Origin of the sequence: Pseudomonas sp. LAMO17WK12:I10 (assembly GCF_900215185.1) — a bacterium.
Taxonomy (GTDB): domain Bacteria; phylum Pseudomonadota; class Gammaproteobacteria; order Pseudomonadales; family Pseudomonadaceae; genus Aquipseudomonas; species Aquipseudomonas chlororaphis.
The window spans coordinates 112182-223937 of sequence record NZ_OBDX01000006.1 but is presented as its reverse complement, the minus strand read 5'-3'; the positions used below and the strand labels follow the sequence as shown (position 1 = coordinate 223937).

General features: G+C 63.7%; 102 protein-coding genes and 1 pseudogene (2 of these 103 running past the window's edge). 55 read left to right on the top strand and 48 right to left on the bottom strand.

Going from position 1 to position 111756, the window contains the following annotated elements; all coding sequences use genetic code 11:
- Both CRO75_RS09920 and CRO75_RS09915 read right to left on the bottom strand, forming a co-directional pair.
- On the bottom strand, positions 1–1257 hold the 5' portion of the coding sequence (locus CRO75_RS09920; protein WP_097135113.1) for a bifunctional DedA family/phosphatase PAP2 family protein. 60 nt of this gene lie to the left of the window's left edge; only the first 1257 of its 1317 coding nucleotides appear in the window; it begins with the start codon at positions 1255–1257; its stop codon lies beyond the left edge, outside the window.
- 95 nt (positions 1258–1352) lie between these two features.
- A complete protein-coding gene (locus tag CRO75_RS09915) occupies positions 1353–2039 on the bottom strand; it encodes a DNA-3-methyladenine glycosylase (protein WP_007927114.1) in 687 nt (228 codons plus the stop codon).
- Between the two features lie 176 nt (positions 2040–2215).
- On the opposite strand from CRO75_RS09915, the gene CRO75_RS09910 reads away from it, so the two are divergent.
- From CRO75_RS09910 to CRO75_RS09850, 13 genes and pseudogenes are all read left to right on the top strand, one after another.
- On the top strand, positions 2216–3481 hold the full coding sequence (locus CRO75_RS09910) for a glutamate-5-semialdehyde dehydrogenase (RefSeq protein WP_009045791.1): 1266 nt from the start codon (positions 2216–2218) through the stop codon (positions 3479–3481).
- Entirely contained in the window at positions 3481–4125 is a 645-nt protein-coding gene (gene nadD / locus CRO75_RS09905; RefSeq protein ID WP_007927112.1) for a nicotinate-nucleotide adenylyltransferase, read from the top strand. The genes CRO75_RS09910 and nadD overlap by 1 nt, the downstream gene beginning before the upstream one ends.
- Positions 4126–4200: 75 nt before the next feature.
- A pseudogene (gene rsfS / locus CRO75_RS09900) lies at positions 4201–4608 on the top strand (ribosome silencing factor); the annotation flags it as partial.
- Between the two features lie 9 nt (positions 4609–4617).
- Positions 4618–5085 (top strand): 23S rRNA (pseudouridine(1915)-N(3))-methyltransferase RlmH, encoded by a 468-nt coding sequence (gene rlmH, locus CRO75_RS09895; RefSeq protein WP_003185785.1) that lies wholly within the window; start codon positions 4618–4620, stop codon positions 5083–5085.
- Positions 5086–5097: 12 nt separating this feature from the next.
- Complete coding sequence (gene mrdA, locus CRO75_RS09890; RefSeq protein WP_007927109.1) at positions 5098–6993, top strand: penicillin-binding protein 2; 1896 nt, start codon at positions 5098–5100, stop codon at positions 6991–6993.
- A 31-nt stretch (positions 6994–7024) separates the two neighbouring features.
- Positions 7025–8128, top strand: a complete 1104-nt coding sequence (gene rodA, locus CRO75_RS09885; RefSeq protein WP_051003959.1) for a rod shape-determining protein RodA — start codon at positions 7025–7027, stop codon at positions 8126–8128.
- 17 nt (positions 8129–8145) lie between these two features.
- Positions 8146–9159: a lytic murein transglycosylase B gene (gene mltB, locus CRO75_RS09880; RefSeq protein WP_009045789.1), complete on the top strand. Its 1014-nt coding sequence runs from the start codon at positions 8146–8148 to the stop codon at positions 9157–9159.
- Positions 9159–10160 (top strand): septal ring lytic transglycosylase RlpA family protein, encoded by a 1002-nt coding sequence (locus CRO75_RS09875; protein WP_007927105.1) that lies wholly within the window; start codon positions 9159–9161, stop codon positions 10158–10160. The genes mltB and CRO75_RS09875 overlap by 1 nt, the downstream gene beginning before the upstream one ends.
- Positions 10161–10345: 185 nt before the next feature.
- Positions 10346–11503 (top strand): D-alanyl-D-alanine carboxypeptidase family protein, encoded by a 1158-nt coding sequence (locus tag CRO75_RS09870; protein WP_007927104.1) that lies wholly within the window; start codon positions 10346–10348, stop codon positions 11501–11503.
- A gap of 80 nt (positions 11504–11583) precedes the next feature.
- On the top strand, positions 11584–11859 hold the full coding sequence (locus tag CRO75_RS09865; protein WP_007927103.1) for a DUF493 domain-containing protein: 276 nt from the start codon (positions 11584–11586) through the stop codon (positions 11857–11859).
- Entirely contained in the window at positions 11859–12506 is a 648-nt protein-coding gene (gene lipB / locus CRO75_RS09860; RefSeq protein WP_097135112.1) for a lipoyl(octanoyl) transferase LipB, read from the top strand. The genes CRO75_RS09865 and lipB overlap by 1 nt, the downstream gene beginning before the upstream one ends.
- 1 nt (position 12507) lies before the next feature.
- A complete protein-coding gene (gene lipA, locus CRO75_RS09855) occupies positions 12508–13530 on the top strand; it encodes a lipoyl synthase (protein ID WP_007927101.1) in 1023 nt (340 codons plus the stop codon).
- A gap of 168 nt (positions 13531–13698) precedes the next feature.
- Complete coding sequence (locus CRO75_RS09850) at positions 13699–14646, top strand: LD-carboxypeptidase (RefSeq protein WP_097135111.1); 948 nt, start codon at positions 13699–13701, stop codon at positions 14644–14646.
- Positions 14647–14724: 78 nt separating this feature from the next.
- Here the strand turns inward: CRO75_RS09850 and CRO75_RS09845 are convergent, their stop codons facing one another.
- The 5 genes from CRO75_RS09845 to leuS form a co-directional block, all read right to left on the bottom strand.
- Entirely contained in the window at positions 14725–16047 is a 1323-nt protein-coding gene (locus CRO75_RS09845) for a lytic murein transglycosylase (RefSeq protein WP_097135110.1), read from the bottom strand.
- A gap of 61 nt (positions 16048–16108) precedes the next feature.
- A complete protein-coding gene (gene arfA, locus CRO75_RS09840; RefSeq protein ID WP_097135109.1) occupies positions 16109–16270 on the bottom strand; it encodes an alternative ribosome rescue factor ArfA in 162 nt (53 codons plus the stop codon).
- Positions 16271–16424: 154 nt separating this feature from the next.
- Positions 16425–17462, bottom strand: coding sequence for a DNA polymerase III subunit delta (gene holA / locus CRO75_RS09835; RefSeq protein WP_028683493.1), 1038 nt, complete (start codon positions 17460–17462; stop codon positions 16425–16427).
- A gap of 39 nt (positions 17463–17501) precedes the next feature.
- The gene (gene lptE, locus CRO75_RS09830; RefSeq protein WP_097135108.1) at positions 17502–18107 is read right to left on the bottom strand and encodes an LPS assembly lipoprotein LptE; all 606 of its coding nucleotides are present in this window, start codon (positions 18105–18107) and stop codon (positions 17502–17504) included.
- Positions 18108–18195: 88 nt separating this feature from the next.
- Positions 18196–20802 carry a leucine--tRNA ligase gene (leuS, locus tag CRO75_RS09825; protein WP_097135107.1) on the bottom strand — a complete coding sequence of 869 codons (2607 nt, stop codon included), beginning with the start codon at positions 20800–20802 and terminating at the stop codon, positions 18196–18198.
- A 260-nt stretch (positions 20803–21062) separates the two neighbouring features.
- Here leuS and CRO75_RS09820 point away from each other — a divergent pair, with 260 nt between their 5' ends.
- Entirely contained in the window at positions 21063–21383 is a 321-nt protein-coding gene (locus tag CRO75_RS09820) for a hypothetical protein (protein WP_097135106.1), read from the top strand.
- A 127-nt stretch (positions 21384–21510) separates the two neighbouring features.
- Positions 21511–22281 (top strand): YdcF family protein, encoded by a 771-nt coding sequence (locus CRO75_RS09815; protein ID WP_097135105.1) that lies wholly within the window; start codon positions 21511–21513, stop codon positions 22279–22281.
- A gap of 72 nt (positions 22282–22353) precedes the next feature.
- Here the strand turns inward: CRO75_RS09815 and lnt are convergent, their stop codons facing one another.
- The 5 genes from lnt to miaB form a co-directional block, all read right to left on the bottom strand.
- On the bottom strand, positions 22354–23877 hold the full coding sequence (gene lnt / locus CRO75_RS09810; protein ID WP_097135104.1) for an apolipoprotein N-acyltransferase: 1524 nt from the start codon (positions 23875–23877) through the stop codon (positions 22354–22356).
- An 8-nt stretch (positions 23878–23885) separates the two neighbouring features.
- A complete protein-coding gene (locus CRO75_RS09805; RefSeq protein ID WP_007927086.1) occupies positions 23886–24725 on the bottom strand; it encodes an HlyC/CorC family transporter in 840 nt (279 codons plus the stop codon).
- 5 nt (positions 24726–24730) lie between these two features.
- On the bottom strand, positions 24731–25225 hold the full coding sequence (gene ybeY, locus CRO75_RS09800; RefSeq protein WP_097135103.1) for an rRNA maturation RNase YbeY: 495 nt from the start codon (positions 25223–25225) through the stop codon (positions 24731–24733).
- Positions 25218–26237, bottom strand: a complete 1020-nt coding sequence (locus CRO75_RS09795; protein WP_007927082.1) for a PhoH family protein — start codon at positions 26235–26237, stop codon at positions 25218–25220. Before CRO75_RS09795 ends, ybeY begins: the two co-directional genes overlap by 8 nt.
- A gap of 178 nt (positions 26238–26415) precedes the next feature.
- Positions 26416–27744, bottom strand: coding sequence for a tRNA (N6-isopentenyl adenosine(37)-C2)-methylthiotransferase MiaB (miaB, locus tag CRO75_RS09790; protein WP_162235145.1), 1329 nt, complete (start codon positions 27742–27744; stop codon positions 26416–26418).
- Positions 27745–27879: 135 nt separating this feature from the next.
- Between miaB and CRO75_RS09785 the strand changes: the two genes are divergently transcribed.
- Positions 27880–28206 (top strand): DUF1820 family protein, encoded by a 327-nt coding sequence (locus CRO75_RS09785; RefSeq protein ID WP_007927079.1) that lies wholly within the window; start codon positions 27880–27882, stop codon positions 28204–28206.
- Between the two features lie 47 nt (positions 28207–28253).
- On the opposite strand, the gene CRO75_RS09780 is transcribed toward CRO75_RS09785, so the two are convergent.
- The 4 genes from CRO75_RS09780 to CRO75_RS09765 all read right to left on the bottom strand — a co-directional run bounded on the left by CRO75_RS09780 (position 28254) and on the right by CRO75_RS09765 (position 31764).
- Positions 28254–28808 (bottom strand): tetratricopeptide repeat protein, encoded by a 555-nt coding sequence (locus CRO75_RS09780; RefSeq protein WP_007927077.1) that lies wholly within the window; start codon positions 28806–28808, stop codon positions 28254–28256.
- A 215-nt stretch (positions 28809–29023) separates the two neighbouring features.
- Positions 29024–30307: a glutamate-1-semialdehyde 2,1-aminomutase gene (gene hemL / locus CRO75_RS09775; RefSeq protein ID WP_009045779.1), complete on the bottom strand. Its 1284-nt coding sequence runs from the start codon at positions 30305–30307 to the stop codon at positions 29024–29026.
- Between the two features lie 24 nt (positions 30308–30331).
- A complete protein-coding gene (gene thiE / locus CRO75_RS09770) occupies positions 30332–30949 on the bottom strand; it encodes a thiamine phosphate synthase (protein WP_097135102.1) in 618 nt (205 codons plus the stop codon).
- A 17-nt stretch (positions 30950–30966) separates the two neighbouring features.
- On the bottom strand, positions 30967–31764 hold the full coding sequence (locus CRO75_RS09765; protein ID WP_097135101.1) for a hydroxymethylpyrimidine/phosphomethylpyrimidine kinase: 798 nt from the start codon (positions 31762–31764) through the stop codon (positions 30967–30969).
- Between the two features lie 292 nt (positions 31765–32056).
- Between CRO75_RS09765 and CRO75_RS09760 the strand changes: the two genes are divergently transcribed.
- The 4 genes from CRO75_RS09760 (at position 32057) to CRO75_RS09745 (ending at position 38489) form a co-directional block, all read left to right on the top strand.
- Positions 32057–34438 (top strand): hybrid sensor histidine kinase/response regulator, encoded by a 2382-nt coding sequence (locus CRO75_RS09760; protein ID WP_097135100.1) that lies wholly within the window; start codon positions 32057–32059, stop codon positions 34436–34438.
- A 75-nt stretch (positions 34439–34513) separates the two neighbouring features.
- Entirely contained in the window at positions 34514–36163 is a 1650-nt protein-coding gene (locus tag CRO75_RS09755; protein WP_097135099.1) for an acyl-CoA dehydrogenase family protein, read from the top strand.
- 141 nt (positions 36164–36304) lie between these two features.
- Positions 36305–37777, top strand: a complete 1473-nt coding sequence (gene amn, locus CRO75_RS09750; RefSeq protein ID WP_162235144.1) for an AMP nucleosidase — start codon at positions 36305–36307, stop codon at positions 37775–37777.
- Positions 37778–37847: 70 nt separating this feature from the next.
- Entirely contained in the window at positions 37848–38489 is a 642-nt protein-coding gene (locus tag CRO75_RS09745) for a pseudouridine synthase (RefSeq protein ID WP_097135098.1), read from the top strand.
- Here CRO75_RS09745 and CRO75_RS09740 read toward each other — a convergent pair.
- Together CRO75_RS09740 and CRO75_RS09735 are read right to left on the bottom strand one after the other, a co-directional pair.
- Positions 38484–38693 (bottom strand): DUF2788 domain-containing protein, encoded by a 210-nt coding sequence (locus CRO75_RS09740; protein WP_007927060.1) that lies wholly within the window; start codon positions 38691–38693, stop codon positions 38484–38486. The two genes, CRO75_RS09745 and CRO75_RS09740, sit on opposite strands and share 6 nt — an antisense overlap.
- A gap of 213 nt (positions 38694–38906) precedes the next feature.
- The gene (locus CRO75_RS09735; protein ID WP_009045772.1) at positions 38907–39386 is read right to left on the bottom strand and encodes an Lrp/AsnC family transcriptional regulator; all 480 of its coding nucleotides are present in this window, start codon (positions 39384–39386) and stop codon (positions 38907–38909) included.
- Positions 39387–39830: 444 nt separating this feature from the next.
- Here CRO75_RS09735 and CRO75_RS09730 point away from each other — a divergent pair, with 444 nt between their 5' ends.
- Entirely contained in the window at positions 39831–40829 is a 999-nt protein-coding gene (locus tag CRO75_RS09730; protein WP_097135097.1) for a DUF6515 family protein, read from the top strand.
- Here the strand turns inward: CRO75_RS09730 and CRO75_RS09725 are convergent.
- Positions 40823–41719, bottom strand: a complete 897-nt coding sequence (locus CRO75_RS09725) for a cation diffusion facilitator family transporter (protein WP_007927055.1) — start codon at positions 41717–41719, stop codon at positions 40823–40825. The two genes, CRO75_RS09730 and CRO75_RS09725, sit on opposite strands and share 7 nt — an antisense overlap.
- A 31-nt stretch (positions 41720–41750) precedes the next feature.
- Positions 41751–42170: a polyribonucleotide nucleotidyltransferase gene (locus tag CRO75_RS09720; RefSeq protein WP_097135096.1), complete on the bottom strand. Its 420-nt coding sequence runs from the start codon at positions 42168–42170 to the stop codon at positions 41751–41753.
- Between the two features lie 117 nt (positions 42171–42287).
- On the opposite strand from CRO75_RS09720, the gene hrpB reads away from it, so the two are divergent.
- A complete protein-coding gene (gene hrpB / locus CRO75_RS09715; RefSeq protein WP_097135095.1) occupies positions 42288–44819 on the top strand; it encodes an ATP-dependent helicase HrpB in 2532 nt (843 codons plus the stop codon).
- Positions 44820–44955: 136 nt separating this feature from the next.
- Here hrpB and CRO75_RS09710 read toward each other — a convergent pair whose 3' ends face one another.
- A complete protein-coding gene (locus CRO75_RS09710; protein WP_097135094.1) occupies positions 44956–46035 on the bottom strand; it encodes an endonuclease/exonuclease/phosphatase family protein in 1080 nt (359 codons plus the stop codon).
- 90 nt (positions 46036–46125) lie between these two features.
- Positions 46126–46785: a membrane protein gene (locus CRO75_RS09705; protein WP_007929142.1), complete on the bottom strand. Its 660-nt coding sequence runs from the start codon at positions 46783–46785 to the stop codon at positions 46126–46128.
- Between the two features lie 180 nt (positions 46786–46965).
- On the opposite strand from CRO75_RS09705, the gene CRO75_RS09700 reads away from it, so the two are divergent.
- From CRO75_RS09700 to CRO75_RS09690, 3 genes are all read left to right on the top strand, one after another.
- Positions 46966–47748 (top strand): DUF2076 domain-containing protein, encoded by a 783-nt coding sequence (locus CRO75_RS09700; RefSeq protein ID WP_007929140.1) that lies wholly within the window; start codon positions 46966–46968, stop codon positions 47746–47748.
- 136 nt (positions 47749–47884) lie between these two features.
- A complete protein-coding gene (locus tag CRO75_RS09695) occupies positions 47885–48364 on the top strand; it encodes an NYN domain-containing protein (RefSeq protein WP_062824504.1) in 480 nt (159 codons plus the stop codon).
- Positions 48365–48396: 32 nt separating this feature from the next.
- On the top strand, positions 48397–49008 hold the full coding sequence (locus tag CRO75_RS09690) for a 3'-5' exonuclease (RefSeq protein ID WP_053281051.1): 612 nt from the start codon (positions 48397–48399) through the stop codon (positions 49006–49008).
- A gap of 124 nt (positions 49009–49132) precedes the next feature.
- Here the strand turns inward: CRO75_RS09690 and CRO75_RS09685 are convergent, their stop codons facing one another.
- Positions 49133–49585 carry an Lrp/AsnC family transcriptional regulator gene (locus CRO75_RS09685; protein WP_007930752.1) on the bottom strand — a complete coding sequence of 151 codons (453 nt, stop codon included), beginning with the start codon at positions 49583–49585 and terminating at the stop codon, positions 49133–49135.
- Positions 49586–49746: 161 nt separating this feature from the next.
- Between CRO75_RS09685 and yedA the strand changes: the two genes are divergently transcribed.
- Positions 49747–50661 (top strand): drug/metabolite exporter YedA, encoded by a 915-nt coding sequence (yedA, locus tag CRO75_RS09680; protein WP_087091905.1) that lies wholly within the window; start codon positions 49747–49749, stop codon positions 50659–50661.
- 69 nt (positions 50662–50730) lie between these two features.
- Here yedA and CRO75_RS09675 read toward each other — a convergent pair whose 3' ends face one another.
- On the bottom strand, positions 50731–51186 hold the full coding sequence (locus tag CRO75_RS09675; protein ID WP_092420661.1) for a hypothetical protein: 456 nt from the start codon (positions 51184–51186) through the stop codon (positions 50731–50733).
- Positions 51187–51400: 214 nt separating this feature from the next.
- Here CRO75_RS09675 and CRO75_RS09670 point away from each other — a divergent pair, with 214 nt between their 5' ends.
- Positions 51401–52735 (top strand): DEAD/DEAH box helicase, encoded by a 1335-nt coding sequence (locus CRO75_RS09670; protein WP_097135093.1) that lies wholly within the window; start codon positions 51401–51403, stop codon positions 52733–52735.
- Between the two features lie 178 nt (positions 52736–52913).
- Here CRO75_RS09670 and CRO75_RS09665 read toward each other — a convergent pair whose 3' ends face one another.
- Both CRO75_RS09665 and CRO75_RS09660 read right to left on the bottom strand, forming a co-directional pair.
- Positions 52914–54155, bottom strand: coding sequence for a TIGR03862 family flavoprotein (locus tag CRO75_RS09665; protein ID WP_097135092.1), 1242 nt, complete (start codon positions 54153–54155; stop codon positions 52914–52916).
- A 1015-nt stretch (positions 54156–55170) separates the two neighbouring features.
- A complete protein-coding gene (locus tag CRO75_RS09660; protein WP_053262777.1) occupies positions 55171–56091 on the bottom strand; it encodes a histone deacetylase in 921 nt (306 codons plus the stop codon).
- 74 nt (positions 56092–56165) lie between these two features.
- On the opposite strand from CRO75_RS09660, the gene CRO75_RS09655 reads away from it, so the two are divergent.
- From CRO75_RS09655 to CRO75_RS09645, 3 genes are all read left to right on the top strand, one after another.
- Positions 56166–56735, top strand: a complete 570-nt coding sequence (locus CRO75_RS09655; protein ID WP_009045759.1) for a GNAT family N-acetyltransferase — start codon at positions 56166–56168, stop codon at positions 56733–56735.
- A gap of 101 nt (positions 56736–56836) precedes the next feature.
- The gene (tesB, locus tag CRO75_RS09650; RefSeq protein ID WP_007928905.1) at positions 56837–57706 is read left to right on the top strand and encodes an acyl-CoA thioesterase II; all 870 of its coding nucleotides are present in this window, start codon (positions 56837–56839) and stop codon (positions 57704–57706) included.
- Positions 57703–58296: an HAD family hydrolase gene (locus CRO75_RS09645; RefSeq protein WP_097135091.1), complete on the top strand. Its 594-nt coding sequence runs from the start codon at positions 57703–57705 to the stop codon at positions 58294–58296. The genes tesB and CRO75_RS09645 overlap by 4 nt, the downstream gene beginning before the upstream one ends.
- 45 nt (positions 58297–58341) lie before the next feature.
- Here the strand turns inward: CRO75_RS09645 and CRO75_RS09640 are convergent, their stop codons facing one another.
- Both CRO75_RS09640 and CRO75_RS09635 read right to left on the bottom strand, forming a co-directional pair.
- The gene (locus CRO75_RS09640; protein WP_097135090.1) at positions 58342–59319 is read right to left on the bottom strand and encodes a hypothetical protein; all 978 of its coding nucleotides are present in this window, start codon (positions 59317–59319) and stop codon (positions 58342–58344) included.
- Entirely contained in the window at positions 59319–60215 is an 897-nt protein-coding gene (locus tag CRO75_RS09635) for a neutral zinc metallopeptidase (RefSeq protein WP_007928902.1), read from the bottom strand. Before CRO75_RS09635 ends, CRO75_RS09640 begins: the two co-directional genes overlap by 1 nt.
- A 139-nt stretch (positions 60216–60354) precedes the next feature.
- On the opposite strand from CRO75_RS09635, the gene pcaQ reads away from it, so the two are divergent.
- The 3 genes from pcaQ to pcaG all read left to right on the top strand — a co-directional run bounded on the left by pcaQ (position 60355) and on the right by pcaG (position 62723).
- Positions 60355–61284 carry a pca operon transcription factor PcaQ gene (gene pcaQ / locus CRO75_RS09630; protein ID WP_097135089.1) on the top strand — a complete coding sequence of 310 codons (930 nt, stop codon included), beginning with the start codon at positions 60355–60357 and terminating at the stop codon, positions 61282–61284.
- 103 nt (positions 61285–61387) lie between these two features.
- Positions 61388–62107 carry a protocatechuate 3,4-dioxygenase subunit beta gene (pcaH, locus tag CRO75_RS09625; RefSeq protein ID WP_009050995.1) on the top strand — a complete coding sequence of 240 codons (720 nt, stop codon included), beginning with the start codon at positions 61388–61390 and terminating at the stop codon, positions 62105–62107.
- A 10-nt stretch (positions 62108–62117) separates the two neighbouring features.
- Positions 62118–62723, top strand: a complete 606-nt coding sequence (gene pcaG, locus CRO75_RS09620; RefSeq protein ID WP_009045754.1) for a protocatechuate 3,4-dioxygenase subunit alpha — start codon at positions 62118–62120, stop codon at positions 62721–62723.
- Between the two features lie 330 nt (positions 62724–63053).
- Here pcaG and CRO75_RS09615 read toward each other — a convergent pair whose 3' ends face one another.
- The gene (locus CRO75_RS09615) at positions 63054–64781 is read right to left on the bottom strand and encodes an FAD-dependent oxidoreductase (protein ID WP_097135088.1); all 1728 of its coding nucleotides are present in this window, start codon (positions 64779–64781) and stop codon (positions 63054–63056) included.
- 207 nt (positions 64782–64988) lie between these two features.
- Between CRO75_RS09615 and CRO75_RS09610 the strand changes: the two genes are divergently transcribed.
- The 4 genes from CRO75_RS09610 (at position 64989) to CRO75_RS09595 (ending at position 69426) form a co-directional block, all read left to right on the top strand.
- Positions 64989–65765 carry an IclR family transcriptional regulator gene (locus tag CRO75_RS09610; protein ID WP_097135087.1) on the top strand — a complete coding sequence of 259 codons (777 nt, stop codon included), beginning with the start codon at positions 64989–64991 and terminating at the stop codon, positions 65763–65765.
- Between the two features lie 805 nt (positions 65766–66570).
- Positions 66571–67626 carry a Gfo/Idh/MocA family oxidoreductase gene (locus tag CRO75_RS09605; protein WP_097135086.1) on the top strand — a complete coding sequence of 352 codons (1056 nt, stop codon included), beginning with the start codon at positions 66571–66573 and terminating at the stop codon, positions 67624–67626.
- A gap of 2 nt (positions 67627–67628) precedes the next feature.
- Complete coding sequence (locus tag CRO75_RS09600; protein ID WP_097135085.1) at positions 67629–68444, top strand: sugar phosphate isomerase/epimerase; 816 nt, start codon at positions 67629–67631, stop codon at positions 68442–68444.
- A gap of 103 nt (positions 68445–68547) precedes the next feature.
- A complete protein-coding gene (locus tag CRO75_RS09595) occupies positions 68548–69426 on the top strand; it encodes a DMT family transporter (RefSeq protein WP_097135084.1) in 879 nt (292 codons plus the stop codon).
- Between the two features lie 91 nt (positions 69427–69517).
- On the opposite strand, the gene CRO75_RS09590 is transcribed toward CRO75_RS09595, so the two are convergent.
- The gene (locus CRO75_RS09590; protein WP_239990567.1) at positions 69518–70831 is read right to left on the bottom strand and encodes an MFS transporter; all 1314 of its coding nucleotides are present in this window, start codon (positions 70829–70831) and stop codon (positions 69518–69520) included.
- 669 nt (positions 70832–71500) lie between these two features.
- Between CRO75_RS09590 and quiC the strand changes: the two genes are divergently transcribed.
- Positions 71501–73411 carry a 3-dehydroshikimate dehydratase QuiC gene (quiC, locus tag CRO75_RS09585; RefSeq protein WP_097135082.1) on the top strand — a complete coding sequence of 637 codons (1911 nt, stop codon included), beginning with the start codon at positions 71501–71503 and terminating at the stop codon, positions 73409–73411.
- 104 nt (positions 73412–73515) lie between these two features.
- Positions 73516–74193, top strand: coding sequence for a TetR/AcrR family transcriptional regulator (locus CRO75_RS09580; protein ID WP_007928882.1), 678 nt, complete (start codon positions 73516–73518; stop codon positions 74191–74193).
- Positions 74194–74197: 4 nt separating this feature from the next.
- Here the strand turns inward: CRO75_RS09580 and CRO75_RS09575 are convergent, their stop codons facing one another.
- Positions 74198–75685 (bottom strand): PLP-dependent aminotransferase family protein, encoded by a 1488-nt coding sequence (locus CRO75_RS09575; protein WP_097135081.1) that lies wholly within the window; start codon positions 75683–75685, stop codon positions 74198–74200.
- 134 nt (positions 75686–75819) lie between these two features.
- Here CRO75_RS09575 and CRO75_RS09570 point away from each other — a divergent pair, with 134 nt between their 5' ends.
- Positions 75820–77019: a benzoate/H(+) symporter BenE family transporter gene (locus CRO75_RS09570; RefSeq protein ID WP_097135080.1), complete on the top strand. Its 1200-nt coding sequence runs from the start codon at positions 75820–75822 to the stop codon at positions 77017–77019.
- An 86-nt stretch (positions 77020–77105) separates the two neighbouring features.
- Here CRO75_RS09570 and CRO75_RS09565 read toward each other — a convergent pair whose 3' ends face one another.
- From CRO75_RS09565 to CRO75_RS09550, 4 genes are all read right to left on the bottom strand, one after another.
- Positions 77106–77960, bottom strand: coding sequence for a shikimate dehydrogenase (locus CRO75_RS09565; RefSeq protein WP_097135079.1), 855 nt, complete (start codon positions 77958–77960; stop codon positions 77106–77108).
- Entirely contained in the window at positions 77957–78406 is a 450-nt protein-coding gene (gene aroQ, locus CRO75_RS09560; RefSeq protein WP_097135078.1) for a type II 3-dehydroquinate dehydratase, read from the bottom strand. Before aroQ ends, CRO75_RS09565 begins: the two co-directional genes overlap by 4 nt.
- A 334-nt stretch (positions 78407–78740) precedes the next feature.
- Positions 78741–79820, bottom strand: a complete 1080-nt coding sequence (trmA, locus tag CRO75_RS09555; RefSeq protein ID WP_097135077.1) for a tRNA (uridine(54)-C5)-methyltransferase TrmA — start codon at positions 79818–79820, stop codon at positions 78741–78743.
- Positions 79817–81112, bottom strand: a complete 1296-nt coding sequence (locus tag CRO75_RS09550) for an NCS2 family permease (RefSeq protein WP_009045742.1) — start codon at positions 81110–81112, stop codon at positions 79817–79819. The genes trmA and CRO75_RS09550 overlap by 4 nt, the downstream gene beginning before the upstream one ends.
- A gap of 205 nt (positions 81113–81317) precedes the next feature.
- Between CRO75_RS09550 and CRO75_RS09545 the strand changes: the two genes are divergently transcribed.
- Together CRO75_RS09545 and CRO75_RS09540 are read left to right on the top strand one after the other, a co-directional pair.
- Entirely contained in the window at positions 81318–81767 is a 450-nt protein-coding gene (locus tag CRO75_RS09545; protein ID WP_062824522.1) for a DUF4879 domain-containing protein, read from the top strand.
- A 69-nt stretch (positions 81768–81836) separates the two neighbouring features.
- Positions 81837–82388 carry a DJ-1 family glyoxalase III gene (locus tag CRO75_RS09540; RefSeq protein ID WP_009045740.1) on the top strand — a complete coding sequence of 184 codons (552 nt, stop codon included), beginning with the start codon at positions 81837–81839 and terminating at the stop codon, positions 82386–82388.
- 3 nt (positions 82389–82391) lie between these two features.
- Here CRO75_RS09540 and CRO75_RS09535 read toward each other — a convergent pair whose 3' ends face one another.
- The 3 genes from CRO75_RS09535 to CRO75_RS09525 form a co-directional block, all read right to left on the bottom strand.
- Entirely contained in the window at positions 82392–82682 is a 291-nt protein-coding gene (locus CRO75_RS09535; protein WP_009050977.1) for a HigA family addiction module antitoxin, read from the bottom strand.
- A gap of 15 nt (positions 82683–82697) precedes the next feature.
- Positions 82698–82976, bottom strand: coding sequence for a type II toxin-antitoxin system RelE/ParE family toxin (locus tag CRO75_RS09530; protein ID WP_009050976.1), 279 nt, complete (start codon positions 82974–82976; stop codon positions 82698–82700).
- A 107-nt stretch (positions 82977–83083) separates the two neighbouring features.
- Positions 83084–84325, bottom strand: a complete 1242-nt coding sequence (locus CRO75_RS09525; protein WP_062824523.1) for an MFS transporter — start codon at positions 84323–84325, stop codon at positions 83084–83086.
- Positions 84326–84826: 501 nt separating this feature from the next.
- Here CRO75_RS09525 and CRO75_RS09520 point away from each other — a divergent pair.
- The 3 genes from CRO75_RS09520 to CRO75_RS09510 all read left to right on the top strand — a co-directional run bounded on the left by CRO75_RS09520 (position 84827) and on the right by CRO75_RS09510 (position 87533).
- Complete coding sequence (locus CRO75_RS09520) at positions 84827–86263, top strand: cytochrome ubiquinol oxidase subunit I (protein WP_097135076.1); 1437 nt, start codon at positions 84827–84829, stop codon at positions 86261–86263.
- 3 nt (positions 86264–86266) lie between these two features.
- Positions 86267–87274, top strand: a complete 1008-nt coding sequence (gene cydB, locus CRO75_RS09515; protein ID WP_009045736.1) for a cytochrome d ubiquinol oxidase subunit II — start codon at positions 86267–86269, stop codon at positions 87272–87274.
- A gap of 91 nt (positions 87275–87365) precedes the next feature.
- Positions 87366–87533, top strand: coding sequence for a DUF2474 domain-containing protein (locus CRO75_RS09510; protein WP_023969448.1), 168 nt, complete (start codon positions 87366–87368; stop codon positions 87531–87533).
- 150 nt (positions 87534–87683) lie between these two features.
- Here the strand turns inward: CRO75_RS09510 and CRO75_RS09505 are convergent, their stop codons facing one another.
- On the bottom strand, positions 87684–88808 hold the full coding sequence (locus CRO75_RS09505; protein WP_097135075.1) for a methyltransferase: 1125 nt from the start codon (positions 88806–88808) through the stop codon (positions 87684–87686).
- A gap of 227 nt (positions 88809–89035) precedes the next feature.
- On the opposite strand from CRO75_RS09505, the gene CRO75_RS09500 reads away from it, so the two are divergent.
- Positions 89036–89812 carry a ferredoxin--NADP reductase gene (locus CRO75_RS09500; protein ID WP_062824526.1) on the top strand — a complete coding sequence of 259 codons (777 nt, stop codon included), beginning with the start codon at positions 89036–89038 and terminating at the stop codon, positions 89810–89812.
- A gap of 57 nt (positions 89813–89869) precedes the next feature.
- Here CRO75_RS09500 and mscL read toward each other — a convergent pair whose 3' ends face one another.
- Positions 89870–90283 (bottom strand): large-conductance mechanosensitive channel protein MscL, encoded by a 414-nt coding sequence (mscL, locus tag CRO75_RS09495; protein WP_007930031.1) that lies wholly within the window; start codon positions 90281–90283, stop codon positions 89870–89872.
- Between the two features lie 286 nt (positions 90284–90569).
- On the opposite strand from mscL, the gene katB reads away from it, so the two are divergent.
- The 4 genes from katB to CRO75_RS09475 all read left to right on the top strand — a co-directional run bounded on the left by katB (position 90570) and on the right by CRO75_RS09475 (position 95013).
- The gene (gene katB / locus CRO75_RS09490; protein ID WP_009045732.1) at positions 90570–92111 is read left to right on the top strand and encodes a catalase KatB; all 1542 of its coding nucleotides are present in this window, start codon (positions 90570–90572) and stop codon (positions 92109–92111) included.
- A 187-nt stretch (positions 92112–92298) separates the two neighbouring features.
- On the top strand, positions 92299–92847 hold the full coding sequence (locus tag CRO75_RS09485; RefSeq protein WP_053262752.1) for an ankyrin repeat domain-containing protein: 549 nt from the start codon (positions 92299–92301) through the stop codon (positions 92845–92847).
- Between the two features lie 45 nt (positions 92848–92892).
- On the top strand, positions 92893–94260 hold the full coding sequence (radA, locus tag CRO75_RS09480) for a DNA repair protein RadA (RefSeq protein WP_007930034.1): 1368 nt from the start codon (positions 92893–92895) through the stop codon (positions 94258–94260).
- A 24-nt stretch (positions 94261–94284) separates the two neighbouring features.
- Positions 94285–95013 (top strand): hypothetical protein, encoded by a 729-nt coding sequence (locus tag CRO75_RS09475; protein ID WP_097135074.1) that lies wholly within the window; start codon positions 94285–94287, stop codon positions 95011–95013.
- A 24-nt stretch (positions 95014–95037) separates the two neighbouring features.
- On the opposite strand, the gene CRO75_RS09470 is transcribed toward CRO75_RS09475, so the two are convergent.
- On the bottom strand, positions 95038–95406 hold the full coding sequence (locus CRO75_RS09470; RefSeq protein WP_007930036.1) for a PilZ domain-containing protein: 369 nt from the start codon (positions 95404–95406) through the stop codon (positions 95038–95040).
- Positions 95407–95459: 53 nt separating this feature from the next.
- A complete protein-coding gene (locus tag CRO75_RS09465) occupies positions 95460–95933 on the bottom strand; it encodes an isoprenylcysteine carboxylmethyltransferase family protein (RefSeq protein ID WP_097135073.1) in 474 nt (157 codons plus the stop codon).
- A 210-nt stretch (positions 95934–96143) separates the two neighbouring features.
- On the opposite strand from CRO75_RS09465, the gene CRO75_RS09460 reads away from it, so the two are divergent.
- From CRO75_RS09460 to yjiA, 3 genes are all read left to right on the top strand, one after another.
- Positions 96144–98210, top strand: coding sequence for a carbon starvation CstA family protein (locus CRO75_RS09460; RefSeq protein ID WP_097135072.1), 2067 nt, complete (start codon positions 96144–96146; stop codon positions 98208–98210).
- Between the two features lie 15 nt (positions 98211–98225).
- Positions 98226–98423: a YbdD/YjiX family protein gene (locus CRO75_RS09455; RefSeq protein WP_007930039.1), complete on the top strand. Its 198-nt coding sequence runs from the start codon at positions 98226–98228 to the stop codon at positions 98421–98423.
- A 107-nt stretch (positions 98424–98530) separates the two neighbouring features.
- Complete coding sequence (gene yjiA / locus CRO75_RS09450; RefSeq protein ID WP_177409738.1) at positions 98531–99517, top strand: GTPase; 987 nt, start codon at positions 98531–98533, stop codon at positions 99515–99517.
- Between the two features lie 81 nt (positions 99518–99598).
- Here yjiA and CRO75_RS09445 read toward each other — a convergent pair whose 3' ends face one another.
- The 5 genes from CRO75_RS09445 to CRO75_RS09420 all read right to left on the bottom strand — a co-directional run bounded on the left by CRO75_RS09445 (position 99599) and on the right by CRO75_RS09420 (position 108121).
- Positions 99599–100309, bottom strand: coding sequence for a GntR family transcriptional regulator (locus tag CRO75_RS09445; protein WP_097135070.1), 711 nt, complete (start codon positions 100307–100309; stop codon positions 99599–99601).
- Between the two features lie 44 nt (positions 100310–100353).
- The gene (locus CRO75_RS09440; protein WP_097135069.1) at positions 100354–101058 is read right to left on the bottom strand and encodes a FadR/GntR family transcriptional regulator; all 705 of its coding nucleotides are present in this window, start codon (positions 101056–101058) and stop codon (positions 100354–100356) included.
- Positions 101059–101141: 83 nt separating this feature from the next.
- Positions 101142–102455, bottom strand: coding sequence for a C4-dicarboxylate transporter DctA (locus CRO75_RS09435; protein ID WP_009045724.1), 1314 nt, complete (start codon positions 102453–102455; stop codon positions 101142–101144).
- Between the two features lie 352 nt (positions 102456–102807).
- A complete protein-coding gene (gene glyA, locus CRO75_RS09425) occupies positions 102808–104061 on the bottom strand; it encodes a serine hydroxymethyltransferase (protein ID WP_009045723.1) in 1254 nt (417 codons plus the stop codon).
- A gap of 220 nt (positions 104062–104281) precedes the next feature.
- A complete protein-coding gene (locus tag CRO75_RS09420; protein ID WP_097135067.1) occupies positions 104282–108121 on the bottom strand; it encodes a bifunctional diguanylate cyclase/phosphodiesterase in 3840 nt (1279 codons plus the stop codon).
- Positions 108122–108406: 285 nt separating this feature from the next.
- On the opposite strand from CRO75_RS09420, the gene ettA reads away from it, so the two are divergent.
- Positions 108407–110071, top strand: a complete 1665-nt coding sequence (gene ettA, locus CRO75_RS09415; protein WP_023969433.1) for an energy-dependent translational throttle protein EttA — start codon at positions 108407–108409, stop codon at positions 110069–110071.
- Between the two features lie 262 nt (positions 110072–110333).
- Entirely contained in the window at positions 110334–111671 is a 1338-nt protein-coding gene (gene gdhA / locus CRO75_RS09410; protein ID WP_062824535.1) for an NADP-specific glutamate dehydrogenase, read from the top strand.
- Here the strand turns inward: gdhA and CRO75_RS09405 are convergent.
- Positions 111668–111756, bottom strand: the 3' portion of a protein-coding gene (locus tag CRO75_RS09405; RefSeq protein ID WP_097135066.1) for a GreA/GreB family elongation factor. Its footprint extends 406 nt past the window's final position; 89 of the gene's 495 nt are visible here — the last part of the coding sequence; its start codon lies beyond the right edge, outside the window — the gene reads right to left on this strand; its stop codon occupies positions 111668–111670. The genes gdhA and CRO75_RS09405 overlap by 4 nt on opposite strands.

Genomic DNA, 111756 nt, shown 5'->3' with positions numbered 1-111756 from the left:
CGCCATCAGCGCCGGCAATACCAGCCACCAGATCTTGGCCGGCATGGGCTCCAGTGGTGTCTGGCGCTGGGCGAACCACAGGCTGGCGGCGCACCCGCAGGCGGCAAGCATGGCGCCGGCAAGGATGTCTGAGGGCCAATGCGCGCCCAGGTAAATCCGTGACAAGGCAATCGCCGCCGCCGGCAGGCAGCCCAGCAGCAGCCAGGTCAGGCGCATGCGCGGCGGCTGGCCGCGACCGGCGAGTATCGCCAGGGTCAGGAACAGGGCGAACGAACCGGAGCTGTGGCCGCTGGGCATGCTGTAGCTGGTCAGTGGGTCGGTCAGGAGTTCCGGGCGTACCCGGGCGAAGAACAGCTTGGTGCCGGTGTTGGCCAATGCGGTGCCCAGCAGCGTGGTGCCCGCGAAAATCGCCTGCCGCCATTGCCGGGCAATCAGCAACAGCAGGGTGACCAGGGCGCTGGCGAACAGCATGGTGCGGAATTCGCCGAACTGGGTGAGCACCACCATCACCTCGTCCATTGCCGGGCTGCGGTGCTCCTGGACCAGCGCCATCAGGCCCTGGTCGAAATGGTTCAAGTAGGGGTAGCCGATGAACAGCCCCGCCAGGATCGCCAGGCTGAGGCCGGCCACCAGCGGGCTGGCCTTGCGATGGCGGCGCACGGTGCTGTTGATGCTCAGGCCCAGCAGCACGGCGATGCTGGCGGCGACTATTCCCGCCTGCGGCCAGAAACCTTCAGGCAAGGGCAGGCGGATCGCCGCGCCCGTGGCCCAGCCCGGCAGCAGGTAGGCCACGGTCCAGCCGGCCGCGGCCAGCAGGCTGACGGCGAAAAAGCGCGGGAACGACATGTCGAACATCCCGGCGACCATCGGCAGCATGGGCCGCAAGGGGCCGATAAAGCGCCCAACCAACAGGCTGGCGATGCCATACCGCTGGAAATAGGCTTCGGCGCCGTTGATCCATTCCGGGTGATGGCGCAGGCCCGGCAGGCGGCGGATATTCTGGTGAAAACGCCGGCCCAGCAGATAAGACACCATGTCCCCGAGCAAGCCGCCAAAGAACCCCAGCGCCAGGGTTTCACCCAGGGACAGTGCGCCGCTGCCGGCCATCACGGCAATGGCGAACAGCAGCACGGTGCCGGGTACGATCAGGCCGGCAATCGCCAGGCATTCGACGCAAGCGACGATGAACACGGCTGCCGCCAGCCATTGGGGGTTCATCGTCAGCCAGCCGGTTATTCCATCGAGCCATTGGCCCATAGGTTTTCAACTCCGGTTATTCGGTGGTTCAACTGTAGAAACGGGTTTGCTCGCGATTAGGCCATCCGCGGGCACGCCGGCTCCTGCGAAAGGGATCAATCGAGCAACAGATAGTCGCGACCTTCGACCTGCCCGCGACGTAGCGGGTTCCGGGTGCAGTAGGGGGCGTAGGCGGCATCGACAAAGCGGTACATCAAGTGTTCGTCGCGGCCGTGGGGAATGCCCAGGCGAGTGGTCTGGATGATGCTGGCGACGGGCGTGCCGACATCCTCGACGAACAGCACTTCATGGTCGAAGCGCTTGGCATCCCATACCGGGACTTTCAGGCCGAGGGCCTTGCACAGCAGGGTCTGGCCGGCGCAGAGCTTTTGCGAGGGGCGCGGCCGGCCACTGGCATCGGGATTGTTCAGCAGCATCTGCGCCAGGCTGGCGGGGCCGGAGACTTCGTCGACCCAGGGGTAGGCCGACTTGATCAGCACCGCGTTGCCCGGCCCCTGGGCGCTGAAGTTCAGCGAATCGCCGCCACGGGCGTAATACATATAGATGTGGCCGCCGTCCAGAAACAAAGCCTTACGCTTTTCTGTGTAGCCGAGGGAGGCATGGCTGCCTTTTTCCTCGCAGTAATAGGCTTCTGTTTCGATAATGCGCGCCGACAACCACAGATCGCCGACCCGATGGCGGATGATTTTGCCGAGCAGTTCACGGGCCAGGACCTGGGCATCACGATCGAAAAAGCGGTCGGGCAGGGCCTTGGGCAGCGTCGGGGTGGACAGAATGGACATGGTAGCCAGGAGCGATGACGGGAGTTGGGTCGGAATGATATCAATTCCAGGCTTAATTCAGGCTGAACGAGAGGTATTTGCCGTCCATTTCGACCATCCGCCCGTGACCGCTGTCCGTGGACCGGCGCGACAGCTATAATCAGCCGCTTTCCTCTTTGCCAAGACCACAGCAGACCATGACTGAGTCCGTTCTTGACTACATGACCCGTTTGGGTCGCGCTGCCCGCGAAGCTTCGCGGGTAATCGCCCGTGCCACCACTGCGCAGAAAAACCGCGCATTGCTGGCGGCTGCCGATGCATTGGACGCTGCTCGCCCCGAGCTGAGCGCCGCCAATGAGCAGGACCTGGCCAACGGCCGGGCCAATGGTCTGGAACCGGCATTGCTCGATCGTCTGGCGCTGACTCCGGTGCGTATCGACGAAATGATCGAAGGCCTGCGTCAGGTGGCCAAGCTGCCTGACCCCATCGGTGAAATCCGCGATATGCGCTACCTGCCTTCGGGCATCCAGGTCGGCAAGATGCGCGTGCCCCTGGGCGTGATCGGCATTATCTACGAGTCGCGTCCCAACGTGACCATCGACGCCGCCAGCCTGTGCCTGAAGTCCGGTAACGCGACCATCTTGCGGGGCGGCTCCGAGGCGATCAATTCCAACCGCGCCATTGCCACCTGCATCCAGCAAGGGCTGGCGGTGGCCGGCCTGCCGGCGCAAGTGGTGCAGGTGGTGGAAACCACCGACCGCGCGGCCGTTGGCGCGCTGATCACCATGCCCGAGTTCGTCGACGTGATCGTGCCGCGTGGCGGCAAGAGCCTGATCGAGCGGGTCAGCCGCGACGCCAAGGTGCCGGTGATCAAGCACCTGGACGGCGTCTGCCATGTGTTCATCGACGTGGCGGCCGACCTGGACAAGGCGATTCGCATCGCCGACAACGCCAAGACCCAGCGCTACGCACCCTGCAATACCATGGAGACCCTACTGGTCCACGCCGGTATTGCCGAGCGCGTACTGCCGCCGCTGGCGGCGATCTATCGCGACAAGCAGGTCGAACTGCGCGGTTGCCCGCGTACCCGGGCCTTGCTGGGCGACGATGTGATCGAGGCCACCGAAGAAGACTGGAGCACCGAATACACCGCGCCGATCCTGTCGATCCTGGTGGTCGACAGCCTGGACGCGGCCATCGAGCACATCAACACCTACGGTTCGCACCACACCGACGCCATCGTCACCGAGAACTTCACCGACGCCCGGCGTTTCCTCAATGAGGTGGATTCCAGCTCGGTGATGGTCAATGCCTCGACCCGGTTTGCCGACGGTTTCGAATATGGCCTGGGCGCGGAGATCGGTATTTCCACCGACAAGCTGCACGCCCGTGGTCCGGTCGGCCTGGAAGGGCTGACCAGCGAGAAATATGTCGTCTTCGGCGACGGCCATGTGCGCACTTGATGAGCAAACGTATCGGTCTGCTGGGCGGTACCTTCGACCCCGTGCACATCGGTCACCTGCGCAGTGCGCTGGAGGTGGCCGATTCGCTGGGGCTCGATGAGCTGCGCCTGACCCCCAGCGCGCGGCCGCCGCATCGCGATGCACCGCAGGTGTCGGCGCTGGACCGTCTGGCGATGGTCGAGTGTGCGGTGGCGGGCGTTTCACCCCTGGTGGTGGACGACCGTGAGCTGAAACGGGACAAGCCGTCCTACACCCTAGACACCCTGGAACAGATGCGGGCCGAGATGGCCGCGGATGACCAGTTGTTCCTGTTGCTGGGCTGGGACGCTTTTTGCGGCCTGCCTACCTGGCATCGCTGGGAAGAGTTGCTCCAGCATTGCCACATCCTGGTGCTGCAACGCCCGGATGCCGATAGCGAGCCGCCGGATGCGTTGCGCAACCTGCTGGCGGCGCGCTCGGTGAGCGATCCCCTGGCCCTGCAAGGGCCCGGAGGACACATTGCATTCGTCTGGCAGACACCGCTCGCGGTGTCCGCCACCCAGATCCGTCAACTGCTGGCCAGCGGTAAGTCGGTACGTTTCCTGGTGCCTGATGCGGTCCTGGCCTATATCGATGCACACGGTCTTTACCGTGGGCCGAACTGAAGGCGCGCTGCCGGCTGATGCCGTGCAACGCGCCACACATACGAGCTGAACGAGTTTTATATGACTAACCAAGTAATGAAAGGCGAAGATCTGGTCAAGGTGGCAGTCGCCGCGCTGGAAGACGTCAAGGCCCAGGACGTCCTGGTGATCGATGTTCGCGAAAAGCAGAGCATCACCGACTACATGATCATCGCCACCGGTACTTCCAACCGCCAGATCGGCGCGATGCTGGAAAAGGTCCGCGAGATGGTCAAGGCCCAGGGCGTCAAGCCGCTGGGTGAAGAAGGCAAGGGCGACAGCGATTGGGTGCTGCTGGACCTGGACGACGTGATCGTGCACATGATGACCGCCTCCGCGCGCCAGTTCTACGACCTGGAACGTCTGTGGCAGGGTGCCGAGCAGAGCCGTGCGGCCGATGGCAAGCACCACAGCCCGGAGCATACCCATGAGCACTTCACTAAGCTCAACAAAGACCAGCAATAAGGGACGGCTGTGCGCCTGCGTCTGATCGCTGTCGGTTCACGCATGCCCAAGTGGGTGGAAGAGGGTTGGCACGAGTATGCCAAGCGTCTGCCATCCGAACTGGCGCTGGAACTGGTGGAAATACCGCTCAATACCCGTGGCAAGAACGCCGATGTGGCTCGTTTCATCCGTCAGGAGGGCGAAGCCATGCTGGCCAAGGTCGGCCCGAACGAGCGGATCGTCACTCTCGAGGTCCACGGCAAGCCCTGGAGCACCGAGCAACTGGCGGTGGAACTGGATCGCTGGCGCCTCGACTCGCGCACCGTGAACTTCATGGTTGGCGGCCCCGAGGGGCTGGCGCCGGAAGTCTGCGCGCGGGCGGATCAGCGCTGGTCGCTGTCGCCGCTGACCTTGCCGCACCCGCTGGTACGGATCCTGATCGGTGAACAGTTGTATCGCGCCTGGACAGTCCTGTCCGGGCACCCTTATCACAAATAGTCCGCGCCCCTAATGTCCCAGCCGATCCGTATCAAGGACCACGAAAAAGACGCCCGTCTGGTGCGTGGCCGGGTCGTGTTCGGGGCTATTGCCGTGGTCTGCCTGATCGGGGTGCTGATCGCGCGGCTGTATTACCTGCAGGTGATCCAGTACGACTATCACTCGACCCTGTCGGAAAACAACCGGGTTCATGTCCAGCCGATTCCGCCGACCCGCGGCCTGATCTTCGACCGTAATGGCGTGGTGGTGGCCGACAACCGGCCGAGCTTCAGCCTGAGCATGACCCGCGAGCGTTCCGGCGACTGGCGCCAGGTGCTCGATGTCATTGTCGAGGTGCTGGAGCTGACGCCGGAAGACCGGGTGCTGTTCGAGAAGCGCATGAAACAGGGGCGTCGGCCGTTCGAGCCGGTGCCGATCCTGTTCGAGCTCAACGAAGAGCAGATCGCCCGGATCGCGGTCAACCAGTTCCGCCTGCCTGGGGTGGAAGTGGTGGCGCAGTTGGTTCGTCATTATCCCCAGGGTGCGCACTTCGCGCACTCGGTGGGTTACATGGGGCGGATCAACGAGAAAGAGCTGAAGACCCTGGACCCGGTGAACTACAGCGGCACCCACCATATCGGCAAGACCGGTATCGAGCGCTTCTACGAGCCCGAGCTGCACGGCCAGGTGGGTTACGAAGAGGTCGAGACCAACGCTCGCGGCCGCGTGTTGCGAGTGCTTAAGCGTACCGACCCCATTCCCGGCAAGGATATTGTCCTGAGCCTGGACATCAAGCTGCAGGAAGCCGCGGAGGCGGCATTGGGTGGCCGGCGCGGCGCGGTGGTCGCGCTGGACCCTCGCACCGGGGAAGTGCTGGCCATGGTCAGCCAGCCGAGCTTCGACCCGAACCTGTTCGTCACCGGCATCAGTTTCAAGGCTTATGCCGAGCTGCGCGACTCCATCGACCGTCCACTGTTCAACCGGGTACTGCGCGGCCTGTATCCACCGGGCTCGACCATCAAGCCGGCGGTGGCGATCGCCGGTCTCGATTCCGGGGTGGTGACGGCCTCCACGCGGGTCTATGACCCGGGCTACTACCAACTGCCCAACTACGATCACAAGTACCGTAACTGGAACCGCAGCGGTGACGGTTACGTCGACCTCGACACCGCGATCATGCGGTCCAACGACACCTACTTCTATGACCTGGCCCACAAGCTGGGGATCGATCGGTTGTCGGCCTACATGAACAAGTTCGGGATCGGCCAGAAGGTCTCGCTGGACATGTTCGAGGAGTCGCCGGGCCTGATGCCGTCGCGGGAATGGAAGCGTGCCACCCGTCGCCAGGCTTGGTTCCCGGGCGAGACGCTGATTCTCGGGATCGGCCAGGGTTACATGCAGTCCACCCCGTTGCAGCTGGCCCAGGCCACGGCGCTGGTGGCGAACAAGGGTAAATGGAACCGTCCGCACCTGGCCAAGACCATCGAGGGCGAAAAGCCGGTGGACGAAAACCCGATGCCGGACATCATCCTGCGCGATCCGTCGGACTGGACAAAGGTCAATCACGGCATGCAGCAGGTGATGCACGGCGCCCGCGGTACGGCGCGCAAGGCGGCCATCGGCTCGCAATACCGGATCGCCGGCAAGAGTGGTACGGCCCAGGTGGTCGCGATCAAGCAGGGCGAGAAGTACGACCGCTCCAAGGTCCAGGAGCGCCATCGCGACCACGCCTTGTTCGTCGGCTTCGCGCCGGCGGAAAACCCGAAAATCGTGGTCTCGGTCATGGTCGAGAACGGCGAGTCCGGTTCCGGCGTGGCGGCCCCGGTGGTGCGCCAGGTGATGGACGCCTGGCTCCTCGGTCCGGATGGCCTGCTCAAGCCTGAGTTTGCCGGCCCTATCAGTGCGGAGGCTACGGCCCGTGAAGAGTAATTTCGATCGCATCCTGTCCAGCGAGGATGTGATGCGTCGCCGTGCGACGTTGCTGCAGCGCATGCACATCGACGGCCCATTGCTGATCCTGCTGCTGACCCTGGCGGCCGGCAGCCTGTTCGTCCTGTATTCGGCCAGCGGCAAGAGCTGGGACCTGCTGGGCAAGCAGGCGACGTCGTTCGGCATCGGCCTGGTGTCGATGATCGTCATTGCCCAGCTCGAGCCCCGATTCATGGCGCGCTGGGTGCCGCTGGCCTATGTGTTCGGCGTGATACTGCTGGTGGTGGTGGATGTCATGGGCCACAACGCCATGGGCGCCACCCGCTGGATCAACATCCCCGGGGTGATTCGCTTCCAGCCCTCGGAATTCATGAAGATCATCATGCCGGCGACCATCGCCTGGTACCTGGCCAAGCGCACCTTGCCGCCGCAGCTCAAGCATGTGGGCATCAGCCTGGTCCTGATCGGTATTCCGTTCATTCTGATCGTGCGCCAGCCGGACCTCGGGACCTCGCTGCTGATTCTCGCCGGTGGCGCCTTCGTGCTGTTCATGGGCGGGCTGCGCTGGCGCTGGATCCTCAGCGTGCTGGCCGCCGCGGTACCGGTGGCGATCGCCATGTGGTTCTTCATCATGCACGACTACCAGAAGCAACGGATCCTGACCTTCCTCGACCCGGAAAGCGATCCATTAGGCACTGGCTGGAACATCATTCAGTCCAAGGCGGCCATCGGCTCCGGCGGCGTCTTCGGCAAGGGCTGGCTGCTCGGCACTCAGTCCCACCTGGACTTTTTGCCCGAGAGCCACACCGACTTTATTATCGCGGTCATGGGCGAAGAGTTCGGCCTGGTGGGCATTTGCGCCCTGCTGCTGATCTATCTGCTGCTGATCGGTCGGGGGCTGGTGATCACCGCCCAGGCGCAGACGCTGTTCGGCAAATTGCTCGCCGGCGCCCTGACCATGACGTTTTTTGTTTACGTTTTCGTCAACATCGGTATGGTCAGTGGCCTGTTGCCGGTCGTGGGGGTGCCGTTGCCGTTCATTAGCTACGGAGGAACTTCGCTGGTGACGCTGCTGTCAGCGTTTGGGGTTTTGATGTCGATCCATACCCATCGTAAGTGGATCGCGCAGGTTTGAATAAGGTGAAGAATTCAATGCAAGTAATGCGTGGCTGGACTGCTCGGTATGCACCGTGGGTCGGTCTGGTAGGCATCCTTGGTGCGGCGCAGGAAGCGCTGGCCGGCGGCGAATATGAAGGTTCCCCTCAAGTAGCCGAATTCGTGGGCGAAATGACTCGCGACTATGGTTTCGCGGGCGAACAGTTGATGGGCGTGTTTCGCGAGGCCGAGCGCAAGCAGTCGATCCTCGACGCCATTTCCCGGCCCGCCGAGCGGGTCAAGCAGTGGAAAGAATACCGGCCGATGTTCATCACCGACGCGCGCATCGCCCGCGGTGTGGACTTCTGGCGCCAGCACGAAGCGGTACTGGCCCGTGCCGAGCAGGAATACGGCGTGCCGGCCCAGGTGATCGTGTCGATCATCGGCGTCGAAACCTTCTTTGGGCGCAACACCGGTAATTACCGGGTGATCGATGCACTGTCGACCCTGGGCTTCGATTACCCGCCACGTGCCGAGTTCTTCCGCAAGGAATTGCGCGAATTCCTGCTGCTGGCCCGTGAAGAACAGGTCGATCCGCTGACCCTGAAAGGCTCCTACGCGGGTGCCATGGGCTTGCCGCAGTTCATGCCGAGCAGTTTTCGCGCCTATGCTGTGGACTTCGACGGTGATGGCCACATCAATATCTGGACCAATCCGGACGATGCCATCGGCAGCGTCGCCAGTTATTTCAAGCGTCACGGCTGGGAAGCCGGGCAGCCGGTGGTCAGTCGGGCCGAAGTGCGTGGCGATCAGGTCGACGAAGGCCTGACCACCGGTATCGAGCCGACGAAAACCGTCGGGGAGTTGCGGGCGCTGGGCTGGTCGAGTCATGATGCGCTGCGCGATGATATGCCGGTCACGGCTTTCCGCCTGGAAGGTGACAATGGCCCCGAATACTGGATGGGCCTGAAGAATTTCTACGCGATCACGCGTTATAACCGCAGCGTGATGTACGCCATGGCCGTACATCAGCTTTCTGAACAGCTGGTCCAAGCACGGGGCGTCAAGTAATGCTGGCATCGCCAAACCGCAAACCCCTGAAGCTGGTGGCTCTTGCCGCGTTGTCCTTGCTGGTGGTCAGTTGTTCGTCAACCCAGGCGCCGAAACAGAAAGGCCCGACGACAGCCGTACGTTCGACGCCGGGCCTGGACATCAACCGTGCCCACAAAGACGGCGCGCCCTGGTGGGACGTCGATGTATCGCGCATCCCCGACGCCACGCCGACCCTGCACACCGGCCCGTACAAGGCCAACCCTTATACGGTGCTGGGCAAGACCTATTTCCCGATGGCCGAATCCAAGCGTTATGTCGCTTCGGGCACGGCTTCCTGGTACGGCACCAAGTTCCACGGGCAGAACACCGCCAATGGCGAGGTGTATGACCTGTATGGCATGAGTGCCGCGCACAAGACCCTGCCCTTGCCGAGTTATGTCCGGGTGACCAACCTGGATAACCACAAAAGCGTGATCCTGCGGGTCAATGACCGTGGGCCGTTCTATTCGGACCGGATCATCGATTTGTCCTACGCCGCGGCCAAGAAGCTCGGTTATGCCGAGATCGGCACCGCCCGGGTCAAGGTCGAGGGTATCGACCCGCAGGAATGGTGGGCCCAGCGCGGTCGGCCGGCACCCTTGATGCTCAATGAGCCGAAAGCCGCGCCAGTGATGACGGCGTCCACGGGGACCGTCGAGCAATGGACGCCACCTGCACAGCAGCACGCCGCGGCCGTTGTGCCGGTGCAACTGGATGCAAAAAAAAACGCTTCTGCGCAAGCCTCTGGCCAGTATCTGCAGGTGGGCGCCTTCGCCAACCCGGACGCTGCCGAGCTCCTGCGCTCGAAGCTGAGCGGGATGGTGAGCGCTCCGGTGTTCATCAGCTCGATCGTGCGCAATCAACAGACCCTGCACCGGGTGCGCCTGGGGCCGATCGGCTCGCCGGGTGAGATCCAGCAAGTGCAGAACAGTGTCCGGCTGGCCAATCTGGGGCAGCCGAGCCTGGTAACCGCCGAGTAATAGGATTCTGATTCATGGTTCACCTGCGGTATTTGGGGGGTGAACCCAGGTTGTTGGCTCGTCGTACAACAAAAGCCCGGCAAGGGTCAGTGAGTGAACAACTGAACACGCGACAGCCCTTTAGAAGGCTGTCTGAATAGTTTTGTCCGCGAGGACAAGTTTCCATTAGCAATTTCGAGAGACGGATGAACATCACCACCTTTGCCAAACGCCTGTGTCTGCTTGTCCCGCTGATCATCACGCCTGCCGCCTGGGCGGTAGAAGTGATGCCGTCGCCACCGCAGCTGGCCGCCAAGTCCTATGTGCTCATGGATGCCAGCAGCGGTAACGTGCTGGTGGAGAACAACGGTGACCAGCGCCTGCCGCCAGCCAGCCTGACAAAGCTGATGACGGCCTACATCGCGACCCTGGAAATCCGTCGCGGCCAGATCGGCGAGAACGACCCGGTGACCGTCAGCGAGAACGCCTGGCGTACCGGCGGTTCGCGGATGTTCATCAAGGTCGGCTCGCAGGTCACTGTCAGCGACCTGTTGCACGGCATCATCATTCAGTCGGGTAACGACGCCAGCGTCGCGGTTGCCGAGCACATCGCCGGCAGCGAAGACGCCTTTGCCGACATGATGAACAAGACCGCCGGCGACCTGGGCATGAGCAACAGCCACTTCATGAACCCGACCGGCCTGCCGAACCCCGAGCACTACTCGTCGGCGCACGACATGGCGGTACTGGCTCGCGCCATCATTCACGAAGACCCGGCTCACTACGCGATCTACTCGCAGAAAGAGTTCTTCTGGAACGGCATCAAGCAACCTAACCGCAACCTGTTGCTGTGGCGCGACAAGACCGTCGACGGCCTGAAAACCGGCCACACCGACGAAGCCGGCTACTGCATGGTGTCCTCGGCCGTGCGTGACGGCATGCGCCTGATCGCCGTGGTGTTCGGTACCAACAGCGAGCAGGCTCGCGCGGCCGAAACCCAGAAGCTGCTGACCTACGGTTTCCGCTTCTTCGAAACCCAGACCTTCTACCAGAAGGGCACCGAGCTGGCTCAGGCCCCTGTCTGGAAAGGCACCACCTCCCAGATCAAGGCCGGCCTGGCCCAGGACCTGACCATGACCATGCCCAAAGGCCAGCTGAAGAAGCTCGCTGCCAGCATGACCATGAATCCACAATTGATCGCGCCTATCGCCAAGGGCGACGTGATCGGTAAAGTCGAAGTGAAACTGGACGACAAGGTGGTGCACAGCGCCGATCTGATCGCTCTGGACGCGGTCGACGAAGGTGGTATCTTCCGCCGCATGTGGGATAGCATCCGTCTATTCTTCTACGGCTTGTTCAACTGATATTGTCGACCCGCGCGGCCCTCGCTCTGAAATAGAGCGGGGGCCGCGTCCGTCGCCACGGCTTACGAGGCCGTTACGCCATGACAGACACCGAAGTAAAGGCGCCAAAGATCGAATTCCCCTGCGCGGATTACCCGATTAAGGTGATCGGCGACACCGGCGTGGGTTTCAAGGACAAGATCATCGCGATCCTTGAAAAACACGCGACCGTTGACCACAAGACCCTGGCCGAGCGCCAGAGCACCAACGGCAAGTACACGACCATCCAGCTGCACATCGTCGCCACCGGTCAAGAACAGCTGTATGACATCAACAGCGAGCTGCGGGCCACCGGTTTCGTGCACATGGTGCTGTGATGCCTCAAACGCTGGGCTTTCGCGAGCTCGGCCAGATGGCCTACGAGCCGGTCTGGCAGGCCATGCAACGCTTTACCAACGAACGCGGCAGCGACGCTCCCGATGAAGTCTGGCTGGTGCAGCATCCGCCGGTCTTTACCCAGGGCCAGGCGGGCAAGGCCGAACACCTGTTGCTTCCCGGGGATATCCCGGTGGTGCAGGTCGACCGGGGTGGCCAGGTGACCTACCACGGTCCTGGCCAACTGGTGGCTTATCTGCTGCTGGACGTGCGCCGCCTGGGTTTTGGCGTGCGCGACCTGGTCAGCCGGATGGAGCAGTGCCTGGTCGAGCTGCTGGCCAGCTACGGCGTGGCCGCGGCGGTCAAGCCGGATGCCCCCGGCGTTTACGTCGATGGCGCGAAAATCGCCTCCCTGGGCCTGCGGATCCGCCATGGTTGTTCCTTTCATGGCCTGGCCTTGAACGTGGACATGGATCTGCAGCCGTTTCGACGGATTAACCCCTGTGGCTATGCCGGGCTGGCAATGACCCAGCTGAGCGACCACACAGGACCGATTGAATTTGCCGAGGTAAGTGCCCGGCTGCGTGCGCAGCTCGTCAAACACCTCGACTATGCTGAGCAGACGACCCTAACGGGCGGAATCGACTGATATGACTACTGCGCAAGACGCTGTGCAAACCCTGATCCCGACGCTGGATGTTTCCGAGCGCCCGGCCCGTGCGAAAGTTGAAACCGGCGTTAAATTGCGCGGTGCCGAGAAAGTCGCGCGTATCCCGGTGAAGATCATCCCGACCACCGAACTGCCGAAGAAACCGGACTGGATTCGCGTGCGTATTCCGGTTTCCCCGGAAGTCGACCGGATCAAGCAATTGCTGCGCAAGCACAAATTGCACAGCGTCTGCGAAGAAGCGTCCTGCCCGAACCTGGGCGAGTGCTTCTCCGGCGGTACCGCGACCTTCATGATCATGGGCGACATCTGCACCCGCCGCTGCCCGTTCTGCGACGTCGGTCACGGCCGTCCGAAGCCTCTGGACGTCGATGAGCCGATGAACCTGGCGGTGGCCATCGCCGACCTGCGCCTGAAGTACGTGGTGATCACCTCGGTCGACCGCGATGACCTGCGCGACGGCGGTGCCCAGCACTTTGCCGACTGCATCCGCGAAATCCGCAAGCTGTCGCCGAACGTGCAACTGGAAACCCTGGTCCCGGACTACCGTGGCCGCATGGACGTGGCGCTGGAAATCACCGCGGCCGAGCCGCCGGATGTGTTCAACCACAACCTGGAAACCGTGCCGCGCCTGTACAAGGCCGCGCGCCCGGGTTCGGACTACCAGTGGTCGCTGACCCTGCTGCAGAAGTTTAAGCAGTTGGTACCGCATGTGCCGACCAAGTCCGGTCTGATGCTGGGCCTGGGCGAGACCGACGACGAAGTCATCGAGGTCATGAAGCGCATGCGCGAGCACGACATCGACATGCTGACCCTCGGCCAGTACCTGCAACCGTCCCGCAGCCACTTGCCGGTGCAGCGTTTCGTGCACCCGGACACCTTCGCCTGGTTCGCCGAGGAAGGTTACAAGATGGGCTTCAAGAACGTCGCCTCGGGCCCGCTGGTACGTTCCTCGTACCACGCCGACGAGCAGGCGAAGCTGGCCAAAGAAGGCCTGGTCTCCTGATGTAATACGCCCGCAAGGTCTTTTCCTTGCGGGCGTCATCTTCCGTTACGCCTGCGTCTCCCTCCCTTCATAGACTTTTCCTGCAAGCGCCGTGGCGTTTCGGCACTTCTGTTTGCCCGCTTTCATGTCTACTGTGCACTAGAGAATCCACACAGGGAGAACCACTGGATGACCCTCCAACCGACTGATGTCCTTTGTGCGCAACGGCCAGTGCCGGCGCTGCCTTCGCAAGGGCTGATCGGCTTGATTGCGCCCGCCGGGCCCGCAGCCCTGGATACCGAGCAAGCCGCCCGCTGGATGCGCGCTCGAGGTTATTCACTGCGGATTTATCCTGGGGTCCAGCAGAAGGACGGCTATCTGGCCGGTAGCGACGAGGTCCGCCTGAACGACCTGCACGCTGCTTTTGCCGATGACGATGTCGATACCATCCTGTGCCTGCGGGGTGGCTATGGCAGCCCACGCTTGCTCGACCGGATCGATTACGACCTGCTACGCCGCCATGCCAAGCCGTTTGTCGGCTACAGCGACATCACCGCGTTGCATCTGGCCATCAATCGTCATGCGGGGTTCGTGACCTTTCACGGGCCGATGCTCAATGCCGACTTGTTGGGTGACAAACAGCCACCTACCGAGTCCTCGCTGTTCAGCCTGCTCCGGGGGCAGTTGAAGGCTGGCAGCCTGCTGCGGCATCCGGCGGCTTATCCCTTGACCACCATCGAACCCGGCATCGCCTGCGGCCAGTTGCTGGGGGGCAACCTGTCGTTGATCGCCGCGACCATGGGCACGCCATACGAGATCAATGGCGACGGCATCATTCTGTTTATCGAAGACATCAACGAGCCGCTGTACCGTATCGACCGTCTGCTGACGCATCTGCGTCTGGCTGGCAAGCTCGACAGGCTTCGCGGGGTGCTGGTGGGGGATGTGGCGGGAGTAGAGCCCCAGGCGCTTGCCGGACTGCTCAAGCAGACCTTCGAACCCTTGCGCATTCCTGTTCTGGCTGGATGGCGCAGTGGCCACTGCGATCCGAACCTGACTCTGCCGATGGGGGCGATGGTCAGGCTGGATGCGGGGGAGAAGCAGTTGATCCTGGAACAGGACGTGGTATTCGGCTGATCAGCCCGTGCTCGCTGCCTTTGTGGGAGCGAGCTTGCTCAACTATGGCGCCCCTATGATTCGGCACACAGGCCTGGCTCAACGCGAGCGCAGGCTCTCCAGCAGCTTGTGGGTCGGATAGCCATCGGCGGGCCAGCCCAGCGATTGTTGGGCGCTGCGAATCGCCTTGCGGGTATTGGCACCGATAATGCCGTCCGGGTTGCCGGCATCGTAATTGTTGGCACTGAGCAGGTTCTGCAGCTCGATGCGCTCGGAGCGGCTGAGGGGCATGTCGTCCTTCGGCCAGACGCCGTTGATCAGGCCTGAACCGTTGAAGCGTTGTGACAGCAGGTTCACCGCCAGGGCATAGGACGAGGAGTTGTTGTACTTCAGAACGGCGCGGAAGTTGTCGAGGATCAGGAATGCCGGCCCGCGATAACCCGCCGGCAACAGCAAGGCCGCGGAAAGCTGTTCGGAGCCGGCCGGAACGCTGGCGCCGTTGGGCAGCTGCATGCCCAGGCGCAACCATTCGGCTACCGGTTTGCGGATCGCGCCATCCGCCAGCGCATAGTCGAAGCCGTTCGCCAACTGCACTTCGAAACCCCATGGCTGCCCCTTCTGCCAGCCGGAGCTTTGCAGATAGTGCGCGGTCGAGGCCAGGGCGTCGGCCGGGCTGTTCCAGATGTCGCGGCGGCCATCGCCGTCGAAGTCCACGGCGTGGGTGTTGTAGGTGGTCGGGATGAACTGGGTCTGTCCCATCGCGCCGGCCCAGGAGCCGAGCATCTTCTCGGGCTGGATGTCGCCGTGCTGGAGAATCTGCAGGGCGGCCAGCAGCTGGCTGTTGGCAAAGGCCGGACGGCGACCTTCGTAGGCCAGGGTCGCGAGGGAGCGGATGACCGATTTGTTGCCCTGGAACTCACCGAAGTTGCTTTCCATACCCCAGACCGCCACCAGGGCCTGGCGATCGACGCCATAACGCTGTTCGATCTGCTGCAGGATGTCGGCGTACTGATTGAGCAGTGCCTGGCCCTTGCGCACGCGCAGCGGCGACAGGGCACCGTCCAGGTATTCCCACACCGGCCGGGTGAATTCCGGCTGGCTGCGGTCGGCCTTGATCACGCCCATGTCCGGGGTGATACCGGCGAATGCACGGTCGAAAAGATCGGCACGGATTCCGGCGTTCAGGGCTTCGACACGAAAGCCTGCCTGCCATTGGGCAAAGGTCTGGGTTGGCTGGATGTCCAGGTTGTCGACGGCCAGCGGAGCGACGGTTGCAGGAGCGGCGAGAGGGGCGGCTTGAATGCTTTGGAGTGGCTGGGCATCGGCGGCGGTGGGTTTTTCCGCGCAGGCGACGAGCAGGGCAAGGCTGGAGGCAGCGATCAGTTGGCGCAGGTGCCAACGACGGGAAAGACAAAAGGGCATGCACAGGTCCAGAGAATACGAATCAGATACAGACCTTATCACGCCGGCGGGGTTCTCCGCTTTATGCAGTCAGAAAGTAAGAAGCCTCCCAGCTTTTAGACTGGAAGGCTTCGCGGCGGTAGCTGCCTTTGCCCTTGGCGGGTCGTTCCTGACGGCTGCGGAACAGTGGCTGGGCGATGATGGATTTGGCCTTGTTGGGGCCATGCTTGGATGGTTTGCTCATTTTCGGTTCTCGCTTGAGGTGGGGGTGCGCGGCAGATGATCGGCCAGCTTGAGCCCGCTGTCCAGCCCTTCGATGTGTAGGGTTTTTCAGCAAACATCACGGATTCCCCCATTCCCTGTAGGAACGGGCTTGCTCGCTCGGCGGGGCGTTGGGTTTATTCGGCGGGGAGAGGCAAGCGTTGTCCGGCCATCAGCAGCGACAGGCGGCTCAGGCTGCTCCAGGGCGAGCCGGCGGCCTGTCCCTTGATCTGCGCATCGATACGCTGGGCATCGAGCAGCAATTGCGCCCAGCGCGGCGCGGAATAGCGCTGCAGGGCCTTGCTCATCAGCGGCTTGCGTTTGTCCCAGACGGGCGGGCGGGCCTGGCTGAACACTTTATCCAGCGGAGTGCCCTGGCTGTACTGCAGCGACATATTGGCCAGCGATCGCAGTTCCCGGGACAGTGCCCAGAGAATCACCGGAGGTTCGACACCTTCGCCGCGCAGGCCTTCGAGCATACGCAGGGCATGCGCGGCCTCGCCATTGAGGATGGCGTCCACCAGTCCGAAAACGTCGAAGCGCGCACTGTCGGCGACCGCCGCTTGTACGGTTTCCACCGTGATCTGGCCACCCTCGGCCATCAGCTTGAGCTTTTCGATTTCCTGGGCCGCGGCCAGCAGGTTGCCTTCTACCCTGGCCGCGATGAGCTCCACGGCATCCTGACTGGCGGAAAGCCCGGCCTGGGACAGGCGTTGGCGAATCCACTGCGGCAACTGGCTGGCATCCACCGGCCAGATCTGGATGAACTGGGTCTGCTCGCCATCGATCAGGGCCTTGCCCCACTTGGTCTTTTGCGCGCTGCCATCGAGCTTGGGCAGGCTGATCAGCAGCAGGGTGTCTTCGGCCGGCCGTGAGCAGTATTCGATGAAGGCCGCGGCGCCTTTGTCGCCGGGCTTACCCGAAGGCAGGCGCAGTTCCAGCAGGCGTTTCTCGGCGAACAGCGACATGCTCGCGCCGGCTTGCAGCAGCGTTCCCCAATCGAAATTGGCGTCGGCGCTGAATACCTGGCGTTCATCGAAGCCCTGCTGGCGGGCGGCGCTGCGAATGGCGTCGGCGGCTTCCTGGCACAGCAACGGGTCGTCGCCACTGATGACATAGACCGGTGCGAGCGTGCCTTGTAGGTGTTTGCCGAGCTGAGCGGGGGCGAGTTTCATAAGGAGGGGCAAGCGGGGCGCCTGGGCGCCCCACAAGGCTTACTGGTTCGGCAGCTGCATGGGCGACTGTTGCGGGGTTTCCGCCTCAGCCTTCTGCGCGGCTTCCAACGCCTCGGCCTCGGCCTTGGCGCGGGCATCCGCGGTCTGCTGCAGTTGATCCAGTTGGGTCGGGGTCAGCAGTTGCAGGCGCAGCATCATGTTCTGCACCAGGTCGCGACGCATTTCCTTGCGCACTTCCAGCGATTCCTGGTCGGAACCCACCAGGTTGTTGCCGTCGTGGATGTAGACCTTCTGCACTTGCAGCTTGTCGCTGAGCAGGGTCAGGTTGTTCTGGCCCTGGATTTCGTAGTTCAGCACGGTGGTCAGTTCATACTCGGCCGAACGACCGGCGCCGGCGTAGCTGAGACTGCGCTGGGATTCCTGCTCGCGGGTCAGCACCAGCTTGTAGGGCGCACCGGCGTAGACCTTGACGCCACTGCTCTGCAGAACCTGGCGCAGCTGGGTCACGGTTTCGCCGTAAGCGTTACGGGCGCTCAGGTCGAGCTCCTTGATCGCCAGTTCGGTGGTGCCGGTACCGCGCAGCTGAAAGCCGCAGGCGCTCAGCAGTACAGCCAGGCCCATCACCAGGAGGTTGCGTTTGATCATCTTGTTGCTCCCCTTGAAACCATGTGGGCCGATAGGGCGGCCCTGGAGGTTTTATTCGGCGTCAGCCTTGGGCTGACGCCTGATCCAATTAGCTAGCGACGATATTGACCAGCTTGCCAGGCACGACGATCACTTTACGAATCGTCAGGCCTTCGGTGAAGCGCAGCACGTTCTCGTTGCTCCGGGCGGCGGCTTCGATCTCTTCACGGCTGGCGCTGGCCGGCATTTCGATCTGGCCACGCAGTTTGCCATTCACTTGAATGACCAGCTGCAGGCTGTCCTGAACCAGGGCGTTCTCATCCAGCACCGGCCAGCCGGCGTCGATGATGGCGCCGCTGCGACCCAGCTGGCTCCACAGTTCGTGGCTGATGTGCGGGGTGATCGGCGCCAGCAGCAGGGCCACGGTTTCCAGGCCTTCCTGCGACAGGGCGCGGTCCTGCGGGGTGGCTTGCGGTGCTTTTTCCAGCACGTTCATCAGCGTCATGACCTGAGCGATGGCGGTGTTGAATTTGTGGTTCTGGCCAACGTCCTGGCTGGCTTGCTTGATCGCCAGGTGGATGGCGCGACGAATGACTTTCTGTTCGTCGTTCAGCGAACCCAGCTCCAGTGTTCCCGGCAGGCCCTGGGCTACGTGAGCCTGAGCCAGGCGCCAGACGCGCTTGAGGAAGCGGTGGGCACCCTCGACGCCGGAGTCGGACCATTCCAGGCTCATGTCGGGCGGCGAAGCGAACATCATGAACAGGCGGCAGGTGTCCGCGCCGTACTGTTCGATCATCGACTGAGGGTCGACGCCGTTGTTCTTCGACTTGGCCATTTTTTCGGTGCCGCCGATTTCCACTGGCAGGCCGTCGCTGATCAGCTTGGCGCCCACGATCTTGGCCTTGCTGTCACGCTCCAGCTCGACATCGGCCGGGTTGTACCAGGTGTAGGCACCGTTGGCTTCGCGGCGGTAGTAGGTCTCGGCGACCACCATGCCTTGCGTCAGCAGGTTCTTGAACGGCTCGTTGGAACTGACCAGGCCCTCGTCGCGCATCAGCTTGTGGAAGAAGCGGGCATAGAGCAGGTGCAGGATCGCGTGTTCGATACCGCCGATGTACTGGTCCACCGGCAGCCAGTGGTTGGCCGCGGCCGGGTCGACCAGGCCACCCTCGTATTTTGGCGAGGCATAGCGGGCGTAGTACCAGGAGGACTCGACGAAGGTGTCCATGGTGTCGGTTTCACGCTTGGCAGGCTTACCGCATTTCGGGCAGCTGCATTCGTAGAACTCGGGCATGCGCGCCAGTGGCGAACCGGCGCCGTCCGGCACCACGTCTTCCGGCAGCACTACCGGCAGTTGCTCTTCCGGTACCGGTACATCGCCACAGCTGTCGCAGTGGATGATCGGGATCGGGCAGCCCCAGTAGCGCTGGCGGCTGATGCCCCAGTCGCGCAGGCGGAACTGGGTACGGGATTGGCCGAGGTTTTTCTTCAGCAGGGCGACTTCGATGGCATCGAAGGCGCCGGCAAAATCCAGGCCGTTGAACTCGCCGGAGTTGATCAGTTCGCCGTGCTCGCCGTAAGCGTCCTGCCAAGGCGCAGGCGTTTCGTCGCCAGCGCTGGTGCGCACCACGTTCTTGATCGGCAGGTTGTACTTGGTGGCGAATTCGTAGTCGCGCTCGTCGTGGGCCGGAACGGCCATTACCGCGCCATCGCCGTAGTGCATCAGCACATAGTTGGCGACCCATACCGGGAGTTTTTCACCGGTCAGCGGGTGTTCGACGAACAGCGAAGTCGGCAGGCCTTTCTTCTCTTGAGTGGCGATGTCGGCTTCGGCGACGCTGCCGCCCTTGCACTCGGCGATAAAGGCTTGCAGCGCCGGGTCGTTCTGCGCCGCCAGGGTGGCCAGCGGGTGCTCGGCGGCTACCGCGACGTAGGTCGCGCCCATCAGGGTGTCAGGGCGGGTGGTGAAGACTTTCAGTGCGCCCGCTTCGCCGATAGAGGCCTGGTCGTAGGGGAATTGCACTTCCATGCCACGGGATTTGCCGATCCAGTTGCGTTGCATGGTCTTGACCTGCTCGGGCCAGCCCGGCAGTTCGTCGAGACTCTCCAGCAGCTCATCCGCGTAGGCGGTGATCTTGAAGTAGTACATCGGGATTTCGCGTTTTTCGATCAGCGCGCCGGAACGCCAGCCGCGACCGTCGATCACCTGTTCGTTGGCCAGGACGGTCTGGTCGACCGGGTCCCAGTTCACGGTGCCGTTCTTGCGGTAGATCACGCCTTTTTCGAACAGGCGAGTGAACAGCCACTGTTCCCAGCGATAGTAGTCCGGCTTGCAGGTAGTGACCTCGCGGGACCAGTCCACCGCCAGGCCCAGGCTGCGCAGCTGGGACTTCATGTAGGCGATGTTTTCGTAGGTCCACTTGGCCGGTGCGACGTTGTTCTTCATCGCGGCGTTTTCCGCCGGCATGCCGAAGGCGTCCCAACCCATGGGTTGCAGTACGTTCTTGCCTTGCATGCGCTGGTAGCGGGAGATCACGTCGCCGATGGTGTAGTTACGCACGTGCCCCATGTGTAGCTTGCCGCTGGGGTAAGGGAACATCGACAGGCAGTAGTAAGTTTCCTTGCCTGGCTGTTCACTGACTTCAAAGGACTTTTGCTCATCCCAGAACGACTGGGCGGCGGCTTCGATTTCACGGGGCTGATAGTGTTCGTGCATGGCTACTTTTGAACTGAATAGGGGTGGCCTAATCCTCTTCAATGCAACGTTGGGCGGTGATGACGCCAGATATGGCGTTTTCGCTACCCAGTCGAGCTGGAAGTGGAGTTACAGGAAGCGCCGTAGCATACATGACCGCGCTCTACCGAGGGAAACCCTGATTACGCGCCGTGGGCCGTTGGTCGCGGCACCCTGCCGGTTTCGGCAGCGCGGCTAAGCTCAAAAAGGGGGAGTGATTCTTACTTTCATGAGGTGAGTGGATGGTTGAGTCGCAGCGAAAAGTTACAAAACCCGAGCTGTACGAACGATTGATAGATCGTCTGGCTTTGGCCTTGGATACAGCGAAAACAGCAGGGAGCTTGCGTAATGAGCGTCCTGCGGAGTTGGAGTTGCGGGGCCTGAGTCACGCCGAGCTCGAGGTGATCAAAGCCTATCTGGATCGTAGCGAGCGTGAGACGCAATTGAGCGTGCTCGAATGCCTGAGGCACGAAGTGACTCCACATTCGGCCAAGGTCATCTGGTTGAAAGACAAGGGGCCCGCCCGGGATGCGGTAAAGGTCCGATCCCTGCAGTTCAAGTGAGTCTGCGCAGCCCATGCGGGTATCTGCGCAGCGTCAACGCCGCGTACCTTGTGCGTGAAATCTGTTTCATATCTGTTGTTGCTTTGCTTTTACCCACTTAGGCTTCGAGCATCTTTGGAGATGCTCGATGCCTTTTCGTTATTTCGTCAAACAACTACTCCTGCCGCCAGGCCTTCTGTTGCTGCTGCTTCTGCTCGCCTGGTGGTTTCGCCGCTCGAGGCCGCGATTGGCCGGTGTGTGTTTTGCCCTCGGCCTGGGCGGGTTCTGGTTGATGAGCCTGCCTGTGATGGTGGAGTGGGGCGCGAGTGCCTTGGAAAGTGAGCCGGCGCTGACGCAAAGCCAGTGGTCGACCCTGGCCGGACAGGCCGATGCGATTGTGGTGCTGGGTTCGGGGCGCGAACGTGGCGATCCGGCCTGGGGTTCCGACCAGCCGACCGGTGTTGGTCTGGAGCGCCAGCGCTATGCGGCGCGCCTGGCCAAGGCTTCCGGGCTGCCGATCCTGACCAGCGGTGGCCTGCACTACGGCACGCCGCCAACGGAAGCGGCGCTGATGGCCGAGTCGTTGCTGAACGATTTCGACGTGACGGTGCGCTGGCAGGAAGGGCGTAGCCGCACGACCTGGGAAAACGCCCAATTCAGCGCGCAAGTGCTGGGGCCGCAGGGCGTCAAGCGTGTGGTGCTGGTCACCCAGGCCTGGCATATGCAGCGGGCTGTCTGGAGTTTCGAGCGGGCAGGATTCACCGTGGTGCCGGCACCCGTGGGGTTCCTCGGGGTGGATAACGCCAGGCCGCTGGGCGGCTGGATGCCGGAGTTCAAATCGATCTGGCAGAGCGGCCAGTTGTTGAACGAGGCGGTGGGGCTGGTGGGTTACAAGCTGTTTTATCGTGGAGAGGACTAGGTTCATCTCGAGCCAGTCCGCTCCCACAGGAATCGCAAATCCCCGGCAGGAGCGAGCAGGCTCGCGATAAGGTCAGACGGTCTTGGCGATCCGGCTGGCCAGCAGGGCCCAGCCGAACAGCAGGAGGCTCACAATGATCAGTGGCCACGAGCGCCACTGCAGGTAAGGCGTCAGGTTGTGCATCGGCACCACTTCGCCGTACAGGATTCCGCGTTCGAACTGCGGAATCTGCACAGTGATCTTGCCGAACGGATCGATCAGGCCGGTCACCCCGTTGTTGGTGGCGCGGATCATCCAGCGGCCGGCTTCCAGGGCACGCATCTGGGCCATCTGCAAGTGCTGCAGCGGGCCGATCGAGGTGCCGAACCAGGTGTCGTTGCTGATGGTCAGCAGCAGGTCGCTGCGGGCTGACAGGCTGGCGGCGAATTCCGGGTAAACCACCTCGTAGCAGATGAACGGCGCGATCTGGTAACCCTTGGCTTGCAGCAAAGGCTGGTCGGCGGGGCCGCGGGCGAAGTCCGACATGGGCAGGTCGAAGAGCGCGATCAGGCCGCGCAGCAAGTCCTGCAGGGGCACGTACTCACCGAAGGGCACGAGCTTCTGCTTGAGGTATTCGCCATCGCCTTCGCCGACCACGGTAATGCCGTTGAAGTAGCGTTTCTGGTGGTGCACTTCCTGGCGGATCGGTACACCGGTGATCAACGCCGAATGCCGGTCGGCGGCGAAGTTGCCCATCATGTTCAGATAACCTTCGGCCGACTCCTTGAGCACGGGCACCGCGGTTTCCGGCCACACCAGCAGATCCACGCGCTTGGAACTGAAGCTCATGTCGCGGTACAGCGCCAGTTGGGAGTTGAGTTGCGCAGGGTCCCATTTCAGGCTCTGTTCGATATTGCCCTGGATCGCCGCCACGGTCAGCGGCTCGCCCGACGGGCTGGTCCAGGCATGTCCCTTGAGCGCGATGCCGATCACCCAGGGGGCGACCAGCAGCGCCAGGCCGGCGGCGATGAACCCCTTGCGTCCGGCGCGGATCAAGCCGGGCAGGTTGTAGAGCAGGGCTGCGGTCAGCGCCAGGGTAAAGGAGATCAGCCACATGCCGCCCAGAGGGGCCAAGCCGGCCAGCGGGCCGTCGAGTTGGCTGTAGCCGGAATAGAGCCAGGGGAAACCCGTCAGGAACCAGCCGCGGAAGGCTTCCTGGCCCACCCAAAGGGCGGCGAAGGCCAGGGCATCGGCGAGAGGGGCTTCATTGCGCCGCAGCCAACGCGCCCAGAGCCAGGCCGGCAGGGCGAAAAAGAAGGCGATGGCGGCAATGAAGGCCAGCATCAGTAAACCGGCCAGCAGCACCGAGGCGCCGCCGTAGGTATGGATGCTGACGTAGATCCAGCTGGTGCCGGCGGCAAACAGGCCGAAGCCGAAACACCAGCCGCGCCACAGCGCCTGACGCGGGCTCAGCTCGCGCAGGCCGGCATAAAAGAAGCCGACCGCCAGCAGTGCCAGCGGCCAGATGTCGTACGGCGCCAGGGCCAGGGTGGTGATTGCGCCAGCCGCCATGGCCAGCAGGTTACCGGGCCAGCCGGGGCGGGTTAAGCGCAGCATGTCGATCCTTAGCGGGGGATAGGCGTTAGTCGCAGCAGATGAATCCGACGGCTGTCGGCATTCAGGATACGGAAGCGATAGGCACCGATTTCGGTGATTTCGTTACGTTTAGGCAGGTGCCCGAACGCGCTCATCACCAGGCCGCCGACGGTGTCGAACTCGTCGTCGGAGAACTCGCTGTCGAAGAACTCGTTGAAGTTCTCGATCGGCGTCAACGCCTTGATCAGGAAATCACCGCTCGGCAGGGGCTTGATGTAGCTGTCTTCCTCGACATCGTGCTCGTCTTCGATGTCGCCGACGATCTGCTCCAGCACGTCCTCGATGGTCACCAGGCCTGCCACGCCGCCGTATTCGTCGATGACGATGGCCATGTGATTGTGGTTGGCGCGGAATTCGCGCAGCAGCACGTTCAGGCGCTTGGATTCGGGAACGAAGGTCGCCGGACGCAGCAGGTCCTTGATGTTGAAGCTGTCGCCGTTCTCCTTGAGGATCAGCGGCAGCAGGTCCTTGGCCAGCAGGACGCCCATGACGTCGTCATGGCTTTCGCCGATCACCGGATAACGCGAGTGCGCGGAATCGAGAACGGACGGCAGGAATTCGCGGGGAGTCTGGGTCGCCTTGATGCTGATCATCTGCGAGCGCGGAACCATGATGTCCCGTACCTGCAGGTCAGCGACCTGGATGGCGCCTTCGACGATGGCCAGCGCTTCGCTGTCCAGCAACTTGTTCTGATGGGCTTCGCGCAGCAGCTCCAGCAGCTCCTGGCGGTTTTTCGGCTCATGGGCAAAAGCCTGGGTCAGTTTACCCAGCCACGACTTTTGCCCGCTGCTCGATCGGTCTTCGCTCATAGCGATTACTCTAAATCCTTGGTTGTTACAGATGGATGTTCTTCGGTTTCGTCGTCCGCATAAGGGTCGGGATGACCCAGTTCTGCAAGCAACGTTCGTTCCAGTGCTTCCATTTCCTCGGCTTCGTCGTCATCTATATGGTCGTAACCCAAGAGATGCAAGCAGCCGTGAATCACCAGATGGGCCCAGTGGGCCTGGAGGTCCTTGCCTTGTTCGGCGGCTTCGCGCTCGACCACTTCGACGCAGATCACCAGGTCGCCGAGCAATGGAATGTCCAGCAGCTCGTCCGGCACGTCGGCGGGGAACGACAGGACGTTGGTGGCGTAGTCCTTCTGCCGCCAGGTGCGGTTCAGTTCGCGGCCTTCGGGTTCGTCCACCAGGCGGATGGTCAGTTCCGAGTCGGCCGTGCGCTGGCGCAGGGCCAGCTCACACCATTGGCGGAACAGGGTCTCACTGGGAGCAGGCTTGTCGCTTGCCAGTTGCAGATCAAGCTCAAGCATCGTGGCGATTGCCTTTTTCCGCGGCGGACTGGGCGGACTCGTCGGCCACGCGCTGCTCGAAGCGCTCGTAGGCTTCGACGATGCGTTGCACCAGCGGATGGCGCACCACGTCCTTGGGCATGAAGTGAGTGAAGCTGATGCCCGGCACATCCTTGAGGACGTTGATCACATGAGCCAGGCCGGACTTGGTGCCCTTGGGCAGGTCGACCTGGGTGATGTCGCCCGTGATCACAGCGGTGGAGCCGAAGCCGATCCGGGTCAGGAACATCTTCATCTGCTCGACGGTGGTGTTCTGGCTTTCGTCGAGGATGATGAAACTGTTGTTCAGCGTACGACCGCGCATGTAGGCCAGCGGCGCAATCTCGATGACCTGGCGCTCGATCAGCTTGGCCACGTGTTCGAAGCCGAGCATTTCATACAACGCGTCATACAACGGGCGCAGGTACGGGTCGATCTTCTGGGCCAGGTCACCCGGCAGGAAACCGAGTTTCTCCCCGGCTTCGACCGCCGGACGCACCAGCAGGATGCGCCGTACCTGCTCACGCTCCAGTGCGTCTACCGCACAGGCCACGGCCAGGTAGGTCTTGCCGGTACCGGCCGGGCCGATGCCGAAGTTGATGTCGTTGCCGAGGATTTCCTTGACGTAGCGCTGCTGATTCAAGCCGCGGGGGCGAATCATGCCTTTTTTGGTGCGCAGGGCGACGGCCGCTTCGGCGACAGGGTGATTGTCCAGTTCTTCGACGGCGGATTCCTGGAGGAACAGGTGCACCATGTCCGGCGACAGCTCGGTACCCTTGGTTTCCCGGTACAGGCGGCGCAGGAGGTTTTCCGCGGAGGTGGTGTGCTTGGGTTCGCCGATCAGCTCGAACTGATTGCCGCGGTTGCGGATCTCGATGGTCAGGCGCTGCTCGATCAAGCGCAAATGCTCGTCGAATTGCCCGCACAGATTGGCGAAGCGGCGAGCCTCAAAGGGCTCGAGGATGAAACGATGTGGTTCTATGGGTGCGTTCAAGGTCGTTTTTTAGCCGCCCAACGGCAATAAAGGATGAAATCAAGGATAACGCCAGAGGCCTGGGTGCGAAAGCTCTTATACAAAGCAATGTCTTTCGCCACATTTTCCTTGGAGGCCGGCTTCCCGGCGATGGCGTGCCCGAGGCCGCTACCGCTGGTCAGCCAGCATCGGCAGGAGGTTATTGCAGCAGCGATCCGCGCAGCGAGTGAGGCTGGGCCGAGTCGATATGCACATCGGCAAACTGGCCGATCAGCGTCGGGTTGTCGCAGCGGAAATTGACGATGCGGTTGTTCTCGGTTCGCCCCTGCAGTTCGCCCGGGTCTTTCTTCGAATAGTCGGTAACCAGGATGCGCTGGATCGAACCGACCATTTGTCGGCTGATTTCAAATCCTTGCTGATTCAGCCGATGTTGCAGCGCGTTCAGGCGTTCCTTTTTCAACTCTTCCGGGGTGTCGTCCGCCAGGTCGGCCGCGGGGGTGCCCGGGCGCTGGCTGTAGACGAACGAGTAGGAGAAGTCGAAGCCGACGTCTTCGATCAGCTTCATGGTCTGTTCGAAGTCTTTTTCGGTCTCGCCGGGGAAGCCGACGATGAAGTCCGAGCTGATGCAGATGCCTGGCACGGCGGCGCGCAGTTTGCGCAGCTTGGATTTGTATTCCAGCGCCGTATGGTTGCGCTTCATGGCTGCGAGAATCCGGTCGGAACCCGATTGCACCGGCAAGTGCAGGTGTTTCACCAGTTCCGGCACTTCGGCGTGGGCCTGGATCAGGCTGTCGGAGAACTCCAGCGGATGGGAGGTGGTATAGCGGATGCGCTCGATACCATCGACCGCCGCGACCACGCGGATCAGTTCGGCGAGGTCGGCCAGGCGGCCGTCGTGGGTCTGGCCACGGTAGCCGTTGACGTTCTGCCCCAGCAGGGTGACTTCGCGCACGCCGTTTTCCGCCAGGTGGATGATCTCGCAGATCACGTCGTCGAATGGCCGGCTGACTTCCTCGCCACGGGTGTAGGGCACCACGCAGAAGGTGCAGTACTTGCTGCAGCCTTCCATCACCGAGACATAGGCACTTGGGCCATCGATGCGCGGCTCTGGCAGGTGGTCGAATTTCTCGATTTCCGGGAACGAGACGTCGACCTGCGGCAGCTTGCTGCTGCGGGCGGCATCGATCATTTCCGGCAGGCGGTGCAGGGTCTGCGGGCCGAAGACCACGTCGACATAGGGCGCGCGATCACGGATGGCCGCGCCTTCCTGGCTGGCCACGCAACCGCCGACGGCGATGACCATGTCCGGGTTGGCCAGCTTCAGCTCGCGCCAGCGACCCAGTTGGGAATACACCCGGTCCTGGGCTCGTTCGCGGATCGAGCAGGTGTTGAGCAGGATGACGTCCGCGTCTTCGGCGCGGGCGGTGACTTCCAGGGCCTGGTGTTCACCCAGCAGATCGACCATGCGCGAGCTGTCGTACTCGTTCATCTGGCAACCGTGGGTTTCTATGTAGAGCTTCTTGGCCATGGACGGAGTCATCACGTGATTCAAAGAACCGCGCATTATAGGGAACATGGCCTGAGGTTCCTACCGCTGCGCGTCCGGTGGCTATGCTATAGTTCGCGCCCTCTTTTATATCCCCCGATGTGTTACCCGCCCACCATGACCAAACGTGAAGCTCCAATCTACAAGGTGATTTTCCTCAACCAGGGACAGGTGTTCGAAATGTACGCCAAGCAGATCTATCAAAGTGATCTGTGGGGTTTCCTGGAGGTGGAAGAGTTCGTCTTTGGCGAGCGCACGCAAGTGGTCGTCGATCCGAGCGAAGAGAAGCTCAAGGCCCAATTCGAAGGCGTGGTGCGCAGCTTTGTGCCGATGCATTCGATCGTGCGCATCGACGAGGTCGAGCGCCTGGGTACGCCGAAGATCAGCGAGGCGCGTGGCGTGAGTAACGTCATGCCGTTTCCGATGCCGATGCCTGAGAAATAAGGGCTGTATCGAGTGTGCTATCGCGAGCAAGCTTGCTCGCGATGTCATCAAGGCAGGGGTGAGAAGGGCGAACGCCCGTCGGCGCTCTGCAATTCCATCAGGTATTTGCGGAAAATCTGCCCCAGCACCTGGGTGGCGACTTCCAGCTCATCACGCTGCATGTGCTCGGCCACTTCGTCGGCCGTGTCCAGTGCCTCTTCGGCGCCGTTGACCGCGGCCATCTTCAGCACGATATAGGCCTGAACGTTGTTGGCCGGTACGCCTTCGCCGCGAAAGAACATGGTGCCGAGCTTGAATTGCGCTTGGGCGTGGCCTTGTAGCGAGGCCTTTTCGAAGTAGCTTAGGGCCTGATTGAGATCGCGCGGGGTATTTTTACCTTCGTAGTAGAACTCGCCCAACTCGTATTGCGCTTGCGCATCCCCTTCGTCAGCCGCCTTCTGGCAGACCGCCAGGGCCTCGGACAGATCCTGTGACTGAGTATTGAGGGTGCAGCGACCCATCGCTGGGATCAACAACGAGTTGCCGCCTGCTTGTGCGTGCGCGAGCAGGGGCTGAAGGAGCAACAGGCAGCCCAGTGCAAGGGCGCGGCCGGTGCGGTTCATGGGAATCGACTTACCTCTGAAGGGCGCGCGGACCCATCGAGGGATCCAATAAGCGCGCATTATGAAATAAGCAGGGCCAACCTTACAAAGTCTTTACTCGTTTTTCTGCTGCGCGGGCGCGATATCCGCCGCTTTCGGAGCTGTTTCGGGAGTTGGGGCGCGAATGCAGCGTAAAACCGGCGCCAGCAAGTGTGGCGCCGGTTTGGCGGGGAAGGTTACTTCAGGGCAGCGAAAGCGCGTTCGGCCGCGTCCAGGGTCAGTTTCAGCTCGGCGTCGCCGTGGGCGATCGAGGTGAAGCCGGCTTCGAAGGCACTCGGGGCCAGGTAGACACCGCCTTCGAGCATCAGGTGGAAGAAGCGTTTGAACAGGTTGGCATCGCTGGCCATCACATCGTCGAACGTGACGATATCGTCGGCGCCGCTGAAATACAGGCCGAACATGCCGCCCGCCTGGGTGGTCACGAACGGGATGCCGGCGGCGTCAGCACGTTGCTGCAGGCCGTCGAGCAGGCGGCTGGTGTAGTCGCTCAGCTCGGCGTGGAAGCCCGGGCGGCTGATCAGGCGCAGGGTGGTCAGGCCGGCGGCCATGGCCAGCGGGTTGCCCGACAAGGTGCCAGCCTGGTAGACCGGGCCCAGCGGCGCGATGTGTTCCATGATTTTGCGTTTGCCGCCGAAGCAGCCCACCGGCATGCCGCCGCCGATGATCTTGCCGAAGGTGGACAGGTCCGGGGTCACCCCGTAGTGCGCCTGGGCACCGCCCAGGGCGACGCGGAAACCGGTCATCACTTCGTCGAAGATCAGCACCACGCCGTGTTTGTCGCACAGGCTGCGCAGGCCTTCGAGGAAGCCCGGCGCCGGTGGCACGCAGTTCATATTGCCGGCCACTGGCTCGACGATGATGCAGGCCACTTCCTGGCCGACTTCGGCGAGCATCTTCTCGACCGCGTCGATGTCGTTGAACGGCAGGGTCAGGGTGTGTTTGGCGAAGGCCGCCGGTACGCCGGCCGAGCTGGGCACGCCCTGGGTCAGCGCGCCGGAGCCAGCCTTGACCAGCAGGCTGTCGGAGTGGCCGTGGTAGCAGCCTTCGAACTTGATGATGCTGTCGCGGCCGGTGAAACCACGGGCCAGGCGGATCGCGCTCATGGTCGCTTCGGTGCCGGAGCTGACCATGCGCACCATTTCCATGGACGGCACGATGGAGCAGACCAGGTCGGCCATTTCGGTTTCCATGGCGGTCGGGGCGCCGTAGGACAGACCGTGTTCCAGCTGCTTGCGCACCGCGTCCAGCACATCCGGATGGCTGTGGCCAAGGATCATCGGCCCCCAGGAACCGACGTAGTCCACATAACGCTTGTCGTCTTCGTCGGTGACGTAGGCGCCTTCGGCGTGTTTGAAGAACAGCGGCGTGCCGCCCACGCTCTTGAACGCACGCACGGGCGAGTTCACGCCACCGGGGATGTGTTTCTGGGCATTGGCAAACAGGGTTTCGGAACGAGACATGATCGGACTCTCGGAAATCAGCGGTTAGAAGAGGGCGTTGAAGGCGCGGGCACGGCGGGTCACTTCCTGGGCGCTGTCGGCGCCGAACAGGCCATGGACCACGGCCAGCAGGTCGACGCCATGGGCGACCAGCGGCGCGGCGTTCTCCAGGGTGATGCCGCCGATCGCGCAGATCGGCAGGTGCAGCCGGGCGCGGGCCTGGTCCAGCAACTCCAGGTTGGCCGTCGGCGCGCCGGGCTTGGTGTTGGAATTGAAGAAGCGCCCGAAGGCGACATAGCTGGCGCCTTCCTTGGCGGCTTGCTCGGCCAGCTCCAGCTGCGCGTGGCAGGTCGAGCCGATGATCGCCTGGCGGCCGAGCAGGGCACGGGCCGGAGTCAGCGGGCCGTCGGTCTGGCCCAGGTGTACGCCGACGCCAATGCGCGCGGCCAACTCGGCGTCGTCGTTGATGATCAGTTGTGTCTTATAGCGCTCGCACAAGCTGTGCAGGGCTTCGGCTTCGCGCAGACGGCGGGCCTCGTCGCTGCTCTTGTCGCGGTATTGCAGGAGGGTCACGCCACCGTCGAGCGCCGCCTCCACGTACTGCAGGAATTTGCCGGTCAACAGTTGGCTGTCGGTAATGGCATACAGACCACGTAGTTTCATCGAGCGAGCCTCATGGCTTACGAGCAGAAGTCCAGCGGCAGGCGGCGCGGTACGAACTGGCCTTGGCCCAGTTGCTCGGCGTCGCGCAGGGTGCGCCAGGTGTAATCGAGGGCCGACTTCACGGCGCTGGCCAGGTTTTCGCCCTGGGCCAGGCGTCCGGCGAGGGCGCTGGCCAGGGTGCAACCGGAACCGTGATAACTGCCCGGCAGCCGCTGGCAGGTGTAGGTGTGACGGCTGCCGTCGCGGCTGTACAGGCGATTATGCACTTCATGCTCGTCGCCATGGCCGCCGGTGATCAGCAGGTGTTTGACGAACGGCAGGAGCCTTTCCGCGCACTGGTCCGCAGTGCCTTCGGGCAACTCGGCGAGGATTCGTGCTTCCGGAAGGTTCGGGGTGGCGATGGTCGCCAGTGGTAGCAGGCGTTCACGCATGGCGTAACCGACCTCGTCCTTGCCCAGGCGCCCGCCGCCGCCGGCGCGCAATACCGGGTCGCAGACCATCGGCAGGTGCGGATGCGCCTGCAACAGCTCGACCACGGTGTCGACCATTTCCAGCGAGCCGAGCATGCCCAGCTTGACCGCGGCGACCGTGGAGTCGTTGAGTACGGCGTTGGCCTGGGCCAGCACCCACTCGCGATCCAGCACACGGAAGTCGCTGACGTTGACCGTATCCTGCACGGTCAGCGCAGTCACAGCAGGAGCTGCATGACAACCCTGGGCGAGCAGGGCTTCGATATCTGCCTGCAGGCCGGCGCCGCCACTGGGGTCGTGGCCGGAGAGACAGAGGACAACGGGGCGAGAGCTGTAGATATTCATGGTGCGCGAGCTTACCACCAAACGTCTTTTTTGCACGGCCCCTCGCGTGTTGGCCGGAGCTGGTTTTTCCGCCTTCCCGGCAAGTTGACCGAGGCAACAGCTCTAGATCAATGGATAGCGCTGAAACGCCCGTTCTAGAGCCTTTAAACTAAAGTTTTTGGTGGTGTTCATTGGCCATCAACGGCTATGCTAGAGTGGATCCAAACCAATAACAGGTAATGCCGGTTTTACGTCTACTCAAAGGGAAATGGGGGGCTTCCTGACATAACCGGACAAGCCACGCTGGGGCTTTATGCGCTATTTGCTGATGTTGCTGTTGAGCTTGCCGATGCTGGCTGGCGCGGTCGAGTTCGACGAGTTCACCCAAAGCCTGCCCTTGGGTCGGGTGATGCAGGTGTTTGAAGACGCAAGTGGTCAGGCAACGATCGCGGATGTCAGCGCAGCGGTGATGGCCGGCAGTTTCAAGACCCATGACAAGGCCACCCTCAACGCCGGTTACTCCCGCTCGGCATTCTGGCTGAAAATCCACCTCAGCTACCGTCCCGCCAACCCTTCCATACGACACACCTGGCTGCTGGAGCTGGCCTATCCGCCGCTCGATCATCTGGAGCTGTATGTGCCCGATGAAACCGGTGGCTACCGTCTGGCCCAGCGCACCGGCGATGCCTTGCCGTTCGACAGCCGGCAGATCCGCCAGAACAATTACCTGTTCGACCTGAGTTTTGCGCCCTACGAGCAAAAGACCCTGTTCCTGCGCCTGCAGAGCCAGGGCTCGGTCCAGGCGCCGGTGACGCTCTGGTCCAGCACGGCGTACCTGGAGGCGCAGCCGGTGCGCCTGTATGTACTCGGCCTGATCTACGGCGTGCTGCTGGGGATGCTGGTCTACAACCTGTTCATTTACCTGAGCGTGCGCGACACCAGTTACCTCTATTACATCCTCTACATCGCCTCGTTCGGGCTGTACCAACTGTCGGTGAACGGCGCCGCGGTGGAGTACTTCTGGCCGGACAACCCGTGGTGGGCCAACGCGGCGACGCCGTTTTTCATTGGCGCGGCGGCCCTGTTCGGCAGTCAGTTCGCCCGCAGTTTCCTGCAGACCGCCAGCCACAGCCGCTGGGTCGATCGTCTGCTGCTGGTGCTGATCCTGTGCAGCACCGTGGTGGTGGCCCTGTCGCTGATGACCAGCTACGCCCTGGCGTTGCGTCTGGCCACGGCCCTGGCGCTGATCTTTACCGTGGTGATCTTCGTCTCCGGCATCGTCGCCTGGTGCCGCGGCATGCGCGTGGCGCGTTACTTCATCATCGCCTGGTCGGCGTTCCTGGTGGGCGGGATCATCAATACCCTGATGGTGCTGGGTTATCTGCCGAACATGTTCCTGACCATGTATTCCAGCCAGATCGGTTCGGCCATCGAGGTGGCGCTGTTGTCGCTGGCCCTGGCCGACCGCATCAACTCGATGCGCGAACAGCAGGCGCAGACCCTGTTCGATGCCGGGCAGAAGCTCGAAGTGCTCAACCAGCAGCTGGCCCACAGCAACCGGCTCAAGGATGAGTTTCTCGCCACCCTGACCCACGAACTGCGCACGCCGATGAATGGGGTGATCGGTTCCCTGGAGCTGATGCAGACCGTCGATCTCGATCCGGAGCTGGAGCAATACCAGCAGACTGCCGCCGGTTCGGCCCGGGACATGATGCGTATGGTCAATGGCATCCTGACCCTGACCGAACTGCAGGCCGGCAAGCTCAGCGCCCAGCATGAGAGTTTCAGCCTGCGTTCGCTGCTCGATGTCTTGCTGGGCCAGTTTTGCGCCAACGCCTCGGCCAAGGGGCTGGGCTTCGATGTCGACCTGGCCGCCGGGCTGCCCGATCGACTGCTGGGCGATCGCGGCAAGTTGAGCCAGTGCCTGGAGTGCCTGCTGGACAATGCCATCAAGTTCACCCGGGTGGGTGGCCTGGTCCTGCGAGTGACTGGCAAGCCGGTGGCAACCGGGCGGGTGGCGCTGACCTTCGCGGTGATCGACACCGGCATCGGTTTCGTCAATCTCGATGAGGCCTCGCTGTACCAGCGCTTCTTCCAGCTCGATGGTTCGATGACCCGTGAATATGGCGGGCTGGGCGTGGGGCTGGCGATCTGTCGGCAACTGGTGGATCTGCTGGGTGGCCATCTGACCCATGAATCGGAGCCGGGGCGTGGCAGCTGTTTCCGCCTGGAGGTGACCTTCGATGTGGACGGCGAGCAGCCGATGGCTTCCCTGCCGGCGCTGCGGGTCCGCGCCGTCCGGCGCATGCCGCAGGATTGCAGCGTGCTGCTGGTGGATGACAACAGCATCAATCAACTGGTGATCCGCGGCATGTTGCTCAAGCTGGGTTATCAGGTACGCACGGCCGAGAACGCTCGCGGGGCGCTGGCGTTGTTGCGCCGGGAGTCGGTGGATGCGGTGCTGCTCGATTGCCAGATCGAGCAGGCCGAGGCGCTCAAGCTGTGCGATCAGGTGCGCGGCATGCCGGGTTGCGCCGGCTTGCCGGTGCTGCTGGTGTCGGCCTCGGCGCGCGCTGTGGAGGCTGAGCGCCGCCTGCTCGATTACCTCTCTTGGCCGGTGAAATTCGAGGAGCTGCAAGCTGTTCTGGCGCGTCGGGTGCTGGTCTCGGAACAGGGCGAAAGCGCCGGCATTTAGGCGGGTATGCCACTTTGTTCGGTCGGGAGGGGGTGCTTAACTGAGGTTCTGGCACACCCCTCAAGGAGCCCCGACATGAACCTGCACCAGTTCGCCGAGACCCACGAAGTCACCAACCAGCCACCTTCCCTGGACGGTACCAACCTCTATCGAATCGATCTGCCGTTGCAGGAGTGGGCACGGCGTTTCGGCGCTGGTTGGGCCGAAGCGCGGATCGACGCCTACGGTGCTCTGGCCGGTGGGCCGCTGATGGAGGCGGGGTTCCTGGCCAACCAGAACAAACCGGTGTTCACCAGCCATGACCGTTACGGGCATCGCCTCGACCTGGTGGAGTTTCATCCGGCGTATCACGAGCTGATGCGCACCGCCATCGAGCACGGCCTGACGTCCTTGCCCTGGGCTCATCCGCAATCCGGGGCGCATGTCGCGCGCGCCGCCATGACCTATCTGCACAGCCAGGCCGAGGCCGGCAGCGGTTGCCCGCTGACCATGACCTTCGCCTGTGTGCCGGCGTTGAAGCTGCAGCCGGATCTCGCCGAACAATGGCTGCCGAAAGTCCTCGCCACCGAATATGACCCGCGCAATGTCGGCATGGCCCACAAGGCCGGCGTCACCATCGGCATGGCGATGACCGAGAAGCAAGGCGGTACCGATGTGCGCGCCAACACCACCAAGGCGTATCCGGTGGGCGCTACGGGGCCGGGGCAGGCTTATGAGCTGGTGGGCCACAAATGGTTCTGTTCGGCGCCGATGTGCGACGCCTTCCTGACCCTGGCCCAGACCGAAAAAGGCCTGACCTGCTTCCTGTTGCCTCGCCATCGTCCGGACGACAGCCGCAACCAGTTCTATATCCAGCGCCTGAAAAACAAGCTCGGCAACTGCTCCAATGCCTCCAGCGAAGTGGAGTTCCGTGGGGCCCTGGCGTGGATGATCGGTGAAGAAGGACGTGGCGTGCCGACCATCATCGAAATGGTCGCCATGACCCGCTTCGATTGCATGGTCGGTTCCAGCTCGCTGATGCGCCAGGCGCTGACCCAGGCCGCCCATCATTGTGCCCATCGGCTGGTGGGCGGGCGTGTGCTCAGCGAGCAACCCTTGATGCAGAACGTACTGGCCGACCTGGCGCTGGAAAGCGAGGCGGTGCTGGCCTTGAGCCTGCGCATGGGCCGCGCGCTGGATAACCTGGATGACCCGCAAGAAGCCATGTTCTCGCGACTGGTGACGGCGGTGGGCAAATACTGGATCTGCAAGCGGGCCCCGGCAATGATCAACGAGGCCGCCGAGTGCATGGGCGGCGCCGGTTATGTCGAGGAGAGCATTCTGCCGCGGCTGTACCGCGAAGCGCCGGTCAACTCGACCTGGGAAGGTTCCGGCAACGTGCAGTGCCTGGATGTGCTGCGCGCCTTGTCCAAGGAGCCGGGCGTGCTCGATGTGCTGTTCGCCGAGCTGGGCGATGGCCATGGCGACAGGCGCCTGGCCGCGCATATCGCCAACCTGAAAGGCGCCTTCCAGGACACCGACGACATTCAGTACCGCGCCCGCCAGTTGACCGAGGACATCGCCCTGGGCCTGCAGGCCAAGCTGTTGCTGGAAGCCGGCAATGCGGTGGTCAGCGATGCCTTTATCGCCAGTCGCCTGGGTTCGGCAGGAAGGGTCTACGGCACCTTGCCGCGAGGGCTGGATGTGGAGGCGATAGTCGCGCGCTCCACCCCGACAGGCTTCTGATCAATCCATAGGCGAGAGGGCGCGCCCGGTTCTTGTTCGCGCTGGGGATCGCGAGCAAGAACCTGACGGTCCGGGCGATTCCGCTGTTCCCGTGAGACGGCGTTGCAGGCAAGATGAAGGCCTGCAAGATCAGAACACAGGATGCTTACCGTGACCGAAGCTTTTATTGTCGTTCAAACCGCCGAGCAAGCCGTGGACCGGCTTGCCGCTTTGCATGAGCGGGCCACCACGTCGCTGAGCCAGGCGCTCAAGCGTTACCTCAAGGATCGTGTCGAACCGGACGCCGAACAGCGCGCCCTGTTTCGTTACCCGGAATTGCGCCTGACCTATCTCTGCCAGGGCGAAGTCCCACAGACCACTCGGGCCTACGCCAAGGTCCAGTTGCCGGGCACCTACAGCGTCACGGTCACCCATCCCGCCGCCTTCCGTAAGTACCTGCTGGAACAGCTGGTGCCTCTGATGCACGACTTCACCGTGACCGTGGAAGTGGGCGTCAGCGAGCAGAACATCCCGTATCCGTACGTGGTCGAGCAGGGCGATGAACTGGCCGGTTCCGGCGTCACCGCCGCGGTGCTGGCGCGGGTGTTCCCCAGCACCGACCTGTCCGCCGCCACCGATGGCATCGCCGACGGGCTGTACGATTGGGAAAACACCCATCCGCTGCCCCTGGCGCTGTTCGATGCCGCGCGGGTGGATTTCTCCCTGCGCCGCCTGGTGCACTACACCGGCAGCGACTGGCGTCATGTGCAGCCTTGGATCCTGCTGACCAACTACCACCGCTATGTCGACCAGTTCATCACCCACGGCCTGGAGCAACTGCGCAGCGATCCGCGGTTCGTGCGCATGGTCCTGCCGGGCAATGTGATCATCGAGAAGGGTATGGATCACGGCGAAGCCTCGTCGATCGCCGCCGGGGTGGTCTGGCACCGCTACCAGATGCCGGCTTATCACCTGCTGGCCAGCGACGGCCACGGCGTGACCCTGGTGAACATCGGCGTCGGTCCGTCCAACGCCAAGAACATCACTGACCATTTGGCGGTATTGCGTCCGCACTGCTGGCTGATGATCGGCCACTGCGGCGGCCTGCGGCAGTCGCAGACCATCGGTGACTATGTGCTGGCTCACGCCTACATGCGTCGCGACGGCATTCTCGATCGCGTGGTGCCGCCGAACATTCCGATTCCGGCCCTGGCCGAAGTGCAGCTGGCGTTGCAGCAGGCAGCCGCCAACGTCACCGGCGAGAAGGGCGACGACCTGAAAAAACGCCTGCGCACCGGCACCGTGCTGACCTACGACGACCGTAACTGGGAATTGCGTTGGGCCCAGGAGCGTCCGCTGATCAACCTGTCCCGCGCCGTGGCGGTGGACATGGAAAGTGGCACCATCGCCGCCCAGGGGTATCGCCTGCGGGTGCCGTACGGCACCTTACTGTGTGTCTCGGACAAGCCGCTGCACAGTGAAATCAAGCTGCCGGGTTCGGCCAACGCTTTTTATGAGCGCGCGGTCAGCCAGCACCTGAAGATCGGTATCGCCGCGGTGGATCTGCTGCGCACCGAGCTCAACTCGCTGCACTCGCGCAAGCTGCGCAGCTTCGACGAGCCGCCGTTCCGCTGATCGCGGGATGGTCATTTAACGGTCGGGCCACTAGCATGGTCGGCCCTGACCGTTAGATGTTCTGTCCGCCATGTCTCGTCCTCCGCGTCCCGCTTCCCGCCGCCCTGGCGTGAAGAGTCCTTCGTCTTCCTCTGCGCCGCGCCGAGTTGCCAAAGCGCCACCGGCCGAGCCGAAGCTGATCCTGTTCAATAAACCCTTCGATGTGCTGACCCAGTTCAGCGATGGCGAAGGGCGGGCGACCCTCAAGGACTTCATCGCGATACCCGGCATCTACCCGGCCGGTCGCCTGGACCGCGACAGCGAAGGCTTGCTGCTGCTGACCAACGACGGCCAACTACAGGCGCGCATCGCCGACCCCAGGCACAAGCTGGCCAAGACCTATTGGGTACAGGTGGAAGGCGAGCCCACGGCTGAGCAATTGCAGCGTCTGCGCGATGGCGTGGAATTGAATGACGGCATGACCCTGCCGGCCGAAGCCCGGCAGCTGGAGGAGCCACGGCTGTGGCCGCGCAACCCGCCGGTGCGCTTTCGCAAGAGCGTGCCCACCAGCTGGCTGGAGTTGATCATTCGTGAAGGGCGCAATCGCCAGGTGCGGCGCATGACCGCTGCCGTGGGGTTGCCGACATTGCGCCTGGTGCGGGTCAGGATCGGCGACTGGACAATCGAAGGGCTCGACCAGGGCCAGTGGAAGGAGGTTCCGGCGCGCTTATAAGGCGCCGGATTCGATCAGTCCGATCACCACGCTCTTGATAATGAACGCGGCCACGCCCAGGCCCAGGACGAAGAACAGGATGAACGAGCCGAAGCGTCCGGCCTTGGACTTCTTCGCCAGATCCCAGACGATGAAGGCCATGAAAATGATCAGGATGGTCACCAGGCCGGTCATCATCCACTCTTCGAATACTGCAGGATCCATCGAACATCTCCAGCGCGGGCAAGGCTAAAAGGCGGGGGCGAGTATACGCCAAGGGGCCGCGGCCGGGCATTGATCCAGGTGCGCTTCGTCGTCACAGGCTCTGCATGTCCTTGTAGGAGCGAGCTTGCTCGCGATAAATATTCCAGGCCATACATCGGTTGCGGCCGGACATTTCTATCGCGAGCAAGCTCGCTCCTACAGAAGAGATAGCGCTCAGTTGCGCAGGTGAGTCAGCGGCAGTTCGGTGCTGTTGAGCACCTGGTTGAGCACGAAGCTGGAGCGTACGCTGGTCACGCCTTCGATGCGGGTCAGATGGCCGAGCAGCAGTTTCTGGTAGTGATCCATGTCCGGCACCACCACCTTGAGCTGGTAGTCGGCGTCCATCCCGGTCACCAGGCTGCATTCGAGGACCTGCGGCAGGCTGCGGATCGCCGCCTCGAAGTTCTCGAAACGCTCGGGGGTGTGGCGGTCCATGCCGATCAGCACGTAGGCGGTCAGGCTCAGGCCGAGCATCTTGCGGTCCAGCAGGGCGACCTGGCGGGAAATGTAGCCGTCGTCTTCCAGTTGCTTGACCCGACGCGAACACGGCGAAGGCGACAGGCCGATACGTTCGGCCAGTTCCTGATTGGAGATGCGGGCGTCGCGCTGCAATTCCGCCAAAATGCTGAGGTCGTATCGGTCGAGTTTGCTCATGGGACAGGCCTTTTTAATAACTATTGCGCGATATTATCTATCCTGGGTTAAAAATTGCGCAAGTCATGTTTATTAGAGCAATCTTCGCAATCCTCTGTCGGCGCGCCAGGCCTATTCTTATCACCAGAATCACTGCCCGGACATAGAGTCCACTGCGGCCCGCCGAATCAGGCCTGCCGCGGCCGCCAATCCCACAGGGTTGAGCCGGCCCCCGGGCTACACACTGTCCAGAAGACGGCGTGAGGTGAGCCGGCGCCATAAGCGTCGAGCACGGACGAAATTCTCAAAGGGGGACCGACGGGTCCCCCTTTTTTATTGCCTGCATGCCAGGAAATATCCCGTGGCGCCTCAATAAATAAGTGTTGCGACTGATAACCTGTGGCAGAACCGGCCTGGGCTTTTCCAGTCTTATCTACAGGCCCCCCATCCGTAGTGAGGAATAGCATGAAATCGCGCATCTGGCGTTTGGCAGGTGTTGGTTTGCTCTGTGTGAGCGTCAGTGCGCAGGGGCTTGCCGATGACCGCAATGACGGCCGTGGTTGGTCCAATGGCGGCCAGCGCAGTGACGACGGGTATCCGGGAAACGGCCAGGGGCGAGGCGAAAGCCATCAGTCGCGCCCGCAGACTGAAATCATTCGCGGCGACAACAGCCAGCAGTTCGAGCGCAACGTCGAGAACGGGCGTTGGCAGAACCACGGGCCGAATGATCAAGGGCGGGAACGACAGGCTCAGCCGTCCGCCAACCTGCCGATCCAGGGCCGCCCCGATACCGTCCGCCAGACCCAGGAACCGCGCCAGGGTTATTACCAGGACATCCCGCGCCGCAACGACTACAACCCGCATTGGCAGGCCGGTGGGCCGGGCTCGCGTCCCTACGACTATCGCTGGCCGGGCCGTCCGGAGGGTCGGGGCAATGGCTGGGGGCCGGGCCCGCAATATCGGCCGGGTTACGTGATCGATCGTTTTCCGGACCGGCATGACCGTGTGCCTTATCGCGGCCGGGACTATTACTTCTCCGGCGGCTATTGGTACCGCCCAGAGGGGCCGCGTTACGTTGTGGTGCGCCCACCCTACGGGATTCGCGTGGCCTACCTGCCGGACTACGCGCGCGAGGTATGGATCGGCAGCGCGCTGTTCTTCCTGGCCGCGGGCGCCTACTACAGCTACGAGGCCAGTACCCAGCAGTACGTAGTGGTCGAGCCGCCGGTGGCCAGCCCGCCGCCGCAGACCGGCAATGATTACAACGTGCTGGCCTACCCGGTCAGCGGGCAGAGCCCGCAGCAGATCAATCAGGACCGCTACGACTGTTATCGCTGGGCGGTGCAGCAGAGCGGCTTCGACCCGGCGGCGATGACCTATCCCCCGGCGCCGCAGGTGGTCCAGACCTACCGCCAGGCCCAGGGCGGTTGCCTGAGCTCGCGCGGCTATCAGGTGACTTACTGAGCCCGGGCGGCGAGCACCGCTTCCTGCGGGTCGGCGTGCACCAGCACCTCGGCCCGCGGATAGGCCGCATGGATCGCCTCGGCGGCTTGATCGCTGATGCCGTGGGCCACCGAGAGGGTCAGTTCCCCCGGTAATTCCAGATGCAGTTGCACGAACCAGTGGTTGCCGGAAATCCGCGTGCGCAGGTCATGGGCGCCGAGTACCCCGGGCACGGCGCATACCAGTTCCAGCATGTGCTGGCTGACCTCGGGCGGCAGTTCCTCATCCATCAGCACCGCCACGCTTTCCCGAGCGATCTGGATCGCGCTCCACAGGATGTAGACGGCAATCGCCAGGCCGAACCAGGCGTCCAGTTGTTGCCAGCCGAAACTGGCCAGCACCAGCGCCAGCAGGATGCTGCCATTGAGCAGCAGGTCGGAGCGATAGTGCAGCGAATCGGCGCGTACCGCGGTGGAGCCGGTTTCGCGGATCACCCGGTATTGCACCATCAGCAGCGCCACGGTCAGCGCCAGCGACAACAGCATCACGCCGATACCGATCCAGGGCGCGCCCAACGGTTCGGGGTTCTGCAGGCGTTCGACGGCCTGTACCCCGATCAGCACCGCGCTCACCGCGATGAACAGCGCCTGGGCCATGCCCGACAGCGATTCGGCCTTGCCGTGGCCGTAGCGGTGGTCTTCGTCGGCCGGGCGCAGGGCGTAATGCACGGCCAGCAGGTTGAGGAACGACGCGGCGCCATCGAGCAGCGAGTCGGTGAGGCCGGCCAGCAGGCTGACCGAGCCGCTCAGCCACCAGGCGATGGCCTTGGCCACGATCAGGATACTGGCCACCGCCAGCGAGGCGCGGGTGGCCAGGCGCAACAGGCGTGCGTGTTCCGGGCTACTGCTCATACAAGGCTTGTTCCTTCAAGAAACGCGAGGGTCAGGCTGCCGGTTGCAGACCGTACAGGGCCAGCTGCTGCGTGCTGCCCTTGTGCTGGATCAGGCGTGGATCGTCCAGAGGGAAGCTGCGGCCCAGCTCGCTTTCGAGGATAGCCTGCAACTTGTGGTTATCGACCTGGCCGTCGGCGCCTATGGCTTGCTGCAGCTTGTGCGGGTCGACCTGCGCGGTCTTGCCCGGTTCCAGGTAGATGGCGCCGGTGGCGAAGTCGACGCCAAAGGCGATCAGCCCCGGGATCACATAAAACAGCAGGCCCACGGCGTCGAGCACGGCTACCAGCGGGTCGATCTTGCCGTCGATCTGGCCGCGCCGGTCGGGGAAGAAGATCGAGCCGCAGGCGGTGAGCTGAGTCAGCAGGGTGGCAACCAGGACGCCACCGATGATGCGGAAAGGAATACGCATGTAAATCTCCTGAACAGACACGAAAGAGCAAGGCTGAAGCGTTGCCGGTATGAATTCAGACCGTGATTAACGCCAGGCAGTTCGCCGTTATACTCGCGCCTCTGTTTGGGAGCCAGTATGAATTCTTTGCCAATTGATGAAGTTTTACCCGCCCTGCGTGAAGCCCTGGCGACACGCCACGAGGCCGTGCTCGAAGCACCGCCCGGCGCCGGTAAGACCACACGCGTGCCTTTGGCCCTGTTGAACGAACCCTGGCTGGCCGGACAACGCATTCTCATGCTCGAACCGCGGCGCCTGGCGGCGCGGGCGGCGGCCGAGCGGCTGGCCAGCGAGCTGGGGGAAAAGGTCGGCGAAACCGTGGGCTACCGCATCCGTCTGGATAGCAAGGTCGGCCCGAATACCCGCATTGAGGTGGTTACCGAGGGGATCCTGACCCGCCGCCTGCAAGACGATCCGGCGCTGGAAGGCGTTGGCCTGCTGATCTTCGACGAATTCCACGAGCGCAGCCTCGACGCCGACCTGGCCCTGGCCTTGAGCCTCAATGGCCGCGATCTGTTCCGCGACGAGCAGCCGCTGAAAATCCTCCTGATGTCGGCGACCCTGGAAGGCGAGCGCCTGGCCGGGCTGCTGGACGACGCACCGATCCTGCGCAGCGAAGGCCGTATGTTCCCGGTCGATGTGCGCTGGGGGCGGCCCTTCCAGCCGGGCGAGTTCATCGAGCCCCGGCTGGTGCAGACCCTTCTTGAAGCGCTGAACGATGAAAGCGGCAGCGTCCTGGTGTTCCTGCCGGGGCAGGCCGAGATCCGCCGGGTGCATCAGCAGTTGGCCGACGCCCTGGGCGAGCGCCCGGAGATTCTGCTTTGTCCGCTGCACGGTGAACTGGACCTGGCCGCGCAGCGCGCGGCCATCGAGCCGGCCCCGCCGGGCAAGCGCAAAGTGGTGCTGGCGACCAATATCGCCGAGACCAGCCTGACCATCGACGGCGTGCGCGTGGTGGTCGATGCCGGGCTGGCGCGGGTGCCGCGTTTCGACCCGGGCAGTGGCATGACCCGTCTCGACACCCAGCGTATTTCCCGGGCCAGCGCCACCCAGCGTGCCGGTCGGGCCGGGCGCCTGGAGCCGGGCGTGTGCTATCGCCTGTGGTCCCAGGACCAGCACGAACAACTGGCGGCCTATGGCAGCGCGGAGATTCTCCAGGCGGACCTGGCGGGCCTGGCCCTGCAGCTGGCCCGCTGGGGTGTGACACCGGCGCAACTGGTGTGGCTGGATGTGCCGCCCGGCACGGCCTATGCCCAGGCCCAGGATCTGCTCGAACGCCTCGGAGCGCTGACGGCCAAGGCTGGCGAGGACTACAAGCTGACACCTCATGGCCAGGCAATGGCCGAGTTGCCGGCCCATCCGCGCATTGCCCATCTGCTGTTGCGGGGCCAGGCCCTGGGGCTGGCGAACATGGCCTGCGACGTCGCCGCCTTGCTCGGCGAGCGCGACATCCTGCGTGGCGGCGGTGCCGACCTGCATAGCCGCCTGGTGCTGCTGTCCGGCGAAGAGCGCGTGGCCCGTGGCGCCCAGGGCGGGGTCCAGCGGGCTCGGCAACTGGCCCGACAGTACCGTGGTTATCTGCGCGGCCAGCCAAGCCAGGCGGTGGCGGACCCGGACCACCCGCGCTGGCTGGGCGCCTTGCTGGCGCTGGCCTATCCGGATCGGGTCGCCCAGCAGCGTCGTCCCGGCGGCGCCGAATACCGGCTGGCCAACGGCCGCGCGGCGCTGTTCAGCGAGACCGACAGCCTGATGAAGCAACCCTGGCTGGTGATCGCCGACCTGGGCAGTCGCCAGGGGCAGCGGGAAGAGCGTATCTACCTGGCGGCGGATTTCGACCCAGCGTTGTTTGACTCGGTCCTGGCCGAGCAGGTGCGCTGCGTCGATCAGCTTGACTGGGACGAGCGCGAAGGGGTGTTGCGCGCCGAGCGCCAGCGCAAGGTCGGCGAACTGGTGCTCAGCCGCGAGCCGCTGACCGGCCTGGACGAGGCGGCGCGCTGCCAGGCGCTGGTCAATCTGGTGCGGCGCAAGGGCCTGGAACTGTTGCCCTGGACCCCGGAGCTGCGTCAGTGGCAGGCCCGGGTGGCCTTGTTGCGCCAGCTCGATCTAGAGGCCAAGGGCGAAAGCCAGTGGCCGGACGTCAGTGACGCGGCGCTGCTCAAGAGCCTGGAAAGCTGGCTGCTGCCGTACCTGGGCAAGGTTTCGCGCCTCAGCCACTTCGCCAACCTGGAACTGGCCAGCATTGTCCACAGCCTGCTGCCCTGGCCGTTGCCGCAGCGCCTGGACGAGCTGGCGCCGCATCACCTGACGGTGCCGTCCGGCTCGTCGATCCGCCTCGACTACAGCGAGCAGCCACCGATTCTCGCGGTGCGCCTGCAGGAGCTATTCGGCCTGGCGGAAACACCACGGATCGCCGGTGGCCGGCAGGTGGTCAAGCTGCACCTGCTGTCCCCGGCGCGGCGGCCGGTGCAGGTCACCCAGGACCTGGCGAACTTCTGGCGCAGCACCTACGCCGAGGTGAAGAAGGACCTCAAGGGCCGTTACCCGAAACACTACTGGCCGGACGACCCGCTGGTGGCCGAAGCCACGGCCCGCGCCAAGCCGCGCAAGTAACCAGTGTGTAGCCGCTGCCGAAGGCTGCGATCGAGCGCGTAGCGCTCGCCATCCGGTTCATGTCAGGACGCGGACTCCGGTTTTGCGTCCGCTGCGTCGGAATGCCGCCCAAGCCGATCGCAGCCTGCGGCAGCGGCTACAACGCGGCGGGCAGCAGGAAGCGGGCGATCAGTGGCAGGTGGTCGGAGATGCGCAGGGTGTCGTCCTGCCGTACCTGGGCCTCGACCCGCTTGAGCCGGGGGCTGTGGAACAGGTAGTCGACGGTGCGATCCGGGCCGCTCAGGGCCGGGTCGTTGGGGTAGTGGGTCAGCCACAGGGCGCGGTCGATGCCGCTGGCCTCGTTGTTGGTGGGAATCATCGGGTACTTGTCCCAGAGCGTGTGCAACGCGCTGTCGGCGGAGTAGGGCGTGCGTTGCTCGGGGGCGAGCCGCTGGTACTGGCCCAGGGGCAGCAGGTTGAAGTCGCCGCCGATCAGCCAGGGCGTGCCACGGGCTTCGAAGCGGTCGAGGATCCTGGTGACCGCGTTTACCTGGGCTTGCAGGGTGTCGTCGGGTTTCCTCGCGCGCTCCAGATGGGTGTTGAGCACTGCCATCTGCCCGCCGTCGCTTAACGGCAGGTAACTCACCAGCACGGCGTTTTTCGGCTGGAACTGGCGGCTGAGGAGATTGGCCTCGGGCACCGGCAATTGCAGGCGTTCGGCGTGTTCGATGCGGTAGCGGCTCAAGGTCGCCAGTTGCCGGCCGACGCTGCCGAAGATGTGCGGGGAGGGTACGAAGTCGGCCTTCCAGTCGAAGGCCTGTGTGCTGCACGGATACAGGTCGGTCAGGCGTTCCTGCAGCAACTTGAGCTGGTCCTGGTAGTCGCTGGCCTTGGCGCCGTCGTCCAGCTCCTGCAGTAGCACGATGTCCGGCTGTTCATCGCGAATCACCCGGGCCACTTCGTCCAGGCTGAAGGCCATGTCTTCCGGGGTCGGGCGCTCGTCCGGCCCCCGGGCCTGGTCGTTCCAGAACACGTAGCGCTTGCCTGCCAGGTACTGCACGTTCCAGGTCATCACCTTCAGCGCCTGGCCCGCCACCAGGCTGGGCACCTTGCCCGTGCAGGCGACCGGCAGCGGCTCCTTGGCGTCGGGGCGCCAGGTCAGGCTGTAGACCAGGGCTGACAACAGGCCTGCGCTGATCAGCAGGCCCAGGAGAATGAAGCGAAATAGACGGGGCATCGGCTCGGCTTATGGCGTTGCTGGATTGAGCCCGAGCATAACCGAGAGCGGGGCTGCGGCCCAAGGGGTAGAGCGGTCGGCCCCCGGTGGTCATTGCTGGTCAGGCGAGTCGCCGATCAGCATGAACAGGCGGAATACCACCACGCTGGTGAACAATTGCAGGAAGCTGTGGGCGCTTTCGATCAGCAGCGACAGCATCGGACCCGGCTCGGGGTACGCTGCCAGGCTGGCGCCCTTGAGCACCCACAGCGGGGCCATCACGGCCAGGATGCAGACCAGGATCCGCAGGAAGTGCCCGCGGGTCAGGCGGAAGCTTTCCTTGATCGCGGCCAGCGGTTGCAGGCCCTTGAGCACCAGCAGGTATTCGGCGAAGGCCAGGGTCACCATCAGCCACAGCCCGGGCAGGAAATACAGCGACAGGCCCAGCAGGATCAGCAGGGTGTTGATGGCGGTCAGCAGGGCAAAGCGCGGCCACAGGCTGACGGTCGCGGCGAGCAGGTCGCGGGCCAATGGCGATTCGCCACGGCTGCGGGCATCGAGAAACAGGATCAGTACCCCGGTGTAGAGCGGGTAGATCAACAGGCCGACGATCACGCTGTAGCCGGGAAAGGCCTCGGGGCCCAGCGAGCTGTCGACCGCCTGCTGCAGCAGCGCTTCGAGGACCACCAGCGGCAGGCACAGTTGGACGATACGGCCCAGGTTGCGCTGGCAGAAGTACAGGGAGTCGCGCAGAACGGTTAACGGATTCATCAGTGGTTATCGCAGATCACAAAAAGCGGTTGGACACTTTAACCGATGCAGCCCCGGGGCGAGCAAACGTAAACGTTAGGTAAAGGCCATTGAAAGCTCGCTGGGCAGCCCCATTACTGGTTGCACCTTGTGCATGACGGACAAGGCCCCGTTTTTTACCGGCAATCTAAAGAGGTCGCCATGAACAGCGAAGAGCAAACCCTGATCGATGGACTGTTTTCACGGTTGCAGCAAGCCGAGAAGGATTCAGCCCCGCGCGACGCCCAGGCCGAGGCGCGGATCAAGGAGCATCTGACCCGGCAGCCTGCCGCCGGGTATTTCATGACCCAGGCGATTCTGGTGCAAGAGGCGGCAATCAAGAGCCTCGACGAGCAGAACAAGCAACTCACCCAGCAAGTCCAGCAACTGCAGGCCGAGCTGCAGCAGGCCAGATCCCAGGCCGCGGCGCCGGCGCCCAGCAGCGGTGGTGGCTTCCTTTCGAGCATCTTCGGCAGCGGTTCCCGCGATCCGCAGCCGGCGCCGACGCAAAGCGCTCCGGCTTCGTCCGGCGGTGGCTGGCGCGAACCGGCGCGGCCGGCGTTCAACCCGCAGCCGCAGCAGAACTACCCTCAACAGAGCTATCCCCAGCAGAACTACGCCGCGCCACCCCAGCAGGCTCCGGCCGCGGCTGGCAGCAGCTTCCTCGGCGGCGCGCTGAAAACCGCCGCCGGCGTGGCAGGTGGCGTGATGCTGGCGCAAGGCCTCAGCAGCCTGTTCCACGGCAACCAGCAGCCGCAGGAAATCGTCGAAGTGATCAAGGAAGAACCGGCGCCCGCCAGCGACAACGCGGGTGGCTGGGGCAATGACGAGCAGCGTATGGCCAATAACGACTCCTGGGGCAACAACGACCAGGGTGGTTTCAGCGATGCCGACTACGGCAACGACGACAGCTCGTTCTTTTCCGACGACGATTCCTTCGTCTGATCCGCCATCGGTCCGGAACGCAACAGCGTCCCGGACCGATTATTCGCGGAACCTTCCTTCTGGCTGGCATACTGGGCGACTTTTCAGGGTTGAGTCCCGGCCCAGTTCGCGCGCGTGAGCGCCATGAGGATAAGCGGTGAAAAAAATCGCTGTGTTCGCCGATGTCCAGAATCTCTATTACACCGTGCGCCAGGCCTATGGCTGCCATTTCAACTATGCCGCCCTGTGGGCCGATATCAGCCAGCAGGGACAGATAGTCGAGGCCTACGCTTATGCGATCGACCGGGGCGACAGCAAGCAGCAGCAGTTCCAGCAGATCCTGCGCAACCTGGGCTTCACGGTAAAACTCAAACCCTATATCCAGCGCAGCGACGGCTCGGCCAAGGGCGACTGGGACGTGGGTATCACCATCGACATCATGGACGCCGCGGCCCATGTCGACGAAGTGGTGCTGGCCTCCGGCGACGGCGATTTCGACCTGTTGCTCGAGCGCATCATCAGCAAGCATGGCGTCGAAGCGGTGGCCTATGGCGTGCCGGGGCTGACCGCCAATTCGCTGATTCGCGCGGCCACGCGCTACGTCCCGATCGAAGGCGCGCTACTGCTCAAAAACTGAGCTGACTATTTTTTGTACGGAGCTGGACAGGTTTGGAACGCATCGCAGTCATCGACTTTGAAACCACCGGGATCTCCCCGAGCAGCAGTTGCCGGGCCACGGAAATCGCCGTGGTGATCCTTGAGCAGGGGCGCATCGTCGAGCGTTACCAGAGCCTCATGAACGCCGGCGTGCGGGTGCCGGCCTTCATCGAACAACTGACCGGCATCAGCAACGCCATGCTGCGCGGCGCGCCGCCGGCCGAGCAGGTGATGAACGAGGTCAACGAGTTCGTCGGCACCACGCCGCTGCTGGCGCACAACGCTGCGTTCGACCAGAAGTTCTGGGACTACGAACTCGGCCGGATCAAGCGCACCCGCTTGCAGAACTTCGCCTGTTCCCTGTTGCTGGCCCGACGGCTGATGCCGGCGGCGCCCAACCACAAGCTCGGCACCCTCACCACGTTCGCCAGCCTGCCCCATACCGGCCAGGCTCACCGGGCCATGGCCGATGCGGAAATGGCCGCCAACCTCACCGCCCACCTGGCGCTGGAGCTGCGACAGAAACACGGGCTGCGCGAGCTGTCCCACGATTTCCTGTGCAAATTGCAGAAAGTGCCGGCCGCCAAGATCGGTGAACACCTCAAGCGCCATCGCGGCGCCTGACTCCTGTAGCCGCTGCCGCAGGCTGCGATAAGGCTCGAAGAGCCTTCCGAGGCCCTCAAGAGCGCGTCTCCTTAGGAGCCGATCGCAGCCTGCGGCAGCGGCTACAGATCGGTGCTGGGCGGGTTCACTTGCCGTTGCTCTCCAGATGCCCCAGCGGCACGCGCTGTTCGATGGCGCTGGAGAGCACGATCGAGGTCTTGCTGAACCCGTACTTCGCCACCCGGTTGATCAGCTCTTCCAGCTCCGGCATCGAGCCGACGGCGGCGCGCATGATCACGCACGGATCGCCGGTGACCCGCTGGCATTCGGTGAGTTGCGGGATCCGGCTCAGTTCGTCGTAGGCCTTCTGATTGCCGTGCTGGGCCATGCGCAGTTCGATCACACACTGGATCGGCAGCCCGAGCTTGGCCAGGTCGACCTTGGCCTGGTAACCGGTGATCACTCCGCTGGCTTCGAGTTTGGCCACCCGTTCGGCCACGGCCGGGGCGGAGAGGTTCACCTTGCGCGCCAGCTCGGCGTAGCTCGCCCGGCCATTTTCCAGCAGGGCGGCGAGGAGCATGCGGTCATATTTATCCATGATAAGGCTCCCAAACTCAGCGACTTTCGAAAGCATGGTTTATAGCCAGAATCTCCATGTTTTGAAAAGTGTACCGCTGCTTTAAACAGGTTTTGTAACTTAAGTTCCGCCGGCCGGCTTTCTAGAATAACCCTCTCCCTCGTCCTGTCTTCGAGCTCCCCATGCCTGGCCTACGCCGTTTTCCCTTGCCCCTGATTGCCGCCTTTTTTGCGTTGTACGTGATCTGGGGGTCGACCTACCTGGTGATCCGTATCGGTGTCGAATACTGGCCGCCGCTGATGCTCGCCGGCATCCGTTTCGTTATCGCCGGCAGCCTGATGTACGGCTTCCTGCGTTGGCGCGGGGCGCCGGCGCCGACCTGGGCGCAATGGCGGGCGGCGGGGGTGATCGGCATCCTGCTGCTGAGCTGCGGTAATGGCGCGGTCACTGTCGCCGAACACATGGGCGTGGCGTCCGGAGTGGCGGCCCTGGCGGTGGCCACGGTGCCGCTGTTCACCCTGTTGTGCGGTTACTTCTGGGGCGCGCGCAACACTCGCCTGGAATGGGCCGGGATCGTCCTCGGGCTGATCGGCATCGCCATGCTCAACCTCGGCTCCAACCTGCAGTCGAGCCCGACCGGCGCGGCCTTGCTGGTGTTCGCGGCGGCGGCCTGGGCCTTCGGTTCGGTGTGGAGCAAGCACCTGCCGTTGCCGCAAGGGGCGATGGCCAGCGCCGTCGAGATGCTGGTGGGCGGCGTGGTGCTGCTGATCGGTAGCTGGTTGAGCGGCGAGCAACTGGCCGCCGTTCCGCCGATCGAAGGCTGGGCAGCCCTGGCGTACCTGATAGGTTTCGGCTCGATCATCGCCTTCAACGCCTACATGTACTTGCTCAAGCATGTGCGTCCGGCGGCGGCCACCAGCTATGCCTACGTCAACCCGGCGGTAGCGGTGCTGCTGGGGATCGTGTTTGTCGGCGAGACCATCGGCCTGGAGGAGGCGCTGGCGATGGTGGTGATCATCAGTGCCGTGGTGTTGATTGGCCTGCCGCAGTGGCGCAAGCCAAAAGCCGCCGCGATACAGGAAGAAGCCACCGCTTGAAGTGACCGGTTGGCGCACGATCAAAAACGCCGGGCATTGCCCGGCGTTTTTTGTTCCAGCCAGCCGTAATCAGGCCGGGTTGAACAGCATCACCAGCGGTATCAGCGCCACGACGAAGGCCAGCATGAACAGCAGGCTGATCCCGGCGACGCGCCACAACGAGAAGAAAGGCCCCTTGCTGAGTTTGTGTTCGATAACGACTGGACCGAAGAGCTGGCGTGCGTAGGTGTTCATTGCAAAAATCGGTGGCAGTACGAAGACCACGGCTGGAACGCTTTCCGGTAGCACCGCGCCCAGCACCATCATCAGGATGAGCAGGCCGATACCGATGTACCAGGCCTTCTTCACTTCGCTTTCACGGCCGAGCGCCTTGAGGTTGGCGGCGATCATGTAGGACCCCGCCACGGAAGTGCCGAGGAAGGTGGCAAGGCCGACAGCGTTGATGCTGTACAGGCGCAATGGCGCAGTCGCCGCCGGGGTCTGCAATTCGGCGGTCGGTGTCTGGAAGGGGTTGGGCGTATCCATACAGGTCAGGCTCCTGGATCTTCAAAGGTGCAATAGGGAAAAAAGGGACTGAATTCTCCTCCCGTACCTCAAGGCGCGTCCACCCGCATTCTTCATGCCCGCCAGTTGGCGACCTGTTGCGGGGCAACTCGTCAGCCCGAAAGAAACCCGCCTGAATTAGGGTAAACTGCCGCCCATTGCACACCTGCGCTGACAATTTCCCTACGGTATCCCCATGACATTCGCCACTCTTGGCCTGATCGAACCCTTGCTGCGCGCCCTCGAAACGCTTGGCTACCAGACCCCGACACCGGTGCAGGCGCAAGCCATTCCGGCGGTGCTGGGCGGTCGCGACCTGATGGCCGCGGCCCAGACTGGCACTGGCAAGACCGCCGGCTTCGCCTTGCCGCTGTTGCAGTTGCTGGCCATGGAAGGGCCGAAAGTCACCGCCAACTCAGTGCGCGCCCTGATTCTGGTGCCGACCCGCGAGCTGGCCGAACAGGTGCACGAAGCGGTGCGCCAGTACGCCGAGAACCTGCCGCTGCGCACTTACGCGGTGTACGGCGGCGTCAGCATCAATCCGCAAATGATGAAGCTGCGCGGCGGCGTTGACCTGCTGGTGGCCACGCCGGGCCGCCTGCTCGATCTGTTCCGCCAGAACGCGTTGAAGTTCAACCAGTTGCAGACCCTGGTGCTGGACGAAGCCGACCGCATGCTCGACCTGGGCTTTTCCGAAGAGCTGGCGAACATTTATCGCGCCCTGCCGAAAAAGCGTCAGACCCTGCTGTTCTCCGCGACCTTCTCCGATGACATCCGCCTGCTGGCCGGGCAGATGCTCAACGACCCGCTGAGCATCGAAGTCAGCCCGCGCAACGTTGCCGCCAACACCGTCAAGCAATGGGTGGTGACGGTGGACAAGAAGCGCAAGCCGGAGCTGTTCAGCCACCTGCTGCGCAAGAACCGCTGGAAGCAGGTGCTGGTATTCGCCAAGACCCGCAACGGTGTGGACGCGCTGGTGGAAAGGCTGCAGGGCCAGGGCGTGAACGCCGACGGCATCCATGGCGACAAGCCCCAGGCTACCCGCCAGCGGGCGCTGGACCGCTTCAAGGCCAGCGAGATCCAGATCCTGGTGGCCACCGATGTCGCGGCCCGTGGCCTGGACATCGAGGACTTGCCGCTGGTGGTCAACTTCGACCTGCCGATCGTCGCCGAGGATTACATCCACCGCATCGGCCGCACCGGCCGCGCCGGCTCCACCGGTGAGGCGATCTCGCTGGTGTGCGCCGATGAAGTGAACCTGCTGTCGGCCATCGAGATGTTGACCCGCCAGACCCTCAAGCGCCACGACGAGCCGGACTTCATCCCGGAGCACCGGGTGCCGGAAACCGACGCCAGCGGCCAGGTGATCAAGAAACCGAAAAAGCCGAAGAAACCCAAGACTTCCGGCGGTGGCGGCAAGCGCAACCTGGGCAAGTGGGTGGACAGTGGCGAAGTGGCCGAAGCCCCGACGGTGAAACCGGTGCGCAAGGTGCCGGCGTTCAACACCGGGCCGCGCAAGCGCAAGCCGTAAGCCAGAGGCCAACACCGCCCCTGTAGCCGCTGGCGCAGCCTGCGATCGAGGACGCAGTCCTCGTAAAACCAAACGACCCGGTTCTTCTGGAGAAGCCGGGTCGTTTGCTTTGGCGGCCGCTGCGCGGCCGTTCGCAGCCTCGCTTCGCTCGGCAGCGGCTACAGGGCGTAGGCCGGGTTCAGGCCTTTTCCCGCAACCACTCGAGCATCCCCAACCCCGCTGCCCGCCCGCTGGCGAAACACGCGGTGAGCAGGTAGCCGCCGGTAGGCGCCTCCCAGTCGAGCATCTCCCCGGCGCAGAACACGCCGGGCAATTGCTTGAGCATCAGGCGTTGGTCCATGGCCTCGAACGTCACGCCGCCGGCGCTGCTGATGGCTTCGTCCAGGGGCCGGGTTTTCACCAGGGTCAACGGCAGGGCCTTGATCGCCTTGGCCAGCAGCGCCGGGTCGGCGAAGCAGTCGGCGCTGGTCAGTTCACGCAAGAGCGCGGCTTTTAACCCATCGATGCCCACCTGGCTGTGCAGGTGCTTGGCCATGGAGCGCGAGCCCCGTGGCTTGCTCAGCGCGGCCTGGATCCGGTCATGGGGTTTGCCCGGCAACAGGTCGATATGCACGGTGGCGGTGCCGTGCTTGTTGATTGCCTCGCGAATCGGCGCCGACAGCGCGTAGATCAGGCTGCCCTCGATCCCGGTGGTGGTGATCACGCACTCGCCGAGGCGGGGGATGTCGTCGTTCAGGCCAATGGCCACATTCTTCAGCGGGGCACCGGCGAACTTGCTGCGCAGAAGATCGCTCCAGTCCTGCACCTCAAACCCGCAGTTGCTCGGTTGCAGGGGCGCCAGTTGCACGCCGTGCTGCTCCAGCGGCAGCATCCAGGCGCCATCCGAACCCAGGCGCGACCAGCTGCCACCGCCCAGCGCCAGCAACAGGGCGTCGGCCTGAACCGATTTTTCGCCTTCCGGGCTGTGGATGCGCAGGCTGCCATCGACATTCCAGCCGAGCCAGCGATGGCGGGTGTGGATAACCACGCCGGCATCGCGCAGACGCTTGAGCCAAGCGCGCAGCAGCGGCGCGGCTTTCATGTCGGTGGGGAACACCCGGCCCGAGCTGCCGACGAACGTCTCGATGCCCAGGCCGTGAATCCATTGGCACAACGCTTCGCTGCCGAACTCGCGCAACAGCGGGGCAATCTGTGGGGCCCGTTCGGCATAACGCGAGAGGAAGGCCGGGTAGGCCTCGGAATGGGTGATGTTCATGCCGCCGACCCCGGCCAGCAGGAACTTGCGGCCTACCGATGGCATGCCGTCGTAGAGATCGACGCGCAGGCCCGCCAGGCTCAGCACCTCGGCCGCCATCAGGCCGGCGGGGCCACCACCGATAATGGCGACGTGATGGGGCAGGGTGGTGCGGGATAAGGTCATGGCGGGCGGCGGCGTGGCGGAATAAGCCGGGCATTCTACCCGAGGCCGGCCCGTCGCCAATGCTCCATGCGTCCCGCAGCGGCTTATGCAGGGGGCTGATCAAAAAACGTTCAGTGCTCTGCAGGGCTTGTATCCCATGGGCTGCAGAGGCTTGCGCTCAGGTTATCCACAAGCGGCTCCACAGAGATTGGGGGTAAGGCGCCCATTTTTTGATGACAACCTGATGACGCGACAGCCCCCGTTTCCGTAGCCGCTGTCGCAGGCTGCGATAGGTCCGCAGGACCTCCAGCGCCAGTGCCGACGCCAGCGAGCGTTCCGGTCGATCGCCGCCTGCGGCAGCGGTTACAGGCGTTGGTCGAAAAATGATCAGTGGGCTGGAGGGCTTGTATTGCCTGGCCTCCAGCGGCTTACGCGCAGGTTATCCACAAGCGGCTCCACAGCGGTTGGGGGTAAGACGCCCACCTTTTGATGACAACCTGATGACGCGACCGGTCCCCGTTTCCGTAGCCGCTGCCGCAGGCTGCGATAGGTCCGCAGGACCTCCAGCGCCAGTGCCGACGCCAGCGAGCGTTCCGGTCGATCGCCGCCTGCGGCAGCGGTTACAGGCGTTGGTCGAAAAATGATCAGTGGGCTGGAGGGCTTGTATTGCCTGGCCTCCAGCGGCTTACGCGCAGGTTATCCACAAGCGGCTCCACAGCGGTTGGGGGTAAGACGCCCATCTTTTGATGACCATCTGATGACGCGGCCGGCCCCCGTTTCCGTAGCCGCTGCCGCAGGCTGCGATAGGTCCGCAGGACCTCCAGCGCCAGTGCCGACGCCAGCGAGCGTTCCAGTCGATCGCCGCCTGCGGCAGCGGCCATAGGTGTTGGTCGAAAAATGAGCAGCGGGCTGGAGGGCTTGTACTGCCTGGCGTGCAGCGGCTTACGCGCAGGTTATCCACAAGCGGCTCCACAGTGGTTGGGGGTAAGACGCCCATTTTTTGATGACAACCTGATGATGCGGCGGCGCTCATTTTTCAATGGCAACCCAATGACGTCCACACCCGTTGCGCGCTGTGGTGGAGGATGCCGTGGCGCCGGGCCAGGGCCTGGCGGTCCTTGCTGTAGCCACCGCCGATCACCCCCAGCACCGGGATGTCGCGGCCCAGGCAATGGCGCATCACCTGTTCGTCGCGGGCGGCGACGCCCTGGTCGGTCAGCTTCAGGTAACCCAGGGCATCGTCCTGGTGCACATCCACCCCGGCGTCGTACAGCACCAGGTCCGGCTGGTACAGCGGCAGCAGGTAATTGAGGGCATCGTCGACCACCTTCAGGTAGTCGGCGTCGCCCATGCCCATCGGCAGGGGGATGTCCCAGTCGCTGGTGGCCTTGCGCGCCGGGAAGTTTTTTTCGCAGTGCAGCGAGACAGTCACGGCGTCCGGGGTATGTTCGAGAATCCGCGCGGTGCCGTCGCCCTGGTGCACGTCGCAGTCGAAGATCAGCACCCGGCCGACCCGACCGGCTTCCAGCAGGTAATGGCTGATCACCGCCAGGTCGTTGAAGATGCAGAAGCCCGCCGGGTGGTCGTAGTGGGCGTGATGGGTGCCGCCGGCCAGGTGACAGGCCAGGCCATGCTCCAGGGCCTGTTCGGCGGCCAGCAACGAGCCGCCGACGGCGCGCACGGTGCGCCGGGCCAGGGCTTCGTTCCAGGGCAGGCCGAGGCGCCGCTGGTCTTCCCGCGACAACTCGCCGGCCATATAGCGTTCGATATACCCAGGGTCGTGGGCCAGGGCGAGAATTTCCCTGGGGCACAGCTCCGGGCGCAGCAGGTCGGCATCGCGGGTCAGGCCGCTGTCCACCAGGTGGTCGCGCAGCAAGCGAAACTTGTCCATGGGGAAGCGGTGCTCCGCCGGGAACTCAGGGCTGTAGTCGTCGTGGTAGATCAGCGGCAGTGGCATGGCAATTTCATGTAGGAATCCGAAAAGGATCCTACCAGCGATGTAGACTGGCACGCATGGAAATGGAGGGGACGATGGAGCCGATACTGCAACTCGAAAGTGCTCGACTGCTGTTGCGCCAGTGGCGCGACGAGGATTTGCCGGCGTTCGCGGCGATGTGTGCCGATCCGCAGGTGATGCGTTATTTTCCGGCCCCTTTGAGCCGCCTGGAAAGCGCCGCGCTGATCGGTCGGATCCGTGGGCATTTCGCCGAGCACGGTTTTGGCACGTGGGCGCTGGAGCGTAAGGATACCGGGGCCTTTATCGGTTTTACCGGGCTGGGCGTGGTGGGCTTCGAGGCGCCGTTCACCCCGGCGGTGGAAATCGGCTGGCGCCTGGCGCGCGAGCACTGGGGCCTGGGCTATGCCAGCGAAGCGGCCTGGACCGCGTTGCGCTGTGGCTTCGATCGCCTGGCCCTGAAGGAGATCGTCGCCTTCACTACCACCAGCAACCTGCCGTCGCAGAAAGTCATGCAGGCCATCGGCATGCAACACGCTGCGGACGACGATTTCGATCACCCAAAGCTCGGCAGCGAGCATCCGCTGCGTCATCATGTGCTGTATCGCATCAACCGCGAACAATGGTTGGAAACCTTGCATGGATAGCAGGTCGGGGGCATCTGGAGTGTGCCCATGTGTGTGAACCCGATTGAATCGACCGCGGCAGCGAAGACTGCGCGGCATTGCTCTGTGTGAGGAGAGTCTGAATGAGCCACGTGTTGGATGATCTGGTCGACCTGTTGACCCTGGAACCGATCGAGGAAAACCTGTTTCGCGGTCGCAGCCAGGACCTGGGTTTCCGCCAGCTGTTCGGCGGCCAGGTGTTGGGTCAGTCCCTGTCCGCGGCCAGCCAGACTGTCGAAGAGGCCCGCCATGTGCATTCGCTGCACGGTTATTTCCTGCGCCCGGGCGACGCGGCGTTGCCGGTGGTGTACCAGGTCGATCGGGTGCGCGATGGCGGCAGTTTCAGCACCCGCCGGGTGACGGCGATCCAGAAGGGCAACCCGATCTTCACCTGCAGCGCCTCGTTCCAGTACGACGAGGAAGGCTTCGAGCACCAGGACACGATGCCCCAGGTGGTCGGCCCGGAAAACCTGCCGTCGGAGCTGGAGATCACCCAGCAGCGCGCGCACCTGATCCCTGAGCACATGCGCGAAAAACTGCTGTGCCCCAAGCCCATCGAAGTGCGCCCGGTCACCGAGAAAGACCCCTACAACCCGCAGCCGGCGGACCCGATCAAATACGTCTGGTTCCGCGCCGACGGCAGCCTGCCGGACATTCCCGCGCTGCATAAATACCTGCTGGCCTACGCCTCGGACTTCGGCCTGCTGACCACCTCTATGCTGCCCCACGGCAAGTCGGTGTGGCAGAAGGACATGCAGGTCGCCAGCCTCGACCACGCGCTGTGGTTCCATGCCGACCTGCGCGCCGACGACTGGCTGCTGTATGCCATGGACAGCCCGTGGGCCGGCAATTCCCGCGGTTTCTCCCGTGGCAGCGTGTTCAACCGCGCCGGCCAGCTGGTGGCGTCGGTGACCCAGGAAGGCCTGATCCGCCACCGCAAGGACTGGGCATGAGCCTGGCCGAGGTTCGGCATTGGGTGTTCGACATGGACGGCACCCTGACGGTGGCCGTGCATGATTTTGCGGCCATCCGCGAAGCGCTGGGGATCCCGCCGGAGCACGACATCCTGACCCACCTCGCGGCTTTGCCCGCCGCCGAAGCCGCGGCGAAACACGCCTGGCTGCTGGAGCACGAACGCGACCTGGCGCTGGGTTCGCGCCCGGCGCCGGGGGCGGTGGAGCTGGTGCGGGAGCTGGCGGCGCGGGGCTATCGCCTGGGCATACTGACCCGCAATGCGCGGGAGCTGGCCCATATCACCCTAGAGGCCATCGGCCTGGCCGACTGCTTTGCCGTCGAAGACGTGTTGGGGCGCGACGAAGCGCCACCCAAGCCTCACCCGGGCGGCTTGCTGAAGCTGGCCGCGACCTGGGCGGTGGCGCCCGCCGAGATGGTGATGGTCGGCGACTACCGCTTCGACCTTGACTGCGGTCGCGCGGCGGGCACCCATACGGTGCTGGTCAACCTGCCGGATAACCCGTGGCCGGAGCTGGCCGACTGGCATGCCGAGGATTGCGTGGTCCTGAAGCAGATGCTTTTGGCCTGAGATCCATCGCGAGCTTGCTGATCTCACGCTGTTTATTGGCCGAGCTTATTGGCCGAACAATGCCTTCTGCCCCTCGGGCGAAGTGAACATCTTGTCGCCGTCATGCCCGACCCCGGGCACTTCGATCAATTGCTGTTGCAATCCCTGGGGATGGCGCTGTTTCAGGTAGTTGAAATAGTTGTGCCCGCGAATCAAGCGGTAGGCGCCCTGGGCCTCGGCGGCGCAGCTGGTGTCCAGCGCCGGGTGGTGCGGGTCGGTGTCCTGTTTGCCCAGCAGGTAGGTGATATCGCGCTTGACGTAGCTCTGTTCCAGTTGCTGCGCGGTCTGGCCGGCGGCGTAGGCCGGCAGCTTGAGCAGGCCGTACTTCCAGTGGTTGAAACCGGGGCACGCGCCGGCATCGACCTTCACCGGGCGCTGCTCGTCGAAGTAGGCATAGGACGACGGGTTGGCGATGACGTAGCGCAGCTTGATGCCGTCATCCTCCAGGCCCGGATGGTGCTGGCCGAGCAGGGCGAAACGCTGCACCACCTGGGCGCCACCGGAGTGGCCGGCGATGACGATCTCGGTCAGGGCCGGGAACTGCTGGCGATCGCTCAGCCGCGTGATGATCGCGTCCAGCACCGCATAGGAACTGACCGCCCTGGGCCCGCTGGACGGCTCGCCGGCCATCCAGTCATTGCCCTGCCAGCGCAGCAGCGAACCGGGTAGTGGGTGACGCTCGATATCGCTCTGGTTGAGAAACTGCGGGGCGACCACCAGGGTGGACGCGCTTTGCCCGGCCTGGCTGGCGGCCTGTTCGGCGCTTTGCAGGTAGGTCTGGGCATTACGCAGGCGCCCGTGGACGATGATCAGCGCCCGCTGGACCTCGGGCAGCGGCCGCTGCCAGTCCTGGCTCAGGCCGATGGCCAGTTCGCCGCCTTCGAGGTTCAGCCGCGCGGGACTGATCGTCTTGACGCCATTTTCCGCTGCCTGCGCGCCGGCGCAGATCATCCATAACGTGAGCAGCACCAGTACCCGGCGCATTACAGACTCTTCGCCGCGAAGGTGTCGCACTGGCCGACTTGGCCTTGAGTGAAACCGGCCTTGAACCAGCGCACCCGTTGCGCCGAGCTGCCATGGGTAAAGGAGTCCGGTACCACGCGGCCCTGGCCTTGCTGTTGCAGGCGGTCGTCACCGATGGCGTTGGCGGCGTTCAGGGCCTCTTCGATATCCCCTGGCTCCAGCCAGTTCAGGCGTTTCTGCGCATGGTTGGCCCAGACACCCGCCAGGCAGTCGGCCTGCAGTTCCTGGCGTACCAGCAGGCCGCCGTCGCCTTCCATCTGCCGGCCTTGTTGGCGGGCCGCCTGGATCTTCGCCGAGACGCCGAGCAGGGTCTGTACGTGGTGGCCGATTTCGTGGGCGATCACGTAGGCCTGGGCGAAGTCGCCGGCGGCCGAGAAGCGCTGGTCCATCTCGCGGAAGAAGTCCATGTCCAGGTACACCTGCTGATCGGCCGGGCAATAGAACGGGCCGGTGGCGGAGGTCGCCGAGCCGCAGGCGGAGTTCACCCGGCCACGGAACAGGATGAGCTTGGGTTGCTGATAGGCGCGTCCGGCCTGTTGGAAGATCTGGCCCCAGGTGTCTTCGGTGTCGCCGAGGATGGAGCGCACGAATTCCGCCTGCTCGTCGTTGGCCGGCGGCGCCTGGCGGGTCTGCTGGGTGGTGGCGGGCGCCGAGGACTGGTCCATCTGCCCGGCGAGCTGCCCGAGGATTTGCAACGGGTCCTGGCCGGTGACCCAGCCGATGCCGACGATCAGGATAATGGCGGTCAGGCTCAGGCCCTTGCCGCCGCCAAAGCGCAGACCGCCGCCTCCACCGCCGCCACTGTCATCGCGAGCATCCACCACGTTGTCGCTGCGCCGTCCTTTTTTCCAAAGCATGGGTGAATCCTCGTTCTAATTTGCTGATCAGTGTTGCTGGTGAGTAGGGCAGACGCCAGTCCGGTCGTCAGCCTTTTGCATGCACGCTACCATTGCCCGCAGCCGCATCGATCCTGTCGCGACACATCCGGGGCCTCCTTTGAACATCGATACCCGCATCAAATTCCGTCACCTCGTATGTTTTCTTGAAATGTCTCGCCAGGGCAGCCTGGCGCGGGCGGCGGATGTGCTTGCGGTAAGCCAGCCGGCGATGTCGAAAACCCTCAAGGAACTGGAAGAACTGCTCGACACCCGGCTGTTCGCCCGGAGCAAGGCCGGGCTCAGCCTGACCGAGGCCGGCATGGCCTTTCTGCGTTACGCCGGGCCCTCGGTGCAGGCCCTGCGCGAGGGAGTGAACACCTTGCGTGGCGGCGAATATGCCGCCGGCGTGGTGCGCTTGGGTGTACTTTCGACCGCCGAAAGCCTGCTGTTGCCGGAGGTGGTGCGGCGCCTGCACGAACGGCATTCGGCGCTGGTGGTGAGCGTGCTCACCGGCCCCAGCGCCTACCTGCTGTCGCAGTTGCGGGTCGGCGATGTCGACCTGGTGGTCGGGCGCATGACGGACAGCCCACAGATCCAGGGCCTGAGCTTCGAGCATTTGTACAGCGAGTCCATGACCCTGGTGGCGCGCCCCGATCATCCATTGCTGCACGGGCCGCTGGATCGGCATGCGCTGGAGCAGTATCCGCTGGTACTGCCGCTGGCCGGCACCACCATTCGCAAGTTCGCCGACAGCCTGTTCGTGCAGTGCGGCATCAGCCAGTCGCGCCAGCGCCTGGAAACCCTCTCGGTGGCCCTGAGCCGGCGTTATGCGCTGTCCAGCGATGCACTGTGGATCGCCCCGCTGGATGCGGTGCGCCTGGACCTGGCCAATGGCGAGCTGCGCGAGATCGACCTGGGGCAGCGCGAGCCGGGCGGCTCGGTGGGCATCTCCAGCAACGCCAGCCTGCCGCTGTCGCTGGCGGCGCAATGGTGCGTGGAGGTGCTGCGGGAGGTCGGGCAGGCCTATCGCGAGGGACGTTATCCCTAACCGTTTGGTTATGTTCTTGAGGGGGCTTTTCAATAGTCGTCGGGCTGCCGTTGTTTGAAACTGCGCGGGCTGCGCTCCATAAATCAAACAACAGGAGACCGACATGTCTGATGCAGACAGCAGTCGTTTCGTTATCCGTGACCGTAATTGGCATCCCAAGGCCCTGACCCCCGACTACAAGACCTCCGTGGCCCGTTCGCCACGCCAGGCGCTGGTGAGCATTCCGCAATCGCTGAGCGAAACCAGTGGCCCCGATTTCTCCCATCTGAAGACCGGGCGTTTCGATAACGACCTGCTGCTCAACTTCAATAACGGCGGCTTGCCGGTGGGCGAGCGAATCATCGTCGCCGGCCGGGTCTGCGATCAGTACGGCCAGCCGATTCCCCACACCCTGGTGGAGATGTGGCAAGCCAACGCCGGTGGTCGCTACCGGCACAAGAACGACCGCTACCTGGCGCCGCTGGACCCGAACTTCGGCGGTGTCGGCCGGGCCCTGACCGACCGTGACGGCTACTACAGCTTCCGTACCATCAAGCCCGGCCCTTACCCGTGGCGCAACGGCCCGAACGACTGGCGCCCGGCGCATATTCACTTCTCCATCAGCGGGCCGTCGATCGCCACGCGGTTGATCACCCAGCTGTATTTCGAGGGCGACCCGCTGATCCCGCTGTGCCCGATCGTCAAGTCGATCGCTAATCCGGAAGCGGTGCAGAGCCTGATCGCGCGGCTGGACATGAGCAGTGCCAACCCGATGGACTGCCTGGCCTATCGCTTCGACATCGTGTTGCGCGGCCAGCGCAAGACCCACTTCGAGAATTGCTGAGGAGCCCGCCATGCCTATCCAATTGCTGCCCGAAACCCCTTCGCAAACGGCCGGCCCTTATGTGCACATCGGCCTGGCGCTGGCCGCCGCGGGCAACCCGACCCGCAGCGACGAGATCTGGAACCGGATGGCCGGGCCCGACGCCCAGGGGGAAAAGATCCTGCTGATCGGCCATGTGTACGACGGCAACGGCCATCTGGTGCGCGACTCATTCCTCGAGTTCTGGCAAGCCAACCATGAGGGCGTCTACGACCCTGTGTTCGATTCGGAGAAAGCCTTCAACAGCTTCGGGCGCACGGCCACCACCTTCGATGCCGGCGAGTGGACGCTGCACACGGTCAAGCCGGGCGTGGTGAACAACGCCGCCGGGGTGCCGATGGCGCCGCACATCAACGTGGCGCTGTTCGCCCGGGGGATCAACATCCACCTGCACACGCGCCTGTATTTCGCCGACGAGCCGGAAGCCAACGCCGCCTGCCCGGTGCTGAACCTGATCGAGCAGCCGCAGCGGCGCGACACCCTGCTGGCGCATCCCTGTGACGTGGATGGGCAGCGGGCGTACCGCTTCGATATCCGCATCCAGGGGGAAGGGGAGACGGTGTTCTTCGATTTCTGATCTGTCATCCGTAACCGCGGGCGTCTCCTGCGGAGCCGATCGCAGCCTCGCGGGCTCGGCAGCGGCTACAGGGATTCCATGCTTTCTGTAGCCGCTGGCGCAGCCTGCGATCGGCTTCGCGGGAGTCGCAAGACCGGCCGCTGCGGTGGGGCAGATTGAACGCGGTCGCCCGTTTTGCGGGCGCTGCGCGCCCGATCGCAGCCTCGCGGGGCTCGGCAGCGGCTACAAGGGCTACGTGCGTTCTGTAGCCGCTGGCGCAGCTTGCGATAAGGTCCGCAGGGCCTTCAAGCGATCTCAAGAACCACACCCTTTTCGAAGTTGATTGCCGCCTTATTCGTAAGCGCTGGCGCCCGCGATGTGCCGACCGGCGATGTAGCCAAAGGTCAGCGCCGGGCCGAGATTGATACCGCCGGCGGGGTAGTGGCCGCCCATGATGCTGGCCATGTCGCTGCCGGCGGCGTACAGGCCGGCGATGGCCTGGCCTTGGCCGTCGAGCACCTGGGCGTGGGGGTTGACCTTGAGCCCGGCGAAGGTGCCGAAGCAGCCCGGCTGGACTTTCACCGCGTAGAACGGCCCCTGTTCGATGGGCGCCACGCACGGGTTGGGTTGCTGGCGCGGGTCGCCCTGCTTGCGGTTGTAGGGCGTCGAGCCCCGGCCGAACAGCGGGTCCTGGCCTTGTCGGGCATGCCGGTTGTATTCCGCCAGGGTGGCACGCAGGCCGTTCACCTCGATGCCGCAGGCCTGGGCCAGTTCCTCGATGCTCTCGCCGCGCTTCAGGTAGCCGCTGCGGATAAAGGGCGTCATCGGCACCGGGAAGGGCCGGGAGATGCCCAGGCCATAGCGGCGCTGGAAGCCGTGGCTGCAGATCAGCCACGACGCCACTTCTTCGCCCTCGGGCGCCGCCGCGACCATCGCTCGCACATAGTCGTAGTAACCGTCGGCTTCGTTGACGAAGCGTTGGCCGTTGCGCAAGACGCCGATGATCCCCGGCTTGCCGCGCTCGATGATGTGCGGGAAATGCCCGCGGCTGCCGTCCTGGTAGGGCACCGCGGAAACCGGGGCCCAAGCCACGGGGGATTCCATGTCGGTATCGACCCTGGCACCGACGCTTTCCCCCAGGCGCAAGCCGTCGCCCGAGACCGCCAGCGGCGGCAGGGCCAGATGCTCGTGGCCGGTGGGCGTGCGTGGGAACAGTGCCTTGCGCCGCTCGATGTCGTTGGCGAAGCCACCGGCCGCCAGCACCACCGCTTTGCGGGCGCGGATACGAATGGGCCCCCGGGTGGCGCTGCTGACAATCGCCCCGGTCACCGCGTCGCCGTCGCGCAGCAATTCGGTGACCGGCGCCGATTCCCAGAGCAGTACGCCAAGGTCCTGCGCCGACTTGGCCAGGCGCGCCACCAGCGCCACACCGTTGACCAGTTGCAGGGCGCGGCGGTGAGTGACGAGGTCGCGCAGGTGGCGAGCGACGCGTTTGCTCACGTGCCAGGCCGCCGGCAGCGAGCGACTCAGGTTGAGGAAGGCCGTCAGGTCGGCGCCGGCCATGATCGGCATGCCGATGAACGAGGTTTCGCGCATGGTCTTGCGCAGGCGCTTGAGCAGCGTGCCGACCTCGCGCCCATCGTAGGGCGCGGCGATCACCGAGCGTCCGCCAGTGCCGGCGCCCGGCGTATCGCCGTGGATATCGGCGATGGCGTTGCCGTCGGCGAATTGCAGCGCGGTATGGCGCTCGAAGAACGACACCATGCGCGGCCCGGCTTCGAGGAAGGCGTCGATCATAGCTGGCTGGTAGCGTTCGCCCAGTTCGTGTTTCAGGTAAGTGCGCGGCAGTTCCACGTCCTCGACTATGCCGGCCCGTCGCGCCAGCGGGTTGCACGGTACCCAGGCCCAGCCACCGGACCAGGCGGTGGCGCCGCCGAACACCGGGTCTTTCTCCACCACTATGACTTTCAGGCCATGCCAGGCCGCGGTCACGGCCGCCGAAAGGCCGGCGGCGCCGGAGCCGACGACCAGCACGTCGCAATCGATATCGGGGTGGTGCAGGGAGGCGGTGGCAGGCATGGAAGAAGCAACTCCGCTAAACGAACGATTATTGTTTTTGGAACTTGATTCCAAAAAATATACGGAGTCGAATAGTCGGCAGCAAGGCGAGGGCAGGATCATCTGCGCCGTGCCGAGGTTTTTATGGGCGGTTATCGAACGAGGCCGCGGTGTTTCCCATTGCGCCGGTTGTCACTAGAATCGGCCAAATTTCGTCTGGACCCGACCATGGCCGGCAGTCAAATCGAGCGCGTCTTCAGCGTTCTGGAAAGTCTTACCAGCGACCCCCGGGGCCTGCCGATGCAGACCCTGGCCGAGCAGTTGGGCATCCCCAAAAGCGCCACCCACCGGCTGTTGGCGGAGCTGATCCGCCTGGGCTACGTGCGCCAGAACCCGGACAGCCTGCGTTATCACCTGTCGACCAAGCTGGTGGCCATGGGCTTTCGCTACCTCTCCAGCAGCGGCGCGGATATCGTCCAGCCGGTGCTCGACCGACTGGCCCAGGAAACCGGCGAGCTGGTGCGCCTCGGGGTGATCGAGGATGAGCGCCAGACCTGGATCGCCAAGTCCCAGGGCGCCCGTTCCGGATTGCGCTACGACCCCGACATGGGGCGCGAGGCGCCGTTGTTCTACACCGCTTCCGGGCATGCCTGGCTGGCCTGCCTGAGCGATGCCGAGGCGTTGTCGCTGGTGGAGCGCCAGGCGGCCGAGATCCCCGCGGACCTGGGCCCGAACGCGCCGCGCTCGAACATCGAACTGCTCGAACGCCTGCGCCTGGCTCGGGAACAGGGTTACGCCTGGGTCGAGGAAAGCTCGGCGGTGGGCACCTCGGCGGTGGCCGCGGTGGTGCGTCATCCGGTCGACGGCCGGGTGGTCGGAGTGCTGAGTATCGCCGGCCCCAGCGCGCGCATGCCGCTGGCGCGCCTGCATGAACTGGCGCCGCTGCTGTTGAAGTTCACCGACGAACTCTCGGCCGCCAGCCAGGCTTCCGAGCTCTTCAGCTGACCCTGTAGCCGCTGGCGCAGCCTGCGATCGGCTCCGCAGGAGCCGCAAAACCGCTCACTACGGGTGGGGCAGGCTGAACGCGGTCGCCTGTTTTACGGCCGCTGCGCGCCCGATCGCAGCTTCGCGGAGCTCGGCAGCGGCTACAGGGTTTCCCCGTTTTCTGTAGCCGCTGGCGCAGCCTGCGATCGGCTCCGCAGGAGCCGCAAAACCGCTCACTACGAGTGGGGCAGGCTGAACGCGGTCGCCTGTTTTACGGCCGCTGCGCGCCCGATCGCAGCCTTGCGGGGCTCGGCAGCGGCTACAAGGTTTCTTCGTTTTCTGTAGCCGCTGGCGCAGCCTGCGATCGGCTCCGCAGGAGCCGCAAAACCGCTCACTACGAGTGGGGCAGGCTGAACGCGGTCGCCTGTTTTACGGCCGCTGCGCGCCCGATCGCAGCCTCGCGGGGCTCGGCAGCGGCTACAAAGGTTTCCCCGTTTTCTGTAGCCGCTGGCGCAGCCTGCGATCGGCTCCGCAGGAGCCGCAAAACCGGCCACTGCGGTGGGGCAGGCCGAATACGGTCGTCTGTTTTGCGGCCGCTGCGCGCCCGATCGCAGCCTCGCGGGGCTCGGCAGCGGCTACAGGGTTTCCTCGTTTTCTGTAGGCGCTGGCGCAGTCTGCGATAAGGCTTGCAGGGCCTTTGCGATCTTAAGCCTTAAAGCTGTTCGCTGATCGGACACTATTTCGTTTTGCTCTTGTATGAAATTGGAACCGAGTTCTAAATAATTGAAATTTCGCGTTCCCATAACAATCACAAGAGGATCCCGCCTTGGACTCGCCTTTGCGCATTGCCTTGATCGGCGTCGGCAATATGGGCCAGCAGCATTACCAGCACCTCAAGACCCTCACCGAGGCCAGACTCTGTGCCGTGGTCGACCCCGGCCCGCAAGCCGCCGGGATCGCCGCGCAGTGGCAGGTGCCGTATTACCCCGACCATGGGCTGATGCTCGAACAGGCCCGCCCCGACGCCGTGATAGTCGCCAACCCGAACAACCTGCACGTCGGCACTGCCCTGGATTGCCTGGCGGCCGGTGTGCCGGTGCTGCTGGAGAAACCGGTCGGCGTGCACCTGGATGAAGCGCGCGAACTGGTGGCCGCGGTGAAAAGCAGCGGTGTTCCCGTGCTGGTGGGCCATCACCGTCGGCACAACCCGCTGATCGTCCGTGCCCATGCGCTGGTGCGGGGCGGGGCATTGGGCCGGTTGACCACGGTCACCGCGCTCTGGCAATTGCAGAAGCCCGACAGCTATTTCGAGATTCCCTGGCGTCGCGAGCCCGGGGCCGGGATGCTGCTGACCAACCTGATTCACGACCTCGACCTGCTGCGTCATCTGTGCGGCGAGGTGCATCAGGTGCAGGCCGTCACCAGCAACGCGGTGCGCGGTTTTGCCAACGAGGATTGCGCCGCCGTCCTGCTGCAATTCGCCAACGGCGCCCTGGGCAGCCTGACCGGTTCCGACGCCGTGGCGGCGCCCTGGAGCTGGGAGCTGGATTCCGGCGAGAACCCGGTGTACCCGCGCCAGGCCGACCAGCCGTGCTACCTCTTGGCTGGCACCGGTGGCGCCCTGAGCATTCCGCAACTCAAGCGCTGGCAGTACGCCGAGGCCGGCGCCGGCTGGCATCAGCCGCTGCTGGCGGTCGAGGAGCCTTTCACTGCTGCCGAGGCCCTGCGCCTGCAGTTGCAGCATTTCGTCAAAGTGGCGCAAGGCGAGGTCGAGCCGCTGGTCAGCGTGGCCGATGCGGCGCGGACCCTGGCGCTGATCGAGGCGATCCGTGAAGCGGCGGCGACCGGTCGCGCCTGTGCCCCGGCGCCGATCGAGGGATGAGCATGAGTGAACGCATTCTTTCCCTGGCCAGCCTCACGGTGCTGGAGATCTCGCCGCCGCAGATGGTCGAGGTGGCGGCCCGTGCCGGTTACAGCCACGTCGGTTTGCGCCTGGTGCCGGCGACGCCGCAGGAGCATCACTTTGCCCTGGTGGCCGATGCCGAGCTGCGCCGACAGACCCTCAGCCGCCTGCGCGACACCGGCGTCGGTGTGCTGGATGTGGAGATCCTGCGGCTTGAGCCGCACACCCGGATCGCGGATTTCGAGGCGGTGCTGGCGGTCGGCGCGGAGTTCGGCGCCAGCGAGCTGCTGGTGGCCGGCAACGATCCCGACGAGGCGCGCATGACCGAGCGCTTCGCCGAACTGTGCGACCTGGCGTCGATCTACGGCCTGCACCCGCACCTGGAGTTCATGCCCTGGACCGATGCACGCAACCTGCAGCAGGCGGTGCGGGTGGTGGAGAACGCCGGTCGCGACAACGCCGCGGTGCTGGTGGACGCATTCCACTTCGATCGCTCGGCCTCGCGCCTGGAGGATCTGGCAAAGGTCGCGCCGGCGCGGCTGCGTTATGCCCAGCTATGCGACGTGGTCGGTCCGCGCCCGGACGATATGCAGGAGATCCTGCGCCAGGCCCGCAACGAACGGCGTTTTCCCGGGGATGGCGATTGCGACCTGGCGGGGCTCTTGCATTGCCTGCCGGCCAACCTGCCGTTGAGCCTGGAGATCCCCACGGTGAAATTGCTCGAGCAGGGCGTCAGCGCCCTGGAGCGGGCACAGATGGCCCTGGACAAGACCCGGGCGTTGTTGGCCAGGATTTAATGGATAGCCCAGATAGCCCTATCGCGGGCAAGGACTGGGCGCCCAGCCCTTGCCCGCGAAGCTGTTTTTCTACAAACAAACCCTATCTTGAGAGACCCCGCGGATGACCCTCAGCACACCCCTTTCCGGTGTCAACCAGCCCTTCAAGGGTATCCTGCTGGTCGTCGTGGCGACCTTCCTGTTCGCCAGTCACGATGCCCTGTCGAAATACCTTTCGGGGTTCTATCCGATCATGATGGTGGTCTGGGCCCGCTACCTGGTTCATACCCTGCTGATGGCCGGGATCTTCCTGCCGCAATCGGGCCTGCGGGTGTTGCGCACCAAGCGGCCGTTGCTGCAAATAGCGCGGGCCTTGTGCCTGCTCGGCACCAGCCTGCTGTTCACCTCGGCGCTGCTGTTTATCCCGCTGGCGGAAGCCACGGCGGTCAACTTCCTGGCGCCGGTGCTGGTCACCGCGCTCTCGGTGCCGCTGCTGGGCGAGCGGGTCACGAAGGGCCAGTGGCTGGCGGTGATCTGCGGTTTTATCGGGGTGCTGATCATCGTTCACCCGGGTGGCGACCTGTTCACCCCGGCGGTGCTGCTGCCGTTCTGCTCGGCGCTGTTTTTCTGCTTCTACCAACTGCTGACCCGCAAGCTCGCCGAGCACGACAGCCCGACCACTAGTAACTTCTTCGCCGGCCTGTGCAACACCCTGGTGATGAGCGCACTGGTGCCGTTGTTCTGGCAGGTACCGAGCTTTGTCCATGGCGCGCTGATGCTGGCGCTGGGGGCCTGCGGCATGACCGCCCACCTGTTCCTGACCCAGGCCTTCCGCCACGCGGCGCCGGCGCTGCTGGCGCCGTTCGGCTATTGCCAGATCGTCTTCGCCGGGTTGCTGGGCTGGCTGTTGTTCAGCCATACGCCGCAGCCGATCACCCAATTGGGCATCGCGGTGATCTGCCTCAGCGGCCTGGCGGCTGCCTGGCAACAGCGGCAGCGCTGAGTGGCGTTGGCAGCGGGGGGACAACCGGTATCGACTGAGAGAAGGGGGGAGAAAAAAGCAGGCCCGGAACCGGGCCTGCGAGAGGAAAGCGTCAGTCTTCTACTTTCGGAATCTTGCGGGGAGCCATGAAGTACATCCAGGTCAGGGCGATGAAGTACATCGCCGGGATCAGGGTGAACAGCACGGTGTAGTTGTTGTTGGTGACGGTCAGGATATGGCCCACCAGCTGGGTCATGAACATGCCGCCGATGGCCGCGCACATGCCGCCGAAACCGAACACCGTGCTCATCATGTGCTTGGGCGTGTAGTCCATCACCAGGCTCCAGATGTTGGCGGTCCAGGCCTGGTGCGCGCCGATGGCCAGGGAGATGGCGAACACCGCCAGCCACAGGTTGCTGGCCCCGGCGGCCATGATCACGCCGACGATGCAGCAGGCGAACAGCAGCATGGACATCAGGCGCGCCTTGATCGGGTTGACCCCGCGGCCGATCAGGAACGACGAGAGGATGCCGCCGCCAACGCTGCCGAAGTCGGCGGTCAGGTAGATGATGATCAGCGGGATGCCCATCTGGGTCACGTTGATGCCCAGGTTGTACTGTTGGTTGAGGAAGGGTGGCAGCCAGTACAGGTAGAACCAGAACACCGGCGCGGTGATCGCGTAGGCCAGGGCGAAGGCCCAGGTGCCGCGCATGCGCAGGATGCGCGAGAAGGGCACACGGGTCTGTTCCGGTTCGACTTCTTTCTGGATGTACTCGAGCTCGGACTGTTTGACGCTCGGGTGATCTTCCGGGTTGAAGTACTTCAGGCCCCAGAACAGCAGCCAGATGCCGCCCAGCGCAGCCATGCACAGGAACGCCGCCTGCCAGCCCCAGGCGTGCAGGATCAACGGCAGCAGCATTGGCGTGAACATGGCGCCGACGTTGGTCCCGGCGTTGAAGATGCCAGTGGCCACGGCGCGTTCGCCGGCCGGGAACCACAGGCGCGTGGTCTTCACGCAGGCCGGGTAGTTGGCGGCTTCGGTCAGCCCGAGGATGAAGCGGCAGACCATGAAGCCCGCGGCAGAGGTGGCCAGGCCATGAGCGCCGGTGGCCAGGCTCCACAGCAGCACGGCGAAGAAGAACACGCGCTTGACGCCGACCCGGTCGATCAACCGTCCTTGCAGGACGAAACCGACGGCGTAGCCGACCTGGAACCAGAAGTTGATGTTGGCGTAGTCCATCGCCGTCCAGCTCATTTCCTTGGCCAGGATCGGCTGCATCACACCCAGTGCGGCGCGGTCGATGTAGTTCAGGGTGGTGGCGAAGAACACCAGGGCGAGCATGCCCCAGCGGGTCTTGCCGACCGCCATGGCGCCGCGGATCTTGTCGCCGATGCCGCCGGAGGCGGTGCCGAGGCTCGGGGCCATGCGGGAGCTTTGAGAAGGAATCATGTGTGCCATCCGTTCAATGACTGACGAGGGACAACTCGTCGGGACTCAAGGGCGCGTGATCGATTGTCGGCTATGCGGACGGGCCGCGGGTGAACTCGATGATCGATCGGCTGAGTGCTTTGGTCGACGCGCGTCGGGCGCGGCGGTGGAAAGCGGGTTGATCAGCGTGCGGGCATGGTCAGCCCAGGGGCCATAGTGCGTCCGTCTGAAGGCGGCTGTTGGAGGCGTGGCCGGGTGAGGGCCAGAGGGCCAGGCAGAGAGGTGTGGCGTTGAGTGCAAGCATGAGGGTGTACCCGATTTTTGAAATTTTTATGGTGTGTTCTGGGTCTGGGTGATTGAAGCCGGCGGTTCGGTGCCGGCTCAATGTGCTGTCGATGGTGCGCAGTGGACGAAAAATCGTCAATTCGCCAACGGCCATTTTGTTCGATAATCGCACGAAAAACTAACTGGTTCGTACACTTTGAATTGCTGTCTGCAATGCCCGGCTCAATAATCCGCCGCATCCAATAACAAACGTACCTGTAGCCGCTGCCGCAGGCTGCGATCGCCCGCGAAGCGGGCGCGGGATCTTCAGTGCGCTGGAGGGCCTGCGGCAGCGGCCACAGGCACGGCGCCCGATCTGTGGTCATTACCGGGAGTTGAAACATGCAGCGTTCCATTGCCACCGTCTCCTTGAGCGGTACCCTGCCGGAAAAGCTCGAAGCCATTGCCGCCGCCGGTTTCGACGGCGTGGAGATTTTCGAGAACGACCTGCTCTACTACGACGGCAGCCCCCGGGAAATCCGCCAGATGTGCGCGGACCTGGGCATCGCCATCACTCTGTTCCAGCCTTTTCGCGATTTCGAAGGTTGCCGCCGCGACCGCCTGCAACGCAACTTGGAACGCGCCGAGCGCAAGTTCGACCTGATGCAGGAACTGGGCACCGACCTGGTGCTGGTGTGCAGCAATGCCGCGGCCGACAGCGTCGGCGACCGGCAGATCCTGGTGGACGACCTGCGCCTGCTGGCCGAGCGCGCTGGCAGACGTGGCCTGCGGATAGGTTACGAAGCCCTGGCCTGGGGCCGGCACGTCAATACTTATCAACAGGTCTGGGATATCGTCCGTGAGGCCGACCATCCGAGCCTGGGCGTGCTGCTTGACAGCTTCCACACCTTGTCGCTCAAGGGCGACCCGGCGGCGATCGCCGAGATTCCCGGGGACAAGATCTTCTTCGTGCAGATGGCCGACGCGCCGATCCTGGCCATGGACGTGCTGGAGTGGAGCCGGCATTTTCGCTGCTTCCCGGGGCAGGGCGATTTCGACCTGCCGGGGTTCCTCGCGCCGATCATCAAGAGCGGCTACACCGGGCCTTTGTCCCTGGAGATCTTCAATGACGGTTTCCGCGCCGCGCCACCGCGGGCCAACGCCGCGGACGGCCTGCGCTCGCTGCTGTACCTCGAGGAGAAAACCCGCCAGCGCCTGGCGCAGGAAGCCACGCCGGTGGCCAATATCGATACGCTGTTCGCGCCGCCGCCGGCCAGTGAATATGGCGGCACCGAGTTTCTCGAGTTCGCCGTGGACGAAGCGCTGGGCGCCAAGCTTGGCGGCTGGCTGGAACGCCTGGGGTTCGCCAGGGCCGGCCAGCACCGCTCGAAGAATGTCAGCCTGATGCGCCAGGGCGATATCAACCTGATCCTCAACTCCGAGCCTTATTCCTTTGCCCACAGCTTCTTCGAAGCCCACGGCCCCTCGGTGTGCGCCACGGCGATCCGGGTCAAGGACAGCGCCAAGGCGCTGGAGCGCGCGGTGGCCTACAAGGGCCAGCCATACCGCGGCTTGGTGGGCCCCAATGAACTGGAACTGGCCGCCGTGCGCGAGCTGGATGGCAGCCTGATCTACCTGGTGGACCAGGAGCAGGGCGGCCAGCACCTGTACGACACCGATTTCAATATGCTCCCGGGCGTGGTGGCCAAGGGCGGCCTCAAGCGCATCGATCACATGGCCATGGCGTTGCCGGCCGACAGCCTCGACAGCTGGGTGCTGTTCTACAAGAGCCTGCTGGATTTCACCGCCGACGACGAAGTGGTGCTGCCCGATCCCTACGGCCTGGTGAAGAGCCGGGCGCTGCGCAGCCGTTGCAGCACCATTCGTTTGCCGCTGAACATTTCCGAGAACCGCAAGACCGCGATCTCCCACGCGCTGTCCAGTTACGGCGGCTCGGGCGTGCATCACATCGCCTTCGATTGCGACGATATCTTTGCCGAAGTCAGCCGGGCCAAGGAGGCGGGCGTGCCGCTGCTGGACATCCCGCTCAACTACTACGACGACCTGGCGGCGCGCTTCGATTTCGACGACGAGTTCCTCAGCGAGCTGGCCTACTACAACGTGCTCTACGACCGTGACGCACAGGGTGGCGAGCTGTTCCATGTCTACACCGAGCCGTTCGAGGGGCGCTTCTTCTTCGAGATCATCCAGCGCAAGAATGGCTATGTCGGTTATGGCGCGGCGAACGTCGCGGTACGCCTGGCGGCCATGGCCAAGTCGCGCAGTGGCGGGGTACGGCACGCGAAGTTGTAGGAGTTTCGTAACGGCGGCGGCAAAGGGCCGCCGTCCTGCTTTCCTTCGCTGCGCGAGGCGGCCCATAATCGGCCGCGTGTGCAGCGATGGCCGTGAGCCCCAGAATGACAATGACCACAGAACTCTCCGTAGCGCCCGAGCAGCCCGTGATCGAGCCACGCAAGAGTCGCAAGAACAACCCGGAAAAGACCCGCGAGAACATTCTTCAAGAGGCTATTGTCGAGTTCGTGCAGCAGGGCCTGTCCGGTGCTCGGGTGGATGCCATCGCCGAGCGCATCCACACCTCCAAGCGCATGATCTATTACTACTTCGGCAGCAAGGAGCAGCTGTACGTCGAGGTGCTGGAGAAGCTCTACGGCGATATCCGCAACACCGAAAGCCGCCTGCACCTGGCGGAGCTGGCGCCGCGCGAGGCGATTCGCCGGCTGGTGGAGTTCACCTTCGATCACCACGACCGCAACGTCGATTTCGTGCGCATCGTCAGCATCGAGAACATCCATAACGCCGAATACGTGAAGCGCTCCGAAGCGATCAAGGCGATGAACAACACCATCCTGCATGCCCTGGGCGAGATCCTCCGGCGCGGGGCCGACGAGGGCGTGTTCCGCGCCGGCCTGGACCCGCTGGATGTGCATTTGCTGATCAGTTCGTTCTGCTTCTACCGCGTGTCCAACCGCCACACTTTCGGCGAGATCTTCCAGATCGACCTGCCCGACGAAGCGATCAAGCAGCGCCACCGCGAGATGATCTGCGAGTCGGTGCTGCGCTACTTGCAGGCCTGATCCTCTAGGCGGTTGAACCCCGCTGTCGATCGATCAGCTGGCACAGGGTTGCAACCGCATCCTGCATCGACTCCGCCCGGGTATTGCCAAAGCCCATCAGCAAGCCGGGGCGTGATCCGCCCTGGGCACCCACGAAAAAACCTGACAGCGGCGCGACGCCGATCTTCCGGGCATGGGCGGCGGCCGCGATCGCCTGGTCGTCGAGCCCATCGGGCAGTTCGGCGAGCAGGTGCAATCCGCTGGCGCTGCTGGCTACCGTCATGCGCTCGCTGCCGGCGTTGTGAATGGCCGCCAGCAAGGCGGCGCGACGCTGCGCATAAACCGCCTGGCTACGACGGATATGGCTGCCGAGGTGACCATTGCCGATGAACTCCGCCGCCGTCGCCTGGAGCGACAAAGGCACGCGGTGGCCGCTGCCATTGCGCACGTTGCGTAACACCTCCACCACCGCCTCGGGGGCGACCAGGAAGCCCAGGCGCAGGCCCGGCGCCAGCAGCTTGCTCAAGGTCCCGACATAAATGACCCGCCCCTGATTGCCGTCCAGGGCCTTGAGCGCCGGGGTTGGCGCGCCGCCGTAGCGAAACTCGCTGTCGTAATCGTCTTCGAGGATGAAGGCATCGGCATCGTGGGCCCATTGCAGCAAGGCCAGGCGTCGCGCCAGGCTCATGCCGACCCCCAGGGGATACTGGTGCGAAGGCGATACCAGGGCGAGCCGCGCGTCGGGCGCGAGCCGGCGGCCGGCCTGCACATCCAGGCCTTCTGCATCCACCGGAACGCCCACGGCCTGCACACCGGCCAGCAACACGCTGCGGTAGGCCGCGTCGTAGCCGGGGTTCTCGACCCAGACCCGCTCTCCCAGGTCGGTGAGCGCCAGGGTGGCAATCGACACCGCCGCCTGGGCACCGGGGGTAATCACAATGTGACTGGCCTGACACACCACTCCGCGCGCCGCGCCGAGGTACGCCGCCAAGGCTTCGCGCAATGGCAGGAAACCCTGCGGGTCGCCGTAGGACAGGTCGGGAAGTGGCCGGCGTCGCCAGAAGCGGCCTTCCAGGCGCCCCCACAGCGCATAGGGAAAGGCGTCCAGCGCCGGCAGGCCTGGGGTCAGCGGCCAGGCGGCCCGGGCCACGGACATCGAGTCGGTCCCCGTCAGCGCCCGGGCTCGGGTGGAACCGACGGGGGCCTCTGTCCGGGCGGGCGGCGAGGCCGTTTGCTCGGCGATCCGCGCCATGACGTAGGTACCCGAACCTGTCCGGGCTTCCAGGAACCCCTCGGCGATCAACTGCCCATAGGCTTCGGTCACGGTCATGCGCGATAACCCCAATTGTGTCGCCAGCACGCGTGAGGCGGGCAGGCGGATCCCGGCCTTGACGCTGCCGTCGGCGATGCCTTTGCGCAGGAACAGCAGCAATTGCTCGCGCAAGGACAAGTGGCCGTCCTTGGCCAGTTGCAGACGGTTCCAGATGGGATAGGCGGTTTTGCGGGTTTTCATCGGGGGCCTGGGGATCGCCGGTTGGCGGCAGCTGGAAAAGTGGTCTGGGATATTGATCGAAAGTGGATATTTTATACAGGCCATTCCCTGCGGATACTCCCTCGCCTTGCCAACACAGCCAGAGGGTTGCCCCGATGAAAACCGCCAGCATCAGAATCGCTGACCTGCTGCATCCAAGCGTTGCCGCGCTGATCTCGGTCATCGTCAATTACGGGGGAACCTTCATTCTGGTTTTCCAGGGGGCCAAGGCGGCCGGGCTGAGCCCGGAGCAGACCGCCTCGTGGATCTGGTCGATCTCGATCGGCGTCGGCCTGACCGGCGCCTGGCTGAGCTATCGCTACCGCGAGCCGATCATTACCGCCTGGTCGACACCGGGCGCGGCCTTCCTGATCGCGGTATTGCCGGGCACGCCTTACCCGGAAATGATCGGTGCCTTCATGCTGTCGGCTGCCGGCTTCGTGGTGCTGGGCATGTCGGGTTATTTCGAGCGGGTGGTGAAGCTGATCCCGCCGGGGATCGCGGCGGGCCTGCTGGCGGGCATTCTGTTGCGCTTCGGGATTGGCGCTTTCGACGGCGCGGGGGGCGATCCTTTGCTGGTGGGCGCGCTGCTGCTCAGCTATGTACTGCTACGGCGCTTTACTACGCGTTATGCGATTGTCGGGGTGTTGCTGATCGGCATCGTGCTGCTGCTCGGGTTGGGGCAGGTCAGTTTCGCCAGCCTCGAACTCAAGCCGGCCCTGCCGGTGCTGACCGTGCCGGTGTTCTCGCTGAATGCGCTGCTGAGCGTGGCCCTGCCGTTGTTTCTGATCACCCTGACCGGCCAGTACATGCCCGGCATGCTGGTGCTGCGCAACGATGGGTTCAAGACCAGTGCCAATCCGATTCTCACCGCGACCGGCCTGGGCTCCTTGCTGATGGCGCCGTTCGGTTCCCATGCGTTCAACGTCGCCGCCATTACCGCTGCCATCTGCACGGGCAAGGAGGCGCATGAAGAACCGGCCAAGCGTTATCTGGCCGGGCTCGCGTGTGGGGTGTTCTATCTGTTGGTGGGGATCTTCGGCAGCACCCTGGCGGCGCTGTTCGTGATCCTGCCGGCGACCTTTATCACCACCCTGGCGGGCCTGGCCCTGCTGGGGGCGATCGGCGGCAGCCTCGCCACCGCGCTGGTCGAGCCGAGTGGCCGGGAAACCGCCTTGATCACCTTCCTGGCGACCGCCGCCAATATCACCTTGTTCGGGTTGGGCGGTGCATTCTGGGGCTTGCTGGCGGGGTTGCTGGCGCACGGCGTGATGCACGGACGGCTGCGGCCAGCCGGTCGCCATGAATGCGCCTAGTCGCCATGCATGGCCGCGGGGAGTGTGGCAGGTACCTGTCGAGAGCGGAGCCGATTACAGCTCCGCACTGACCCGGTCAGGCACTGTCAGCCATTCATGCTCTGGAAATGCGCGAGCATGCGCTGGGCATCCGGCGTTATGCCGCTGAACAGCTCGAACGCCTTCACCGCCTGGAACACCGCCATGTTGCCGCCGTCCAGGGTGCGGCAACCGAGGGCGCGGGCGTTGCGAAGCAGCTCGGTTTCCAGGGGGAAGTAGACGATCTCCGCGACCCACAGCCCAGGGCGCAGCAACTCGACCGGTACCGGCATGCCCGGCAGCTTGGCCATGCCCACGGGCGTGGTGTTCACCAGGCCGTCGGCGGCGGCCAGGGTGGCGGGCAGGTCGACGCCGGCCTTGGCCCGGCCAGGGCCGAAATGCTGGTTGAGGTTATCCGCCAGGCTCTGGGCGCGGGCGCTTTCCACATCGAAGATGCTCAGTTGCTGCACGCCTTCGCTGAGCAGCGCATGGGCCACCGCCGCACCGGCGCCGCCGGCGCCCATCTGCACCACGCGCGCCAGGGCCACGTCTTGCAAGCCGCGGCGGAAACCTTCGGCAAAACCCAGGCAATCGGTGTTGTGGCCGATGCGCTTGCCGTCCTTGAGCACCACGGTGTTCACCGCGCCGATGCCGCGGGCTTCCGGCGACAACTCGTCGAGCAGCGGGATGATGCTTTGCTTGCACGGGAAGGTGATGTTCAACCCGGTGAAGTTCATGCGTTCGGCGGCCAGCAGCAGGTCGGGCAGGGCGTTGCTGTCGAGTTGCAGCTGGTCCAGGTCGATCAGCCGGTACAGGTAGCGCAGGCCCTGGGCGTCGCCTTCGTGCTCATGCAGCGCAGGGGTGCGCGAGGCCTGGATGCCGGCGCCGATCAGTCCGGCCAGTACTGTGTTCTGCTGGGTCATGCCTGGGCTCCTTGAAAACGCTGGCTGAAATGCGCCAGTGCCAGGCGATAGCCATGGCTGCCGAAGCCGCACATTACCGCCAGGGCGATGCCCGAGACAAAGGAGTGATGGCGGAACGGTTCGCGGGCGTGGACGTTCGACAGGTGCACTTCGATCACCGGCAGCTCGCTGGCCACCAGGGCATCGCGGATCGCCACCGAGGTATGGGTCCAGGCCGCCGGGTTGATCACGATCCCGGCGCAACGGCCACGGGCGCCGTGAATCCAGTCCAGCAGCTCGCCTTCATGGTTGGTCTGGCGAAACTCCACGCTCAGGCCGAACTCCTCGGCGGCACGCCCGCACAGGGCGGAAATGTCGGCCAGAGTCTCGTGACCATAGGTGGCGGGTTCGCGGGTGCCGAGCAGGTTCAGGTTCGGGCCGTTGAGCACCAGAACGATAGGGCGCATGGGGGGAATTCTCCGTTGTTATTGTGGGCGTGGCTTGAGCGGCCAGCGGCTGGAGCTAAATTGTACTAACTAGTTAATTTGGTCAATTGCGACGGGAGAAGGCAAGGCAGGTCCTGTCATTAAGTGTTCGGTGATCGAACATGTTCATGCCGCAGCCAGCGAATGCTTGCCACCTGGCCAGGGTTGCCGGAGCTTGCGGACCGGCCTCAATCACGCCAGGCGAGGGTTCATCGATATAAGGTGGCAGTGCACAAGGCGCAGGCGTTGTCATAAAAGGGCGCAGCCACAAAAAAGCCGTCGCAGGGACGGCTTTTTTGTGGTTCGCGACAGGCTATCAACGCCGGGTCAGCAAGACCCCGGATTCCATGTGGTGGGTCCACGGGAACTGGTCGAACATCGCGCAGCGGGTGATGCGGTGGCTGTCGTGCAACTGGGCGATGTTGGCCGCCAGGGTCTCTGGGTTGCATGAGATGTACAGGATGTTGTCGAAGCGCCGGGTCAGCTCGCAGGTGTCCGGGTCCATGCCGGCGCGCGGCGGGTCGACGAACACGCTGCCGAACTCGTAGCTCTTCAGGTCCACGCCCTGCAGGCGACGGAACGGACGCACTTCGTTCAGCGCCTCGGTCAGCTCTTCGGCGGACAGACGCACCAGGGTGACGTTCTCCACCGCGTTTTCACTGAGGTTGCTCAGGGCCGCGTTGACCGAGGTCTTGCTGATCTCGGTGGCCAGTACCTTGCGCACCCGGGTGGCCAGGGGCAGGGTGAAGTTGCCGTTGCCGCAGTACAGCTCCAGCAGGTCGTCCGGGCGATCGCCCAGGGCGTCGTAGGCCCAGTTGAGCATCTTCTGGTTGACCGTGCCGTTGGGCTGGGTGAAGGCGCCTTCGGGCTGGCGGTAGCTGAAGGTGCGCCCGCCGACTTCGAGTTTCTCCACCACGTAATCGTGGCCGATCACTTCGCGCTTGCCCTTGGAGCGACCGATGACGCTGACGTTCAGCTCGGCCGCCAGCTGGCTCGCCGCGGCGTGCCAGTGTTCGTCCAGCGGGCGGTGATAACACAGGGTGATCATCGCGTCGCCGGCCAGGGTGGTGAGGAACTCGACCTGGAACAGCTTGTGGCTCAAGGCGCTGCTGGCTTGCCAGGCGGCCTTGAGTCGCGGCATCAGCTGATTGATGCGCAGGCTGGCGATCGGGAATTCTTCGATCAGGATCGGCGTGCGTTTGTCTTCCTGGGAAAACATCGCGTAGTGACGCTCGCCGGCTTCGCGCCACAGGCGAAACTCCGCGCGCAGGCGGAAGTGCTGCAGCGGCGAATCGAAGACCTGTGGCTCGGGGGCATCGAACGGCGCCAGCAGTTCACGCAGGCGCGCGACCTTGTCGGCGAGCTGGGTGGCGTAAGCCTGGGAATCGAAAGTCATGCGTTGAACCAACCCAACTTGATCACAAACAGTACCGACAGAATTACCAGCGGCGCGTTCAGCTCACGGGCACGGCCCGACAGCAGCTTGATCGCGGTCCAGGCAATGAAGCCGAAGGCGATGCCGTTGGCGATGGAGTAGGTGAACGGCATGGCCAGGGCGGTGACCACCACGGGGGCGGCGACGGTGATGTCGTCCCAGTCTATTTCCGCCAGGCCCGAAGTCATCAGTACCGCGACGAACAGCAGGGCCGGCGCGGTGGCGAAGGCTGGGACGCTGGCCGCCAGCGGCGAGAAGAACAGCGCCAGGAGGAACAGGATCGCCACGACGATGGCGGTCAGGCCGGTGCGGCCACCGGCGCTGACGCCCGCGGCGGATTCGATGTAGCTGGTGGTGGTCGAGGTGCCCAGCAGCGAACCGGCCATGGCCGCGGTGCTGTCGGCGATCAGGGCCCGGCCCATTTTCGGCATGTGGCCGTCCTTGCCCATCAGGCCGGCGCGCTTGGCGACGCCGATCAGGGTGCCGGAGTTGTCGAACAGGTCGACGAACAGGAAGGCGAAGATCACGCTGACCAGGCCGATGTCCAGCGCGCCCTTGATGTCCAGTTGCAGGAAGGTCGGCGCCAGCGAAGGCGGCATCGAGGTCACGCCGCCGAACGGGGTGAAGCCCAGGGCGATGGAGACGATGGTCACCGAGAGGATGCCGATCAGGACCGCGCCGCGGACTTTCAGGGCTTCCAGGGCGACGATCAGGGCGAAGCCCAGGGTCGCGAGGATCGGTGCCGGTTGCTTGAGGTCGCCGAGGCCGACCATGGTCGCCGGGTTGCTGACCACGATGCCGGCGTTGTGCAGGGCGATCAGCGCCAGGAACAGGCCGATACCGGCGGCAATCGCCGAGCGCAGCGGCAGCGGGATGCTGTTGATGATCCATTCGCGGATCTTGAAGATCGACAGCAGGAAGAACAGCACCGCCGAGATGAACACCGCGCCCAGCGCCACTTGCCAGGTATGGCCCATGTGCAGGACCACGGTGTAGGTGAAGAAGGCGTTCAGGCCCATGCCCGGAGCCAGGGCGATCGGGTAGTTGGCGATCAGGCCCATCACGGTCGAGCCGATGGCGGCGGCCAGGCAGGTGGCGACGAACACCGCACCCTTGTCCATGCCGGTCTCGCCCAGGATGCTCGGGTTGACGAAGAGAATGTAGGCCATGGCCAGGAAGGTCGTGAGGCCCGCGAGAATCTCGGTCCGCACATTGGTGTTGTGTGCCTTGAGTTGAAACAGCCTTTCCAGCATGTCTGCTCCCCGTGGCGCGCTGGGCGCCGTGAATGTATCGACCCAGACAGCAAAGCACAGACCCTGAAAAAGCGTCCGGGGATTTTGTGCGGGTCGGAAAAAGCCGCGCATCATACCAGCAGCGCAGGGCTATGGCTGCGATCCTCGGCGATGTTTTGCCCGAGTGGCGACTGGGGCATACTGCGCCGACGTTTTGGGGGGACTTATGCACAGCACGATAAAAACGATGGCCTTGGCGGTAGTGGCCAGCAGCCTGTGGTTGGGCGCGGCGCCGGCCATGGCCCGTTCCGCGCCGCCCTTGAGCCAGGTGGAAATCCTCAAGGTCGAGTCGCAGTCCTGCGGCCTGGAGGATGTGTCGGACGGACGCGACAAGACCGCCTGCGATCACCAGGGCCCGAACATCAAGGTGTACGTGCTGGAAATCGGCTATGGCCGCCAGCCCCGGGTGGCGCTGGACGGCTTCGAGGTCAACGGCACGCGCGCGGCGGTCTGCGAAGAGGGTTCCAGCCTGGTGCCGTGCGGCAACTCCGGGACCACCGTCGGCTACATCTATACCTTCGACCTGGCCGGCAGGCAGGAAGGGACCTTCACCTTCAGCAACACCTCGCTCAACGCGCCGGGCAACAGCATGAGCGCGCAGATCTACATCAAGTGACGGCAGCGGCCGAACGCGGAGGGCTTTAAAGCTGACTAAGCTTTAAAGACCCTACCGCGGACACAGCCCATGACCTTTAGAGCCCTGATTCCCCTCGCCGAGGGCGTCGACGACCTGCAAAGCGTGACCCTGATCGATGTGCTGCGCCGTGCCCAGGTCGAAGTGCTGGTGGCCAGTATCGAAGGGCGGCGCATGCTCACTTGTGCCCGCGGCACCCGCATGACCGCCGACGGCATGCTGGTGGATGTGCTGGCCCAGCACTTCGACCTGATCGTGCTGCCCGGTGGCGCGGTTGGCGCGCAGCACCTGGCGGCCCATCAACCGCTGATGCAATTGGTCAAGGACCAGGCCGCCGCCGGGCGCCTGTTCGCCGGCATCGCCGAAGCGCCGGCCCTGGCTTTGCAGAACTACGGGGTGTTGCGCCAGCGGCGCATGACCTGCCTGCCCAGCGCCAGCCATCAACTGTCGGGCTGCAACTTCGTCGACCAGCCGGTGGTGGTGGATGGCAACTGCATCACCGCGCAAGGCTCGGGGGCGGCCCTGAGTTTTGCCCTGACCCTGGTGGAACAACTGTGCGGCAGGGGCCGGCGGACGGTGGTGGAGGGGGAGTTGCTGGTTTAGCGATCAGCAGACATGAGCGGCAATGGGCTCGATGCGTGGTAACAAGGCTTGTTCGGTCTGCCAGATATCGTAGTCGGCCTGTACCGCCAGCCAGACCTTGGCTTTACCTATTCCGGCGCGTTCCAGCCTTACCGCCAATTCCGGCCGGATCGGCGCGTGGCCGTTCAGCACCTTGGAGAGATGGGGGCGGGCGTAGCCAAGATGCCTGGCCAGTTCCGTCACGCTGATTCCCAACTCGGGCAATACGTCCACACGCAGTGTTTCACCGGGATGTGGCGGGTTGTGCATGGGCATGATCCTGCCTCCTGTTCAGTGGTAATCCAGATAGTCGACCAGCTCGATATCCGAACCCGTAAAACGAAAAATCACTCGCCAATTGCCCGATACGGTCAGTGACCAGTATTCGCGACGCTCGCCCTTGAGCGGATGCAACCGCCATCCCGGGAGGTCGAGGTCGTCAGGCTCTGTCGCGTGATCCATGAAAGGCAGCATGCGCGCCAGGCGCCTCGCATGATCGGCTCGGATCCCTCGAGTCGATCCCGTTTCATAGAAGGCCTTGAGGCCTTTGTGCTGAAAGGATTTGATCATGCGGCGAGTGTAAGGCGATACCTTACACTCTCCCATCGGATATGTATTGCAACGCGTGAACCGGACGATCAACGGCGACGTCCTGTGAGGTTCCTGCCTGCCTCGAATCAGGCCTTGGCTTCTTCTTCCACCGGCCCATGCATGCGATCGCGACGGGCCAGGGTCGGGAACAGTTTTATCCACACCCCGGTCACCAGCAGGGTGCCGACTCCGCCCAGCACTACCGCCGGCACGGTGCCGAACCAGTGGGCGGTGAGCCCGGACTCGAATTCGCCGAGCTGGTTGGAGGCGCCGATAAACAGGCCATTGACGGCGCTGACCCGGCCACGCATTTCGTCCGGGGTTTCCAGCTGCACGAAGGAAGCGCGGATCACCATGCTGATCATGTCCGCCGCGCCCAGCACCACCAGCACCGCAAGCGAGAACCAGAACGAGGTCGACAGGCCGAAGGCGATGGTGGCGACGCCGAATACGCCGACGGCGCTGAACATCACCCGGCCGACATGGCGGTCGACGGCAAAGCGCGCCAGCCACAGCGACATCAGCAGTGCCCCCACCGCCGGCGCCGAGCGCAGCAAGCCCAGGCCCCAGGCGCCGGTGAGCAGGATGTCCTTGGCGAACACCGGCAGCAGCGCGGTGGCGCCGCCCAGCAATACGGCGAACAGGTCCAGGGAGATCGCCCCGAGAATGTCCGGGCGGCTGCGAATGAAGCGCACCCCGGCGAGCAACGAGTCCAGGGTGGCCTTGCCTTTGTTCAGCGGCGTCTGCCGCGCGGGCAGGTTGAGCATCAGGCAGCAGGCGATCACATACAGCAGCACGGTCGGGCCATAGACCCACACGCTGCCAAAGGCGTAGAGCAGGCCGCCGAGGGCCGGCGCGACGATGGTCGCCGATTGCTGGGCGGACTGGGCCGCCGCCACGGCGCGCGGGAACAGCGCGCTGGGCACGATGCTCGGCAGCAGCGCCTGGGTGGTCGGCATCTCGAAGGAGCGGGCGGCGCCCAGCAGGAACGCGAGGATGAAGATCATCTCGCGAGTGACGTTGTGGGTGGCGCTGCCGATGGCCAGGGACAGGGCGATCAGCGCCTGCAGCGACTGGCAGATGGCTGCCACCTTGCGCCGGTCATAGCGGTCGGCCACATGCCCGGTGTGCAGCATGAACAGCACCCGCGGCGCGAACTCCACCAGCCCGACCAGGCCCAGGTCGAGCACGTTGCCGGTCAGTTGGTAGAGGTTCCAGCCGATGGCCACGGTGAGCATCTGGAAGCCGCTGGCGGTGAAGATCCGCGCCAGCCAGAAAGCAATGAACGGACGGTGATGGCGAAGCAGCAGAGGGTCTTGGCTGGGCATCTGAAAGGCAGGTCTGGGCGTTGAGTAGGGCGAGGTTATCACCAAGGTGTAACCAATAGTTGCAGAATCGTTAGCCCCGCATCTATCCCGGTTATTCGAAATAGCCCAATCCCTGTAGCCGCTGCCGCAGGCTGCGATAAGGGCCGAAGGACCTTCGACGGAGCAGAAATCGCCACGACCGTTCCGGTCGATCGCAGCCTGCGGCAGCGGCTACAGGGAGAGCAAAACTTCGGGGAAACCCCGTGCTTGACGTGGTGAGGCAACCTGTCACGCGACAAAAGACCACACAAACCAACGGCGAAAATGCGACTACTCTTTCAACGTTGATTGATCCAGATCAAAACCTTTTCCAAGGTTGGGTCTGGTGGCCAGATGGCCAGACTCCCTGCGTTGCGATGGGTTTAAAAAGAACGAATTCGAATTCGCCACACTCCAGATCCGTGGGGGCAGTGGGTGCAGGCCTCCAGCCGGCAGCCGGTATTACCTGACAGAGGAAAGCTTATGTTCGGTTTGGAGGCACTAGATCTCGCCCGAATTCAGTTCGCGTTCACTATCTCGTTCCACATCCTGTTCCCCGCCATTACCATCGGTCTGGCGAGTTACCTGGCGGTGCTCGAAGGTTTGTGGCTCAAGACCCGCGACGATACCTACCGTGACCTGTACCACTTCTGGTCGAAGATCTTCGCCGTCAACTTCGGCATGGGGGTGGTCTCGGGCCTGGTCATGGCCTACCAGTTCGGCACCAACTGGAGTCGCTTCTCCGATTTTGCCGGCGCCGTTACCGGGCCGCTGCTGACCTATGAAGTGCTCACCGCATTCTTCCTCGAAGCCGGTTTCCTCGGGGTCATGCTGTTCGGCTGGAACCGGGTCGGGCGCAAGCTGCACTTCTTCTCCACGGTGATGGTGGCCATCGGTACGCTGATTTCGACCTTCTGGATTCTCTCGTCCAATAGCTGGATGCAGACCCCGCAAGGCTACGAAATCATCGACGGCCGCGTGATTCCGGTGGACTGGCTGGCGGTGGTGTTCAACCCGTCGTTCCCGTACCGCCTGGCGCATATGGCCACGGCGGCCTTTGTCGCCACCGCGTTCTTCGTCGGTTCGTCCGCTGCCTGGCACCTGCTGCGCGGCCGTGACAACCCGGCGATCCGCCGCATGCTCTCGATGGCGATGTGGATGGCCCTGATCGTCGCGCCGATCCAGGCCGTGATCGGCGACTTCCACGGCCTCAACACCCTCAAGCACCAGCCGGCGAAAATCGCCGCGATCGAAGGGCACTGGGAAAACGTCGGTAACGAGCCGACTCCGCTGATCCTGTTCGGCTGGCCGGACATGAAGGCAGAAAAGACCAAGTTCGCCGTCGAGATCCCGTATCTGGGCAGCCTCATCCTCACCCACTCGCTGGACAAGCAGGTGCCGGCGCTCAAGGAGTTCCCGCCGCAAGACCGGCCGAATTCGACCATCGTATTCTGGTCGTTCCGGATCATGGTCGGCCTGGGCATGCTGATGATCCTCACCGGCCTGTGGAGCCTGTGGCTGCGCAAGCGTGACCGCATCTACCAGAACCGCGCGTTCCTGTACCTGGCATTGTGGATGGGCCCATCCGGGCTGATCGCGATCCTCGCCGGCTGGTTCACCACCGAGATCGGCCGCCAGCCGTGGGTGGTCTACGGGCTGATGCGCACCGCGGATGCGTCTTCTGGACATAGCCTGACGCAGATGAGCATTACCCTGGCGCTGTTTGTCGTGGTGTATTTCGCGCTGTTCGGGGCAGGCCTGGGCTACATGATGCGCCTGGTGCGCAAGGGGCCGAAGACCAACGAAGGCACGGAAGTCAGCCACGGTGGTCCTGGCCAGAAACGCACGCCGGCCCGTCCGCTGTCGGCCGCCGACGACGATGCCGAAGACAACGGCACCAGCCTGAACAAGGGGAATTGAGTCATGGGTATCGATCTTCCGCTGATCTGGGCCGTGATCATCATCTTCGGCATCATGATGTACGTGGTCATGGACGGGTTCGACCTGGGGATCGGGATTCTCTTCCCGTTCGTCAAGGACTCCCGCGACCGTGACGTGATGATGAACACCGTCGCCCCGGTCTGGGACGGCAACGAAACCTGGCTGGTGCTGGGCGGTGCCGCGCTGTTCGGCGCCTTCCCGCTGGCCTATTCGGTGGTGCTCTCGGCGCTGTACATGCCGCTGATCCTGATGCTCATCGGCCTGATCTTCCGCGGCGTGGCCTTCGAGTTCCGCTTCAAGGCCAAGGAAGCCAAGCGCCACATCTGGGACAAGGCCTTCATTGGCGGCTCGGTGGCGGCGACTTTCTTCCAGGGCTTGGCGCTGGGTGCCTTCATCGATGGCCTGCCGGTGGTCGACCGCCAGTACGCCGGCGGTTCGCTGGACTGGTTCACGCCGTTCACCCTGTTCTGCGGCGGCGCGCTGGTGGTGGCCTATGCCTTGCTCGGCTGCACCTGGCTGATCATGAAGACCGAAGGCAAGCTGCAGGAGCAGATGCATGACCTGGCGCGGCCGTTGGCTTTCGTGCTGCTGGCGGTGATCGGTGTCGTCAGTATCTGGACGCCGCTGGCCCACCCGGAAATCGCCTCGCGCTGGTTCACCCTGCCGAACCTGTTCTGGTTCCTGCCGGTGCCGATCCTGGTGCTGGTGACCCTGTACGGCCTGCTGCGCGCGGTGGCCCGCAATGCTCACTACACGCCGTTCCTGCTGACCCTGGTGCTGATCTTCCTCGGCTACAGCGGCCTGGGCATCAGCCTGTGGCCGAACATCGTGCCGCCGTCGATCTCGATCTGGGACGCCGCCGCGCCGCCGCAAAGCCAGGGCTTCATGCTGGTGGGCACGCTGTTCATCATCCCGTTCATCCTGGGTTACACCTTCTGGAGCTATTACGTGTTCCGCGGCAAGGTCACCCACGAAGACGGTTACCACTAGTCAATGCGCCGCTCCCCGTGCGGGAGCGGACCTGCTCGCGATGGCGCCCCGAGCGACGCCATCGTCTCCATTCCGAGAGGAGTATTCGATGATGGCTGGTAAACCCACGTTGCAGGAAATCGAAGAAGCCGAGAAGAAACCGCTCTGGCAGCGCCTGGGCTGGCTCGCCGGGATCTGGGTCGGCAGCGTGCTCGCGCTGTTTATCGTCGCCAGCCTGATGCGCATGTTCATGAACGCCGCGGGCCTGACCACGCACTGATTTTCACCACCGCTCATCCCATCCCGTTGCCTTGCGGCACGGTTTTATAGCCCTCCTCTGGAGGGTTTTTTTTGGCCTGGGGTTTTATAAGAGAAAGGGGGCTGGCGATGGCCGTGCAGTCGACCGCGAATGGGGCGGCTGCCGGGGGGATTATTTGCGCGCCTTGAGAATCACGAACTTGGGCGTGGCGGCCACTTGCTCGACGCCGCGGAACAGCCGCGCCAGCTTGCTGTGATAGCCCAGGTGGCGGTTGCCGACGATGTACAGCGCGCCGCCCACCACCAGGGCTTCGCGGGCCTGCTGGAACATGCGCCAGGCGAGGAAGTCGCCGACCACCTGCTGCTGGTGGAAGGGCGGGTTGCACAGCACCACGTCCAGCGACTGCGGTTCCTGCCCGGCCAGGCCGTCACCGGCGCGCACGGTCACTTCGCGCTGGCCCAGGGTCGCGCGCCAGTTCTCCAGGGCCGACTGCACGGCCATGAAGGATTCGTCCACCAGGGTGTAATGGGCGTCGGGGTTGTGCAGGGCGCTGGCGATGGCCAGCACGCCGTTGCCGCACCCCAGGTCCGCGACCCGGGCCTTCCCGAGGTTTTTCGGCAGGTACGGGAGGAAGGCGCGGGTGCCAATGTCCAGGCCTTCGCGGCAGAACACGTTGGCATGGTTGAGCAGCTCGATGGCGGGCTCGTCGAGCTTGTAGCGGGTCGGGTAAGGCGAAACCGCCGGGGTTTTCGCCTCCGGCGTGGCGATCAGCAAACGGGCCTTTTTCACCGCCAGCGAGGCTTGTACCGGACCGATGTAGCGTTCCAACAGGTCGCCGGCGGCCCGTGGCAGGTGCTTGACCATCGCCGCTGCCACCACCTGGGCGCCCGGGGCCAGTTGGCCTTGCAGGCGGATCAGCTGTTCTTCCAGCAGGGCCAGGGTCTTGGGCACGCGGATCAATACGCGGTCGAACGGCCCGGTCAACGGCTCGCTGGCCGGTACCACTGTTACGGCGTCGAATGGCCGGCCATTGCGCACCAGGTTTTTCTCCAGCGCCAGCGCGCCGAGAAACGAGTCGCCGCTGCTGTGCACCTGTACGCGCCCGACCAGGCTGGCCGCCAGCGCGCCGAAACTGTCGTTGAGCACCAGCACCCGGGTGTCCGCCGTCGGCTGCTGTTCGGCCAGGTGATTGAGCAGGTACTCGTCCGCCGCGTCGAAAGCTTGCAGGGGCTCGTTCTGTTGTTCGGGCTGGCGGATCAGGTCGAGCTGGGCGAAGGGGCTTTCGAGCAGGGGCATGGGACGGACTCTTGGTAATCGGTGAATGTCCTGCCGGCGGGAGGGGCGCGATGCGGGCTGGACCGTTCGGGCAGGTGGCGCGCAGGCCGCGTGGCAGGTGCCCGAAGAGGGGCCAATGGTACGTTTTTTTGCGCTCGATTGCCCGCGCTCTATGCCATTACAAACCACCGGTGTTTCTGCCGCGCGCTTTGCGGGACACTAAGGGCATTCGCTTATTGGAGCCTGCCATGACTGCCAGTGCAGAAAAATACACGCGCCAGACCTTGCTCGACGTCCAGCCCCTGACTCCCAGCCTGTTTACCCTGCGTGCCACGCGGGACGCGGGTTTTCGCTTTCGCGCCGGGCAATTCGCCCGCCTGGGGGTGACCAAGGCCGATGGCAGCACGGTGTGGCGCGCGTACTCCATGGTGTCTTCTCCCTTCGACGAGTTTCTTGAGTTCTTCTCCATTGTCGTGCCCGGCGGCGAGTTCACCAGCGAGCTGAGCCGGCTGGGGGAGGGCGATACCCTGATGGTGGACCGGCAGGCGTTCGGTTATCTGACCCTGGACCGTTTCGTCGATGGTCGCGACCTCTGGTTGCTGTCCACCGGCACCGGGATCGCGCCTTTTGTTTCGATCCTGCAGGACTTCGAAGTCTGGGAGAAATTCGAGCGGATCATCCTGGTCTACAGCGTGCGCGAAGCCAAGGAGCTGGCTTATCAGCAATTGCTGGCCGAGCTGAGGGAGCGCGATTATCTGGCGGAAGTTGCCCACAAGCTGCAAGTCATCACCACGGTGACCCGTGAACAGCATCCGGGCAGCCTCAACGGGCGGATCACCCATCTGATCGAGAGCGGCGAACTGGAACGGGTCGCTGGCGTGCCCCTGAGCGCCGAGCACTCGCGAGTGATGCTCTGCGGCAACCCACAGATGATCGACGACACCCGCGCCTTGCTCAAACAACGGGATATGCACCTGAGCCTGACCCGGCGGCCCGGGCAGGTGGCGGTGGAAAACTACTGGTAAAAAAATGGCGCCGCCTGCATGACTGGCAGGGGGCGCCGTTTTGTTGCGGCAGGAGTCTCAGGGCTTGTTGTTCTGCGCCTTGAGCAGGTCGCGGATCTCCCCCAGCAGCTCTTCTTCCTTGGTCGGGACCGGCGGCAGGGTGGGCGCCACGGCCTCTTCGCGCTTCAGGCGGTTGATCGCCTTCACACCCATGAAGATGGCAAAGGCAACGATGATGAAGTCGATCAGGCTCTGGATGAATTTGCCGTAGGCCAGCACCACGGCCGGCGTCTCGCCGACAGCTTCCTTGAGCGTGATCGCCAGATCACTGAAGTCCACCCCACCGATCAGCAAGCCGATTGGCGGCATGACTACATCGCCAACAAACGACGAGACGATCTTGCCGAATGCGGCGCCGATGATAATACCGACGGCCATGTCGACCACATTACCTTTGACCGCGAAGGCCTTGAACTCACTTAGCACGCCCATAGGTTATTCCTTGTTACAGATGAGGTTGGTGAACGCAGTGTAATTCAGCACAAGGTATCTTGCTTGCAACAACTGCTTACAGCGTTCGCAGTTATCGACCGAGTTAACGGCAAATAGTTTACAAAGTGCCATCAATCGCGCGCGAAATACCCGCGCTTGCTCTTAGATACCAGAATGTTTTTTCAATCAGACTGTTGCGACTTTTCTATTTAGAGTTCGACTCTTTGGTCACTAGCCTCTGACAGGCGCACCTGGATGCGTTCGATTAAAACCAGAGGAATAAAACATGACCATGATCATTGGCCTTGGGAGTTTTTCCCAACGACGCGTATTGGGCGTACTCGCCGCCAGTATGCTTTCTCTTTCCGTACAGGCCGCCACTCTGACCCGCGATAACGGGGCCGCGGTGGGCGATAACCAGAACTCGCAGACCGCGGGCGCTACCGGACCGGTATTGCTGCAGGATGTGCAGTTGATCCAGAAGCTCCAGCGTTTCGATCGCGAGCGCATTCCAGAGCGGGTGGTGCATGCCCGTGGTACCGGTGCCCATGGTTCCTTCACCGTGACCGACAGCCTGAGCGACCTGACCAAGGCCAAGGTATTCGCCGCCGGCCAGGTAACACCGGTATTCGTGCGTTTTTCCGCGGTAGTGCATGGCAACCACTCGCCGGAGACCCTGCGTGACCCGCGCGGTTTTGCCACCAAGTTCTATACCGCCGATGGTAACTGGGACCTGGTCGGCAACAACTTCCCGACTTTCTTTATTCGCGACGCGATCAAATTCCCGGACATGGTGCATGCGTTCAAACCTGACCCGCGCACCAACCTGGATGACGATTCCCGGCGCTTCGACTTCTTCTCCCATGTTCCGGAAGCCACCCGGACCCTGACCGAGCTGTATTCCAATTCCGGCACTCCGGCCAGTTACCGGGAAATGGACGGTAACGGCGTGCACGCCTACAAGTTGGTGAATGCCAAGGGCGAAGTGCATTACGTGAAGTTTCACTGGAAGAGTTTGCAGGGCATCAACAACCTCGATCCCAAACAAGTGGTCGAGGTGCAGGGGCGTGATTACAGCCATATGACCAATGATCTGGTGACGCATATCAACAAGGGCGACTTCCCGAAATGGGACCTGTATGTCCAGGTCCTGAAGCCGGAAGATCTGGCCAAGTTCGATTTCGACCCGCTGGATGCCACCAAGATCTGGCCGGGCGTGCCTGAGCGCAAGGTCGGGCAGATGGTGCTCAACCGCAACCCGGCCAACGTGTTCCAGGAAACCGAACAGGTGGCCATGGCCCCGGCCAACCTGGTGCCGGGCATCGAGCCGTCGGAAGACCGCCTGCTGCAAGGCCGGGTGTTCTCCTATGCCGATACCCAGCTGTACCGCCTGGGCGCCAATGCCCTGCAATTGCCGATCAACGCGCCGAAAGTCGCGGTGAACAATGGCAACCAGGACGGCGCAATGAACAGCGGCAGCACCAGCACCGGCGTGAACTACCAGCCGAGCCGCCTGATGCCGCGTGAAGAGCCGCAAAGCGCGCGTTACAGCCAGCTGGCGCTGAGTGGCAGCACCCAGCAGGCGAAGATCCAGCGCGAGCAGAACTTCAAGCAGGCCGGCGATCTGTATCGTTCGCTGAGCCAGAAGGAGCGTCAGGACCTGATCGAGAACTTCGGTGGCTCCCTGGCGACCACCGATGACGAGAGCAAGCACATCATGCTGTCGTTCCTTTACAAGGCCGATCCGGAGTACGGCACTGGCGTGACCAAGGTGGCCAAGGGCGACCTGGCCCGGGTCAAGGCCCTGGCCGCCAAGCTGTCGGATTGATCCCACCCTGCGTCACGCCCCTGGCGTGACGCTTCCTCTTTATATAGGCGCGAGGCTTGCCCGCGAAAGGCCGCAAAGCGGCCCCAATACCGGTGATGGCGTTCTAGCTGACGAACGTTTGCCCGGGCTGAAGTCATCGCGGGTAAGCCTCGCTCCTACAGAATCTTTGAGACAAGGGAGTCGCACCATGCGCCTGTTCATTTCGCTGCTGCTGGCCGCCTGCTCGCTGGGCGCTCATGCGCAGCAACCGGCCCCCGCGGACCCGGTGGCGGTCAAGGTCCAACTAGAGAATTACTACTTCGATGCGGCCCGTCGCGGCGACGTCGAGATGCTCAATACCTTTATCGAGGCCGGTTATTCCCTCGATACCCAGGACGAGAAGGGCTACACCGCCCTGATCCTCGCGGCATATCACGGCCAGGGGCCGGCGGTGGAGCGTTTGCTGGCCGCCGGTGCCGACGCCTGCGTGCAGGATAAAAGAGGCAACACGGCGCTGATGGGCGCCATTTTCAAGGGCGAAGTGAAGATCGCCCGGCGCTTGCTGGCCACCGACTGCAACCCCGACCAGCGCAACGGCGCCGGCCAGACGGCGGCGATGTACGCCGGGCTGTTCAAGCGGGTGGAGCTGCTCGACGCCCTGGCGACCAAAGGCGCCGACCTGAATGCCGAAGATTCGCTGGGCAACAGCGCCACGCGTCTGGCCGAGGGCGAAATCCGCACGGTGGCGCCGCGCTGATCCGCTCCAGCTGAGCTATCATCGCGGTTTTGCCCGGGGGATCAGATGGCCAAGGCCAAGCGCATGTACGGCTGCACCGAGTGCGGCGCAACCTTTCCCAAATGGGCCGGCCAGTGCGGCGAATGCGGGGCCTGGAACACCCTGACCGAAACCATGGTGGAAAGCGGCGGTGCCGCGGCCCCCAGCGGTCGTACCGGCTGGGCCGGGCAGCAGGCGCAGATCAAGACCCTGGCCGAGGTCAGCGTCGAAGAGATCCCGCGCTTTTCCACGGCTTCCGGCGAGCTGGACCGGGTGCTCGGCGGCGGCCTGGTCGACGGTTCGGTGGTGCTGATCGGCGGCGACCCGGGGATCGGCAAGTCGACCATTCTGTTACAGACCTTGTGCAACATCGCCACCCGCATGCCGGCGCTCTACGTCACAGGCGAAGAATCGCAGCAACAGGTGGCGATGCGCGCCCGGCGCCTGGGCCTGCCCCAGGACCAGCTGCGGGTGATGACCGAAACCTGTATCGAAACCATCATCGCCACGGCCCGGCAGGAGAAGCCCAAGGTCATGGTGATCGACTCGATCCAGACCATCTTCACCGAGCAACTGCAATCGGCCCCCGGCGGTGTTTCCCAGGTGCGCGAAAGCGCGGCGCTGCTGGTGCGCTACGCCAAGCAGAGCGGCACGGCGATCTTCCTGGTGGGCCACGTGACCAAGGAGGGCGCGCTGGCCGGGCCGCGGGTCCTTGAGCACATGGTCGACACCGTGCTGTATTTCGAAGGTGAATCCGACGGCCGCCTGCGCTTGCTGCGGGCGGTGAAGAACCGTTTCGGCGCGGTCAACGAACTGGGCGTGTTCGGCATGACCGACCGCGGCCTGAAAGAAGTTTCCAATCCTTCGGCGATCTTTCTCACCCGTGCCCAGGAAGAAGTCCCGGGCAGCGTGGTCATGGCTACCTGGGAAGGCACCCGGCCGATGCTGGTGGAAGTCCAGGCGCTGGTGGATGACAGCCACCTGGCCAATCCGCGGCGGGTCACCCTGGGCCTGGACCAGAACCGCCTGGCGATGCTGCTGGCGGTACTGCACCGCCACGGCGGCATTCCGACCCACGATCAGGACGTGTTCCTCAACGTCGTCGGCGGGGTCAAGGTGCTGGAAACCGCCTCCGACCTGGCGCTGATGGCGGCGGTAATGTCCAGCCTGCGCAATCGGCCCTTGCCCCACGACTTGCTGGTGTTCGGCGAAGTCGGCCTGTCCGGCGAAGTGCGCCCGGTGCCGAGCGGCCAGGAGCGCCTCAAGGAAGCGGCCAAGCACGGCTTCAAACGGGCCATCGTGCCCAAGGGCAATGCCCCTAAAGAGCCACCGCCGGGCTTGCGAATCATTGCGGTAACCCGTCTGGAGCAGGCGCTGGATGCGCTCTTCGAATGATCCCTTACTGAAAGGAAGCAGTTGATGCGGATGACAGGAGCGGGCCTCGGCGCCCTTGGTTTTACGCTGTTGTGGGCCAGCGGCCTGGCTGTGGCCAGCCAGGAAGATGCGCCGCACGGCTATCGGATCGCCCAGGAACTGCTGGTCGGCGACGGCACGGTGCTCGAGGTGCTGGAAGACCGGCGCATCACCGCGCAACTGCATGCGCAGAGCTGGGGCAGCGGCCTGGACGAGGAAACCTTCGACGAGTCGACGGACAGCGAGCACCAGCCGCAACTGGAGGCTCGGGTGCGCCTGGTGTCGGAGGTCGGCGAAGTGCTGGCCGAGCAGTCCCTGGGCTACCCGCTGGCGAAGGTGGAGAAGGCGCCGCTCAGCGGCCTGCCATACCCGGCGTTTTTCCTCACCGTCGATCAGACGGCCCCAATGGGCAGCTATAGCGGCCCGGCCACGCAGATCCTGGCGCCGACGCAAAGCCGCTTGGAGCCCGTATTGTATCGGGACGAAAACGGGGAGCAGCGCCCGCTGGCGATGGCCCAGACCGGCAAGGCGGCCTGGCAGATCCTTCCATCGGCATCGGGGGCTACCGAGTCGATCGCCCAGGTGTCTTCAGCGCCTGCCAGCGAGGGTGACGATTTTGTGACCACCTACCGGATTTATCGCTGGGTGGACGGGCAGTGGACCGCCGCCAGTCGGCAACAGCCCGGTTATTGGGATATGGAAAGCGAATTCCCCGAGCCCTCGGCGTTCCCCTGAACGGTTGACGGGAAGAGGCGGCGCTCAAACCTCCAGCAGCGCCCCCAGCTCGCGCTCCAGCTCCTGCGGGTCGGCGAGATTCAGTTCGATCAGCCGGCGCAGATGTTCGATCGACTCCAGGTCTATATGCAGGCAGACGAAGCCCAACTGACCGTGATCGTCGTGCGCCAGTCGCACGTCCATGCGTACTTCGGCGTCATCGCTCAAATGGATATCGGCTTCGAACGGCTGGCTTTCGTCCCCCAGCCAGGGATCGGGGCGCTGGATCAGCATGCCCCTGAGCGAGAGATCGACCAACTGCACGGACCAGCGATAAGGACCCTGGCTCAGTTCGGTACGGGCATCGAAGGCGATGCGTTTGAAACGGCGACGATCGGAATGGTGTTCGCTCATGAGCAGCCCCCCTGCATGGTGAAATGACTATAGACCCGGGTTTGCCCAACCCGCTACAGCCAGCGGCGCACCTTGCGGCAATAGTCACGGTAGCGGTCGCCGAACAACTCCAGCAGATGGTGCTCGTCCGGCCGGATCACCGTCAGGTTCATCAGGTAAATCAGCAGCGGCAACAGCAGCCATGGCCACAGGCTGCCGAGCAACAGGGCGATGGCGCAGTAACCCAGGGTGTCGCCGAGATTGATGGGGTTGCGCGAGATTGCGAACGGACCATCGCACAGCAGACGCCGGGGTTCGCCGGCATTGCTGGTGGTGGTGTGCCGTTGCCTGAGACGCCACATCGCCCTGAACGACAGGCCCTGGCCGCCGATAATCAACAGCAGGGCCAGGGTGCGCAGCCAGCCGTTGACCGGGATCGGCAAGGGCACACCGTCGGCAAGCGACAGCGCCGCCACCAGGAACAGTAGATACAGCAGCGGCGGTGACAGCGGCGGTGACAGCGGCGGCCTATTGGGCGGCGCGGGCATGGGCACTCCAGGCGACGAGTCGTTAAAGATGCGACCGCTTTTTCGCTCGGGTGGTTCAGTGCTTCCGCAAACGCTTGCACCGAGGCGGTGCAAAACCTAGGAAAAAACTCAAAAGGACGCTCTAGACCAACGTGGGGGGTGGCCTTTGGGGCCAGTAGCGCTAAACTCGGGATGGCTGTCTTTCTTGTCCACCCTGGCTGGAATAATAAAATGAAAAATAATAATAGCCCGCTACGCCACTTACCCTGGCTGGTGCTGGCAATCGTAGGAGCGTGCGCCCTCGGCGTAGTGGCATTGCGCCGCGGTGAGGCGATCAACGCCTTGTGGATCGTGGTCGCTGCCGTGGCCATCTATCTGGTCGCATACCGTTACTACAGCCTGTTCATCGCTAACAACGTGATGCAGCTCGATGCGCGCCGGGCCACCCCCGCCGTGCTCAACAACGACGGTCTGGACTACGTTCCGACCAACAAGCACATTCTCTTCGGTCACCACTTCGCGGCCATCGCCGGCGCGGGCCCGCTGGTGGGGCCGGTACTGGCGGCGCAGATGGGCTACCTGCCCGGCACGCTCTGGCTGATTGCCGGGGTGGTGCTGGCGGGGGCGGTGCAGGACTTCATGGTCCTGTTCATGTCCACCCGGCGCAACGGCCGTTCCCTGGGCGACATGGTTCGTGAGGAAATGGGCCGGATCCCGGGGACCATCGCGCTGTTCGGCTGCTTCCTGATCATGATCATCATCCTCGCGGTGCTGGCGCTGATCGTGGTCAAGGCCCTGGCCGAAAGCCCGTGGGGCATCTTCACGGTGATGGCGACCATCCCGATCGCGATGTTCATGGGCGTCTACATGCGCTACATCCGCCCGGGCCGCATCGGTGAAATTTCCGTCATCGGCGTGCTCCTGCTGCTGGGCTCGATCTGGCTGGGGGGCCAGATTGCCGCGGATCCCGTGTGGTCCAAGGCCTTCAGCTTCACCGGCGTACAGATCACCTGGATGCTGATCGGCTACGGTTTCGTCGCCGCGGTGCTGCCGGTATGGCTGATCCTGGCGCCTCGCGACTACCTGTCGACCTTCCTCAAGATCGGTACCATCATCGCCCTGGCGATCGGCATCCTGATCACCATGCCCGAGCTGAAAATGCCGGCGCTGACCCAGTTCACCGACGGCACCGGCCCGGTCTGGAAAGGCGGCCTGTTCCCGTTCCTGTTCATCACCATCGCCTGTGGCGCGGTGTCCGGCTTCCACGCGCTGATCTCTTCCGGGACCACGCCGAAGCTGCTGGATAACGAAACCAACGCCCGTTACATCGGTTACGGCGGCATGCTGATGGAGTCCTTCGTGGCCATCATGGCGATGGTTGCCGCTTCGGTGATCGAGCCTGGCGTGTACTTCGCCATGAACAGCCCGGCGGCCATCGTCGGCGGTGACGTGGTCACTGTGGCGCAGACGGTCAGCAGCTGGGGCTTCGCCATCACTCCGGACGCCCTGCAAGCGGTGGCCAAGGACATCGGTGAAACCACCATCCTGGCTCGTGCCGGCGGTGCGCCGACCCTGGCGGTCGGTATCGCGCAGATCCTGCACACGGTGCTGCCGGGCGAGAACACCATGGCGTTCTGGTACCACTTCGCGATCCTGTTCGAAGCGCTGTTCATCCTGACCGCGGTGGACGCCGGTACCCGTGCCGGTCGTTTCATGCTGCAGGACCTGCTGGGTTCCTTCGTGCCGGCACTGAAACGCACCGAGTCCTGGACCGCCAACCTGATCGCCACCGCCGGCTGCGTGGCCCTCTGGGGTTACCTGCTGTACCAGGGCGTGATCGATCCGCTGGGTGGCATCAACACCCTGTGGCCGCTGTTCGGCATCTCCAACCAGATGCTGGCGGGTATCGCGCTGATGCTCGGCACCGTGGTGCTGATCAAGATGAAGCGTCAACGCTACATCTGGGTGACCTTGCTGCCAGCCGCCTGGCTGCTGATCTGCACCACCACCGCGGGCCTCATCAAGCTGTTCGACGCCAACCCGGCAGTCGGTTTCCTGGCCCTGGCCAAGAAGTACAGCGATGCCCTGGCCAATGGTCAGATCCTCGCGCCGGCCAAGGACATCACGCAGATGCAGCACGTGATCTTCAACGCCTACACCAACGCCACGCTGACGGTGCTGTTCCTGCTGGTGGTATTCAGCATCCTGTTCTATGCACTCAAGGTGGGTATTTCCGCCTGGGGTAAAAAAGAACGCACGGATAAAGAATCGCCATTCCATGCACTGCCAGATGCTTGATCGAGGACTGCAATCGTGTTCAATGACCTGAGTCGCCTCGGTAAATACCTCGGTCAGGCCGCGCGCCTGATGGTCGGCATGCCCGACTACGACAACTACGTCGAGCATATGCAGACCAAGCACCCGGACAAGCCGGTGATGTCGTACGAGGCGTTCTTCCGGGAACGCCAGGAAGCACGGTACGGCGGCAAAGCCGGGCCAAAATGCTGTTGAAGCACGATCATTGAGCGACACCCCACTGTAGGAGCCCGGCTTGCCGGCGGTAGCGATCTTCAGGACGCTATCGCCGACTGGCCCGGCTCCTACAGTCTTTTCTGCCCATGGGAGATTTCGTTTTGTTAGCCCCAATCCCCGTCACCGTTCTCAGCGGCTTCCTCGGCGCCGGCAAGACCACCTTGCTGCGTCACCTGCTCAAGGCCGGGCACGGCCTGAAAATCGCCGTGATCGAAAACGAATTCAGCGATGCCGGCATCGACACCCAGTTGCTGGGCGACGAGCCGGTACAAGTGATGACGCTGTCCAATGGCTGCGTCTGCTGCACCATCCACACCGATCTGACCAAGGCGCTGTACCTGTTGCTGGAACGGCTGGACAGCGGCGAGATCACCTTCGACCGGCTGGTGATCGAATGCACCGGGCTGGCCGACCCCGCGCCCGTGGCCCAGACCTTCTTCATCGACGAAGAGCTACGCGAGCGCTATATCCTCGACGGCATCATCACCCTGGTGGACGCCAAGCACGCCGAGCACCACCTGACCCAGACCATCGCCCAGGCCCAGATCGGCTTTGCCGACCGCTTGCTGGTGAGCAAGCGCGACCTGGTGGACGAGCAGACCTTCAACGCGCTGAGCGAGCGCCTGACCCGGATCAACCGCCGTGCGCCGATCCGTGTGGTCGAGCATGGCCGCATCGACCTGGCCGAACTGCTGGATGTGCGTGGCTTCAACCTGAATGCCGACCTGGGTGGCGGAGTCAGCCTGCGTCCGGTGAGCAAGGCGCCCTCCATCGATCGTATTTCCAGCCTGGTGCTGCGCACCGACGCGCCGCTGGATATCGACCGGCTCAGCGAGTTCATGAACGAACTGCTGGAAGAGCACGGCAAGCAACTGCTGCGCTACAAGGGTGTGCTGAACATTGCCGGCGAGCCACGGCGCCTGGTGTTCCAGGGCGTGCTCAAGCTGTACGGTTTCGACTGGGATACCGAATGGACCGAAGGCGAGACACGGGAGAGCGTGATTGTGTTCATTGCCGACGATCTGCCGGAAGAGAAGATCCGTGCCGGGTTCGCCCGGATGGCGGCGCAGTAGTTTCGTTACACATTTGCCACGAGGTCATCGCGAACAAGCCCGCTCCGGTCCGCAGGAGCGAGCGTGCTCGCGAAACGCTGGTTACTGCGAACCCGCGCTGGCCTTGAGCAACCTTTCTTCCAGGTGATCCAGGTGCCCGGTCATCAAGGCGACCGCGGCCTTGACATCACCGTCTTCGATGGCATCGACAATCGCCGCGTGCTCTTGCCAGGCGCAATGGCTGCAGGCGCGGGTTTCATGGTGGGCAATCGCCAGTGACGTCAGCGGCACCAGGCTGCCGAGGAAGTGCGCCAGCGGCGCGTTACCAGCCACTTCCGCCAATTGCAGGTGGAACTCGCCGGACAGACGGATCGCCGGGCCACGCAAGCCGCGGTCGATGCAATCGCGCTCAGCGGCGATCAGCTCCCGCAGACGCTTCAGGTTACGTGGTGCCGATTGCTGGCAGGCGAGCCTGACCAGGGTGATTTCCGTCAGGCGTCGGGCGTGCAGGATCTGCCGCGTCTGTTCATGGTCCGGTGCTGCCACCTGGGGACGGTGGTTGGGCCGCAGGATGATCACCTGCTGGTGGGACAAACGCGCCAAGACCTGGCGAATGATGCTGCGACTGACCCCGAACACTTCGCCGAGGCTGTCCTCAGTGAACCGGCTGGCGGGGGCGATGCGTTGTTCGAGAATGGCATCGAAAATCTGCGGGTAGACATCGTCGACCAGCAGTTTTTTCTCGCCGCTGCGGCGCCGTGGCAGGGCAGCGGGGAGGGGGAATGCAAGTTTGTTCAAGGCGTAGCTGGCCATGGCCTGTCTCCAGTCCGGTTACCGATACGAAAGTGTTGTGCGGCTTAGTTGCCCAGATGGTCGTCCGGGATGTTCAGCTCGATGCCCATGCGCTGGCCTTCCCTGAGGATGTGCCGGCGCATTTCAGCACTGGCCAGCGCGCTGTTCTTGTTACGGATCGCCCGGACCACCGCTTCGTTTTCTTCCAGGCGTTCGGCCAGGTGCTCCGGCGAGTTGCGCAGGATTTCCGCGCTCTGCTTGAGGGCGTTGCTGGTCTGCTGCACCACGTTCTGGAAGATCGGGTTGGAGGTCAGGGTGAACAGTTCTTCATGGAAGGCGATGTAGGCGTTCATTCCGGCTTCGCTGTCGTTGGCGTCCAGGGCTTCGCGCATGTCCATGAGGGTCAGGCGCAACTGGCCCACTTCCTTGCTGCTGATGGACTGCGCCACCAGGCCGACGATGAACGGCTCGAGGGTGTAGCGCAGTTGCAGCACGTCCTCGAGGCTGGCGCCCGCCACGCCGTTGTCCGTTGCCGGTTGTTCGTTGAGGCTGGCCTCCAGCACCACCACGCCTTTGCCGGGCATGGAGCGCACCAGGCCCAGGGTTTCCAGAACAGTCACCGCCTCACGCAGGCTCGGGCGGCTGATGCCCAGTTGCTCGGCCAATTCACGTTGCCCCGGCAGCATGTCGCCGGAGCGCCATTGGCCACGGGCCAAGGCCGCCCGCAGCTTTTCTACCACTGAATTTACAACCGTTGACGAGGTGATCACTGTTCACTCCCTGGAATATGGCGGATGAGGCCCATGGCAGGCGCTGATTGTTGTGCCTGCCGGCGAGAGGTACAAGGCATGCCTCAGAACTCCTGCTGCTGCGCGCCAGGCAGCGGTTTTCGCGGCTGGAAACCATAACCCTGCTGGCCGCTCAGGACTTTGTTGGCCCGTTGAATATCGATGTCTTTTTCCCAGCGGGCGATCGCCACGGTGGCGACGCAGTTGCCGATCAGATTGGTCAGCGCCCGGCCGATGCCCATGAACCAGTCCACCGCCAGCACCAGCACCAGGCCCACCACCGGGATGGCCGGGATTGCCGTCAGGGTGGCGGCCAGGATTACCAGCGCCGAACCGGGAATCCCGTGGGCGCCTTTGGAGGTGATTAGCGACACCAGCAGGATGGTCAGCAGGTCGGACATCGACAGCGGCGTACCGGTGGCATTGGCGATGAAGACGATGGCTAGGGTCAGGTAGATCGAGAACCCGTCGAGGTTGAACGAATAACCCGTCGGGATGACCAGGCCGACCGTGGAGCTGCCGATGCCCAGGTGCTCCAGTTTGCGCATGATCTGTGGCAGTACGGCGTCGGAGGAGGCGGTGCCGAGGACGATCAGCAGCTCTTCGCGCAGGTATTTGAGGAACGGCAGCATGCGCAGGCCGGAACAGCGCATGACCAGCCCGAGAATCACCGCCACGAAGGCGAAGCAGGTCAGGTAGAACAGGCCCACCAGGCTGCCCAGGTGCTGCAGCGAATCCAGGCCGTATTTGCTGGTGGTGAAGGCGATGGCGCCGAACACGCCGATCGGCGCCAGGCGCACGATCATGCCCATGATGCGGAAGATGATGTGGCTGAGTTCGTTGATCAGCCGCGAGATGCCGGAAGCGGCTTCGCCCACCAGGTTCAACGCGCTGCCGAACAGCACGGAGAACAGCAGCACCTGCAGGATGTTGTTTTCGGCGAAGGCGCCCAGTACCGAGTTGGGGATCAGCCCCATCAGGAACTCGGAGGTGCCGTGCATGTGCTGGCTGCGTTGGGCGATGTCGCCCATGTCGGCGGCGGACAGCTGTTCCAGATGGATATTGGCGCCGCTGCCGATGCCGGTGGTGAAGGCGAAGACCAGGCCGATCACCAGGGCGATGGTGGTCAGGACTTCGAAGTAGATGACCGATTTGAGCCCGATGCGTCCGACCTTTTTCAGGTCGCCGGCGCCGGAGATGCCGCTGACCACCACGCAGAAGACGATCAGGCCGATCAGCATCTTGATCAGCTTGATAAAGGCATCGCCCAGTGGCTTGAGTTGCGAGGAGTATTCGGGGAGTGTCAGTCCGCACACGATGCCGAGCATCAGTCCGAGGACTACCTGGAGGAAAATCGAACGCGAGCACCATCTGAGCATGAGGGGAATCCTGGTCGGTGTCCCGGCTGCCGTGCGCGGAGCGCATCAGATTCGGGACTTAATTATTGTGGTCTTACCGGTATGTCCAGTGCAGGCGCAGTCTATGCCCGAGTTTCCCGCGAATACAAGGGCAAATCCGAAAATTGGCATGACCGGTCTGACCAGTGGTGCTGGTTGTGCAGCCGCTGCCGCAGGCTGCGATAAGGCCGAAGGCCTTCAGCGATCCCAAGAGCACGACCACTACGTGGCCGATCGCAGCCTGCGGCAGCGGCTACAGGTCCCGGGCCAGGCAATTTGCGGACGAAAAAAAGCCCGGCGCGAAGGCCGGGCTTTTCAGGTAACGGTCTGCTAATTAAGCGCCGTATACCGGCAGCTTCTTGCAGATGGCTTTGACTTTCTCACGAACGGCGTCGATCACCGCTTCGTTGTTCAGGTCGGCCAGGATGTCGCAGATCCAGCCCGCCAGTTCCTTGCACTCGGCTTCCTTGAAGCCACGAGTGGTCACGGCCGGAGTACCGAAGCGCAGGCCGGAGGTGACGAACGGGGAGCGTGGGTCGTTTGGCACGGAGTTCTTGTTCACGGTGATGAAAGCCTTGCCCAGGGCGGCATCGGCGTCTTTACCGGAGATTTCCTGCTTGATCAGCGACAGCAGGAACAGGTGGTTCTGCGTACCGCCGGAAACCACGTCGAAACCGCGCTCGATGAACACGCCGGCCATGGCCTGGGCGTTCTTCACCACTTGTTGCTGGTAGGCCTTGAACTCAGGCTGCAGCGCTTCCTTGAAGCAGATGGCCTTGGCGGCGATCACGTGCTCCAGCGGGCCACCCTGGGCGCCCGGGAATACCGCGGAGTTCAGCTTCTTCTCGATGTCGGCGTTGGCGCGAGCCAGGATCAGGCCGCCACGTGGACCGCGCAGGGTCTTGTGGGTGGTGGTGGTTACCACGTCGGCGAAAGGCACCGGGTTCGGGTAGACGCCAGCGGCGACCAGTCCCGCAACGTGAGCCATATCAACAAAGAGGTAGGCACCGACCTTGTCGGCGATTGCGCGGAAACGTGGGAAGTCCAGGATCTGCGAGTAGGCAGAGAAACCGGCCACGATCATCTTCGGCTTGTGCTCGACCGCCAGGCGCTCGACTTCGTCGTAGTCGATCAGGCCGTTGGCATCGATGCCGTACTGGATGGCGTTGTACAGCTTGCCGGAGGAGGAAACGCTGGCGCCGTGGGTCAGGTGACCGCCGTGGGCCAGGCTCATGCCCAGGATGGTGTCGCCAGCCGACAGCAGCGCCAGGTAAACGGCGGCGTTGGCTTGCGAGCCGGCGTGCGGCTGGACGTTGGCGTAGTCGGCGCCGAACAGTTCCTTGGCACGGTCGATGGCCAACTGCTCAACCACGTCTACGTATTCGCAGCCGCCGTAGTAACGCTTGCCTGGGTAACCTTCGGCGTATTTGTTGGTCAGCACCGAGCCTTGAGCTTCCATCACCGCAGGGCTGGTGTAGTTTTCCGAAGCGATCAGCTCAATGTGCTCTTCCTGGCGCTGAGCTTCTTGCTCCATGGCGGCAAAGAGATCGGCGTCGTACTTGGCAATAGTCAAATCACGGCTGAACATGGCGGTCCTCAAGGATCGGGGCAGAAAAGGGGGGCATTCTAACCCAACGGGTTTTAGATGGCATATGAAAGGACATCATGTCGCAGACAAGTGGTGTTCATGAGTTGCCCAGGCTGAGTCCTGTAGCCGCTGCCGCAGGCTGCGATCTGCTCTTGAGGCCACTGAAGGCCTTCGGCCTTATCGCAGCCTGCGGCAGCGGCTACAGGGAAGGCGAGGTTGATCAATCGAACATGAACAGCGCGTCGTTGCTGAACTGCCCTTCGAAGCTGTTGGCCGGCATCGGCCGGCCAAACAGGTAACCCTGGACTTCGTCGCAGCCGTGTTCGCGCAGGAAGTCCAGTTGCTCATGGGTTTCCACACCCTCGGCGATCACTGCCAGGTTCAGGCTGTGGGCCATGGCGATGATGGCGCGGGCGATCTGCGCGTCTTGCTCGCCGGACGGCAGGCCGTCGACGAAGGTGCGGTCGATCTTCAAGACATCGATGGGGAACTGCTTGAGGTAGTTCAGCGATGAATAACCGGTGCCGAAGTCGTCGACTGCGATGCTCAGGCCGAGGTTCTTCAGGCCGTCGAGGATCTGCATCGCCTCGCTGACTTCGCGCATCAGGATACTTTCGGTCAGTTCCAGCTCCAGGCAGGCCGGCGGCAGGCCGGTGTCCTTGAGGATGGTGGCGATCCGCATGCCCAGCTGGCCATCGGAGAACTGGCGGGCCGAGATGTTCACCGAGACCTTCGGCACCCGGACCTTGGCCTGGTGCCACGCCTTAAGCTGGCGACAGGCTTCGCTGATGACCCAGTCGCCGACATCCACCACCAGTCCCAGTTCTTCGAGCACCGGGATGAAGTCCCCCGGCGGTACCAGCCCGCGTCGCGGATGGCGCCAGCGCAGCAGGGCCTCGGCGCCGGTCAGGCGCTTGCCGTCGCCGCTGAACTGCGGCTGGTAGTAGAGGATGAATTCCTGCTGTTCCAGGGCGTGGCGCAGGTCGCTTTCCAGCTCCAGGCGTTCCAGGGCGCTGGCGTTCATGTCGGCCTGGTAGAACTGGAAGTTGTTCTTGCCGCGCTCCTTGGCGTGATACATCGCGGTGTCGGCGTTTTTCATCAGCTGGCTCAGTTCGTTGCCATCCTGCGGGCTCAGGGCGATGCCGATACTGGCGGTGACGAAGAACTCACGGCCTTCGAGCACGAACGGCTTCACCAGGCTGGCGAGAATCTGTTCGGCAACATGGATCGCCCGGTTCAGGGCGATCTCGCGGCTGGTCCGCGGTTGCAGGAGCAGGGTGAACTCATCGCCGCCCATGCGCGCCACGGTGTCGTCATCGTCGACGCAATCGAGCAGGCGGGTGGCCATTTCCTTGAGCATGCGGTCGCCCGCGGCGTGCCCCAGGGAGTCGTTGATCGGCTTGAAACGGTCCAGGTCGAGGAACATCAGCACCACCCAGGACTTCTGCCGCTCCGCCGATTGCAGGGCGGTGTGCAGGCGGTCCTGGAACAGCGTACGGTTGGGCAGGTGGGTCAGGGCGTCGTAGTAGGCCAGGCGGTGAATGCGCTGCTCGCTGGCCTTGCGTTCGCTGATGTCGGTGAAGAAACACACGTAGCTGGCCAGGTCGCCTTCATCATCGAGCACCGCGGTGATGCCGACCCAGGCCGGGTAGTGCTCGCCGTTGCGCCGCTTGAGCCAGACCTCGCCTTCCCAGGTGCTGTGCTGGTGCAACTGCTTGAGCACATAGCGCAGGTGGGCTTCCTGTTGTTCGTCGACGGTGAGCATGTTCGGCAACTGGTCGAGCACCTGGGACACCGCGTAGCCACTGACCCGGCTGAACGCTTCGTTGGCCTGGACGATGTAGCCCGCCGGGTCGGTGATCAGGATCGCCGAGGTCGAGTGCTCGAATACCGTGGCCGCCATGCGCAGGTCTTTTTCCGCGCGACGCTGCTGGCTGATATCGCGGCCGACCCCGAGCACGCCTTCGAAAGCGCCGTGTTCGTCCCATACCAGCACCAGGCGCAACTCGATCGGAATCTTGCGCCCGTCGGCCCGCAGGCAGTCGAACAGGAACAACTGGGTCTGCACCTGGTTGCGCAATCGCGCCAGTTGCTCGGGTTTGTCCAGGGCCTTGCTGACCCGCTCCATCAGGGCGTAGATGCCGGTCAGTTGTTGCGGGTTGGCGATGGTCGATTGCCAGCCGTTCTGGAAGATCCACTCCGCGTCATAACCCAGTACCGACTGCACTGAGGGGCTGACATAGTTGAGGGCCATCTTACTGTCGGTGGAGAAAATCACGTCGCTGATGCTTTCGGCGAGCATGCGATAGCGTCGTTCGCTGTCGCGCAGGGATTCGCTGGCCTCGATCTGGTCGGTGATGTCCTTGGCCACGCCGATGATGCGCGTGACCTGGTCGTACTTGTCCCGCGCCAGGGCCTGTTCGCGGATGTCGAAACAGCGCCATTGGCCGCTGCGGTGGCGAAAGCGCAAATGGCACTGCAGCAACTGCAGGTAGCCGGCATGCCGCTGTTCCTGGCGCAGGCGGTGATAGAGGTCGGCGTCTTCCGGGTGCAGGAGGATTTCCCAGAAATACTCGCCCATCTGGTGCAGTTCGGTCTTGTTGTAGCCCAGGGTCTGGCCCAGGTGATGGTTGCTGAAGATCATCCGCTGGCTGATGACGTCCTGCACATACAGGTGGTCCGGCACGGTGCGCACCACATCCGACCAGAAACCCTCGCGCTCCAGCAGCGACAGCTCGATAAGCTTGCGGCTGGTGATGTCGCTGATGCTGAGGATCACCGCGCGATAGTCGCAGGGGTCTTCCGGCAGGCGCAGGACCAGCCACAGATGCTGGTCGTGGCCCTGGGCGTCGCTGAGGCGGATTTCCAGCTCCAGCTGTTTGTGCTGGTTGATCACGGTCTCCAGCAGCTGGTTGCCGATGGCGCTGCTGTGGAGCGGGCTGCCTTCGATCAGCAGTTTCCAGGCCTGTTCGCAGGAGTCGACGTTGAGCAGCCGCAGGGCCACCTGATTGACCTCGGTGACGCGCAGTTCTTCAAGCAGCAGCTGGCGCTGCTGTGGGTTGTGCTCCAGCCAGGCCTTGAGCTGTTCGCTGTCGTGCAGTTGCGCCTTGTCGAGAAATGCTGGCAGCCCGGAGATATCCAGGACACAGAGAGCGACCCCGGTGCCTTCGAAAATATCCTGATAGCGCCGACGCCCTTCGTGCAACTGACGCTGGCGGCGGCGCATGTTCAACAACGCGATCACCGGCAGCAGGGAAAACGCCAGCCCCAGCAGGCATTTGGCGATAAACGCCGGCAACAGTTGCTCGATCACCGCGCGCTCGTCGAACAGGCCGCGCAATTGCCAGTCGCTATTGCCCAGTGGCGCGACCAGCACGCTGTTGGCGATGTCGTCGGTGCTCACCGCGGTGCTGCTGCCGTCGTCGCGACTGAGGGTTTTCTGGTTCAGGCGGTTTTCAATGACCCAGGTCGGGTGAAAGCCCTGGTCGGGACTGGGCTCCAGGGACTGGACGAAAGACGGTGCCAGGCGCAGCACCCAGTAACTCTTGAGGGCGCCGCTGGGCTGGTGCAACAGCAGCTGTACCAGCGCGCCGTTGGTGGCGTTGCTGTAGTAATAGCGCTGGCCTCGGCTGCGGCTGGTCAGCTCGGCGAGCCATGCGGCGTCCTGGCCGTCGGCGCCACTGTCGCTGATGAGCTGGCCCTTGGCATCCAGCAGCGCGATGCTTTGCAGGTCGGGCAGGGACAGCTGCAGCTTTTTCAGCAGCAGTTGTTGCTGTTCGGCATTCTGTGGCGGCTCGACGATCGGCAGCAGGTTGAGGGCGATCTGCGCATTGAGTGCCAGGTTGAGGCTGATGTGCTCGGCCAGGTCGGCGTTGTAGTCGATCGCATGTTGACGCTGGTCTTTGCGGGTCTGTTGCAGTTGGTCGAGCAGTTGCCAGAACAGCAGGGCGAGCAGCAGCAGGACCAGGGTCGCCAGCACGCCTTTCACGGTGCCGCGCAGGGGCGAGCCGGACGCAGGTGCAGGTGCGCGCAGGGAAAAGGGCGGAGTGGCATTGGACAAACTGTGATCCTGCGGTTTGGCTGGACTGGCGCGACGTGCACTATAAGCCGGACGCCCGAAGGGCGGCTAGCATGCCTTGAGTTGTGGCAAAGTGCCAGTCCGGGCTGACTGGACCTTGCCCGGCCATTGAGGTAGCTTTGCCGGTTACGCGGGAGCGCTCCAGCTCCAGACAATCAGGCTTTTTCCGTACGCAGGCATTGATCGCGATCAAATGCCGGCGCCGCGCATGGCCTGGCCCGGGCTTCGCCCGCTCTCCATTCATCAGTCACTGACGCTAGGTTCATCATGGCTCAATACGTCTTCACCATGCATCGGCTGGGAAAAGTTGTTCCGCCGAAGCGGGAAATCCTGAAAAACATCTCTCTGTCGTTCTTCCCGGGCGCCAAGATCGGCGTGCTGGGCCTCAACGGTTCGGGTAAGTCCACCCTGCTGAAAATCATGGCCGGCGTCGACACCGAGTTCGAGGGCGAAGCCCGTCCGATGCCCGAGCTGAACATCGGCTACCTGCCCCAGGAGCCTCAGCTGGATCCGACCAAGACCGTGCGTGAAGTGGTCGAGGAAGCGGTCAGCGTGATCAAGGACGCCCAGGCGCGCCTGGACGAGGTCTACGCGGCGTACGCCGATCCGGATGCCGACTTCGACAAGCTGGCCGCCGAACAGGCCAAGCTCGAAGCGATCCTGCAGGCCAGCGATGGCCACAACCTGGAGCGCCAGCTGGAAGTCGCCGCCGATGCGCTGCGCCTGCCGGCCTGGGACGCCAAGGTCGAACACCTGTCCGGTGGTGAAAAGCGTCGCGTGGCCCTGTGCCGCCTGCTGCTGTCCGCCCCGGACATGCTGCTGCTCGACGAACCGACCAACCACCTGGACGCCGATTCCGTGGCCTGGCTGGAGCACTTCCTCCACGACTTCCCGGGCACCGTGGTTGCGATCACGCACGACCGTTACTTCCTGGACAACGTCGCCGGTTGGATCCTCGAGCTCGACCGCGGCGCCGGCATTCCTTACGAGGGCAACTATTCGGGTTGGCTGGAAGCCAAGTCCGATCGTCTGGCCCAGGAATCCAAGCAGCAGTCGGCCCATGAAAAGGCCATGAAGGAAGAGCTGGAGTGGGTGCGCAAGGGCGCCAAGGCTCGCCAGTCGAAATCCAAGGCCCGTCTGGCCCGCTTCGAAGAAATGCAATCGCAGGAATTCCAGAAGCGCAGCGAGACCAACGAGATCTACATCCCGGCCGGTCCGCGCCTGGGCGACAAGGTCATCGAGTTCAAGAACGTCACCAAGGGCTACGGCGATCGCGTGCTGATCGACAACCTGTCGTTCTCCATGCCAAAAGGCGCCATCGTCGGCGTGATCGGCGGTAACGGTGCCGGTAAGTCCACCCTGTTCCGCATGCTGATGGGCAAGGAAACGCCGGACTCGGGCAGCATCGAAATCGGCGAAACCGTGCAACTGGCCTGCGTCGACCAGAGCCGCGAGGACCTGGACGGCAGCAAGACCGTGTTCCAGCAGATCTCCGACGGTTCCGACCAGATCCGCATCGGCAACTACGAGATCCCGTCGCGTACCTACGTCGGCCGTTTCAACTTCAAGGGCGGCGACCAGCAGAAGTTCGTCAAGGACCTGTCCGGTGGTGAGCGTGGCCGTCTGCACCTGGCCCTGACCCTGAAAGAGGGCGGTAACGTCCTGCTGCTCGATGAACCGTCCAACGACCTCGACGTCGAAACCCTGCGTTCCCTGGAAGAAGCCCTGCTGGACTTCCCGGGCGCCGCCATTGTGATCTCCCACGACCGGTGGTTCCTTGACCGTGTCGCGACCCACATCCTGGCGTACGAAGACGACTCGCAAGCGGTGTTCTTCGAAGGCAACTACACCGAGTACGAGGCCGATCGCAAGAAGCGCCTTGGCGACGCGGCAGCCCAACCGCACCGTGTGCGTTACAAGAAACTGGCCTGATCCGGGCAAGTTGCCTGAAAGAAAACGGAGCCTTCGGGCTCCGTTTTTTTTGCCTGTTTTTTTGGGCTCGCCAATATGGGGCGCTGCTGGTGATTCTGGTCCCCTGAATGGTGCGTGAAATGCCAGAAATGGCGAAAAATTTATATCAATTGCACCATTTAAATTCATAACTGCGACATTTTGCGCTGTCATGGTGCTGTTCGAGTTGCTAAAGTCCCGGGCAAATCTGCGTTAACGACAATAAATTTGCCGAGACTTTCCCATGATCGAATCCGTCGAAGACTTCCTCGCCCGCCTGAAAAAGCGCGACCCGGACCAGCCTGAATTCCACCAGGCGGTGGAAGAGGTGCTGCGCAGCCTGTGGCCGTTCCTGGAGGCCAACCCGCATTACCTGACCTCGGGCATTCTCGAGCGCATCTGTGAGCCGGAGCGGGCGGTGGTGTTTCGTGTGTCGTGGGTCGACGATCAGGGTAAGGTCCAGGTCAATCGCGGGTTCCGCATCCAGATGAACAGTGCTATCGGCCCATACAAGGGCGGTTTGCGCTTCCACCCTTCGGTCAATCTTGGGGTGCTGAAATTCCTCGCCTTCGAGCAGACTTTCAAGAATTCCCTGACTTCGCTGCCTATGGGCGGCGGCAAAGGCGGCTCGGACTTCGATCCGAAGGGTAAGAGCGACGCCGAAGTGATGCGCTTCTGCCAGGCCTTCATGAGCGAGCTGTATCGCCATATCGGTTCAGACGTGGACGTGCCAGCGGGGGATATCGGCGTGGGTGCCCGGGAAATCGGCTTCCTGTTCGGCCAGTACAAGCGCCTGAGCAATCAGTTCACTTCGGTGCTGACCGGCAAGGGCATGAGTTACGGCGGCAGCCTGATCCGCCCGGAGGCCACCGGCTTCGGCTGCGTGTACTTCGCCGAAGAAATGCTCAAGCGCCGTGACGAGCGGGTGGAGGGCAAGCGCGTGGCGATTTCCGGCTCCGGCAACGTGGCGCAATACGCCGCGCGCAAGGTCATGGACCTGGGCGGCAAGGTGATCTCCCTGTCGGACTCCGAAGGCACGCTGTACTGCGAGGCCGGGCTGACCGAGGAGCAATGGCAGGCGGTGCTGGAACTGAAGAACGTCAAGCGTGGGCGCATCAGCGAGCTGGCGACGCGGTTCAACCTCGAGTTCCTTGCCGGCCAGCACCCCTGGGCGCTGCCGTGCGACATCGCGCTGCCGTGCGCCACCCAGAACGAACTGGACGCCGAGTCGGCACGCACGCTGCTGCGCAATGGCTGCATGTGCGTGGCTGAAGGGGCGAACATGCCGACCACTCTGGAGGCTGTGGATATCTTTATCGAGGCCGGCATTCTGTTCGCCCCGGGCAAGGCGTCCAATGCCGGTGGCGTGGCGGTCAGCGGGCTGGAGATGTCGCAGAACGCCATGCGCCTGCTGTGGAGCGCCGGCGAGGTGGACAGCAAGCTGCACGGCATCATGCAGTCGATCCATCACGCCTGTGTGCATTACGGCGAAGAAAACGGCCGGATCAACTACGTCAAAGGGGCGAACATCGCCGGCTTCGTCAAGGTCGCCGATGCCATGCTGGCCCAGGGCGTGGTTTAAGCCGGGTCGATGCGGATCACCTCGATCAGTTGATCACCCGCCGGCCGCTGCCACAGTACTTCATCGCCAAGCTGGGTGCCCAGCA

What these genes read in the sequence shown, in the direction of transcription:
- CRO75_RS09915 (WP_007927114.1), bottom strand. Translation starts at nt 2,039, where the DNA reads ATGTCCATTCTGTCCACCCCGACGCTGCCCAAGGCCCTGCCCGACCGC.
- CRO75_RS09910 (WP_009045791.1), top strand. Translation starts at nt 2,216, where the DNA reads ATGACTGAGTCCGTTCTTGACTACATGACCCGTTTGGGTCGCGCTGCC.
- nadD (WP_007927112.1), top strand. Translation starts at nt 3,481, where the DNA reads ATGAGCAAACGTATCGGTCTGCTGGGCGGTACCTTCGACCCCGTGCAC.
- mrdA (WP_007927109.1), top strand. Translation starts at nt 5,098, where the DNA reads ATGTCCCAGCCGATCCGTATCAAGGACCACGAAAAAGACGCCCGTCTG.
- rodA (WP_051003959.1), top strand. Translation starts at nt 7,025, where the DNA reads ATGCGTCGCCGTGCGACGTTGCTGCAGCGCATGCACATCGACGGCCCA.
- mltB (WP_009045789.1), top strand. Translation starts at nt 8,146, where the DNA reads ATGCAAGTAATGCGTGGCTGGACTGCTCGGTATGCACCGTGGGTCGGT.
- CRO75_RS09875 (WP_007927105.1), top strand. Translation starts at nt 9,159, where the DNA reads ATGCTGGCATCGCCAAACCGCAAACCCCTGAAGCTGGTGGCTCTTGCC.
- CRO75_RS09870 (WP_007927104.1), top strand. Translation starts at nt 10,346, where the DNA reads ATGAACATCACCACCTTTGCCAAACGCCTGTGTCTGCTTGTCCCGCTG.
- CRO75_RS09865 (WP_007927103.1), top strand. Translation starts at nt 11,584, where the DNA reads ATGACAGACACCGAAGTAAAGGCGCCAAAGATCGAATTCCCCTGCGCG.
- lipB (WP_097135112.1), top strand. Translation starts at nt 11,859, where the DNA reads ATGCCTCAAACGCTGGGCTTTCGCGAGCTCGGCCAGATGGCCTACGAG.
- lipA (WP_007927101.1), top strand. Translation starts at nt 12,508, where the DNA reads ATGACTACTGCGCAAGACGCTGTGCAAACCCTGATCCCGACGCTGGAT.
- CRO75_RS09850 (WP_097135111.1), top strand. Translation starts at nt 13,699, where the DNA reads ATGACCCTCCAACCGACTGATGTCCTTTGTGCGCAACGGCCAGTGCCG.
- CRO75_RS09845 (WP_097135110.1), bottom strand. Translation starts at nt 16,047, where the DNA reads ATGCCCTTTTGTCTTTCCCGTCGTTGGCACCTGCGCCAACTGATCGCT.
- arfA (WP_097135109.1), bottom strand. Translation starts at nt 16,270, where the DNA reads ATGAGCAAACCATCCAAGCATGGCCCCAACAAGGCCAAATCCATCATC.
- holA (WP_028683493.1), bottom strand. Translation starts at nt 17,462, where the DNA reads ATGAAACTCGCCCCCGCTCAGCTCGGCAAACACCTACAAGGCACGCTC.
- lptE (WP_097135108.1), bottom strand. Translation starts at nt 18,107, where the DNA reads ATGATCAAACGCAACCTCCTGGTGATGGGCCTGGCTGTACTGCTGAGC.
- leuS (WP_097135107.1), bottom strand. Translation starts at nt 20,802, where the DNA reads ATGCACGAACACTATCAGCCCCGTGAAATCGAAGCCGCCGCCCAGTCG.
- CRO75_RS09820 (WP_097135106.1), top strand. Translation starts at nt 21,063, where the DNA reads ATGGTTGAGTCGCAGCGAAAAGTTACAAAACCCGAGCTGTACGAACGA.
- CRO75_RS09815 (WP_097135105.1), top strand. Translation starts at nt 21,511, where the DNA reads ATGCCTTTTCGTTATTTCGTCAAACAACTACTCCTGCCGCCAGGCCTT.
- lnt (WP_097135104.1), bottom strand. Translation starts at nt 23,877, where the DNA reads ATGCTGCGCTTAACCCGCCCCGGCTGGCCCGGTAACCTGCTGGCCATG.
- CRO75_RS09805 (WP_007927086.1), bottom strand. Translation starts at nt 24,725, where the DNA reads ATGAGCGAAGACCGATCGAGCAGCGGGCAAAAGTCGTGGCTGGGTAAA.
- ybeY (WP_097135103.1), bottom strand. Translation starts at nt 25,225, where the DNA reads ATGCTTGAGCTTGATCTGCAACTGGCAAGCGACAAGCCTGCTCCCAGT.
- miaB (WP_162235145.1), bottom strand. Translation starts at nt 27,744, where the DNA reads ATGGCCAAGAAGCTCTACATAGAAACCCACGGTTGCCAGATGAACGAG.
- CRO75_RS09785 (WP_007927079.1), top strand. Translation starts at nt 27,880, where the DNA reads ATGACCAAACGTGAAGCTCCAATCTACAAGGTGATTTTCCTCAACCAG.
- CRO75_RS09780 (WP_007927077.1), bottom strand. Translation starts at nt 28,808, where the DNA reads ATGAACCGCACCGGCCGCGCCCTTGCACTGGGCTGCCTGTTGCTCCTT.
- hemL (WP_009045779.1), bottom strand. Translation starts at nt 30,307, where the DNA reads ATGTCTCGTTCCGAAACCCTGTTTGCCAATGCCCAGAAACACATCCCC.
- thiE (WP_097135102.1), bottom strand. Translation starts at nt 30,949, where the DNA reads ATGAAACTACGTGGTCTGTATGCCATTACCGACAGCCAACTGTTGACC.
- CRO75_RS09765 (WP_097135101.1), bottom strand. Translation starts at nt 31,764, where the DNA reads ATGAATATCTACAGCTCTCGCCCCGTTGTCCTCTGTCTCTCCGGCCAC.
- CRO75_RS09760 (WP_097135100.1), top strand. Translation starts at nt 32,057, where the DNA reads ATGCGCTATTTGCTGATGTTGCTGTTGAGCTTGCCGATGCTGGCTGGC.
- CRO75_RS09755 (WP_097135099.1), top strand. Translation starts at nt 34,514, where the DNA reads ATGAACCTGCACCAGTTCGCCGAGACCCACGAAGTCACCAACCAGCCA.
- amn (WP_162235144.1), top strand. Translation starts at nt 36,305, where the DNA reads ATGCTTACCGTGACCGAAGCTTTTATTGTCGTTCAAACCGCCGAGCAA.
- CRO75_RS09745 (WP_097135098.1), top strand. Translation starts at nt 37,848, where the DNA reads ATGTCTCGTCCTCCGCGTCCCGCTTCCCGCCGCCCTGGCGTGAAGAGT.
- CRO75_RS09740 (WP_007927060.1), bottom strand. Translation starts at nt 38,693, where the DNA reads ATGGATCCTGCAGTATTCGAAGAGTGGATGATGACCGGCCTGGTGACC.
- CRO75_RS09735 (WP_009045772.1), bottom strand. Translation starts at nt 39,386, where the DNA reads ATGAGCAAACTCGACCGATACGACCTCAGCATTTTGGCGGAATTGCAG.
- CRO75_RS09730 (WP_097135097.1), top strand. Translation starts at nt 39,831, where the DNA reads ATGAAATCGCGCATCTGGCGTTTGGCAGGTGTTGGTTTGCTCTGTGTG.
- CRO75_RS09725 (WP_007927055.1), bottom strand. Translation starts at nt 41,719, where the DNA reads ATGAGCAGTAGCCCGGAACACGCACGCCTGTTGCGCCTGGCCACCCGC.
- CRO75_RS09720 (WP_097135096.1), bottom strand. Translation starts at nt 42,170, where the DNA reads ATGCGTATTCCTTTCCGCATCATCGGTGGCGTCCTGGTTGCCACCCTG.
- hrpB (WP_097135095.1), top strand. Translation starts at nt 42,288, where the DNA reads ATGAATTCTTTGCCAATTGATGAAGTTTTACCCGCCCTGCGTGAAGCC.
- CRO75_RS09710 (WP_097135094.1), bottom strand. Translation starts at nt 46,035, where the DNA reads ATGCCCCGTCTATTTCGCTTCATTCTCCTGGGCCTGCTGATCAGCGCA.
- CRO75_RS09705 (WP_007929142.1), bottom strand. Translation starts at nt 46,785, where the DNA reads ATGAATCCGTTAACCGTTCTGCGCGACTCCCTGTACTTCTGCCAGCGC.
- CRO75_RS09700 (WP_007929140.1), top strand. Translation starts at nt 46,966, where the DNA reads ATGAACAGCGAAGAGCAAACCCTGATCGATGGACTGTTTTCACGGTTG.
- CRO75_RS09685 (WP_007930752.1), bottom strand. Translation starts at nt 49,585, where the DNA reads ATGGATAAATATGACCGCATGCTCCTCGCCGCCCTGCTGGAAAATGGC.
- yedA (WP_087091905.1), top strand. Translation starts at nt 49,747, where the DNA reads ATGCCTGGCCTACGCCGTTTTCCCTTGCCCCTGATTGCCGCCTTTTTT.
- CRO75_RS09675 (WP_092420661.1), bottom strand. Translation starts at nt 51,186, where the DNA reads ATGGATACGCCCAACCCCTTCCAGACACCGACCGCCGAATTGCAGACC.
- CRO75_RS09670 (WP_097135093.1), top strand. Translation starts at nt 51,401, where the DNA reads ATGACATTCGCCACTCTTGGCCTGATCGAACCCTTGCTGCGCGCCCTC.
- CRO75_RS09665 (WP_097135092.1), bottom strand. Translation starts at nt 54,155, where the DNA reads ATGACCTTATCCCGCACCACCCTGCCCCATCACGTCGCCATTATCGGT.
- CRO75_RS09660 (WP_053262777.1), bottom strand. Translation starts at nt 56,091, where the DNA reads ATGCCACTGCCGCTGATCTACCACGACGACTACAGCCCTGAGTTCCCG.
- CRO75_RS09655 (WP_009045759.1), top strand. Translation starts at nt 56,166, where the DNA reads ATGGAGCCGATACTGCAACTCGAAAGTGCTCGACTGCTGTTGCGCCAG.
- tesB (WP_007928905.1), top strand. Translation starts at nt 56,837, where the DNA reads ATGAGCCACGTGTTGGATGATCTGGTCGACCTGTTGACCCTGGAACCG.
- CRO75_RS09645 (WP_097135091.1), top strand. Translation starts at nt 57,703, where the DNA reads ATGAGCCTGGCCGAGGTTCGGCATTGGGTGTTCGACATGGACGGCACC.
- CRO75_RS09640 (WP_097135090.1), bottom strand. Translation starts at nt 59,319, where the DNA reads ATGCGCCGGGTACTGGTGCTGCTCACGTTATGGATGATCTGCGCCGGC.
- CRO75_RS09635 (WP_007928902.1), bottom strand. Translation starts at nt 60,215, where the DNA reads ATGCTTTGGAAAAAAGGACGGCGCAGCGACAACGTGGTGGATGCTCGC.
- pcaH (WP_009050995.1), top strand. Translation starts at nt 61,388, where the DNA reads ATGTCTGATGCAGACAGCAGTCGTTTCGTTATCCGTGACCGTAATTGG.
- pcaG (WP_009045754.1), top strand. Translation starts at nt 62,118, where the DNA reads ATGCCTATCCAATTGCTGCCCGAAACCCCTTCGCAAACGGCCGGCCCT.
- CRO75_RS09615 (WP_097135088.1), bottom strand. Translation starts at nt 64,781, where the DNA reads ATGCCTGCCACCGCCTCCCTGCACCACCCCGATATCGATTGCGACGTG.
- CRO75_RS09610 (WP_097135087.1), top strand. Translation starts at nt 64,989, where the DNA reads ATGGCCGGCAGTCAAATCGAGCGCGTCTTCAGCGTTCTGGAAAGTCTT.
- CRO75_RS09600 (WP_097135085.1), top strand. Translation starts at nt 67,629, where the DNA reads ATGAGTGAACGCATTCTTTCCCTGGCCAGCCTCACGGTGCTGGAGATC.
- CRO75_RS09595 (WP_097135084.1), top strand. Translation starts at nt 68,548, where the DNA reads ATGACCCTCAGCACACCCCTTTCCGGTGTCAACCAGCCCTTCAAGGGT.
- CRO75_RS09590 (WP_239990567.1), bottom strand. Translation starts at nt 70,831, where the DNA reads ATGGCCCCGAGCCTCGGCACCGCCTCCGGCGGCATCGGCGACAAGATC.
- quiC (WP_097135082.1), top strand. Translation starts at nt 71,501, where the DNA reads ATGCAGCGTTCCATTGCCACCGTCTCCTTGAGCGGTACCCTGCCGGAA.
- CRO75_RS09580 (WP_007928882.1), top strand. Translation starts at nt 73,516, where the DNA reads ATGACAATGACCACAGAACTCTCCGTAGCGCCCGAGCAGCCCGTGATC.
- CRO75_RS09575 (WP_097135081.1), bottom strand. Translation starts at nt 75,685, where the DNA reads ATGAAAACCCGCAAAACCGCCTATCCCATCTGGAACCGTCTGCAACTG.
- CRO75_RS09570 (WP_097135080.1), top strand. Translation starts at nt 75,820, where the DNA reads ATGAAAACCGCCAGCATCAGAATCGCTGACCTGCTGCATCCAAGCGTT.
- CRO75_RS09565 (WP_097135079.1), bottom strand. Translation starts at nt 77,960, where the DNA reads ATGACCCAGCAGAACACAGTACTGGCCGGACTGATCGGCGCCGGCATC.
- aroQ (WP_097135078.1), bottom strand. Translation starts at nt 78,406, where the DNA reads ATGCGCCCTATCGTTCTGGTGCTCAACGGCCCGAACCTGAACCTGCTC.
- trmA (WP_097135077.1), bottom strand. Translation starts at nt 79,820, where the DNA reads ATGACTTTCGATTCCCAGGCTTACGCCACCCAGCTCGCCGACAAGGTC.
- CRO75_RS09550 (WP_009045742.1), bottom strand. Translation starts at nt 81,112, where the DNA reads ATGCTGGAAAGGCTGTTTCAACTCAAGGCACACAACACCAATGTGCGG.
- CRO75_RS09545 (WP_062824522.1), top strand. Translation starts at nt 81,318, where the DNA reads ATGCACAGCACGATAAAAACGATGGCCTTGGCGGTAGTGGCCAGCAGC.
- CRO75_RS09540 (WP_009045740.1), top strand. Translation starts at nt 81,837, where the DNA reads ATGACCTTTAGAGCCCTGATTCCCCTCGCCGAGGGCGTCGACGACCTG.
- CRO75_RS09535 (WP_009050977.1), bottom strand. Translation starts at nt 82,682, where the DNA reads ATGCCCATGCACAACCCGCCACATCCCGGTGAAACACTGCGTGTGGAC.
- CRO75_RS09530 (WP_009050976.1), bottom strand. Translation starts at nt 82,976, where the DNA reads ATGATCAAATCCTTTCAGCACAAAGGCCTCAAGGCCTTCTATGAAACG.
- CRO75_RS09525 (WP_062824523.1), bottom strand. Translation starts at nt 84,325, where the DNA reads ATGCCCAGCCAAGACCCTCTGCTGCTTCGCCATCACCGTCCGTTCATT.
- CRO75_RS09520 (WP_097135076.1), top strand. Translation starts at nt 84,827, where the DNA reads ATGTTCGGTTTGGAGGCACTAGATCTCGCCCGAATTCAGTTCGCGTTC.
- cydB (WP_009045736.1), top strand. Translation starts at nt 86,267, where the DNA reads ATGGGTATCGATCTTCCGCTGATCTGGGCCGTGATCATCATCTTCGGC.
- CRO75_RS09510 (WP_023969448.1), top strand. Translation starts at nt 87,366, where the DNA reads ATGGCTGGTAAACCCACGTTGCAGGAAATCGAAGAAGCCGAGAAGAAA.
- CRO75_RS09505 (WP_097135075.1), bottom strand. Translation starts at nt 88,808, where the DNA reads ATGCCCCTGCTCGAAAGCCCCTTCGCCCAGCTCGACCTGATCCGCCAG.
- CRO75_RS09500 (WP_062824526.1), top strand. Translation starts at nt 89,036, where the DNA reads ATGACTGCCAGTGCAGAAAAATACACGCGCCAGACCTTGCTCGACGTC.
- mscL (WP_007930031.1), bottom strand. Translation starts at nt 90,283, where the DNA reads ATGGGCGTGCTAAGTGAGTTCAAGGCCTTCGCGGTCAAAGGTAATGTG.
- katB (WP_009045732.1), top strand. Translation starts at nt 90,570, where the DNA reads ATGACCATGATCATTGGCCTTGGGAGTTTTTCCCAACGACGCGTATTG.
- CRO75_RS09485 (WP_053262752.1), top strand. Translation starts at nt 92,299, where the DNA reads ATGCGCCTGTTCATTTCGCTGCTGCTGGCCGCCTGCTCGCTGGGCGCT.
- radA (WP_007930034.1), top strand. Translation starts at nt 92,893, where the DNA reads ATGGCCAAGGCCAAGCGCATGTACGGCTGCACCGAGTGCGGCGCAACC.
- CRO75_RS09475 (WP_097135074.1), top strand. Translation starts at nt 94,285, where the DNA reads ATGCGGATGACAGGAGCGGGCCTCGGCGCCCTTGGTTTTACGCTGTTG.
- CRO75_RS09470 (WP_007930036.1), bottom strand. Translation starts at nt 95,406, where the DNA reads ATGAGCGAACACCATTCCGATCGTCGCCGTTTCAAACGCATCGCCTTC.
- CRO75_RS09465 (WP_097135073.1), bottom strand. Translation starts at nt 95,933, where the DNA reads ATGCCCGCGCCGCCCAATAGGCCGCCGCTGTCACCGCCGCTGTCACCG.
- CRO75_RS09460 (WP_097135072.1), top strand. Translation starts at nt 96,144, where the DNA reads ATGAAAAATAATAATAGCCCGCTACGCCACTTACCCTGGCTGGTGCTG.
- yjiA (WP_177409738.1), top strand. Translation starts at nt 98,531, where the DNA reads ATGGGAGATTTCGTTTTGTTAGCCCCAATCCCCGTCACCGTTCTCAGC.
- CRO75_RS09445 (WP_097135070.1), bottom strand. Translation starts at nt 100,309, where the DNA reads ATGGCCAGCTACGCCTTGAACAAACTTGCATTCCCCCTCCCCGCTGCC.
- CRO75_RS09435 (WP_009045724.1), bottom strand. Translation starts at nt 102,455, where the DNA reads ATGCTCAGATGGTGCTCGCGTTCGATTTTCCTCCAGGTAGTCCTCGGA.
- glyA (WP_009045723.1), bottom strand. Translation starts at nt 104,061, where the DNA reads ATGTTCAGCCGTGATTTGACTATTGCCAAGTACGACGCCGATCTCTTT.
- ettA (WP_023969433.1), top strand. Translation starts at nt 108,407, where the DNA reads ATGGCTCAATACGTCTTCACCATGCATCGGCTGGGAAAAGTTGTTCCG.
- gdhA (WP_062824535.1), top strand. Translation starts at nt 110,334, where the DNA reads ATGATCGAATCCGTCGAAGACTTCCTCGCCCGCCTGAAAAAGCGCGAC.